Genomic DNA, 115,343 nt, shown 5'->3' with positions numbered 1-115,343 from the left:
CATACTCGGCAAAAAGCGCGATGGCGCTCTGAAAAATTTTCTCTTTCAGGCTGGATTCTTCGCCGTGCTCGGGGTGTTCGCTGCCAGGGTTAGCCACATCCTTTCCTTATTTTCACCAAACGGACCAGAAGGATTATCTCCATGGCAGCGAAATAACACAAATATCAAACGCGTGGGCGTTTGCGGTACAGCCACAACCCGGGGATCGACAGCCCGATAGAGAGCGCGCCGACGATGGACGAGGCCTTAAGAAAGTTGCTCAGGAGAAGGATCATCTGAGGCTCGGTGTAGCCAAAGTGGCTGATTTTCACCGCGGAAATCATCGCCGTATAGGCAGATATGCCGGGGAACATTGGGATCACGGCGGCGACGGTGAACACCTTGGGATGCGCCAGATACCAGCGCGACCACTGAATGCCGATACTGCCAACCAGCATGGAGGCCATAAATGTCGACCATTCGATGTTAAATCCTGCGGTCATCATCACCATTCGCGAGCCATGACCAATCGCGCCCAGCAGCGCACACCACCGCAGAGCGCGTTGCGGAACGTTAAACACCATCGCAAAGCCGACGGCAGGAATGGCGGCCAGAAGCATGTCCTGTGCCAGCGCCAGCAGAAAATCTATCACGCCCATCCGCGTAACCCCCAGAGTGTCATGGCCATCACAACGCCGATGCAGGTCGCCAGCGTCAGCAGGCTGGCAATAGCCCAGCGTGCCAGACCGGTATTGATGTGTCCTTTAAACATGTCGGCAACGGCGTTGATCAACGGAAAGCCCGGAACAAGCAGAAGCACGCTGGCGGCCATGGCAATCGTCGGGGTAGTGGCAAACTGCGGCAGGCGCAGCAGCAGGCCGGAAACCGTGGTGGCGACAAACGCGGTAATGCAGAAGTTAATTTGCGGATGCAGCTGCCGGTGCGTCAGCAGCTGGCGAACATACATGGCGATACTGCTGGCGAAAAAGGTGACGATCGCGCCGTCCCAGCCGCCTTTGTTGAGCTTACAAAAGCAGGCGCAAGACAGCCCTACCATCACCACGACAAGCCAGCGCGGATAACGCAATGGCTTAATTTGGCTGAACCGTTTTTCAATCTCCCGAAGATCGAGAAGCTTATGTTCAGCAAGGATGACGATGTGCTGCACTTCGGTCACGACGTGCATGTTAATGCCGCGGTCATGGTTTTTACGGGTGGAGGTCAGGCACTGGCCGTCTTTGATCGTGGTCAGCACGATGGCGTTAGATGAAATAGCGCTTTCAACGCTATCCATACCCAGCGCCAGTCCCAGCCGGGTGGAAAGCTCCTCAACCAGCGCGCTTTCCGCGCCGTGCTGGAGCAGAAAAAGACCGCACTGAATACATAGCCGCGTGATAGCACGCTGCGTTGACCGATCTGCCTGCATGTATTGTCCTGAAGAAGGTGGAAAGTTGCCGGTTGGCCCATAGCGATTACTTTTAGCACAAAGTGCAGTGTCTCTTGCTGTGGGCCAGATCAAGGTTTATGCAAACAGTTGCAGCGCCTAAGTGCGGAAGGGGTTGGGATTAATTCATCATTCTGGTGAATTATAATTATTGAAAGATAAGTTATATATATTTAGTTATTCTAATTTTATATTGTAGTTATTTTAATGACACTGCAATTAAATTTAATTTCGCTTTGTGAGATATTACTGCTGTTTAGGTATTTCTTAAACTAAGAAAACATCTCATCTTCTGCTTGTATTAACCTGCTTTACACTCAGGGACGAAAATACTCATACGTTGATGCATTTTAACGTTACTCATCACATGAAGAATGGACACGGAGGGTCTATGTTGTCTTTGCACGGTAAGCATAGCGTTATCATTAGCCGGATACCGGTCATGCAAAACGGGTTGGGGGGCGTAATGACTCGCCATTTCCCCGATTTTGAATTGACCTATTGCAGCTCATTGCAGGAGTTAACACTGCTCCAGCTACGCCGCGCTGACGTCATCATTGCCGATATTACAGGCGAATACTGGAATCCTCGGGGCGCGCTCGAAGAGTATTTCAATTTATTGAATCAATACCGGAACATTCACTGGATCTTTTTAGTTTCGCGGCCGCTTAACCCTATTGCCGTTGAGCTACTTGTGCGCCCGGAAAGTACGTTGCTTTCTGATATGGAACCCATTGAAGGCCTGGTTAACGCTATTCGGGCAGGTAGCGAACGCGCAGAGCGGGTAAGCCAGACGTTGTTAGCCCCTGAACCTCAAAGTACGGAGGACGAAGACGAAAACGTTATTGCCCTTACGCACTCCGAACGCAAAGTTTTGCGACTGTTAGGTAAAGGATGGGGGATTAACCAAATCGCCTCATTGCTTAAGAAAAGCAATAAAACCGTCAGTGCGCAGAAAAACAGTGCGATGCGACGGCTGTCATTACGCAGTAATGCCGATATGTACGCCTGGATAAACAGTACACAGGGAATGCGAGAGCTGAGTTTGATGTCAGCCTATGGAGAGTTCGAGGAATGGAAAAAACCGATTCAACAAGACATATCGCCATCGTCGAAAATTGCACGATGAGTGCTGTTGGGCTACAGCATCTTTTTGCGATGCCCGGACTGAATCATTATCAGCTGCATCTGTTTAGTGAATTTGACAGCTTTCAGAAAGCACTTCAGCACATCAATTTTTTCTCGCTGATCTATTCATATTCCGATGCGCGAGAAGAGCGTCGTAGCTGCCTGGCGCACCTGCGGGATTTTGCGTTTACGCATGGCCATATCCAGCGCATTATCCTGGTCGCTGATGAGATGGAAGCAAGATTGATTAGCCATCTTTCCCCGTCACGCCTTCACGGTGTGGTCAGTAAATCGCTGAAGCTTGAGCTCCTGCAGAAGGAACTCATGGTGTTGCTGAGCGAAACCCTGCGCATCAATGACAATATGATGAATCACTGGTACCAGAGTCAAAGCAGAATGTTAAGCCCAACGGAACGGGCAATATTGCGTTATATGTCTTGTGGCTATTCCATTCCTCAAATCGCGGCACAGCTTGAACGCAATATTAAGACCATCCGGGCGCATAAGTTTAATGCGATGGTCAAGCTGGGGGTGAACTCTGACGTAGGGCTGCTCGATGCGGCGGATATTATTACCCATCTTTCAGCAAGAGAACCGCGAAGTTCGATACTCAGCAAGCCGACTTTTTTATAACCTGTCTGTTGCGCGCCAGACAGGTTCTGGCGCATCAATCAGATGCAAACATCAACCCATTTTGCGGAAGTCAGCTCTGCCATTCTGTCAGGTGAAATACGCACGGCACTGTGAATTGCGCCTGCTGCGGGCAGAACTTCGGCGTACTGCTTTAATGAGATATCGCAGTAAACCGCGAGCGGGTTTTCAAGGCCGAACGGGCACACGCCGCCAACGGGGTGACCTGTGATGGTCACCACTTCATCACTGCTGAGCATGCGCGCTTTTGCACCAAACGTATCTTTCAGCTTTTTGTTATCCAGGCGCGCATCGCCTTTCGCCACCACCAGTATCACCTCATTTTTCACCTTTAATGACAAGGTCTTGGCGATTTGCCCCGGTTCAACACGATGGGCGGCAGCAGCCAACGCAACGGTAGCGGTACTCTGACTAAGTTCAATGACGTCTATATCCGGCGCGTTGTCGGCAAAAAACTGCTGTACAGACTGCAAACTCATTGTTTCCTCCTGACAAATATCCTGCGTAATCTGTCATAAGAATTTATGCTCTGTAAATATCTCTTCAGTAACAAATATCCCGAACGGCTGATTTCTGGATCCTCTTCACAATCACGGAAACCGGTTACAGTAACCGGTTGCAGAGCGTGATGCGTCGATTAATACTGAGTACGTAACGTCCCCTGTATCCAATAATAAGAGCAAATTATGAAACCATTCCGTCTGAGCAGTACCACTGGTACACAAGCCAGCAAGGTTGTGAAGGTGATTTATGGAACAACGTGCGGCGCAAATGCGCCCGTAACAAACGTCTGACAGGAGATCTGCCATGTCTGCCAACCATGCTGCGTTTAACCTGATATTCCGTTTTGTTGAAAATTACGTGAGCCCGATTGCCGGGCGGATCTCTTCCCAGCGTCATGTCATGGCTATCCGTGATGGGTTTATCTCTGCGATGCCATTTATGATTGTGGGTTCGTTTCTGTTAGTGTTCGCATACCCACCGTTTTCGCCGGATACCACCTGGGGTTTCGCCCGAGCCTGGCTGGATATGGCGAAGCAGTTTGAAGGCCAGATCCTGACGCCGTTTGATATGACGATGGGCATTATGTCCATCTATATCTGTGCGGCCATCGCCTATAACCTTGGCAAACATTATGTCAAATCACACCAGTTAGACCCGTTTATGTGCGCCATGCTGTCGCTGATGGCGTTTCTGCTGGTCGCGGCACCGAAAACCAAAGGCACGCTGCCTGTCGATAGCCTGGGTGGGACGGGCATTTTTACCGCGATTCTGGTGGCGATCTACTGCGTTGAGATGATGCGTTTTCTCAAGGCGCATAACATCGGTATTCGCCTGCCAGACCAGGTCCCTCCGATGATCAAAAACTCGTTTGATCTGCTGATTCCGGTACTGGTAGTGGTGTTAACGCTCTATCCTCTCAGCCTGTTCATTCAGTCTCAGTTCGGCATGCTGATCCCGCAGGCCATTATGTCGGTCTTTAAACCTCTGGTTTCCGCAGCGGATTCCCTGCCTGCGATCCTGCTGGCCGTGTTGATTGGCCATCTGCTGTGGTTCGCCGGTATCCACGGCGCCGCCATCGTCTCCGGGATGCTGCAGATGTTCTGGCTGACCAACCTGGGTGCGAACCAGACCGCGCTGGCCGCCAGCCAGCCTCTGCCGCATATTTTTATGGAGGCGTTCTGGACGTTCTTTATCGTAATTGGCGGGTCGGGCGCCACGATGGGGCTGGTGATTTGCTATCTGCGTAGCCGTTCAGCGCATTTACGCTCTATCGGGCGTTTGAGCGTGGTACCCAGCTTCTTCAACATCAATGAACCCGTTATCTTCGGTACGCCAATCGTGATGAACCCGGTGTTCTTTATTCCGTTCCTGCTGGCACCGATGGTAAATGCCGTGCTGGCCTGGGCGGCGATGACGTTTGACCTGATTGGCCGCGTCATCTCAGTGGTTCCCTGGACGGCACCGGCGCCAATAGGCGCAGCGTGGGCTCTGGGCTGGGATTTCCGCGCGGCTATTCTGGTTGTGGTCCTGGCCTGCGTATCGGCAATCATCTACTTCCCGTTCTTCAAAGTGTACGAGAAACAGCTGCTGGAGCAGGAAGCGGAAGAAGCACAGCGTAACGCGGAAGAGGACAATCAGCAGGTGGCTTAGGTTAAAGCAAAACGGCAACTCAGGTTGCCGTTTTTAGTGTTTGTTCCCTCTCCCTGTGGGAGAGGGGCAGGGTGAGGGCATCAGGCCGTGGCCGATTATTTCAGCGTGCAATCCCCGCACTGCTTAACGTCTGGCAGGCGATAGCGCTGGCAGCATGTGCGGCGAACCAGAAGCCCATCACGGAGCACGACGGTACGGAATAACGGGTTGTCACGGCCATCGGAAAGCTGTTTTGCAAAGAAACAGGACTGACGCAGGGCATCAACGTTCTCATCACCAAGCAGAGGCTTCATTTCCGTTAAATACCAGTGGATTAAATAGCCCGTATTGCTCCAGATAAGCTTCGCGTTAATTTCTCCCGTCGCTTCAAGCGCGTCCACGACCGGGATCAGGGCCTGGGTGATAAGCTGCTCCATGCGTTCCTGAGCCGTCAGGCGTTCCGCGTTCTGGTCTTCGTGCAGATCAATCCAGAAACAGGCTGCGCGCCCGGTTTCGTGAAACTCGACGTGGAAATTATCCGGCGAAAGTTCCAGCATGCTCTTCTGGGTTAACAGCGCCAGCATGAGGGGAGGCACCATCAGGCCGATATACCACTGCGCCCAAAGAGAGAGCAGTGGTTTATTTTCCCGCGTAAGAGTGGGCTGATTGCGATAGATATGGTCGGAATAGGTGGCCAGCAGCGACTGCAGTTTTGTCGGTTGACGCCACTCTGAGAGCGTCATGGCGTGGTTCGGGTGCGCTTCATCAAGGCGGATAAAATCCAGCAGGTGGGCGCGCGTCTCCGCAATCTTATCCCGTATGGCATCAGCAAGCGAAGCATTCCCGCTGGTGAGGGGCGCTCGCCAGAGGAGGGGCTCGACGATGTATGCGGTATGCGTAGCCATAGTATAGATAGAAATCTAAATGATAATGATTGCCAATCCTAACTATTGCTCATATCAATGGCAAGACTTTTGTCTTTAAGACACCGCCGTGATGTTTATGCCGTCTGCAGCTCTTCACTTAACAGAATGTTATTGCGCCCCATATGCTTTGCTTCGTAGAGGGCTTTGTCCGCTTTTTCCAGCGCGCCTTCCACGTCTTCATCCTCGAAAATGGCAATACCAATGCTGATGGTGACGTTTGTCGCGACACTCTCGTTAAACAGATGCGGGATTTTCAAATCGTAGACTTTCTGACGGATCCGCTCGGCCGTCTGGCGAGCATGTTCGAGTGAAATATTGGTCAGCAGCACCATGAACTCTTCTCCGCCAAAACGCGCCACAATATCGCGAGAACGCACGGCGTCGCGGATTGCCGCAGAGACGCGCTTCAGCGCCTGATCCCCCATCATATGGCCATAGTGATCGTTATAGGCTTTGAAGTGATCGATATCCATCAGCAGGACAAAGTGCTCGCCATTTTCTACCGTCGGCAGGTTCTCCAGACGGCTTTGCAGACCGCGACGATTATAGAGCCCGGTAAGCGGGTCCATCATGCTGAGATCGGTAAGGGTTTCTCGCTCTTCCAACAGGCGCGAGAGCAATTCCTGAGCGAAACGGTCGTTACGCGTTTGCAAAATGTTATGAATAGCAATTGCCACCACAGGAAGTGCGAAAGAATAGGTCATTCTCAGCCATATATCGTGATCGCTTAGCCACAGGCAGACAATAAAGGTGGGCAATGAGTGCAGCGTAAATGCTTTGATATTACTCGCGAATGCCAGCGTTCCGATAAAAAGTACCGTTAATAGAGCGATTAACAAATACGTCGCGTGGTCGTGGGTAATTAAGGCGAATTTAGACTCAATTTGCCAGGCCCACAAAATACCGAAGATCCCTGAAACAACGGGAATATTTATCTTCCGCGCGCGCTTTCTCCAGTGCCAGACGAACAGGCCGGTGCTGATGGAGAAAATAGCAATAAGTGGGGCAGATAACAGGCGTACAGAATTGAGCGGATTTGTTACCGAGAACACTGCCGAGGTTGCGTTCAGAAATAAAAATAAACGTAACGACAATTGATATTTTCTGTGAACCAAAGACCGCCAGGATTGTGATGTCATAGTCGTGCGTTTTTATTAAAATTTAATTAAAACAAATAAGTAGGTGCTGTTTCGCAATAAAACATGCAAAAAACTCAAAGAGTAATTATCAGAAAATCTTTAGATGTTGTTAACAGGTGTGCAATTTATCACCTTAGGCAATTCCTGTCATTACGGGAAAGGTAAAGGTCGATGGATTTTGATTCATTCAGCTGACAAATGATAATGTGTGTCATATGATATTGGTTATCATTATCGTTGTGAGAGGGCAGATCATGTTGAACAGGGCGCTTGGCAGTGGTTGGGGGGTATTGCTACCGGGAGCGATTCTCGGCGGGTTGATGTTTGCCGATCTCTCCCTTGATACCTGGAAAGCGATCATTGTGTCAGGACTGTTAGTCACGTCAGGCATGATCTGGCATAAGCAGCTTCGCCACTTTGTTTTACTGCCATCATGCGTAGCACTGGTCAGTGGAATTCTGGTGATACTGATGAGTTTGAAATAACAGGGAAAAACAAGGGGAACTTCAGAAGGGATGTAAGATAATTGGTGCGAGGGGGGGGACTCGAACCCCCACATCCTAAGGACACTAACACCTGAAGCTAGCGCGTCTACCAATTCCGCCACCTTCGCACAGTCATCTTACTATTGTTGATATCGCCTCGTTGGTGCGAGGGGGGGGACTCGAACCCCCACATCCGTAAGGACACTAACACCTGAAGCTAGCGCGTCTACCAATTCCGCCACCTTCGCCCAGTGCGAGCAATATCATTGTGATTTATGGTGCGAGGGGGGGGACTCGAACCCCCACATCCGTAAGGACACTAACACCTGAAGCTAGCGCGTCTACCAATTCCGCCACCTTCGCATACCATCGATACTGTAAAAGTATCGTAACCACGGAGGCGCATTCTAGATGTTTTCAGCTTTACGTCAACAGAAAAGTGCGCGCGACGCCTTGATTGCTGCAAAAATGGCCGATGCAGGCGCCATGCGGAGCCGGATGGCGCTTGCGCTTATCCGGCCTGCTGGAGCGGAGATTACTTTTTGGCCTGGCGCGTCATGACGGTACGGTAGACCTTAAAGCGGCCGGTCTGGGCGATCACTTCGTGGAAGCCGAAGGTTTCGTCCAGCACTTTCGGGTACGCCAGGAAGGCGTTCGCGACAATACGCAGCTCGCCGCCGCTGTTCAGATGACGGGTTGCGCCGCGGATCAGCGTTTGTGCCGCTTCAAGGCTGGTCTCCATACCGTCGTGGAACGGCGGGTTGGAGATAATCATGTCGAAGCGACCGGTGACGTCGGAGAAGACGTTGCTGGCAATCACCTCGCCTTCAATGCCGTTTGCGGCAAGCGTTGCGCGGCTGGCTTCAACAGCCGGGGCGCTCACGTCACAGAGGGTTAAGCGCACTTTGGGTGAATGGCTGGCAAGCACGGTAGAGAGCACGCCCGCGCCGCAGCCGACGTCCAGCACTTTGCCTTTGGTGTGCGGCGTCAGGGTGGAGAGCAGCAGCTTGCTGCCCGTATCCAGCGCGTCGCGGCTGAATACGCCCGGCAGGGTTTTGATGGTCAGGCCGTCAAGCTGGTACTCGTCCCAGTATGCCTGTGGATCGAACGTTGTCTGTTTTTCCAGACGGCCATGATACAGACCACAGCGGCGTGCGCTGTCGACTTTATTCAGCGGTGCGTAGCCTTCCAGCATCTGTTCAGCGCTACGCACGCCGCTGCGGTTCTCACCCACCACGAAAATATCGCAGCCTACCGGCAGCAGGGAGAGCAGGTTCATCAGCTGGAACTGGGCTTCAGGCTTGTTCTTCGGCCAGTAGTAAATCAGCGTATCGCAGTCGGCAATATCGCTCTGCTCCGCCACCAGGCTAAAGCGCGCGCGCTCGCCCATCTGGCGGCTCAGCACCTGCCAGTGGTGGTAGTATTGGGTGTGGGCACGGCTTTCAGCACAGTCGAAACGCGCAGGCAGGTCATCCTGCATATCTCCGGCAAACAGAATACGGCTTTCTTCGAAATCATCACTGTGACGCAGCAAGACTTCACTTGCCGGGGTAAATGCAGACATGAATTGTTCCTCAATAAACTCAGGCGGGGATTATAGTAGGTAGATGGCGCACTTTCGACACATTTGCTATATTTGCGCGCCTGAGAGACAGGAGTTTTCCCTATGACATCCCGACGAGACTGGCAGTTGCAGCAGCTGGGCATTACCCAGTGGGCTTTGCGTCGCCCGACGGCGTTGCAGGGCGAAATCGCCATTTCCATCCCTGCGCACGTACGCCTGGTGATGGTGGCGGAAGAACTGCCTGCCCTGAATGAACCCCTGATCGATGATGTCCTTCGCAGCCTGAAGATGACGGCCGACCAGGTTTTACAGCTGACGCCAGAGCGTGTCGCGATGCTTCCTCCTGATAGCCGCTGTAACAGCTGGCGTATCGGAGAGACAAACGAGATCCCCCTCCAGGGGAGCCAGATCTGCTCGCCAGCGCTGGACGAACTGAAAGCCAACCCAAAAGCGCGCAGCGCGCTATGGCAACAAATCTGCGAATATGAACACGATTTCTTCCCTCACGACGCCTGACCTGACCACAGCGTTTGCGATTGAAACACGCGCCCACGCGTTTCCGTGGAGCGAAAAAACCTTCGCCAGCAATCAGGGCGAACGGTATCTGAACTTCCGTCTGGACGTTGACGGCACCATGGCCGCCTTCGCGATCACGCAGGTTGTTCTTGATGAAGCGACGCTGTTTAATATTGCGGTTGATCCCGCGTTCCAGCGCCGTGGGCTGGGAAGAGAACTGCTCGAGCACCTCATTCGCGAGCTCGAAACCCGTGACGTTTTCACCCTGTGGCTGGAGGTGCGCGCATCGAATGTCGCCGCCATCGCGCTCTATGAAAGCTTAGGCTTTAACGAGGCGACGGTCCGCCGTAACTACTACCCCACCGCAGAGGGACGTGAAGACGCCATCATAATGGCTCTGCCGATTGGATAACGAATATAAGGTTGTAACGATGAAATGGGACTGGATTTTCTTTGATGCCGACGAAACGCTGTTTACGTTTGACTCGTTCGGCGGCCTGCAGCGGATGTTTCTCGACTATAGCGTGACCTTCACCGCTGAAGATTTTCAGGACTATCAGGCGGTAAACAAGCCGCTGTGGGTGGATTACCAGAACGGTGCCATCACCGCGTTACAGCTTCAGCACCAGCGTTTTGACGTCTGGGCGGAACGCTTAAAGGTCAGTCCGGGAACGCTGAATGATGCCTTCCTGAACGCGATGGCCGATATCTGTGCGCCACTGCCGGGTGCGGTTTCCCTGCTGAATGCGTTGAAAGGCAAGGTCAAACTGGGGATCATCACCAACGGTTTTACTGCCCTGCAGCAGATCCGCCTCGAGCGTACCGGCCTGCGCGATCATTTCGACGCGCTGGTGATCTCCGAAGAGGTGGGCGTACCTAAACCGGATCCGCGTATTTTCGACTACGCGCTGGCCCAGGCCGGTCATCCTGACCGCGATCGCGTCCTGATGGTGGGTGATACGGCAGAGTCAGATATCCTGGGCGGCATGAAGTCAGGTTTGTCGACCGTCTGGCTCAACGCGCATGGCCGCGTGAAGCCTGAAGGCATCGAGCCGACCTGGACCGTGACGTCGTTGAACGAACTGGAGCAACTCCTGTGTAAACAATGATTGCCTGCCCCCCATTGATGGGTAAAATAGCCGCAATTTTGTATTCCATGATGCGTGGCGTGCTGCCGCGCTTATAAAAGAAGATTTAATTATGACGTTGTCTCCTTATCTGCAAGAGGTGGCCAAGCGCCGCACTTTTGCCATTATCTCGCACCCGGATGCCGGTAAAACGACCATCACTGAGAAGGTGTTGCTGTTCGGACAGGCGATCCAGACTGCCGGTACCGTTAAAGGCCGTGGCTCCAGCCAGCATGCAAAATCTGACTGGATGGAGATGGAAAAGCAGCGTGGTATTTCGATTACCACCTCCGTGATGCAGTTCCCGTATCACGACTGCCTCGTGAACCTGCTGGACACCCCGGGCCACGAAGACTTCTCCGAAGATACCTACCGTACCCTGACGGCGGTGGACTGCTGTCTGATGGTGATCGACGCCGCGAAAGGTGTAGAAGACCGGACCCGTAAGCTGATGGAAGTCACCCGTCTGCGCGATACGCCGATCCTCACCTTTATGAACAAACTCGACCGTGACATCCGTGACCCGATGGAGGTGATGGACGAAGTGGAAAGCGAGCTGAAAATCGCCTGTGCGCCAATCACCTGGCCAATTGGCTGCGGTAAGCTGTTCAAAGGGGTGTATCACCTCTATAAAGACGAAACCTACCTGTATCAGACCGGTAAAGGCCACACCATTCAGGAAGTTCGCGTGGTGAAAGGTCTGGATAACCCTGAGCTGGACGCGGCAGTCGGCGAAGAGCTGGCCGCGCAGCTGCGCGACGAGCTGGAGCTGGTGAAGGGGGCGTCTCACGAGTTCGATAAAGAGCTGTTCCTGAGCGGTGAAATCACCCCGGTCTTCTTCGGTACCGCGCTGGGTAACTTCGGCGTTGACCACATGCTGGACGGTCTGGTGGAGTGGGCGCCGCGTCCGATGCCGCGTAAAACCGACACCCGTGAAGTGGAAGCGAAGGAAGAGAAATTCACCGGCTTCGTGTTCAAAATTCAGGCCAACATGGACCCGAAACACCGCGACCGCGTGGCCTTTATGCGCGTGGTGTCCGGTAAGTATGAAAAGGGCATGAAGCTGCGCCAGGTGCGTACCGGGAAAGACGTGGTGATCTCCGATGCGCTGACCTTTATGGCGGGCGACCGTTCGCACGTTGAAGAGGCGTATCCGGGCGACATCATCGGTCTGCACAACCACGGCACGATTCAGATCGGCGATACCTTCACCCAGGGTGAAATGATGAAGTTCACCGGTATTCCGAACTTCGCACCGGAGCTGTTCCGTCGCATTCGTCTGCGCGATCCGCTGAAGCAGAAACAGCTGCTGAAAGGCCTGGTTCAGCTCTCCGAAGAGGGCGCCGTGCAGGTGTTCCGCCCAATCGCGAACAACGACCTGATCGTGGGTGCGGTCGGCGTGCTGCAGTTCGACGTGGTTGTTGCGCGTCTGAAGAGCGAGTACAACGTGGAAGCGATTTACGAGTCTGTGAACGTCGCGACCGCGCGCTGGGTTGAGTGTTCTGACGTGAAGAAATTCGAAGAATTTAAGCGTAAGAACGAAATTCAGCTGGCGCTGGATGGCGGCGATAACCTGACCTATATCGCGCCAACCATGGTGAACCTGAACCTGACGCAGGAACGTTACCCTGACGTTCAGTTCCGTAAAACCCGCGAGCACTAATCCCCTCTCAGAGCACGGCTGCCGCCGTGCTCTTCTTTAATTCCTGTCTTATTAATCCCTTGCGGAATGTTCTTAATTCAACGCAATTTCACGCTATTCGCGCGTTTTTTACCCAATTCTGAAAGCGGCTCTGTGAGAGTGATCTATATTTAACTCAGTGTTTAACACCGGGCGTGGATAAATTAACTGTTCAATGCATGACTTTAGGTTATCCATTTTGCCCGTGTGTTTATTCGCAATATATAAAACTACTAAGGAAGTATGTAGCCCGAATAACGGGTAAACACAGGAATAGATCGATGAATATGACAAGACTGAAGATTTCGAAAACTCTGCTGGCTGTAACCCTGGGTAGCGTTCTGATGAGCGGTTCCGCTCTGGCGGAAAGCAGCACAATGGATAAAGCCCAGTCCACGGCCGATACCGCAGGGCAAAAAATCGATAGCTCTATGAATAAAGTCGGCAACTTCATGGACGACAGCTCAATCACAGCAAAAGTGAAAGCCGCACTGGTGGATGATGAAGCCATCAAAAGTACCGATATTTCCGTTAAGACCGACAAGAAAGTGGTCACGCTGAGCGGCTTCGTGGAAAGCCAGGCTCAGGCCGAACAGGCGGTGAAAGTCGCGAAAGGCGTTGAAGGCGTTGCGTCCGTCAGCGATAAGCTGCACGTACGTGACGGTAAAAACGCGTCGGTGAAAGGTTATGCCGGTGATGCAGCCACCACCAGCGAAATCAAAGCTAAACTTTTAGCAGATGACATCGTGCCGTCCCGCAAGGTGAAAGTGGAAACCACCGATGGTGTGGTTCAGCTCTCCGGTACGGTAGATTCGCAGGCGCAAAGTGAACGCGCCGAGTCCATCGCGAAAGCGATTGACGGTGTGAAAAGCGTTAAAAACGATCTGAAAACGAAGTAAATCTGGACCATTCGCCCGTCTGGTTAAAACCTGCGGGCGAAATAAGAACGACTCTGGAAAAACGCCGGTGAGTGACCTGAGCGCTCACGTTTAGCGGCCGACATTAACTATGGTAAAGGAGAAGCTTATGTTTCGTTGGGGCATTATATTTCTGGTTATCGCGTTAATTGCCGCCGCATTGGGCTTTGGTGGACTGGCAGGTACAGCGGCATGGGCAGCTAAAATTGTCTTCGTTGTGGGTATTATTCTGTTCCTGGTCAGCCTGTTTACGGGTCGTAGACGTCCGTAGCAAACGCAATATTCCTTCAACAAAAAAAAGCCAGTCACTGTGACTGGCTTTTTCTTATTTGCGTAACAGGTCGGGTGCGTTACTGTGGTGTTATAAAATAATCAAAACAGGAAAGCAGAGGTGGGGCAACGAATTCCCGTTACGCTCGGCAATATTGCGCCGCTGACGTTAAAGCCGTTTCGCGCAGGACAACTCGCACTGGTTTGCGAGGGGGGAGGGCAGCGCGGCATTTTCACCGCCGGCGTGCTGGATGAATTTATGCGCGCGCAGTTCAACCCGTTTGACCTTTACTTCGGCACCTCTGCCGGGGCGCAGAACCTCTCTGCCTATGTGTGTAACCAGCCCGGCTACGCGCGAAAGGTCATCATGCGCTACACCACGGCGAAAGAATTTTTTAATCCGGTGCGCTTTGTGCGCGGCGGCAACCTGATCGATCTTGACTGGCTGCTGGAATCGACCTCCAGCCAGATGCCGCTGGCCATGGATACCGCTGCCCGTCTGTTTGATAGCGGCAAAGAGTTCTGGATGTGCGCCAGCCGGGGCGATGACTATTCGCCGGGCTATTTTTCTCCTCAGAAGGAGAACTGGCTGGACATCATCCGCGCCTCCAGCGCGATCCCCGGCTTTTATCGTACCGGTGCCCTGCTGGACGGCATTAGCTATCTGGACGGGGGGATCAGTGACGCGGTGCCGGTGCAGGAAGCCGCCCGGCGCGGGGCGAAAACCATTGTGGTGATCCGTACCGTACCGTCGCAAATGTATTACACGCCCCAGTGGTTCAAACGGATGGAGCGCTGGTTGGGCGACAGCAGCCTGCAGCCGCTGGTGAACATCGCGAAGCAGCATGAAACCACCTACGGCGCGATGCAGCGCTTCATTGAAAAACCGCCGGGCAAGCTGCGTATTTTTGAAATCTATCCGCCTAAGCCGCTGCTGAGCATGGCCCTGGGCAGCCGCGTCCCTGCGCTGCGCATGGATTACAAAACGGGGCGGCTGTGCGGGCGCTATTTCCTGGCGACGGTGGGGAAAATGCTGGCGGAGCAACCGCCGCTTCATCGCCATAAACGCATTATTTTGCCGCCTGCGATTGTCGCCAACGACGCCCTGACGATGCCGCTGGTGGATATTCCGCAGGCGAATGACGCTTTACTGGATAACGAGGATCTGGCGTGACGCTCCGCTTTGTCGATACCCACTGCCACTTTGATTTTCCGCCATTTACGGGGGATGAAGCGCAAAGCATAGCGAAAGCAGCTGAGGCAGGGGTTCAGGCCATCATTGTGCCGGCAGTGGAAGCGGCCTATTTTTCCCGGGTGTTGGATCTTTCCATGCGGCACCCAGCGCTCTATGCCGCGCTCGGCCTGCATCCGATTGTGATTGAACGGCATCTTGATGAGCACATTGAGAGGCTTGATGAGATAGTGCAGACCGCAGGAGACAAACTTGTCGCCATCGGTGAGATTGGCCTCGACCTTTATCGCGAGGATCCGCAGTTTGAGCGCCAGCAGACGATCCTCGACGCGCAGCTCAGGCTGGCGAAGCGCCACGATCTGCCGGTGATCCTCCACTCAAGACGCACGCACGATAAGCTGGCGATGCACCTGAAACGCATCGATCTGCCGCGAAAGGGGGTCGTGCACGGTTTCTCCGGCAGCCTGCAGCAGGCGCAGCGTTTTATTGAACTGGGCTATAAAATCGGCGTCGGTGGCACCATCACCTATCCGCGCGCCAGTAAAACCCGGGACGTGATGGCACAGCTGCCGCTGTCGGCGCTTCTGCTGGAAACCGACGCGCCGGATATGCCGCTGAATGGTTTTCAGGGCCAGCCGAATCGCCCGGAACAGGCGGCGCGCGTGTTCACCACCCTGTGTGAACTGCGAAAAGAGCCTGAAGAGGTGATTGCCGATGCGCTGCTGGAAAATACCCGTTCGGTATTTGGCATCACGCTATAGGTAAAGTGCCGGACGAATCACCGTTATCTTCTGTTTTTCCAGCGCCCGCGCCAGCGGTTCAACGTCCTCGGGCGTGGCGCTGCGCCATGAGGCCGCCTCACCGTAAACGCCCTGCGCATGAAACGCGTTGATGCGTACCGGAACATTTCCAAGCCCGTGGATAAAGGTCGTTAGCGGTTTGAGATGTTCCAGATAATCACACTGCTCCGGAATCACCAGCAGGCGGAGTTCCGTCAAACGGTGACGATCTGCCAGCCAGCGGATGCTCTGCTTAATCTGTGGGTTTTCGCGCCCGGTCAGGAAGCGGTGATGCTCGTTTCCCCACGCCTTCAGATCCATCATTGCGCCATCCAGTACCGGCAGCAGCTTTTGCCAGCCGGTTTCGCCTAACAGACCGTTGCTGTCTACCAGGCAGGTGAGGTGGCGCAGGGCGGGATCGGCTTTGATCGTGGTGAACAGAGCAATCAAAAACGGCAATTGCGTTGTGGCTTCGCCGCCGCTGACGGTGATCCCTTCGATAAACGGTGCGGATTTGCGGACCTGAGTGAGGATCTCTTCCACGCTGAAGCGGTGCGCCATAGGCGTTGCCTGCAGCTGGCACAGGTGCAGGCAGGTGTCGCACTGCTGGCAGTCACTCTCCTGCCACCAGACGCGTCCGGCCTGAATCGTCAGCGCGTCGTGCGGGCAGTGGGGCACGCAGTCCCCGCAGTCGTTGCAGCGGCCGATCGTCCACGGGTTGTGGCAGGTTTTACAGCGCAGGTTGCAGCCCTGCAGGAACAGCGCCAGGCGGCTGCCCGGCCCGTCCACGCAGGAAAAAGGAATGACCTGACTAACTAAAGCGCATCTGCTGTTCATGGCTAACCACGCGCGGCTGACGTTCCAGAATACGGGTATTGCGTGCGGCCTCTTCCCCCAGCCACGTGGTATTGGTGCGCGATCCGGCTTCCCGGTATTTCTCCAGATCCGACAAGCGAACCATGTAGCCGGTCACGCGGACCAGATCGTTACCCGCTACGTTGGCGGTAAATTCACGCATACCGGCCCTGAACGCGCCCAGGCAAAGCTGAACCACCGCCTGCGGGTTGCGTTTGACCGTCTCCTCCAGGGTGAGAATATCGCTGATTCCGGAGTGATAGTGTTTGTGATGCGGCGCAACGGCCAGCAGATGGCTGATGGGATCCGGCTCGTCGCCGTAAGGCAGGCGCGCGCCCGGCGTGGTGCCCGAATCGGAACTGATCCCCGACTGCGCGTGAAGCATCGCGCGATGCTTCCAGCCGTGCTTCACCGGCGTGCTTTCAACGAACGCCGCGAGCTGCTCGCTGATGCGATAGCCCAGCGCGTTGGCCTGTTCATCCTTTCCGTAGCGTCCCGCTATTCCTGCTTTCTCACAGAGCGCGTTGACCGCTTCCGCCAGGCCGTACATGCCAAACATGGGTACAAACCGTTCCGCATCAATCAGCCCCTCTTTTACCAGGAAGCTATTCTCAAAGAAGCCAGATTGCTCGTAAAGGAAACCGCAGCGTGCATCGATGATGGCAATTTGCTGCTGGCAGTAGTGCGGGAGCGTGCGGGTGAAGAAGTCGTCAATGGATGCGCTGCGTTCAGCAATGGCTTTGAGGTTAAGGCGCACCAGAGTGCTGCCACCGCCTGCAAGCGGCAGGGAGTTGTAACAGCTCACCACGCCGTAACGGCCTTTTGTGAAAATTTTATCATTCATCGGGCCATTAGAAATATGCGGTTTGCTGCATTCACAAATGTTTTTCGCCACCTCAAGCAGCAAATCATGTGGGGTGATATCGGGATCGTAGATAAAGGTCAGGTTCGGCGCGACCTGCTTCAGCTCTGCATCGGCACGCAGAATGGCGCGCGTGACTGGCGTATCTTCAGGCCCAATGTTTGCGTGCATAAACGCATCCGGCAGCGTACGGTCGAGATAACGCCAGAAACGTTTTATTCGGCTATCGATCTCTTCTTGTGTTAGAATTCTAACATATGGGGTTAATATCGCATCAAGCTGACCGAGATAGACCGGCATCGATGTGACGGACGGAACATGATGGTAGAGGATGGTTAACAGCGAGAGGGCATCGTCAAGATCTTTCGCGCCTTCCAGCTCCAGCCACGCTGAACCGTTAGCCAGAAATTTTGCGTAATCCGGCAGAACGTAACGGGGTTTGTAAGGCGCATGGCCTTCGAACATGTCGCAGATAACCCCCTCGTCCAGTGCGGCTCGTGCGGCCTCAGGAAGTGCCGGGTAAGGCAGGTTGTTTTCCGCTTCCAGCGCCAGAAAATGACGTTTTTGTTCCGGGGTTAACACCGGGCTTGTCACAATGTGCTGGCAACGTTGTTGCAGGGCGTCGGGGCTGGAGTGGGGCATAGTCGCTTCCTTGAGTGTTCTGCGGATGATGAACGGATTGTAGGAAGCCAGCCTGTCGGGGCTTTTGATCCGACAGGGGGTATCGCTGCTTTAGTCAGCAATTTACGCGCTAAAGTTTGAAGAAGATCTCATTACAGTAATGCAAATTTGTATGCAGTTTTCATTAACTGTGATGAATGTCGAAGTGTGGATGCGGGTGAATGTTAGAATACTCACAGACCCGCAAGGTAAAATTTATACGGCACTGCCGTTGGAGAATGTTATGACCGATTTAACTGCAAGCAGCCTGCGCGCGTTGAAACTGATGGACCTGACCACCCTGAACGATGACGACACCAATGAAAAAGTCATCGCCCTGTGCCATCAGGCGAAAACGCCGGTGGGTAACACCGCAGCCATCTGTATCTACCCGCGCTTTATCCCGATTGCCCGTAAGACGCTGAAAGAGCAGGGTACGCCGGATGTGCGCATTGCAACCGTAACTAACTTCCCGCATGGCAACGACGATATCGAGATCGCGCTGGCAGAAACCCGCGCGGCGATTGCTTACGGCGCAGACGAAGTTGACGTGGTGTTCCCGTACCGCGCGCTGATCGCCGGTAACGAGCAGGTCGGTTTTGACCTGGTGAAAGCCTGTAAAGACGCGTGCGCGGCGGCAAATGTGCTGCTGAAAGTGATCATCGAAACCGGCGAGCTGAAAGAAGAGGCGCTGATTCGTAAGGCATCTGAAATCTCCATCAAAGCCGGTGCGGATTTCATTAAAACCTCTACCGGTAAAGTGCCGGTGAATGCGACCCCGGAAAGCGCGCGCATCATGATGGAAGTGATCCGCGACATGGGCGTATCCAAAACCGTTGGTTTCAAACCTGCGGGCGGCGTGCGTACTGCTGAAGACGCGCAGCAGTTCCTGGCGATTGCCGACGAACTGTTTGGCGCCGACTGGGCCGATTCCCGTCACTACCGCTTCGGTGCGTCCAGCCTGCTGGCCAGCCTGCTGAAAGCGCTGGGTCACGGCGACGGTAAGAGCGCAAGCAGCTACTGATTGCCAGACAATGCCGGATGATGCTTCGCTCATCCGGCCGACAGGATCGTAGGGCGGGTAAGCGTAGCGCCACCCGCCACAACTCCCCCGATTCCGCATGGAGGTTACCGTGTTTCTCGCACAAGAAATTATTCGTAAAAAACGTGATGGTCATGCATTAAGCGATGAAGAGATCCGTTTCTTCATCAACGGCATTCGTGATAACACCGTCTCAGAAGGGCAGATTGCGGCTCTGGCGATGACCATTTTCTTCCACGATATGTCGATGCCTGAGCGCGTGTCGCTGACCATGGCGATGCGAGATTCAGGAACCGTTCTGGACTGGAAAAGCCTCAACCTTAACGGCCCGATCGTGGATAAACACTCCACCGGCGGCGTGGGCGACGTGACGTCTCTGATGCTCGGCCCAATGGTGGCAGCCTGCGGCGGTTACATCCCGATGATCTCCGGGCGCGGCCTGGGCCACACCGGTGGTACGCTCGACAAACTGGAAGCCATTCCGGGCTTCGATATCTTCCCGGACGACAACCGCTTCCGCGACATTATTAAAGACGTTGGTGTGGCGATTATCGGCCAGACCAGCTCTCTTGCTCCGGCAGACAAGCGTTTCTACGCGACCCGCGACATCACCGCGACCGTTGACTCCATCCCGCTGATCACCGCCTCTATCCTGGCGAAGAAACTGGCAGAAGGGCTGGACGCGCTGGTGATGGACGTGAAGGTGGGCAGCGGCGCCTTTATGCCGACCTATGAACTTTCAGCTGCGCTCGCCGAAGCGATCGTTGGCGTATCCAACGGCGCGGGCGTGCGCACCACCGCGCTGCTCACCGACATGAACCAGGTGCTGGCGTCCAGCGCCGGTAACGCCGTCGAAGTGCGTGAAGCGGTGCAGTTCCTGACCGGTGAATACCGCAACCCACGTCTGTTCGACGTCACCATGGCGCTGTGCGTGGAGATGCTGATCTCCGGCAAGCTGGCCAAAGACGATGCGGAAGCGCGCGCGAAGCTGCAGGCGGTGCTGGACAACGGCAAAGCGGCAGAGATCTTTGGCCGCATGGTTGCAGCCCAGAAAGGCCCGACCGATTTCGTCGAAAACTACGCGAAATACCTGCCAACCGCGACGCTTAGCAAAGCGGTGTATGCCGATAGCGAAGGGTATGTCTCTGCAATGGACACCCGTGCGCTGGGTATGGCAGTAGTCTCGATGGGCGGCGGCCGTCGTCAGGCGTCAGACACCATTGATTACAGCGTCGGCTTTACCGATATGGCCCGTCTGGGCGACAGCGTTGACGGTCAACGTCCGCTTGCGGTGATCCACGCGAAAGACGAAGCCAGCTGGCAGGAAGCGGCTAAAGCGGTGAAAGCGGCAATTACGCTTGACGATAAAGCGCCGGAAACCACACCGACTGTCTATCGCCGTATCACCGAATAGCGGTATACTGATCTGATCGATAATTTTTGAAGCACTACGTACGGAGAACAATTATGAAACGTGCATTTATTATGGTGCTGGACTCATTCGGCATCGGCGCAACCGAAGATGCAGAACGTTTTGGTGACGTGGGTTCCGATACCATGGGCCATATCGCGGAAGCCTGTGCAAAAGGCGAGGCGGACAACGGTCGTAAAGGCCCTCTGACTCTACCTAACCTGACCCGCCTTGGTCTGGTGAAAGCGCATGAAGGTTCTACCGGTAAAATCGCAGCCGGTATGGACGGCAACGCGGAAGTCGTGGGCGCCTACGCCTGGGCTCACGAGCTCTCCTCCGGTAAAGACACCCCGTCTGGCCACTGGGAAATCGCCGGTGTGCCGGTGCTGTTCGACTGGGGTTACTTCTCCGATCACGAGAACAGCTTCCCGCAGGAGCTGCTCGATAAGCTGGTGAAGCGTGCCAACCTGCCGGGCTACCTCGGTAACTGCCACTCTTCCGGTACCGTGATACTGGATCAGCTCGGCGAAGAGCACATGAAAACCGGCAAGCCGATTTTCTACACCTCTGCTGACTCCGTGTTCCAGATTGCGTGCCATGAAGAGACGTTTGGCCTCGATAAACTCTACGAGCTGTGCGAAATCGCCCGTGAAGAGCTGACCGAAGGCGGCTACAACATCGGCCGCGTGATCGCGCGTCCGTTCATCGGCGACAAAGCGGGTAACTTCCAGCGTACCGGTAACCGTCACGACCTGGCCGTTGAGCCACCGGCACCGACCGTACTGCAGAAGCTGGTTGAAGAGAAAGACGGCCACGTGGTTTCCGTGGGTAAAATCGCGGATATCTACGCCAACTGCGGCATCACCAAAAAAGTGAAAGCCACCGGTCTGGATGCGCTGTTCGATGCCACCATCAAAGAGATGAAAGAAGCGGGCGACAAGACCATTGTCTTCACCAACTTCGTGGACTTCGACTCCTCCTGGGGCCACCGTCGCGACGTTGCGGGCTATGCAGCGGGTCTTGAGCTGTTCGACCGCCGTCTGCCGGAGCTGATGGAGCTGGTAGGTGAAGATGACATTCTGATCCTGACCGCGGACCACGGCTGTGACCCAACCTGGACCGGTACCGACCACACCCGTGAGCACATTCCGGTGCTGGTGTACGGCCCGAAAGTGAAGCCGGGCTCGCTCGGTCACCGTGAAACCTTCGCGGACATCGGCCAGACCCTGGCGAAATACTTTGGTACGTCTGACATGGAATATGGCAAGGCCATGTTCTAAACGGATTGGGTGCGGCCTGATGCCCTCACCCCGACCCTCTCCCACAGGGAGAGGGAGAACAGAATGTAGGCCGGGTCAGGCGTAGCCGCCACCCGGCAAAAACAACAATGTAAAAGGAACTGAAGATGGCAACTCCTCACATTAACGCAGAAATGGGTGATTTCGCTGACGTCGTATTGATGCCGGGCGACCCGCTGCGCGCGAAGCACATTGCAGAAACTTTCCTGGAAGACGTGCGTGAAGTGAACAACGTTCGCGGCATGCTGGGCTTCACCGGTACCTATAAAGGCCGCAAAATCTCCGTTATGGGCCACGGCATGGGTATCCCATCCTGCTCTATCTACACCAAAGAGCTGATCACCGACTTCGGCGTGAAGAAAATCATCCGCGTAGGCTCCTGCGGCGCGGTGCGCATGGACGTTAAGCTGCGCGACATCGTTATCGGTATGGGCGCCTGCACCGATTCCAAAGTTAACCGCATGCGTTTCAAAGACCATGACTTCGCGGCGATTGCTGACTTCGGCATGGTGCGTGACGCGGTTGACGCGGCAAAAGCGCTGGGCGTTGAAGCGCGCGTGGGTAACATCTTCTCTGCTGACCTGTTCTATGCCCCGGACGGCGGCGAGATGTTCGACGTGATGGAGAAATACGGCATCCTGGGCGTGGAAATGGAAGCGGCAGGTATCTACGGCGTCGCGGCTGAGTTTGGTGCGAAAGCGCTGACCATCTGCACCGTGTCTGACCACATCCGTACCCACGAGCAGACCACCGCTGCCGAGCGTCAGACTACCTTCAACGACATGATCAAAATCGCGCTGGAATCCGTTCTGCTGGGCGATAAAGAGTAATTCTGTCTCTTCCCGCCCTCTCCCTGCGGGAGAGGGCCGGGGTGAGGGCACCAGACCGCACCTAGCGCACGGCCTGTGCAATCCACGCCGACAGCTCCCGCAGCTCTTTTTCCTGCTCCGGGAAATCTCCGATCAACGCGTCGCATTCCTGCTGCAGCATATCCGCCCTGTACAAACAGCCCTGCAAACGTGCCGCCAGCGCCTCTAACGGTGCCGGGTTCAGGCTATCGGTAAACACCTGCGTGCGGGTGATATGGCCTTTCTCCACGTCAAAATGCAGCTCCACGCCGCCCCAGGTAAAACGCTCATCAAGCAGATGGGAAAAGGCAGGAGCCTGACCGAAGTTCCATTCCCAGCTGCTCTGGCGGGCGAAGGTTTCGGCGAAGTTGGGCAGGTCCGGGGTTTTGTCAGGGGAGATGACTTCTGCTTCCACGCGCTCGCCGTAATGTTCAAAGAACGCGTCACGGATGGCATCGCAAATCTGCTCGTACGTAATTCCCGGCAGCAGTTCCACCAGATTTGCCACGCGGCCGCGCACGGAGGTAATTCCTTTGGCCTGGAGCTTTTTCTTATCCGGATTCAGGTAGTTCGCCAGACGGCTGAGGTCAGCGTTCAGCAACAGGGTGCCATGGTGGAACCCGCGATCCATCGTTTCGCGGTAGGCGGAGCCGGAGACCTTCCGGTCGCCCTCGGGGGTTTTCACCACCAGATCGTTACGCCCGGACGCTTCCGCCGTTACGCCGAGTGAATTGAGCGCGTTGAGGACGATGGACGTTGAGATGGTTTTGTCGTATTCCGGTTTGCCCGCCATAAAGGTAAAGCAGGTATTGCCCAGATCGTGAAACACCGCGCCGCCGCCGCTGCTGCGGCGCGCGAGACGGACGTTGTCCTCTTCCATACGCCGCGTATTGCACTCTTTCCACGGGTTTTGCGCGCGGCCGATGACCACCGTATCGGCGTTCCGCCAGAGAAACAGTACGCGCTGGGTGGCGGGCATCTGGCGGAAGATGCACTCTTCTACCGCGAGATTAAACCAGGGATCGTAAGAGTCAGAGATAAGCAGGCGTAACGTCGTCATGGCAAAGTTCCTTTTCCGAATCGTTCGCCTACTTTATCACTAATCTTTCTTCTCGCTCTCTTCGTCTTCGGGGACGGAGTTGCTGGCGGTCAGCAGGAACGGGGATTGCTGCCAGCGCGAGCGCTTGCCGCGAAGCAGGGTGCGCGCCAGCACAACGCCGATGGCGAGTGAAAGCAGCAGCATCAGGCGCAGAATATTGGTGGTATTATCGACCTGTTTGGCTTCAGTAGGCAGGGTGTGGGTATCGAGGGTCAGGCGCAGATAGCCCAGCGGGCCATTCTTCCCCTGAATAGGTTCGACAATCTGCTGGTTAAAGTAGCCCCCGGCTTTTTTCCCGTCCAGCGCCAGCCTGTCGCGCACGTCGACGTGCTCGCCCGCGCGGGCAATCAGGTTGCCTTGCTCATCATAGACGCCGGCATCAAGAATGCGGCTGTTCTCCGTGAGCAGGCGTAAAACCTGGCCTATCCGCTTCTCGTCCGGCGTTTCGGTACGCATGGACGGCGCGACGTTGAGCGTCACCTGGCGCGCCAGCGTGCGGGCCAGCTCTTCAAACTGCGGGTTGCGTTGCCGTTGATGGTTCTGGCTAAACCACGATGCCCCTTGCATCAGCACCACTAATAGTGCGAGACAGGAAAGGACAATCACGGCGCGATGGAGCCGGAATTTCAGTTTTGCGCGAGCCATATTCCACCTGCTGAAAATTTACGGCTTAATGTTGCCAGAAGTGATGGTTACAGGGTAGCCTCATGCGTTATTTTCCCTCTGCAACCTTCCGGCGCGAACGAAATTACAGGAGCTTTAATGCCGAACATTACCTGGTGTGACCTGCCAACGGATGTCTCTTTATGGCCAGGATTGCCGCTCTCTTTAAGTGGCGATGAGGTGATGCCTCTGGATTACCACGCCGGTCGTAGCGGCTGGCTCCTCTACGGACGCGGTCTGGATAAGCAACGCCTGACCCAGTATCAAAGCAAGCTGGGTGCGGCAATGGTCATCGTCGCCGCCTGGTGCGTGGAAGACTACCAGGTTATTCGCCTGGCGGGTTCCCTGACGCAGCGCGCAACGCGTCTGGCGCATGACGCCGGGCTTGACGTCGCGCCGCTGGGCAAAATTCCACACCTGAAAACCCCGGGCCTGCTGGTCATGGACATGGACTCAACCGCCATTCAGATCGAGTGTATTGACGAGATTGCGAAGCTGGCGGGCAGCGGCGAGCTGGTGGCGGAAGTCACCGAACGTGCGATGCGCGGCGAGCTGGACTTCACCGCCAGCCTGCGCCAGCGCGTGGTGACCCTGAAAGGGGCCGATGCCAACATTCTGCGTCAGGTGCGCGACGTGCTGCCGCTGATGCCAGGGCTGACGCAGCTGGTGCTGAAGCTGCAGTCCCTCGGCTGGAAGGTGGCGATTGCTTCCGGTGGCTTCACCTTCTTCGCGGATTACCTGCGGGAAAAACTCCATCTGACCACCGTGGTGGCCAATGAGCTGGAGATCATGGACGGCAAGCTGACTGGCCAGGTGATCGGCGATATCGTTGATGCCCAGTACAAAGCCAATACGCTGACGCGTCTGGCGGAAAAATATGAAATTCCGGTCGTGCAGACCGTCGCCATCGGCGATGGCGCGAACGACCTGCCGATGATCAAAGCCGCCGGTCTGGGCATTGCCTACCATGCCAAGCCAAAAGTGAATGAAAAGACGGAAGTCACTATCCGTCACGCTGACCTGATGGGGGTGTTCTGCATTCTCTCCGGCAGCATTAATCAGAAATAACGGCCTGCTTTGTAGGCCGGGTAAGCGTAAGCGCCACCCGGCACGCAGGCCGCACAGAAATAACGAGGTAAACCGTGGCGAAAGCTCCAAAACGCGCATTTGTCTGTAATGAATGTGGTGCGGATTATCCGCGCTGGCAGGGGCAATGCAGCGCCTGTCATGCCTGGAACACCATCACCGAAGTGCGTGGTGTGGCGGCTTCGCCGAGCGTGGCGCGCAATGAGCGCCTGAGCGGCTATGCCGGTAACGCGGGCGTGGCGAAGGTGCAAAAACTTTCGGACATCAGCCTCGAAGAGCTGCCGCGCTTCTCCACCGGGTTCAAAGAGTTTGACCGCGTGCTCGGCGGCGGCGTGGTGCCGGGTAGCGCGATCCTGATCGGCGGTAACCCGGGCGCGGGTAAATCGACCCTGCTGCTGCAAACGCTCTGCAAGCTTGCCGAACAGATGAAAACCCTGTACGTCACGGGCGAAGAGTCTCTGCAGCAGGTGGCGATGCGCGCGCACCGTCTGGGCCTGCCGACCGGCAACCTGAACATGCTCTCCGAAACCAGCATCGAGCAGATCTGTATGATTGCCGAAGAAGAGCAGCCGAAGCTGATGGTGATCGACTCCATCCAGGTGATGCACATGGCGGACATTCAGTCCTCGCCGGGCAGCGTCGCGCAGGTGCGTGAAACCGCGGCTTACCTGACGCGCTTTGCCAAAACGCGCGGCGTGGCGATTGTGATGGTCGGCCACGTGACCAAAGACGGCTCGCTGGCCGGACCGAAGGTGCTTGAACACTGTATCGACTGCTCCGTGATGCTCGACGGCGACGCGGATTCCCGTTTCCGTACCCTGCGCAGCCACAAGAACCGCTTTGGGGCGGTGAATGAACTGGGCGTGTTTGCCATGACCGAACAAGGGCTGCGCGAAGTCAGCAACCCGTCGGCCATCTTCCTGAGCCGTGGCGATGAGATCACCTCCGGTAGCTCGGTGATGGTGCTGTGGGAAGGGACGCGCCCGCTGCTTGTCGAAATTCAGGCGCTGGTGGACGTGTCGATGATGGGCAACCCGCGGCGCGTGGCGGTCGGTCTGGAACAGAACCGTCTGGCGATCCTGCTGGCGGTGCTGCACCGTCACGGCGGGCTGCAGATGGCGGATCAGGACGTCTTCGTTAACGTGGTCGGCGGCGTCAAAGTCACGGAGACCAGCGCAGACCTGGCGCTGCTGCTGGCGATGGTCTCCAGCCTGCGCGACAGGCCGCTGCCGCAGGACCTGGTCGTCTTCGGCGAAGTGGGCCTCGCCGGAGAAATCCGTCCGGTACCCAGCGGCCAGGAGCGTATCTCCGAGGCGGCAAAACACGGTTTCCGCCGGGCGATAGTTCCCGCCGCCAACGTGCCGAAAAAGATCCCGGAAGGGATGCAGGTTTTCGGCGTGAAAAAACTCGCTGATGCGTTAAATGTCTTTGACGACTTATAATTACGTAAATTTGATTTTGCAGGAGGCACCGTAATTTATGTCATCATTTGACTACATCAAGACCGCAATCCGCCAGAAGGGCTGCACGCTGCAGCAGGTGGCGGACGCCAGCGGTATGACCAAAGGCTACCTGAGCCAGCTGCTGAACGCCAAAATCAAAAGCCCCAGCGCGCAGAAGCTCGAAGCGCTGCACCGCTTTCTGGGGCTGGAGTTCCCGCGTATGCAAAAGAACATCGGCGTGGTGTTCGGCAAGTTTTACCCTCTGCATACCGGACATATCTATCTGATCCAGCGCGCCTGTAGCCAGGTTGACGAGCTGCACATCATCATGGGCTACGACGAAACCCGTGACCGTCAGCTGTTTGAAGACAGCGCCATGTCGCAGCAGCCGACCGTGCCGGACCGCCTGCGCTGGCTGCTCCAGACATTTAAGTACCAGAAAAATATTCGTATTCATGCCTTTAACGAAGAGGGCATGGAGCCGTATCCGCACGGCTGGGACGTGTGGAGCAACGGCATCAAAGCGTTTATGGAAGAGAAGGGCATTGCGCCTAACTGGATCTACACCTCTGAAGAGTCCGACGCGCCGCAGTTCCGCGAGCATCTGGGCATCGAGACGGTGCTGATCGACCCGAAACGCACCTTTATGAACATCAGCGGGGCGCAGATCCGCGAAAACCCGTTCCGCTACTGGGATTACATTCCGACCGAAGTGAAGCCGTTCTTTGTGCGTACCGTCGCGATCCTGGGCGGCGAGTCGAGCGGTAAATCAACGCTGGTCAACAAGCTGGCGAATATCTTCAACACCACCAGCGCGTGGGAGTACGGCCGCGATTATGTCTTCTCGCACCTTGGCGGCGACGAGATGGCGCTGCAGTATTCCGACTACGACAAAATCGCGCTCGGTCATGCCCAGTACATTGATTTTGCGGTCAAATACGCCAACAAAGTGGCGTTTATCGATACCGATTTCGTCACCACACAGGCGTTCTGTAAAAAATACGAAGGGCGCGAGCACCCGTTCGTGCAGGCGCTGATTGACGAATACCGCTTTGACCTGGTGATCCTGCTGGAAAACAACACCCCGTGGGTGGCCGACGGCATGCGCAGCCTCGGCAGCTCCGTGGACAGGCGAGAGTTTCAGACCATGCTGGTGGAGATGCTCAACGAAAACAACGTTGAGTTTGTCCATGTTGAAGAGTCTGATTACGACTCCCGTTTCCTGCGCTGCGTCGAGCTGGTGAAGGAGATGATGGGGGAGCAGGGGTAAAAACTTACCCCTCACCCTAACCCTCTCCCACAGGGAGAGGTGACTTTAACCTCCCTCTCCCTGTGGGAGAGGGCCGGGGTGAGGGCATCAAGCCACTCAGAACTCAACCACCACTTTCCCCCGCATATGTCCCTCCAGCACTTTACGGTGCGCCTCGGTAATGCTTTCCACGCTCAGCCCGTGCAGCGTTTCGCTGAGCGAACTTTCAACCACGCCGTTATCCACCAGTTTTGCCACCTCATTGAGGATCTCCCCCTGACGCGCCATATCCGCGGTCTGGTACATGCTGCGGGTGTACATAAACTCCCAGTGCAGGGCGGCGGATTTGGACTTCAGCTTGTCCTGGTTCAGCGGACGTTCATTTTCAACGATGGAACAGATATGCCCCTGCGGCGCAATCAGTTCGCTGACCGCATCCCAGTGCCCGTCGGTGTCGTTGAGGATGAAAATGTAATCCACAAAGGTGAGCCCCTGTTTCGCCAGCTCGCCTTTCAGATCGCGGTAGTTGACGACAATATCAGCCCCGCGATCGCGGCACCACCGGGCGGAATCTTCTCGTGAAGCCGTTGCGACGATCTTCACCTTGCTGTTGTGCTTCGCAAAGGGGATCGCCAGCGATCCCACGCCGCCCGCGCCGCCGATGATCAGCAGCGTTTTGTCCGCCCCGGCATCCTGAATGTTCAGGCGTTCAAACAGACCTTCCCACGCGGTGAGAGCGGTCAACGGCAGTGCAGCGGCAGCCGCCCAGCCGAGGCTGGCAGGCTTGTGGCCGACTATGCGTGCATCAATCAGCTGGTGCGTGGTGTTGCTGCCCGGGCGGGTGATGTCGCCCGCGTACCAGACCTCGTCACCCGGCTTAAATCCGGTCACGCCAGCCCCCACCGCTTTGACGATCCCGCTGGCATCCCAGCCGAGGATGCGCGGCTCGTTCAGCCCGTTTTTAGCGATGCCCGCGTGGACTTTGGTATCGACCGGGTTAACGGAGACGGCCTTCACCTCTACCAGCAGATCGTGCTCGCCGGGCCGCGGCATTGGCGGGGTGATTTCAATGAAGATGGACGGATTTTCTGGGTTAACGGCAATGGCTTTAACAGACATGGTGTGCTCCTCAATGGAATGCGTTTTGTTGAGGCTAGTCTATAAAGTGGCCAGCTGCGTGATAAGATGGACAATCAAGAACTCAGCGTTCGTACAGGGTGAACAATCATGTTTAAACAGCTGCAGGATATGGCGCTGTTCGCGCTGGTGGCGGAGATGGGCAGCTTTACCGCGGCGGCGCAGAAGGCCGAACTGCCGAAATCCAGCGTTAGTCAGCGAATTAGCCAGCTGGAGCAGCAGGTGGGTATCCGCCTTCTGAACCGCACCACGCGCAGGATCAGCCTCACGTTTGCGGGCGAGCACTATCTGGTGCACTGTCGTGAGATGCTGGCGGCCAGCGAGCGGGCAGAGTACGCCATTCAGCGGCTGCGCGAAAACCCGAGCGGGCGGCTGCGGATCACCTGTCCGGCGGGAATAGGGGCGACGCTGCTGGCGCACATGAATGCCGAGTTTCAGCTTCGCTATCCTGACGTTTCGCTGGATGTGTCGATCTCTGATGACGTGGTGGATCTGGTCGAGGCCGGTTTTGACGTGGCGCTGCGCACCGGCAAGCCGCAGGACTCCTCCCTGATTGGCCGGATGATCGGGCACTGCCCGCGCTACATGCTGGCCTCACCGGACTATCTGGCGCGTCGGGATCCGCTGACGCATCCCCGTCAGCTGGTGGAGCACCGCTGTATCACGCACCGGGCGTGGTCGGAGTGGCTTCTGCGAAGCGAGAGCGAGGATTACCGCTACCTGCCGGATAACGCGCACATGACCGATAATCTGGTCTACGCCCGCGAGTGTGCGATTGCCGGGGCGGGGATCACGATGCTTCCCGCCTTCCTGGTAGAAGATAAAATTGAAAAAGGGGCGCTGGTTCAGGTGCTGCCGGAGTGGAATGTTGAAGGTAACGATCTGTGGCTGGCCTACCCAAGCCGCAAGCTGAATTCGCCTGCGCTGATGAGCTATATCGACTTTGCGATGCAGTTTGACGAGGTGAAGCGGTATTACGTGGGTGGGTGAGTTTGTGCGGCATGATGCCCTCACCCTGGCCCTCTCCCACGGGGAGAGGGTACAAACATAAAAACGGCAACCGAAGTTGCCGTTTTGCTTTTATTTCGCAATACGCTTGTACTTAATACGCTTCGGCTCCAGCGCGTCGGCGCCCAGCGTGCGTTTCTTGTACTCTTCGTATTCGGTGAAGTTACCTTCGAAGAACTCCACTTTACCTTCGTCCTGATAGTCCAGGATGTGGGTCGCGATACGGTCCAGGAACCAGCGGTCGTGCGAGATAACCATCGCACAGCCCGGGAACTCCAGCAGGGCGTTTTCCAGCGCGCGCAGGGTTTCGATATCCAGGTCGTTTGTTGGTTCATCGAGCAGCAGAACGTTACCGCCCACCTGCAGCAGCTTCGCCAGGTGCAGACGACCGCGCTCGCCGCCGGACAGTTCGCCCACGCGTTTGCCCTGGTCGGTGCCTTTGAAGTTAAAGCGGCCAACATAGGCGCGGCTTGGCATCTCGGTGTTGCCGATACGCATGATATCCAGACCGCCGGACACTTCTTCCCACACGGTTTTGCTGTTATCCATTGCGTCACGGAACTGGTCAACGGAGGCCAGCTTCACGGTTTCACCCAGGGTGATAGAGCCGCTGTCAGGCTGTTCCTGACCGGACATCATGCGGAACAGGGTCGATTTACCCGCGCCGTTCGGACCGATGATGCCAACGATAGCGCCTTTCGGTACGGAGAAGGTCAGGTCGTCGATCAGCAGACGGTCGCCGTAGGACTTACGCAGGTTGGTCACTTCAACCACTTTATCCCCCAGACGTGCTCCAGGTGGAATAAACAGTTCGTTGGTTTCGTTACGTTTCTGGTATTCGGTGTTGTTCAGCTCTTCGAAGCGTGCCAGACGGGCTTTGCCCTTAGACTGACGGCCTTTCGCGCCCTGACGAACCCACTCCAGCTCTTTCTCGATAGACTTACGACGCGCCGCTTCCTGAGAAGCTTCCTGCGCCAGACGCTGATCTTTCTGCTCCAGCCAGGAAGAGTAGTTGCCTTCCCACGGAATGCCTTCACCGCGGTCCAGCTCCAGGATCCAGCCGGCGACGTTGTCGAGGAAGTAACGGTCGTGGGTAATCGCCACAACGGTGCCTTCGAAGTCGTGCAGGAAGCGTTCCAGCCACGCCACGGATTCTGCGTCCAGGTGGTTAGTCGGTTCGTCGAGCAGCAGCATGTCTGGTTTTTCCAGCAGCAGGCGGCACAGCGCCACGCGACGGCGTTCACCCCCGGAGAGGTTCGCGATTTTCGCATCCCAGTCCGGCAGACGCAGGGCATCAGCCGCGCGCTCCAGCTGCACGTTCAGGTTGTGACCGTCGTGCGCCTGGATGATTTCTTCATACTTGCCCTGCTGCGCGGCCAGCTTGTCGAAGTCCGCATCCGGCTCAGCGTATTTGGCATACACTTCATCCAGACCTTTCAGCGCGTTGACCACTTCGGATACCGCTTCTTCAACGGATTCGCGAACGGTATGTTCCGGGTTCAGCTGAGGTTCCTGCGGCAGGTAACCAATCTTGATGCCAGGCTGCGGACGGGCTTCACCTTCGATGTCTGTATCAATGCCGGCCATGATGCGCAGCAGGGTGGACTTACCGGCACCGTTGAGACCCAGAACACCGATTTTTGCGCCCGGGAAGAAGCTCAGCGAGATATTTTTAAGAATATGACGTTTCGGCGGGACAACTTTGCCGACACGATGCATGGTATAAACGAATTGAGCCACGTTGGACTTCGCCTCTTTTATCGTAATGAGAAGGAATTTCAGCCTCGAAGTGTAGCCTTTTTCACGTCCTAATCCCAGCCAGGAACGTCGGGAGTGTTAAAACGCGCAAGAAAGGTAAAAAAGTGTCCATGACGTGGCGCGTTGAAGAATGCCTGGTTAGCATACGTTAATTAGACTTTGACGTGGCAAGACGCTGCAATTGACGAAAAAACAATGAGGAAGAGCTTGTGGAAAAAGCCAAACGGGTGGTCTGGCGTCTGCTGGCTGCCAGCGTATGCGTAATGGCGGTAAGCCAGGCGGTGCATGCCGATTCACTGGATGAACAACGTAACCGCTACGCCCAGATTAAACAGGCGTGGGACAACAAGCAGATGGATACCGTGCAGGCGCTGATGCCGACGCTAAAGGATTATCCGCTGTATCCGTATCTGGAGTATCGCCAGATAACCGACGATCTGATGAACCAGCCTACCGTCACCGTGAATAACTTCATTCAGGCGAACCCGACCCTGCCGCCTGCCAGAAATCTCCAGTCTCGTTTTGTGAATGAGCTGGCGCGTCGTGAAGACTGGCGCGGCCTGCTGGCGTTTAGCCCGGAAAAGCCGAACGCCACCGAAGCGCAGTGTAACTATTACTACGCAAAATGGGCGACCGGCCAGCAGGAAGAGGCCTGGACCGGAGCTAAAGAGCTCTGGCTGACCGGAAAAAACCAGCCGAACGCCTGTGATTCCCTGTTTAGCGCGTGGCGTGCTTCCGGCAAGCAGGATCCCCTGTCCTACCTTGAGCGCATCCGTCTGGCGATGAAAGCCGGTAACACGCGTCTGGTGACCACGCTGGCGGGGCAGATGCCGTCCGATTACCAGACGATCTCCACGGCGGTTATCTCACTGGCTAACGATCCAAACAGCGTCCTGACCTTTGCCCGCAGTACGGGCGCGACCGATTTTACCCGCCAGATGGCGGCGGTGGCCTTTGCCAGCGTGGCGCGTGACGATGTCGAAAACGCGCGGCTGATGATCCCGCAGCTGGTGCAGGCGCAGCAGCTCAATGAGGAGCAAACCCAGGAGCTGCGCGACATCGTGGCGTGGCGACTGATGGGCACCGATGTGACCGATGAACAGGCGCGCTGGCGTGACGATGCCATTATGCGTTCGAATTCTACGTCGCTGGTGGAACGCCGCGTGCGCATGGCGCTGGGCACGGGCGATCGCCGTGGGCTGAATACCTGGCTCGCGCGGTTGCCTATGGAGGCCAAAGAGAAAGACGAATGGCGCTACTGGCAGGCCGATCTGCTGATGGAGCGCGGTCGTGATGATGAGGCCAAAGAGATCCTCCATTCGCTGATGCAGCAGCGCGGATTTTACCCAATGGCTGCCGCGCAGCGTCTGGGCGAGGAATACACTTTCCGTATAGATAAAGCGCCTGCCAACGCGAACCCGGCGCTGACGCAGGGGCCTGAAATGGCGCGCGTTCGCGAGCTGATGTACTGGAATATGGATAACACCGCGCGCAGCGAGTGGGCGAATCTGGTGACCAGCCGCACCACCGATGAGAAAGCCCAGCTTGCCCGCTATGCGTTTGATAATCACTGGTGGGATCTCAGCGTGCAGGCGACGATCGCCGGCAAGCTTTGGGATCATCTGGAAGAGCGTTTCCCGCTGGCGTACAAAGATCTGTTCGATCGCTACACCAGCGGCAAAGATATCCCGCAAAGCTACGCGATGGCGATTGCCCGTCAGGAGAGCGCGTGGAACCCGAAAGTCCGTTCCCCGGTGGGCGCCAGCGGCCTGATGCAGATTATGCCGGGCACGGCGACGCACACGGTGAAGATGTTTAATATTCCTGGCTACAGCAGTCCGTCGCAGCTTCTGGATCCGGATACCAACATCAACATCGGTACCAGCTATCTCCAGTACGTGTATCAGCAGTTTGGCAATAACCGCATCTTCTCTTCGGCGGCGTATAACGCGGGTCCTGGGCGCGTACGCACCTGGCTCGGCAACAGCGCCGGACGCATCGACGCCGTGGCTTTTGTGGAGAGCATTCCGTTCTCGGAAACGCGCGGCTACGTGAAGAACGTGCTGGCCTATGACGCTTACTATCGCTACTTCATGGGGCAGAAAGATACCCTGATGAGCGATGCCGAGTGGCAGAGACGTTACTGATCGGCGTGGGTTGTGTTATGCTGTACTCGCTAAAGAGTACAAGAGGCAGCATAACATGACCCAGCATTCCCCGTATTCCTCGGCAATGGCCGAACAACGTCATCTGGAGTGGCTTCGTTTTGTGGAGCTGCTGCGTCAGTCTTACGAACAGGATCTGCATTTACCCCTTATGCAGCTGATGCTCACGCCGGACGAGCGTGAGGCGCTGGGCACCCGCGTGCGGATCATTGAAGAGTTGCTGCGCGGCGAGATGAGCCAGCGCGAGCTGAAAAATGAGCTCGGCGCGGGTATTGCAACGATCACCCGAGGCTCGAACAGCCTGAAGTCGGCCCCGGTTGAGCTGCGCCAGTGGCTGGAAGCGGTATTGCTGAAAGACGCCGGATGACGGCTTTGCCTTATCCGGCCAAAAAAACTTACCGATAAATCGCGTTATGGAACGGGCTTAAGGCCAGAATCACGGCCTGATGATAAACGCCTGAACGCGTCAGCGCACCTGCGGTAAAGACGCCAATCGCCCCTTCTTTACGGCCAATCTCATCGATTCCGGTGTACTGCGACATCACCGGCCCGAGCGCTTCACCCGCACGGACTTTTTCCAGAATGATCTCCGGCAGCGGCAGGGTGGCCGAACGCGCTTCACCGCGCTGCTCGCGGCTTTCGATGACAACCCAGCTAAAGGTTGCGCCTTCGTCGATACCTGCTTCAATCGCTACCCAAAAGTCAGCATTCGGTGCCGCGGCCTTAGCGTTTGCCACGCGATTTCGTGCGCCAGCGCGCGTTTCCTCGCTGCCAAACGGCTGTTCAGGTACGCCACTCTCGACGCCGATGGCCTCAATATGGCAGGATCCTGCGCCGAAGATCTCGTCAAATGCCCTTAGAATTGCCTGAATTTTGGCAGGATTAGTGGTAGCAGAGACAACATGGTGCATAATTAAGCTCGATTCAAAAAAAACTCATCGCAGTATAACGGAAAAAAAGCATGTTACAGGTATACCTTGTTCGCCACGGTGAAACGCAGTGGAACGCCGAGCGACGTATTCAAGGCCAGTCAGACAGTCCTCTCACCGAGAAGGGTGTGCAGCAAGCGTGGCAGGTGGCGGAACGCGCCAGAACGCTGGGTATTACCCACGTGATCACCAGCGATTTAGGTCGCACACAGCAGACGGCGCGCATCATCGCAGATGCCTGCGGCTGTGACGTCATGCTGGAGCCGCGCCTGCGCGAGCTGGATATGGGCGTGCTGGAGAAACGCCATATCGATACGCTGACGGAAGCGGAGGAGGGCTGGCGCCGCACGCTGGTGAACGGTACCGAAGATGGCCGTATTCCTGAAGGCGAATCCATGCAGGAGCTTAGCGTACGCATGCATGCCGCGCTGGCGGAATGCCTGAAGCTGCCGGCGGGAAGCCGTCCGCTGCTGGTGAGTCACGGGATTGCGTTGGGTTGCCTGGTGAGCACCATTCTGGGGTTACCGGCTTACGCTGAGCGCCGTTTGCGCCTGCGCAACTGCTCCATTTCCCGGATTGATTATCAGGAAAGCGCGTGGCTGGCGTCGGGCTGGGTAGTGGAGATGGCAGGGGACATTTCGCATCTTGATGCCCCTGCGCTTGACGAACTGCAGCGTTAACGACGTATCGGAATCAAGAATTCCATACGCAGATTGATTGGGCCTTCTTCCGGTTTGGCATCCTGCGCCGGGTAGTAGCGCTCAATGTCCTGACCTTTACGGCGATTCAGATTCAGCATCGGCATGCAGGTTCCGTAAACGGTCAGGATAAACTCCTGAACCCCCGTTCCCAGCCCTTCATAGGCGAACATCACGTATTCGCCGCCTTCCAGCACGACTGGCTTCGAACCCTGAATATACCCGTTGGCCATCTCTGGCGTCAGCGCGGTGGTGTAGAACACCTCCTGCTCGTCGTCTTTTTCCTGGCTTGGGTGCGTTTCGTTGAGGCCATACAGGATTGGCGGGATCGTCGGTGCGTGGCTCAGGAAGTCGCGCCAGAACTGGACGCGCATCTGATGACGGAACTCTGAAATCTGCTCCAGTGAACAGGAGTAGCTTTGTGTCGTGCCGATCAGATGGGTTTCAGGCAACGTGACAATTTCGTATTTCGGCATTGCGAATTCGCCCAGACGCAGCGGCGGACGCATGCCAAACGAGCTCCAGTCAGGCGAGCGACGATAAAGCGCTGGCGTCAACGAGAACTGTTTTTTAAAGGCGCGGGTGAAGGTCTGCTGTGAATCGAAACGATATTGCAGGGCAATATCCAGAATAGGCCGCGCGGTCAGGCGCAATGCCACAGCAGATTTTGATAAACGACGTGCGCGAATATAGGCCCCGATAGCATGACCGGTGACATCCTTGAACATCCTTTGCAGATGCCACTTGGAATAGCCTGCTTTAGCCGCCACATTATCCAGTGACAAAGGCTGGTCGAGATGACCTTCCAGCCAGGTGAGCAGGTCGCGAATAATTCCAGCCTGATCCATATACTATCCTCATCCTTAAAACAGCAGGTGCCTGATAACAGGTTAGCGGATAATAGCATTTTTTGATGTTTTAGCATTCAGTGTTTTTTTTGCGCATTCATGCTTTTTAGAGCACATTACAGGCAGATATATTCTAATCCTGTGATCTTGCTACATTTTTGTCTAAAGTGTTGAATAATCGCTCAGTGTAATTTTAAAGAATGGTAACAATATGAAATACAAGACTTTGATCTTCACCGCGTTGATGCTGATGGTCGGGCGCGTGGCGCAGGCAGAACAGATTGGCTCCGTCGATACCGTGTTCAAAATGTTCGGCCCGGACCACAAAATCGTGGTGGAGGCGTTTGACGATCCGGACGTGAAAAACGTCACCTGCTACGTCAGCCGCGCGAAAACGGGTGGTATCAAAGGCGGGCTGGGACTGGCGGAAGATACCTCCGATGCGGCGATTTCCTGTCAGCAGGTGGGGCCGGTTGAGTTAAGCGATAAAATTAAAAACGGCAAAGCGCAGGGCGACGTGGTGTTCCAGAAACGGACCTCACTGGTGTTCAAAAAGCTGCAGGTGGTGCGTTTCTATGATGCCAAACGCAACACCCTGGCTTACCTTGCCTACTCTGACAAAGTGGTGGAAGGCTCGCCGAAAAACGCGATCAGCGCGGTGCCGATTATGCCGTGGCATTAATTCAGGGATGAACTATGCAACAACCTGTGGTCTGGCTGGTTGAAGACGAAACCAGTATCGCCGATACGCTGATCTACATGCTTCAGCAGGAAGGATTCGCGGTAAAGGCGTTTGAACGCGGTTTACCCGTGCTGGAGGAGGCGCGGCGGCAGGTTCCGGCGCTCGCTATTCTGGACGTCGGGCTGCCGGACATCAGTGGATTTGAGCTTTGCCGCCAGCTTCTGGCGCAGCATCCCTCACTGCCCGTGCTGTTTCTGACGGCGCGCAGTGATGAGGTAGACAAGCTGCTTGGCCTGGAAATGGGGGCTGATGACTACGTTGCGAAACCTTTCTCCCCTCGTGAAGTCTGCGCCCGGGTGCGGACGATTTTACGGCGCATGCAAAAATCCGCTGCGCCAGCAGCAACGTTGCGTATCGGGCAGTTTGAACTGAACGAGCCTGCCGCGCGAATCAGCTGGTGCGGGGAAGCATTGCCCCTGACCCGCTACGAATTCTTGCTGCTCAAAACCTTGTTGCAGGCCCCCGGGCGGGTCTTTTCTCGTCAGCAGCTCATGGACAAGGTGTGGGGTGAAGACGGCGACAGCTTCGATCGTACCGTGGACACCCACATCAAAACCCTGCGCGCCAAGCTGCGGGCTGTGAACGAGGAACTCTCACCCATCAGCACCCATCGCGGTATGGGCTACAGTCTGGGCCTTTACTGATGCGCATTGGGATGCGGCTATTGCTGGGGTACTTCCTGATCGTGGCCATCGCCGCGTGGTTTGTGCTGTCGATCTTTGTTCAGGAAGTAAAGCCCGGCGTGCGCAGGGCAACCGAGGGCACGTTAATCGATACCGCGACCCTGCTGGCTGAAATTGGGCGTAATGATTTGCTTTCGGGCCATGCGCAGCAGGGCAAACTGGCGCAGGCCTTTTCTCAGCTACATCAGCGCCCTTTCCGCGCCAATATCGGCGGGATCCATAAAGTGCGTAACGAGTACCACGTCTACATGACCGATGCGCAGGGCCGCGTCGTGTTTGATTCCGCCGGTCTGGCCGTGGGTCAAGATTACTCGCGCTGGAACGATGTCTGGCTGACGCTTCGCGGCGAATACGGCGCGCGCAGTACCCAGAGCCATCCTGACGATCCGGAGAGCACGGTGATGTATGTGGCCGCGCCGGTTGTGGAGCAGGGCAAGATTATCGGCGTGCTGTCGGTCGGGAAACCTAACAGCGCGATGGCACCGGTTATCCATCGCAGCGAGCGGCGGATCCTGTGGGCAGGCGGGGCGCTGCTCGGCATTGCCCTGCTGATTGGCCTCGTTGTGGTGTGGTGGATCAATCGATCTATCGCGACGTTATCGCGCTATGCCGACTCGGTGACCACGGACACGCCTCTCCCGCTGCCTAATCCTGGCAGCAGCGAACTGCACAAGCTGGCCCTAGCGCTGGAAAATATGCGCATTCGCCTTGAGGGGAAAAACTACATTGAACACTATGTCCATGCGCTGACCCACGAGCTGAAAAGCCCCATCGCCGCCATACGCGGCGCGGCGGAAATTCTCGCCGAGCAGCCGCCGCCGCAGGTGGCCGCGCGGTTTATCGATAATATTCTGGCGCAAAACGCGCGCATGCAGTCGTTGGTTGAAAAACTGCTCACCCAGGCGCGGCTTGAAAATCGCGTCGAGATTACGCCTCAGACCGTCCGTGTCGACCTGCTGTTTACGCGTCTTGCCGACGCGCGCTCGGCGCTGCTGGCGGCAAAAGAGATTAGGCTGACCCTCCAGCCCGCTTCGCTTCATGTTGAAGGCGATCCCGACCTGCTCGAACAGGCGCTCGGTAATTTGCTGGATAACGCTATCGATTTTACGCCGCAGGGCGGCGCCATTGAACTGGCGGCCCGGGAAGAGCAGGGGCAGATACAGCTGATCGTCACCGACAGCGGAAGCGGGATCCCGGATTACGCGCTGGATCGTATTTTTGAACGCTTTTATTCTCTGCCGCGGGATAACGGGTTGAAGAGCAGCGGGCTCGGGCTGGCGTTTGTTCAGGAGGTGGCGCGTCTGCATCAGGGAGAGATTATATTGCGTAATCGTGATGAAGGTGGCGTGATGGCCACGCTGATACTTCACCGTCCCTTCACATAACTTCAAACTGACCCCACACAGCCTGGTTACGCTCTCCTCATCATAAAGGAGACGTAATGATGAAATCCCCACTGTTCTGGAAAATTAGCACCCTGCTGGGGTGCATCCTGCTGCTGTTAGTCCCGCTTTTTATGGTCAGTAACCTGATATCAGAGCGGGAGAGCTACCGCAATGATGTCGAAAATACGCTTCGCCAGAGTACCAGCGGACCGCAAAAACTGGTCGGCCCGATGATTGCGATTCCGATGACGGAGATCTTCTACAAGATAGAGGACGAGAAGAAGGTCGAATACAAGAAAAGCTATATGCATTTCATTCTGCCGGAATCTCTGGTTGTTGAAGGTAACCAGCGCGTTGAGTCGAGAAATATTGGTATCTATGACGGGCAGATCTGGAACACGGACCTGAAGATAAAAGCGCAGTTTAATACCGAAGAGCTGAAGCAGTTGAAAGGGGAAACGATCGCGACAGGGCAGCCGTTTATCGTGACGGGCGTTGGCGACGCGCGGGGTATTGGCACGGTCAGTATCTCTAAAATCAATGGTGAGACCCTAAGCGTGGAACCCGGTTCAGGCGTCTACGGTGCGCTTGCTGGGATCCACATCCCGCTGACCGACAAAGCGCTGGAAGCCAAAACGTTTGCGCTTGATATGTCCCTCAGCCTGGCGGGAACCGGCAGTTTTGCGGTGGTGCCGGTAGGGCGTAATAGCGAAATGACGCTCAACAGCAACTGGCCGCATCCGGGTTTTATGGGCGATTATCTCCCTGTTAAGCATCAGATAGGCGAGTCTGGTTTCCAGGCGAACTGGCAGAGCAGCTGGTTTGCAAATAACCTTGAGAGCTGGTTCTACGGCAAGGAGTCGCCGGAGTGGGAGGCGCTCCCGGCCTTTAGCGTCACGGTAGCGACGCCAGCCGACCAGTATCAATTGACCGACCGGGCAATTAAATACGCTATTTTGCTGATTGCGCTGACGTTTATGGCCTTCTTCGTCTTCGAAACCTTAACCGGATTACGCCTTCATCCGATGCAGTATCTGCTGGTGGGGCTGTCGCTGGTCCTGTTCTATCTGGTGTTGCTGGCGCTGTCTGAACACGTCGGGTTTACGCCAGCCTGGGTTGTTGCAAGCCTGGTTGGCGCAGCGATGAACGGAATGTACCTGCAGGCCGTGCTGAAAAGCTGGAAACGCAGCGGGCTGTTTGTGCTGGCACTACTCGGACTGGATGTCGTGATGTGGTTCCTGCTGCGCTCGGAGGACAGCGCATTGCTACTGGGCTCTGCTGTTCTTGCCCTGGCGCTGTTCGCGGTGATGTACCTGACCCGGCATTTCGACTGGTACTCGCTCTCTCAGCCGAAGCGACCAGAGCCACCCGCAGCACCTGATAACGATACGATGCGGATCTGGAAATAAAAAAACGGCGCAAATGCGCCGTTTTTTAATGCGTTAACTGCGGGATTACTCCTGCAGATCGCCGCAGAAACGATAGCCTTCGCCGTGGATCGTGGCGATGATTTCCGGCGTATCTGGCGTAGATTCGAAATGCTTACGAATACGACGAATGGTCACGTCTACGGTACGGTCGTGCGGTTTCAGCTCACGGCCGGTCATTTTCTTCAGCAGCTCTGCACGGGACTGAATTTTGCCCGGGTTTTCGCAGAAGTGCAGCATCGCGCGGAATTCACTGCGCGGCAGTTTATACTGCTCACCGTTCGGGCTAATCAGCGAACGGCTATTGATATCAAGTTCCCAGCCGTTGAATTTGTAGCTGTCTACGCTACGACGCTCTTCGCTGACCGTACCCAGGTTCATGGTGCGGGACAGCAGATTGCGTGCACGAATGGTTAACTCGCGAGGATTGAACGGCTTGGTGATGTAGTCATCCGCACCGATTTCCAGGCCAAGAATTTTATCAACTTCGTTATCACGGCCCGTCAGGAACATTAACGCGACGTTCGCCTGCTCGCGCAGTTCGCGCGCCAGAAGAAGACCGTTTTTGCCCGGCAGGTTAATATCCATGATCACCAGGTTGATATCATTTTCAGAAAGGATCTGATGCATCTCTGCGCCATCGGTCGCTTCAAAGACATCGTAGCCTTCTGCTTCGAAAATGCTCTTTAACGTGTTGCGTGTTACCAACTCGTCTTCAACGATAAGAATGTGCGGGGTCTGCATGTTTGCTACCTAAATTGCCAACTAAATCGAAACAGGAAGTACAAAAGTCCCTGACCTGCCTGATGCATGTCGCAAATTAACATGATCGGCTTAACGTGACTAAAGTACGTAATTGCGTTCTTGATGCACTTTCCATCAACGTCAACAACATCATTAGCTTGGTCTTGGGTACTTTCCCTTTGGACCCGACAGTGTCAAAAACGGCTGTCATCCTAACCATTTTAACAGCAACATAACAGGCTAAGTGACACCAGACACCCAATAAAACTACGCTTCGTTGACATATATCAAGTTCAATTGTAGCACGTTAACAGTTTGATGAAATCATCGTAGCCGAATGCTAGCCTTTGTCACAATTTTTCAATAAACCAACTAGTTGCGGACATTGATTTATAAACGAAGCGAATCCAATCAGAATAGGGTATTCATGTCGCTATTATCATTATAAAACATAGGGATAATAGTGTTCTGTTAACATTCTAACTGATTGTTCAGACAAGGAATAGTTTAGCGTTTTTAATTTGTTATGAAACGCTATTTCGGTGATTTGTGTTGCATTTTTGTAAATTCGCGCCGCGTAATATGTTGAAGTGCATCACATTTTTGCCCGCTAACTGATTAAAAAGAGAGCATAAATGCATCTGTCGATTGTACTGGTTGCCCCAGCCAGAGCCGAAAATATAGGCGCTGCCGCGCGCGCCATGAAGACCATGGGTTTTACCGATTTACGTATCGTGGACAGCACTGCCCACCTGGAGCCTGCGGCACGTTGGGTCGCGCACGGATCGGGCGATATCCTCGATAATATAACCACTTACGCGACGCTTGCTGATGCGCTGCACGACATTTCGTTTACCGTTGCGACCACCGCGCGCAGCCGGGCAAAGTTCCATTACTATGCCACGCCAGCGGAGCTGGTGCCGATGCTGAGCGAGAAAAGCCAGTGGCTGGATAAAGCCGCGCTGGTGTTTGGTCGTGAAGATTCCGGATTGACCAACGAAGAGCTGGAGCTGGCGGACGTTCTTACCGGTGCGCCGATGGTCGCCGATTATCCCTCCCTGAATTTAGGCCAGGCGGTCATGGTCTATTGCTATCAATTAGCCTCCCTAATACAAATCCCTCAACCACCGGCAGAAGGGGCAAATGAAAATCAGCTGGCTGCGCTGCGCGCTCGCGTTGAGCAACTGTTGTCTCAGTTGGGTGTGGCGGACGATCAAAAAATGGCTGACTGGTTGCAGCAGCGTTTGGGGCGTCTTGAGCAGCGGGACACAGCAATGCTGCACCGTTTGCTGCACGATATTGAAAAAAAATTGGCGGAGTAAAATCCTGTCATAAGTTTTTACTATGGTGAATAAGTCTGTACTGATGGGTTGCACTTGGGCGAATCGGATGAAAATAAATCTGCAAACAGCGGGACGTGAGAGTCTCCCGAATTGTGATCAAATTAAAAATTCGTTGACTTAAGGTGCCCGATCCTTTAACCCTAAAAGAATACAGGACAGACAGATAATAATGACAGAGTACACAACATCCATGAAACGCATCAGCATCACCACCATTACTACAACCATCATCATTACCACAGGTAACGATGCGGGCTGACGCGTACAGGAAAAACAAAAAAAAGCCCGCACCTGAACAGTGCGGGCTTTTTTTTCGGCTAAAGGAAACGAGGTAGAACCATGCGAGTGTTGAAGTTCGGCGGTACATCAGTGGCAAATGCAGAACGTTTTCTGCGTGTTGCCGATATCCTGGAAAGCAACGCCAGGCAGGGGCAGGTTGCTACCGTGCTCTCTGCCCCGGCAAAAATCACGAACCATCTGGTGGCGATGATTGAAAAAACCATCGGTGGCCAGGATGCACTCCCGAACATCAGCGACGCAGAGCGTATCTTCGCTGACTTGCTGCAAGGGCTGGCAGAGGTGCTGCCTGGCTTCCCGCACGCTCAGCTGAAGTCCTTCGTTGAGCAGGAATTCGCGCAAATCAAACATGTCCTTCACGGCATCAGCCTTCTCGGCCAGTGCCCGGACGGCGTCAACGCGGCGCTGATCTGCCGGGGCGAAAAACTCTCTATCGCCATCATGGCCGGCGTGCTGGAAGCGCGCGGCCATAGCGTGACCGTAATCGATCCGGTTGAAAAACTGCTGGCGGTGGGCCACTACCTCGAATCCACCGTTGATATTGCCGAATCAACCCGCCGTATCGCCGCCAGCAAAATTCCTTCTGACCACATGATCCTGATGGCAGGCTTCACCGCTGGTAACGAGAAGGGCGAGCTGGTGGTGCTGGGCCGTAACGGCTCCGACTACTCCGCCGCCGTGCTGGCCGCCTGTTTACGCGCAGACTGTTGTGAAATATGGACTGACGTCGACGGCGTTTATACCTGCGACCCGCGCCAGGTTCCGGACGCCAGGCTGCTGAAGTCGATGTCGTACCAGGAAGCGATGGAGCTTTCCTACTTCGGCGCCAAAGTGCTTCACCCTCGTACCATCTCCCCGATTGCCCAGTTCCAGATCCCTTGCCTGATTAAAAACACCGGTAACCCGCAGGCGCCGGGTACGCTGATTGGCGCGAGTACCGATGAAGACGGTCTGCCGGTCAAAGGCATCTCCAACCTCAACAACATGGCGATGTTCAGCGTCTCCGGCCCGGGGATGAAGGGGATGGTCGGCATGGCGGCGCGCGTCTTTGCGGCTATGTCCCGCAACGGTATCTCGGTGGTGCTGATTACCCAGTCTTCTTCCGAATACAGCATCAGCTTCTGCGTGCCGCAGGCTGACTGCCTGCGCGCCCGTCGCGCGCTGGAGGAGGAGTTCTATCTGGAACTCAAAGAAGAGCTGCTGGAACCGCTAGCCATTCAGGAACGCCTGGCGATTATCTCCGTGGTCGGCGACGGCATGCGTACGTTGCGCGGTATCTCCGCGAAGTTCTTTGCCGCGCTGGCGCGCGCCAATATCAATATCGTGGCGATTGCCCAGGGCTCGTCAGAGCGTTCAATTTCTGTTGTTGTGGACAACGATGACGCCACCACCGGCGTACGCGTGGTTCACCAGATGCTGTTCAACACCGATCAGGTTATCGAGCTGTTCCTGATTGGCGTCGGCGGCGTGGGCGGCGCGCTGCTGGAGCAGGTGAAGCGTCAGCAGGAGTGGCTGAAGAAGAAACATATCGATCTGCGCGTCTGCGGGATTGCCAACTCCAGAGCGCTACTCACCAACGTTCACGGTCTGAACCTGGAAAACTGGCAGGCCGAGATGAACGAGGCGAAAGAGCCGTTCAACCTGGGCCGTCTGATCCGTCTGGTGAAAGAGTACCACCTGCTTAACCCGGTGATCGTCGACTGTACCTCGAACCAGGCGGTGGCCGATCAGTACGCCGACTTCCTGCGCGAAGGTTTCCACGTGGTGACGCCGAACAAAAAGGCCAACACCTCGTCGATGGATTACTATCACCAGCTGCGTCTGGCGGCGAGCAAGTCGCGCCGCAAGTTCCTGTACGACACCAACGTGGGCGCGGGGCTGCCGGTTATCGAGAACCTGCAAAACCTGCTGAACGCGGGCGACGAGCTGCAGCGTTTCTCCGGCATTCTCTCCGGCTCGCTGTCGTTTATCTTCGGCAAGCTGGATGAGGGGATGAGTCTCTCGGAAGCGACCCGCGCCGCGCGCGAGCTGGGCTATACCGAGCCGGATCCGCGTGACGATCTCTCTGGTATGGACGTGGCGCGTAAGCTGCTGATTCTGGCACGTGAAACGGGCCGTGAGCTTGAGCTTTCCGATATCGTGATAGAACCCGTGCTGCCAGCAGAATTTGACAGCAGCGGTGATGTCGCTGCATTCATGGCAAATTTGCCGCAGCTTGACGATGCTTTTGCCGCGCGCGTTGCGAAAGCCCGTGATGAAGGTAAGGTATTGCGCTATGTTGGCAACATTGAAGAAGATGGCGTGTGCCGGGTGAAGATTGCCGAAGTGGATGGCAACGACCCGCTGTACAAAGTTAAAAACGGCGAAAACGCCCTCGCGTTTTACAGCCACTATTATCAGCCATTGCCGCTGGTGCTTCGCGGCTATGGCGCAGGGAACGATGTTACGGCGGCGGGTGTGTTTGCCGATCTGCTGCGTACCCTGTCATGGAAGTTAGGAGTTTAACATGGTCAAAGTTTATGCCCCGGCTTCCAGCGCGAATATGAGCGTCGGATTTGACGTGCTGGGCGCGGCGGTGACGCCGGTGGATGGTTCACTGCTGGGCGATACGGTCACGGTGGAAGCGGCAGACAGCTTCAGCCTGAACAACGTCGGCCGCTTCGCCAGCAAACTGCCGCCTGAGCCGCGCGAAAATATCGTCTATCAGTGCTGGGAACGCTTCTGTCAGGAGATCGGCAAAAACGTGCCGGTTGCCATGACGCTGGAAAAAAGTATGCCGATTGGCTCGGGGCTGGGTTCCAGCGCTTGTTCGGTGGTCGCCGCGCTGGTGGCGATGAACGAGCACTGCGGCAAGCCGCTGAACAACAACCGCCTGCTGGGGTTGATGGGCGAGCTGGAAGGGCGCATCTCCGGCAGCATTCACTATGACAACGTGGCGCCGTGCTTCCTCGGCGGCATGCAGCTGATGATCGAAGAAAATGGCATCATCAGCCAGCAGGTGCCAGGGTTTGATGAGTGGCTGTGGGTGCTGGCCTATCCGGGCATTAAGGTCTCTACCGCGGAAGCGCGTGCGATCCTGCCCGCGCAGTATCGTCGCCAGGACTGTATCGCCCATGGGCGTCATCTGGCGGGCTTTATCCACGCCTGCTACACCCGTCAGCCGCAGCTGGCGGCGAAGCTGATGAAGGACGTCATTGCCGAGCCGTACCGCACGAAGCTGCTGCCCGGCTTTAACGAGGCGCGACAGGCATCGATGGATATCGGCGCGCAGGCGTGCGGCATCTCCGGCTCCGGCCCGACGCTGTTCGCCCTGTGCGACAAGCCTGACACCGCGCAGCGCGTGGCGGACTGGCTCTCTAAACACTACCTGCAAAATCAGGAAGGCTTTGTTCATATTTGCCGTCTGGACACGGCTGGCGCACGAGTACTGGGATAATTAATGAAACTCTATAACCTTAAAGATCATAACGAGCAGGTCAGCTTCGCGCAGGCGGTAACTCAGGGGCTGGGCAAAAATCAGGGGCTGTTCTTCCCGCATGACCTGCCGGAATTCCAGCTGACCGAGATCGACGAGCTGCTGAAGCAGGACTTCGTCACCCGCAGCACCAAAATTCTGTCTGCGTTTATCGGCGACGAAATTCCGCAGGAGCTTCTGGAAGAGCGCGTGCGTGCGGCGTTCGCTTTCCCGGCGCCGGTTAAGCAGGTTGAGCCTGACGTTGGCTGCCTGGAGCTGTTCCACGGTCCGACCCTGGCGTTTAAAGACTTCGGCGGCCGCTTTATGGCGCAGATGCTGACCCACATCAGCGGCGACAAACCGGTGACCATCCTGACCGCGACCTCCGGCGATACCGGTGCGGCGGTGGCGCATGCCTTCTACGGCCTGAAAAATGTCCGCGTAGTGATCCTCTATCCGAAAGGCAAAATCAGCCCGCTGCAGGAAAAACTGTTCTGTACGCTCGGCGGCAACATTGAAACCGTGGCGATCGACGGCGATTTCGATGCCTGCCAGGCGCTGGTCAAGCAGGCCTTCGACGACGAAGAGCTGAAGGTGGCCCTGGGTCTGAACTCTGCCAACTCCATCAACATCAGCCGTCTGCTGGCGCAGATCTGCTACTACTTCGAAGCGGTGGCGCAGCTGCCGCAGGAAGCGCGCAACCAGCTGGTGATCTCCGTGCCGAGCGGTAACTTCGGTGACCTGACGGCAGGTCTGCTGGCGAAATCCCTGGGTCTGCCGGTGAAACGCTTTATCGCGGCGACCAACGCCAACGACACCGTGCCGCGCTTCCTGAAAGACGGGAAGTGGGCGCCGAACGCCACGCAGGCGACGCTCTCCAACGCGATGGATGTGTCACAGCCGAACAACTGGCCGCGCGTGGAAGAGCTGTTCCGCCGTAAGATCTGGCGTCTGGGTGACCTGGGTTACGCCGCGGTGACGGATGAAACCACCAAAGAAACCATGCGCGAGCTGAAGGCGGTGGGGTATACCTCTGAACCGCACGCGGCGATTGCCTACCGCGCGCTGCGCGACCAGCTTAACCCGGGTGAATATGGCCTGTTCCTGGGCACCGCGCATCCGGCGAAGTTCAAAGAGAGCGTGGAAGCGATCCTGGGCGAAACGCTGCCGCTGCCGAAAGAGCTGGCCGAGCGCGCCGACCTGCCGCTGCTGTCACATGAGCTGCCCGCGGATTTTGCCGCGCTGCGTAAGCTGATGATGACGCGCGCGTGATTGTGTTGCCCGGTGGCGGCTACGCCTTACCGGGCCTACAACGACCACGACGACCTAATCGTAGGCCGGGTAAGGTGAAGCCACCACCCGGCTTTTTTATGGAGAAATTAAGGAGAGAAAAAGCAGGAAAAAAGCAGAAAAAAAGCAGAAATTCCCAATAAATGCGGTCACTTAGCGTTTAGGATTGCAGAGAATAACATCCCCCGTTCCCCTCGCGTACTCTCCTTACATCGGCCCACGTTGGGCAAGAAGAATAAGGAGTCACCTGTGTCTACACTGAAACCTGCACTCATCGCGCTTTCACTGGTGCTGGCCGCCCCCATGGCGGTTCAGGCATCTGAAATTACCCTCGTACCGGCGGTCAAACTGCAGATTGGCGACCAGGATAACAACGGGCATTACTGGGACGGCGGCCGCTGGCGCGACCACGACTGGTGGAAGGCGCATTATGACTGGCGTGATAACCACTGGCGTCCACATGATGAGCATCGTAAACACGACGATCGTCACGATGACCATCACCACGATGACCGCCGCGACGATCGCGGCCCGGACTGGAAACACCATTAATGCAAAACCCCGCCAGCTGGCGGGGTTTGTTTTTACTGCTCGTGGCGCTTAAACACCAGCTCGCCTTTCCCCGACGACGCCTCGTCAAAGAAATAGCCTTCGCTGTTAAATTTGGTTAACTGCTCCGGCTTCGTCAGGCGGTTCTGGATGATGTAGCGGCTCATCAGGCCGCGCGCTTTCTTAGCGTAGAAGCTGATCACTTTGAACTTACCGTTCTTCTCGTCGAGGAACACCGGTTTGATAATCTCCGCATCCAGCTTTTTCGGCTTCACCGACTTGTAGTATTCGTCGGATGCCAGGTTAATCACCACGTTATCGTCCTGAGCGTGCAGCGCCGCGTTCAGCTTGTCGGTAATGATATCGCCCCAGAAATGATACAGGTCTTTGCCTTTGGCATTTTCCAGGCGAATCCCCATCTCCAGACGATACGGCTGCATCAGATCCAGCGGGCGCAGTACGCCGTACAGACCCGACAGCATGCGCAGATGCTGCTGGGCAAAATCGAAATCGGCTTCGCTAAAATCTTCCGCCTGCAGGCCGGTGTAGACATCACCTTTAAACGCCAGAATCGCCTGGCGAGCGTTAGCCGGGGTGAAATCCGGGTGCCACTCGTGAAAGCGGGTCGCGTTAAGATCGGCCAGCTTGTCGCTGATGCTCATCAGCGAGGCGATTTGCGGCGCAGAGAGCTTACGCGCTTCGCGGATCAGCTGTTGCGAGTAGTCCAGCAGTTCAGGCTGGGTATAGCGCTCGGTGGCGAGCGGGCTCTGGTAGTCGAGCGTTTTTGCAGGTGAAATCAGAATCAGCATATCCAGTCCTTGCAGGAAATTTAGAGCGACTTTAGCAAAAAATCGCCCTGAATTGATCGATAGCTGTTATTGCCGCGGCAAATCATCCCACGTGCCGGGGGCAAGCTGCGCCTTAATATCGGGATAGCGGGCGGGATCAAATACCGGCGGAACGCCGAGTTTGCGCTGACGCAGATAGTCTCTGGCAATCAAGGTCACAACGGGCGAGAGCAGCAGGATAGCGGTGAGGTTCGTGATCGCCATTAGCGCCATAATGATATCGGCCAGCTGCCAGACCAGCGGCATACTGAGGAAGGAGCCAGCGATGATCATCAGAATGACCGCGAGCCGCAGGGTTCCGATTGCGGCGCGCGAGTCGAGCTTCAGAAAAATAAGGTTATTTTCGGCGTAGAGGTAATTCACCACAATCGAACTGAAGGCAAACAGCACCAGGACGAGCGAGACAAATCCTGCTCCCCAGCCGCCGGTCAGGTTCACCAGCGCCTGCTGGAGAAGCTGTATCCCGGCGGTTCCAGAGGAGTGCGGGACGGGGCCTGCCAGCAGCAAAATCATGGCGCTGGCGGAGCAGATGATAATGGTATCGGTAAAGACGCCAATCATCTGCACAATGCCCTGTGCGGCCGGGTGCGGCGGCCAGGAAGAGGCGGCAGCGGCCGCGTTGGGGGTTGACCCCATTCCGGCTTCATTGGAGAACATGCCCCGCTGAAAACCCGCCATCAGCGCCTGGCTGAAGGTATAGCCCAGCGCCCCGGAGGCCACCTCGCGCCAGCCAAAAGCGCTTTTGACGATGGTCGCAATCACGCCAGGCACCTGGTCGATATGCAGTGCGGCGACGAACAGGCTCGCGACAACCCAAAGCAGCGCCATAACGGGAACCAGCCACTGCATCAGGCGGGCAACGCCCCTGAGACCGGCAGAAATGGTGAGCAGAACGACGAGGGCTAAAGCAATACCGGCGACCCACTCCGGGCAGGAGAAGGCATAGCGCAGGGCATTGGCGACAGAATTTGCCTGGACGGTATTAAAAATAAGACCGTATGCGAGCAGTAAAAAAAGCGAGAATAGAACGCCCATCCAGCGCATCCCCAAACCACGCGCCATGTACCAGGCAGGACCGCCGCGAAACTGGCCGTTTTTATCTTTCTCTTTATACAGCTGGGCGAGCGAACTTTCGGCAAAGGAGGTGGCCATTCCGAGTAGCGCCGTCACCCACATCCAGAAGACCGCGCCTGGCCCGCCGGCGCTGATGGCCAGCGCAACACCCGCCAGATTCCCGCTGCCGAGGCGTGCCGCCAGGCTGGTACAGAGTGCCTGGAACGACGTTAATCCGCCCGGCTGGGGCGTAACGCTGTTTTTCAGACTTCTGCCAAACTTGCGAATATAACGAAACTGGATAAACCCACTGCGTAGCGTAAACCAAATACCTGCTCCCAGAAGCAGGTAAATCATTATCGAACCCCACAGGACTTCGTTAATAAAGAAAAAGAAATCAGGCATTAACGTCCCTCTTGTTGATGCCAAAGTGAATATGTAAGCGCTACCACTGATTGGGCATGCTGTTGCTTAGCAGCCTGTTAATCTTCCGAGTTTACCATACTCTACCTAAGCGCACTGTCTGCGGTTGCGCTACCCCTCCGTCGTGTTATCATCAGGGCAGACCGGTTACATCCCCCTAACAAGTAAACCTGTCATTTTTCCGCTGCAGACATGCTGTCGGTAGCGTGAATTATCCAGGGCACGTTAAAAGAGAAACACTATCATGACGGATAAATTGACCTCCCTTCGTCAGTTCACCACTGTCGTAGCTGACACCGGAGATATCGCGGCAATGAAGCTGTACCAGCCGCAGGATGCCACAACTAACCCTTCTCTGATCCTTAACGCCGCACAGATCCCTGAGTATCGCAAACTGATTGACGACGCAGTGACCTGGGCGAAAGCACAGAGCAACGACCGCGCGCAGCAGGTTGTGGATGCCACCGACAAACTGGCAGTGAACATCGGTCTGGAAATCCTGAAGCTGGTTCCTGGCCGTATCTCTACCGAAGTGGATGCACGTCTCTCCTACGACACCGAAGCGTCTATCGCCAAAGCGAAACGCCTGATCAAAATGTACAACGACGCTGGCATCAGCAACGACCGTATCCTGATCAAACTGGCTTCCACCTGGCAGGGTATCCGCGCGGCAGAGCAGCTGGAAAAAGACGGTATCAACTGTAACCTGACCCTGCTGTTCTCCTTCGCGCAGGCGCGTGCATGTGCAGAAGCAGGCGTATACCTGATTTCTCCGTTCGTGGGCCGTATTCTGGACTGGTACAAAGCCAACACCGATAAGAAAGAGTACGCGCCGGCTGAAGATCCAGGCGTGGTTTCTGTTACTGAAATCTACGAATACTACAAACAGCACGGCTATGAGACTGTGGTTATGGGCGCAAGCTTCCGTAACGTCGGTGAAATCATCGAGCTGGCTGGCTGTGACCGCCTGACCATCGCCCCTGCGCTGCTGAAAGAGCTGGCAGAAAGCGAAGGTACCATCGAGCGTAAGCTGTCTTACACCGGTGAAGTGAAAGCGCGCCCAGAGCGCATCACTGAATCCGAGTTCCTGTGGCAGCACAACCAGGATCCAATGGCTGTAGACAAGCTGGCGGACGGTATCCGTAAGTTTGCTGTTGACCAGGGCAAACTGGAAAAAATGATCGGCGACCTGCTGTAATCATTCTGCGTGACCGGGCTCCCGGTCACGCGACTTCTTTCGTACCCTGTCTGAATCTCCTCTCTGCGTGTATCATTCCCTTTAATCAGTACTTTTTGAATGGAATGGATATGAATACCTTACGCATCGGCTTAGTGTCGATTTCTGACCGCGCCTCCAGCGGCGTTTACCAGGATAAAGGCATCCCCGCTCTGGAAGAGTGGCTTGGCAGCGCGCTGACCACCCCCTTTGACATTCAGACCCGCCTGATCCCTGACGAACAGCCGATCATCGAGCAGACGCTCTGCGAGCTGGTGGATGAGATGAGCTGCCACCTTGTTCTGACGACGGGCGGAACCGGCCCCGCGCGCCGCGACGTGACGCCGGACGCAACGCTGGCGATTGCCGATCGTGAAATGCCGGGCTTTGGCGAGCAGATGCGCCAGATAAGTCTACACTTTGTCCCGACGGCCATTCTTTCCCGTCAGGTGGGCGTAATCCGCAAACAGGCATTGATTCTGAACCTGCCGGGGCAGCCGAAGTCGATCAAAGAGACGCTGGAAGGGCTGAAAGCGGAAGATGGCAGCGTCCTCGTTCACGGCATCTTTGCAAGTGTACCGTATTGTATACAGCTCCTTGACGGTCCGTATGTGGAAACCGATGAGAAAGTGGTAGCAGCTTTTCGCCCGAAAAACGCACGTCGCGAAACAATCTCCTGAAATTAACCAATATGTGACATTAGCTGAAGCGGCGATGGCGTGGTAAAGCTTTTACGGTATAGTAATTTTTTCTTTACGATTGCTGTAAAAATAAATCCACAACACACGCATAATGGTTCGCTATGTCACATAACACCCGACCTCTGAATCGACAGGACTACAAAACCCTCACGCTCGCGGCCTTAGGCGGCGCGCTGGAGTTTTACGACTTTATCATCTTCGTCTTCTTCGCCGCCGTGGTGGGAGAGCTCTTCTTCCCGGCGGATATCCCGGATTGGCTGCGTCAGGTGCAAACCTTCGGCATTTTTGCCGCCGGATATCTGGCGCGTCCGCTGGGCGGCATTATCATGGCCCACTTTGGCGATCTGGTCGGGCGTAAGAAGATGTTTACCCTTAGCATCCTGCTGATGGCCGTGCCGACGCTGGCTATTGGTCTGCTGCCCACCTATGCCTCGATGGGCATTCTCGCTCCGTTGCTGCTGTTGCTGATGCGCGTTCTTCAGGGCGCGGCGATTGGCGGTGAAGTGCCGGGCGCGTGGGTGTTTGTCGCGGAGCATGTTCCGGCGCGCCGCATTGGAATCGCCTGTGGAACCTTAACCGCGGGGTTAACGGTAGGGATTTTGCTCGGTTCCGTCGTCGCGACAATTGTAAACACCAGCATGACGCAGCAGGCCGTGCACGACTGGGGCTGGCGTATTCCGTTCCTGCTGGGCGGGGCGTTTGGTCTGGTCGCGATGTACCTGCGCCGCTGGCTGCAGGAGACGCCGATTTTCCTCGAGATGCAGCAGCGCAAAGCGCTGGCGCAAGAGCTGCCGGTGAAGGCGGTCGTGGTACGTCATAAAAAAGCGGTGATGGTGTCGATGTTGCTCACCTGGCTGCTTTCTGCGGGCATTGTGGTGGTGATATTGATGTCCCCGGTGTGGCTGCAAAAGCAGTACGGTTTCGCCCCTGCCGTGACGTTACAGGCGAACAGTATCGCGACAATCATGCTCTGCTTTGGCTGTCTGGCCGCCGGGCTGGCGGCAGATCGTTTCGGCGCCAGCGTTACCTTTATCGTCGGCAGCCTGTTACTGGCCGCATCAAGCTGGGCGTTTTACCATCTGGCAGGCAGCCATCCTGAACAGCTGTTCCTACTGTATGGCGTGGTGGGGCTGTGCGTGGGCGTAGTGGGTGCTGTGCCTTACGTCATGGTGCGAGCTTTCCCGCCGGAGGTACGCTTCACCGGGATCTCATTTTCCTACAACGTGTCGTATGCCATTTTCGGCGGGCTGACGCCGATTGCGGTGACGGTGCTGATGGGCGTTTCGCCGATGGCACCAGCCTGGTATGTACTCGCGCTCTCGCTGATGGGGCTGGGATTAGGGATTTGGCTGGGGCAGATGAAGGGATGTCGTGCCCGCGAAGCGGACACGACAGAGGGATCAGTGTTTTTCACCAATCGGTAGAATGGTGCGGTCAAACTGCTCGTTCAGCACTTCACCCATTGCGAGGTAGATAGCGCTTGCGCCGCAAACCAGACCAATCCAGCCTGCAACATGAACGATGCCTTCGTTATCCACCAGGTGACCAATCGCCAGCAGGGCGAACAGTACGGTCAGGCTCAGGAAAACGAACTGCAGCATGCGGTTACCTTTCAGGGTACCGAAGAACATGAACAGGGTGAAGACGCCCCACAGGCCCAGGTAGACGCCCAGGAAGTGGGCGTTTGCCGCGTCTGCCATGCCCATTTTAGGCAGCAGCAGAATGGCAACCAGGGTCAGCCAGAAAGAACCGTAAGAGGTGAAGGCGGTTAAGCCGAAGGTATTGCCTTTCTTATATTCCAGCAGGCCCGCGAAGATTTGCGCGATACCGCCGTAAAAAATGCCCATCGCCAGGATGATGCCATCCATCGGGAAAATCCCGATATTGTGCAGGTTCAGCAGGATAGTGGTCATGCCAAAACCCATCAGGCCCAGCGGAGCCGGATTAGCCAACTTAGTGTTGCCCATAAGTCCTCAAAAAAATCATCATTAATATGGTGAAATGGTTAAACCCGCGTCAGTTCTCCCTGACTGGGCGCGGCATCATAATGGGCGCAATCGGTGGCGTCTATGATCTCATCAGGGTGAAATTAAAATTTTTTTTATGCTTGCCCCTTGATGGATGCCGTCGCGACCCCATCTTGTAGTCAACCGCAGTGTGTGGACCTGAAAAAAATCAAATCTGGGCAGTTGAAAAAGCACGTTCTGCCCTTATTACAGGTACACAACCACATGTTGACTGAATTTTTAGTGGAGACGTTTAGATGGGTAAAATTATTGGTATCGACCTGGGTACTACCAACTCTTGTGTAGCGATTATGGATGGCACTACTGCACGCGTGCTGGAGAACGCCGAGGGCGATCGCACCACGCCTTCTATCATTGCTTATACCCAGGATGGTGAAACTCTGGTTGGTCAGCCGGCTAAACGTCAGGCAGTGACAAACCCGCAAAACACCCTGTTTGCGATTAAACGCCTGATCGGCCGCCGCTTCCAGGACGAAGAAGTTCAGCGTGACGTTTCCATCATGCCTTACAAAATCATCGCGGCAGATAACGGCGATGCATGGCTTGATGTGAAAGGCACCAAAACTGCACCACCGCAGATTTCTGCTGAAGTGCTGAAAAAAATGAAGAAAACCGCTGAAGATTACCTGGGTGAGCCGGTAACTGAAGCTGTTATTACCGTTCCTGCGTACTTCAACGATGCTCAGCGTCAGGCAACCAAAGATGCTGGCCGTATCGCAGGTCTGGAAGTAAAACGTATCATCAACGAACCAACCGCTGCTGCCCTGGCTTACGGTCTGGATAAAGAAGTTGGCAACCGTACTATCGCGGTTTACGACCTGGGTGGTGGTACCTTCGATATCTCTATTATCGAAATCGACGAAGTTGACGGCGAAAAAACCTTCGAAGTTCTGGCAACCAACGGTGATACCCACCTGGGTGGTGAAGACTTCGATACCCGTCTGATCAACTACCTCGTTGACGAGTTCAAGAAAGATCAGGGCATTGACCTGCGTAACGACCCGCTGGCCATGCAGCGCCTGAAAGAAGCCGCTGAGAAAGCGAAGATCGAACTTTCTTCCGCTCAGCAGACCGACGTGAACCTGCCGTACATCACTGCAGACGCGACCGGTCCTAAACACATGAACATCAAAGTGACCCGTGCGAAACTGGAAAGCCTGGTAGAAGACCTGGTGAACCGTTCAATCGAGCCGCTGAAAGTTGCTCTGCAGGACGCTGGCCTGTCCGTATCCGATATCCAGGACGTTATCCTGGTCGGTGGTCAGACCCGTATGCCAATGGTTCAGAAGAAAGTGGCTGAGTTCTTTGGTAAAGAGCCACGTAAAGACGTTAACCCGGACGAAGCGGTCGCAATCGGTGCTGCGGTTCAGGGTGGCGTACTGACCGGTGAAGTTAAAGACGTACTGCTGCTGGACGTTACCCCGCTGTCTCTGGGTATCGAAACCATGGGCGGTGTGATGACTGCGCTCATCAACAAAAACACCACCATCCCAACGAAACACAGCCAGGTGTTCTCTACCGCTGAAGACAACCAGTCTGCGGTAACCATTCATGTGATTCAGGGTGAGCGTAAGCGTGCGGCGGATAACAAATCTCTGGGTCAGTTCAACCTGGACGGTATTAACCCGGCACCGCGCGGCATGCCGCAGATCGAAGTGACCTTCGACATCGATGCTGACGGTATCCTGCACGTGTCTGCGAAAGACAAAAACAGCGGTAAAGAGCAGAAGATCACCATCAAGGCATCTTCTGGCCTGAACGAAGCGGAAATCGAAAAAATGGTTCGCGATGCCGAAGCTAACGCGGAATCCGACCGTAAGTTCGAAGAGCTGGTTCAGACCCGTAACCAGGGTGACCATCTGCTGCACAGCACCCGTAAGCAGGTTGAAGAAGCAGGCGATAAACTGCCAGCGGAAGACAAGACTGCTATCGAAGCTGCACTGAGCGCGCTGGAATCCTCACTGAAAGGTGAAGACAAAGCGGACATCGAAGCGAAGATGCAGGAACTGGCGCAGGCTTCTCAGAAGCTGATGGAAATCGCTCAGCAGCAGCACGCTCAACAGCAGGCGGGCGCTGACGCTTCGGCGAACAACGCGAAAGACGACGACGTTGTCGACGCTGAGTTCGAAGAAGTTAAAGATAAAAAATAATCGCCCTGATGCAGGGTAATTAATCGGCACGGGCGTAGGAGAACTCTCCACGCCCGTGCTCGCATGTTAAGGGGCTTAAAAAAACCAATGGCAAAGCAAGACTATTACGAGATTTTAGGCGTTCCGAAAACTGCGGAAGAGCGTGAAATCAAAAAGGCGTATAAGCGCCTGGCCATGAAATTCCACCCGGACCGTAACCAGGGTGACAAAGAGGCTGAAGCCAAATTTAAAGAGATCAAAGAAGCCTACGAAGTCCTGACCGATGCACAAAAACGTGCGGCCTATGACCAGTACGGTCATGCAGCCTTTGAACAGGGCGGCATGGGCGGCGGTGGATTCGGTGGCGGCGGCTTTGGCGGCGGCGCTGACTTCAGCGATATCTTTGGCGATGTATTTGGCGACATCTTCGGCGGCGGCCGTGGTCGTCAGCGCGCGGCGCGCGGCGCGGACCTGCGCTACAACATGGAGCTGACGCTGGAAGAGGCCGTTCGCGGCGTAACCAAAGAGATCCGTATCCCGACGCTGGAAGAGTGTGACGTTTGCCACGGCAGCGGCGCGAAAGCGGGCACACAGCCTCAGACCTGTCCAACCTGTCACGGCTCTGGTCAGGTACAGATGCGTCAGGGCTTCTTCGCGGTACAGCAGGCCTGTCCTCACTGTCATGGTCGCGGCACGCTGATTAAAGATCCATGCACCAAATGCCACGGGCACGGTCGCGTTGAGAAAACCAAAACTCTGTCCGTTAAGATCCCGGCTGGCGTCGATACGGGCGACCGCATCCGTCTGGCAGGTGAGGGCGAAGCAGGCGAGCACGGCGCACCGGCAGGCGATCTGTACGTTCAGGTGCAGGTGAAACAGCACGCCATCTTCGAGCGTGAAGGTAATAACCTGTACTGCGAAGTGCCGATCAACTTCGCGATGGCGGCACTCGGTGGCGAAATCGAAGTGCCAACGCTGGATGGTCGCGTGAACCTGAAAGTGCCTGGGGAAACCCAGACCGGCAAGCTGTTCCGCATGCGCGGAAAAGGCGTTAAATCCGTTCGCGGTGGCGCCCAGGGCGACCTGCTTTGCCGCGTCGTCGTGGAAACGCCGGTTGGCCTGAACGACAAGCAGAAACAGCTGCTGAAAGAGCTGCAGGAAAGCTTTGGCGGTCCGACGGGTGAGAAAAACAGCCCGCGTTCCAAAAGCTTCTTCGATGGCGTCAAAAAATTCTTCGATGATTTGACTCGCTAATTCGTTAGCTGGTTTTCATCTTCTCAAAGCCCGGAAGCGATTCCGGGCTTTTTTATTTGCGCGTATAGCTCGGTTAAACTGAGTCTATACTCAACATTAATCTGTTTTTGCCGAGCTATTTGGCTTGGTATTATGGTTTTATCGAGGTATTGTTGTAAAAGAGAGAACGTAAATGAAATTACTACACCGTTTCTTTAGCAGTGAGGCGTCCGGTGGCGTGATCCTGATTATTGCCGCAGCGGCCGCGATGGTGCTGGCTAACCTTGGCATCACGCAGGATCTCTACCATGCATTTCTGGAAACGCCCGTTGAGCTGAAGGTCGGGGCGCTGGAAATTAACAAGAACATGCTGCTGTGGATCAACGATGCGCTAATGGCGGTGTTCTTCCTGCTGGTGGGTCTTGAGGTTAAGCGTGAGCTGGTTCTGGGCTCGCTTGCCAGCCGCCAGCGCGCGGCGTTTCCTGTGATCGCAGCCATCGGTGGAATGGTCGTTCCGGCGTTGCTCTTCCTGGCGTTCACCTGGCAGGATCCTGTTGCGCGTGACGGCTGGGCGATCCCGGCCGCGACGGATATCGCCTTTGCGCTCGGTGTCTTAGCCTTGCTCGGTAGCCGCGTGCCGGTGGCCCTGAAAATCTTCCTGATGGCGCTGGCGATCATCGATGACCTGGGCGCCATTGTGATTATCGCGCTGTTCTACACCAGCGATCTGTCGATCCTGTCCCTGAGCGTCGCCGCCGGGGCGATTGCGGTGCTGGCGCTGCTGAACATCTTCAATGTTCGCCGCATCGGTATCTATATCCTGGTGGGGATGGTGCTGTGGACGGCGGTGCTGAAATCCGGCGTGCACGCCACGCTGGCAGGCGTGATTGTGGGCTTCTTCGTGCCGCTTAAACCGCAGGACGGCAAGTCGCCTGCCAAACAGCTGGAGCATGTGCTGCACCCGTGGGTTGCCTTTATGATCCTGCCGCTGTTTGCGTTTGCCAACGCGGGCGTTTCCCTCGGCGGCGTGACGCTGGACGGGCTGACGTCCGTGCTGCCGCTGGGCATTATTGCCGGGCTGTTTATCGGTAAGCCGCTGGGCATTAGCCTCTTCTGCTGGCTGGCGACGAAGCTGAAGCTGGCGTCATTGCCGCATGGCACCACGTTTTCGCAAATTATGGCCGTCGGCGTGCTGTGTGGAATCGGGTTTACGATGTCGATCTTTATTTCGACACTGGCGTTTGGTACGCATGCGCCTGAGCTTATCGTCTGGGCTAAACTCGGCATTCTCATCGGGTCATTACTGGCCGCGGTAATCGGTTATACCTTGTTGAAGGTGAAGTTGTCCGGACAGGCCGTCCAGGCATAACGGAACACCGGGAGGAGGCGATCCTCCTCCCGATACACACTCAGGGAGAGAAGACGCGATGTCTCATTTAAATTACAACCATCTGTACTACTTCTGGCACGTCTACAAACAGGGTTCGGTGGTGGGAGCAGCAGAGGCGCTCTACCTGACGCCGCAAACCATCACCGGGCAAATCAAGGCCCTGGAGGAGCGTCTGCAGGGCAAGCTGTTCAAGCGTAAAGGGCGTGGGATTGAACCCAGCGAATTGGGTGAACTGGTTTTCCGCTATGCGGACAAAATGTTCACCCTGAGCCAGGAGATGCTGGATATCGTCAACTACCGCAAAGAGTCGAACCTGCTCTTTGACGTGGGCGTGGCGGATGCGCTGTCCAAGCGGCTGGTGAGCGGCGTGCTGGATGCGGCGGTAGTTGAAGACGAGCAAATCCACCTGCGCTGCTTTGAATCCACCCACGAGATGCTGCTGGAACAGCTGAGCCAGCACAAGCTGGACATGATTATCTCGGACTGCCCGATTGACTCCACCCAGCAGGAAGGGCTGTTCTCGGTGAAGATTGGCGAATGTGGCGTGAGCTTCTGGTGTATCAACCCGCCGCCGGAGAAAACTTTCCCGGCCTGCCTGGAAGAGCGTCGCCTGCTGGTGCCTGGGCGACGCTCAATGCTCGGACGCAAGCTGCTGAACTGGTTTAATTCGCAGGGGCTGAAGGTAGAAATCCTCGGTGAGTTCGACGATGCGGCGCTGATGAAAGCCTTTGGCGAAGCGCATAATGCGATCTTCGTTGCGCCGACGCTGTACGCGCACGATCTCTATTCAGACGACAAGATTACGGAGATAGGCAGAGTGGATAACGTGATGGAGGAGTATCACGCCATATTTGCCGAAAGAATGATTCAGCACCCGGCGGTGCAGCGAATCTGCAACCGTGACTACTCGGCGCTGTTTACGCCACCGGCAATCTGAAGGCATAAAAAAACCCGCGTTAAGCGGGTTCTTTAAACAAGCAACAACAAGTAGCGATTAAGCCAGTTTGTTGATCTGCGCGGTCAGGTTTGCTTTATGACGCGCTGCTTTGTTTTTGTGGATCAGACCTTTAGCAGCCTGACGATCCACGATTGGTTGCATTTCGTTAAATGCGTTCTGCGCTGCAGCTTTGTCGCCTGCTTCGATTGCTGCGTATACTTTCTTGATGAAAGTACGCATCATAGAGCGACGGCTTGCGTTGTGCTTACGAGCCTTTTCAGACTGAACGGCACGTTTCTTAGCTGATTTGATATTAGCCAAGTCCAACTCCCAAATATGTTCTATGTGGACAATTCAAAGGCCGAGGAATATGCCCTCTTTGCCTTCTTTTGTCAATGGATTTGTGCAAATAAGCGCCGTTAATTAGCGACGCTACGTTACGTAGTGATGGCGCAGGATTCTACCAGCTTGTCTTCCCTGAATACAGCCTTTCGGCATAAAAATCGCAGTTCACGAGCAGATTTTTTCGCTGCGAAAGGTCAGCCTGATGAAATCATTACGGCTTTCTGTTTTGCGCGAACAATCGCCGGTTAACCTTAACCGCTGTACAAGGTATACTTTGGCGATTTTCACTGTTTTGAGCCAGACATGAAGCTGATACGCGGCATACATAATCTCAGCAGCGCGCCACACGGGTGCGTGCTGACTATTGGTAATTTCGACGGCGTGCATCGTGGTCATCAGGCGCTGTTGCAGGGATTGCGAAAAGAAGGGGAGGCCCGTGGCCTGCCCGTTGTAGTGATGATTTTCGAGCCGCAGCCGCTGGAATTGTTCGCGGGCGATAAATCTCCCGCCCGACTCACTCGCCTGCGCGAGAAATTGCGCTATCTGGCGGAGTCCGGCGTGGACTATGTATTGTGTTTACGTTTCGATCGTCGCTTTGCCGCGCTGACAGCACAAAATTTCGTCAGCGACCTCCTGGTTAAGCGTCTTGACGTACAGTTTCTTGCCGTGGGCGATGATTTCCGCTTTGGCGCTGGTCGTCAGGGCGATTTCTTGCTATTACAGAAGGCTGGTCTGGAGTACGGATTTGACGTTACCAGCGCGATGACCTTCTGCGAAGGCGGCGTGCGCGTCAGCAGCACGGCGGTGCGTCAGGCGCTGGCTAATGATGACCTGGACACGGCAGAAACCCTGCTGGGGCATCCGTTCACCATCTCTGGCCGCGTGGTCCATGGCGATGCGCTGGGCCGCACGATAGGCTTCCCGACGGCGAATATACCGCTGCGTCGTCAGGTTTCCCCGGTTAAAGGGGTGTATGCGGTGGAAGTGGCAGGACTGGGCGATAAGCCGTTCTACGGCGTCGCCAACATTGGCACGCGTCCGACCGTCGCCGGTGTGCGTCAACAGTTAGAAGTGCACCTGCTGGACGTTGTAATGGACCTCTATGGTCGCCATATAGATGTGATACTGCGTAAAAAAATACGCAACGAGCAGCGATTTGGTTCGCTGGATGAACTAAAAGCGCAAATTGCGCGAGATGAATTGACGGCCCGCGAGTTTTTTGGGCTTTGAACCCGGCTTAACTGCCTACGTGATAAATACGGAACCGAGAATCTGATGAGTGACTATAAATCAACCCTGAATTTGCCGGAAACAGGGTTCCCGATGCGCGGCGATCTCGCCAAGCGCGAACCGGGAATGCTGGCGCGTTGGACCGATGATGACCTGTACGGCATCATTCGTGCAGCCAAAAAAGGCAAAAAAACCTTCATTCTGCATGATGGCCCTCCATATGCGAATGGCAGCATTCATATTGGTCACTCGGTTAACAAGATTCTGAAAGACATTATCGTGAAGTCCAAAGGCCTCACGGGATATGACTCGCCTTACGTTCCTGGCTGGGACTGCCACGGTCTGCCAATCGAGCTGAAAGTGGAGCAAGAGTTCGGCAAGCCGGGTGAGAAGTTCACCGCCGCCGAGTTCCGTGCGAAGTGCCGCGAATACGCAGCCACGCAGGTTGACGGTCAGCGCGCTGATTTCATCCGTCTGGGCGTGCTGGGCGACTGGTCGCACCCATACCTGACCATGGATTTCAAAACTGAAGCCAACATCATCCGTGCGCTGGGTAAAATCATCGGTAACGGCCACCTGCACAAAGGCGCTAAGCCGGTGCACTGGTGCGTGGACTGCCGCTCTGCGCTGGCAGAAGCGGAAGTTGAATATTACGACAAAACCTCTCCGTCTATCGACGTGGCGTTCAACGCTGTCGATCAGGATGCGGTGAAAGCCAAATTTGGCGTCTCCTCGGTAAACGGCCCGATCTCTCTGGTGATCTGGACCACCACCCCGTGGACCCTGCCGGCGAACCGTGCGATCTCCCTGTCCGGTGAGTTCGAATACGCGCTGGTTCAGATTGACGGTCAGGCGGTTATCCTGGCGAAAGATCTGGTTGAGAGCGTGCTGAAGCGCGCGCATATCAACGATTACGCCGTACTGGGCACCGTGAAAGGCGACGCGCTGGAGCTGATGCGCTTCAAACACCCGTTCCTGGACTTCGACGTTCCGGCGATCCTGGGCGACCACGTGACGCTGGAAGCGGGTACCGGTGCGGTACATACCGCCGGTGGCCATGGTCCTGACGACTACAACATCAGCCTGAAGTACGGTCTGGAAATCGCTAACCCGGTTGGCCCGGACGGCTCTTACCTGCCTGGCACCTACCCGGCGCTGGACGGTATCAACGTCTTCAAAGCGAACGACATCATCGTCGACATGCTGCGCACCAGCGGCGCGCTGCTGCACGTTGAAAAAATGCAGCACAGCTATCCGTGCTGCTGGCGTCACAAGACCCCGATCATCTTCCGTGCGACCCCGCAGTGGTTCGTCAGCATGGATCAGAAAGGCCTGCGCGAGCAGTCTCTGAAAGAGATCAAAGGCGTGCAGTGGATCCCTGACTGGGGCCAGGCGCGTATCGAATCCATGGTGGCTAACCGTCCTGACTGGTGTATCTCCCGTCAGCGTACCTGGGGCGTGCCGATGTCTCTGTTCGTACATAAAGAGACGCAGGAGCTGCACCCGAACACCCTGGAACTGATGGAAGAAGTGGCGAAGCGCGTCGAAGTTGACGGCATTCAGGCGTGGTGGGATCTCGACTCCCGCGACATCCTGGGCACTGACGCAGACAACTACGAGAAAGTGCCGGATACCCTGGACGTGTGGTTCGACTCCGGGTCTACCCACTCCTCCGTGGTTGACGTGCGTCCGGAATTTGCCGGTCACGCTGCCGATATGTATCTGGAAGGGTCTGACCAACACCGCGGCTGGTTCATGTCATCTCTGATGATCTCCACCGCCATGAAGGGTAAAGCGCCTTACCGTCAGGTACTGACTCACGGCTTCACCGTGGATGGTCAGGGCCGTAAGATGTCCAAATCTATCGGTAACACCGTTTCTCCGCAGGATGTGATGAACAAGCTGGGCGCAGACATTCTGCGTCTGTGGGTGGCCTCTACCGATTACACCGGCGAAATGGCGGTGTCTGACGAGATCCTGAAGCGTGCTGCCGACAGCTATCGCCGTATCCGTAACACCGCGCGCTTCCTGCTGGCGAACCTGAACGGGTTCGATCCGGCAAAAGACATGGTGAAACCGGAAGAGATGGTGGTGCTGGACCGCTGGGCGGTAGGCTGCGCGAAAGCGGCGCAGGAAGATATCCTGAAAGCCTATGAGTCTTACGACTTCCACGAAGTGGTGCAGCGCCTGATGCGCTTCTGCTCCATCGAGATGGGCTCGTTCTACCTCGACATCATCAAAGACCGCCAGTACACCGCGAAAGCGGACAGCGTGGCGCGTCGTAGCTGCCAGACCGCGCTGTTCCACATCGCAGAAGCGCTGGTGCGCTGGATGGCGCCGATCATGTCCTTCACCGCGGATGAAATCTGGGGCTACCTGCCGGGCGACCGTGAGAAGTATGTGTTCACGGGCGAGTGGTACGAAGGTCTGTTCGATCTCTCCAGCACCGAAGCGATGAACGATGCCTTCTGGGACGAGCTGCTGAAAGTGCGTGGCGAAGTGAACAAGGTTATCGAGCAGGCGCGCGCGGACAAGAAAGTCGGCGGCTCTCTGGAAGCGGCAGTTACGCTGTATGCCGAACCGGAGCTGGCGGCGAAGCTGACGGCGCTGGGCGATGAATTACGATTTGTCCTGTTGACCTCCGGTGCGAAAGTTGCGGATTATGCCGAAGCTTCTGCTGATGCTCAGCAGAGCGAACTGCTCAAAGGACTGAAAGTCGCGCTGAGCAAAGCCGACGGTGAGAAATGCCCGCGTTGCTGGCATTACACCACTGATGTTGGCCAGGTGGCGGAACACGCAGACATCTGCGGACGCTGTGTAAGCAACGTCGCCGGTGACGGCGAAAAACGTAAGTTTGCCTGATGAGTAAAACTCTCTGTTCAACAGGACTGCGCTGGCTGTGGCTGGTTGTGGTGGTGCTGATTATCGATCTGGGCAGCAAGTTCCTGATCCTCCAGAATTTTGCTCTGGGGGAGACGGTTCCGCTGTTCCCGTCGCTTAACCTGCACTACGCGCGTAACTACGGCGCAGCGTTTAGTTTCCTTGCCGACAGCGGTGGCTGGCAGCGCTGGTTCTTTGCGGGTATCGCTCTCGGTATCTGCGTGATCCTCGCGGTGCTGATGTACCGCTCGAAGGCCACGCAAAAGCTGAATAACATTGCCTACGCGCTGATCATTGGCGGCGCGCTGGGCAACCTGTTTGACCGTCTGTGGCACGGCTTTGTGGTCGATATGATCGACTTCTACGTCGGCGACTGGCACTTCGCGACCTTTAACCTGGCCGATACGGCAATTTGTATCGGTGCGGCGTTAATCGTGCTGGAAGGCTTCTTGCCTAAACCGGCCGCGAAAGAGCAGGCGTAACACACTCGCCCGGTGGCGTAATGCTACCGGGCAAAACAAGCGAGCAATTTGCATGTCTAAATCCGTACAGAGCAACAGCGCGGTTCTCGTTCACTTCACGCTGAAGCTGGATGACGGCTCCACGGCCGAATCCACCCGCAATAACGGCAAACCGGCCCTGTTTCGTCTTGGCGATACCTCCCTGTCTGAAGGTCTTGAGCAGCAGCTTCTGGGCCTGAAAGAGGGTGAGAAAAAAGCCTTTTCGCTGGAGCCGGATGCCGCGTTTGGCGTGCCGAGTCCGGACCTGATCCAGTATTTCTCGCGCCGCGAGTTTATGGACGCGGGTGAACCGGAGATCGGAGCGATTATGCTCTTTACCGCTATGGACGGCAGCGAAATGCCTGGCGTGATCCGCGAGATCAACGGCGACTCTATTACCGTTGACTTCAACCATCCGCTTGCCGGGCGTACCGTTCATTTTGATGTTGAAGTGCTGGAAATCGATCCTGCACTGGAGGCCTGAAATGCAGATCCTGTTGGCTAACCCGCGCGGCTTCTGCGCCGGTGTAGACCGCGCTATCAGCATTGTTGAAAACGCGCTGGAGATTTACGGCGCGCCGATTTATGTGCGTCACGAAGTGGTGCACAACCGCTACGTGGTCGACAGCCTGCGCGAGCGCGGCGCCATCTTCATTGAACAAATCAGCGAAGTGCCGGACGGTGCGATCCTGATCTTCTCCGCGCACGGCGTCTCTCAGGCGGTACGTAACGAAGCAAAAAGCCGCGATCTGACCGTATTCGATGCCACCTGCCCGCTGGTGACAAAAGTGCATATGGAAGTGGCTCGCGCCAGCCGTCGTGGTGAAGAGTCGATTCTGATTGGCCATGCCGGTCATCCGGAAGTCGAAGGCACCATGGGCCAGTACAGTAACCCGGAAGGAGGGATGTATCTGGTTGAGTCGCCTGAAGATGTCTTTACGCTGAACGTGAAAAATGAAGCCCGTCTGTCGTTTATGACCCAGACAACGCTCTCCGTAGACGATACCTCAGACGTGATTGACGCACTGCGTCAGCGCTTCCCGAAGATCGTTGGCCCGCGTAAGGATGATATCTGCTACGCGACCACTAACCGTCAGGAAGCGGTGCGCGCACTGGCTGAACAGGCGGACGTGGTGCTGGTAGTCGGCTCCAAAAACTCGTCTAACTCCAACCGTCTGGCCGAACTGGCGCAACGCATGGGGAAAGCGGCTTTCCTGATTGATGATGCGTCGGATATTCAGGAGGCGTGGGTTAAGCACGCGGGCTGTGTCGGCGTGACGGCCGGGGCGTCTGCGCCAGATATTCTGGTACAGAACGTCATTTCTCGTCTGCAGGAACTGGGCGGTGGCGAAGCGGTGCCGCTGGAAGGACGTGAAGAGAACATTGTTTTTGAAGTCCCGAAAGAACTGCGCATCGACGCCCGCGAAGTCGAATAGTCCTTTTTCTGATGAAAGGCCAGCACCTCCTGTGCTGGCCTTTTTTTTACCCGTTACTTTATCGTGACGACAAAATCATGTCTTTTACTGATATTTAAGTCGGTTTCACGTTAAATTCTAATTATCGGTGTTTTCAGTTGGCAGTGCTTCTCAAGGCTGGTTAATCTGAAAACGGTTTACATCATTTTAACGTAAGAGAATAACTATGCATGATGCACAGATCCGTGTCGCCATTGCGGGCGCGGGTGGACGTATGGGCCGTCAGCTTATTCAGGCGGCACTTCAGATGGATGGCGTCGCGCTTGGCGCGGCACTGGAGCGTGAAGGTTCGTCGCTTCTGGGAACCGATGCCGGTGAGCTGGCGGGCGCAGGCCACACGGGCGTTACCGTGCAAAGCAGCCTGGAGGCGGTAAAAGAGGACTTCGATGTATTCATCGATTTTACCCGCCCGGAAGGGACGCTCACGCATCTGGCGTTTTGTCGTCAGCACGGCAAGGGGATGGTGATCGGTACCACCGGTTTTGACGATGCGGGCAAGCAGGCTATCCAGGATGCATCAAATGAGATTGCGATTGTCTTCGCGGCAAACTTCAGCGTGGGCGTTAACGTCATGCTGAAGCTGCTGGAGAAGGCCGCGAAGGTGATGGGCAACTATACCGATATCGAGATCGTAGAAGCTCACCACCGTTACAAAGTTGATGCGCCATCGGGTACGGCGCTGGCGATGGGCGAAGCGATTGCTCATGCACTTGATAAAGATTTAAAAGACTGCGCGGTCTATACCCGTGAAGGTTACACCGGCGAACGCGTTCCTGGCACCATTGGCTTCGCAACCGTGCGAGCGGGTGACATCGTCGGCGAACACACGGCGATGTTCGCCGATATTGGCGAACGCGTCGAAATTACGCATAAAGCCTCCAGCCGAATGACGTTCGCCAACGGCGCCGTACGTTCCGCCTTGTGGCTTAAAAACAAGAAAGATGGCCTTTTTGATATGCGAGATGTGCTCGATCTCAACAATTTGTAAGCATTATTACCCATCGTGATGTGGTTATTGCAGTCGTAATTGTTTGATTGCATAGGGCAATATTTTATTGCCCTTTTATTTTATCTGTTTCATGGATTATTTTTGCTTAACCCTCTGAATATCTATCTCTTGTGGTGTTTTAACGTTACTGAAATGTAAATTTTGACCATCTGGTCCACTTTATAGTGCTGCGCTAGCTCATTTTTCATTAAACCTGGCACGCAAGCGTTTTCCGCAGTGATTTACCTGATCTTTTTGTCGCTTAAGCCGCAATCCACTCGCCAGGCTTGCAAAAGAGTAAACAAAATATCCGTTTTAAGTTGACTTTTACCCACCAAATCCCCAGAATGCCGCCGTTTGCCAAAAATCCGCTGGCAACACATTTGCATTGATCCATGACATGCTATGAATTAATATGCAAATAAAGTGAGTGAATATTCTCTGGAGGGTGTTTTGATTAAGTCAGCGCTATTGGTTCTGGAAGACGGAACCCAGTTTATCGGTCGGGCCATAGGGGCAACGGGTTCGGCGGTTGGGGAAGTCGTTTTCAATACTTCAATGACCGGTTATCAAGAAATCCTCACTGATCCTTCCTATTCTCGCCAAATCGTTACTCTTACTTATCCTCATATCGGCAATGTCGGCACCAATGCGGCTGACGAAGAATCTTCTCAGGTACATGCGCAAGGCCTGGTCATCCGCGACCTGCCGCTGATTGCCAGCAACTTCCGCAATACCGAAGACCTCTCTTCTTACCTGAAGCGCCATAACATCGTGGCGATTGCCGATATCGATACCCGTAAGTTAACGCGTCTGCTGCGCGAGAAGGGTGCACAGAACGGCTGCATCATCGCGGGTGATAGCCTCGATGCGACGCTGGCGCTGGAAAAAGCGAAAGCCTTCCCGGGCCTGAACGGCATGGACCTGGCGAAAGAAGTGACGACCGCTGAAGCCTACAGCTGGACTCAGGGTAGCTGGACGCTGGAAGGCGACCTGCCTGAAGCGAAAAAAGAGAGCGAGCTGCCGTTCCACGTGGTGGCCTACGATTTCGGCGCCAAGCGCAACATCCTGCGCATGCTGGTTGACCGCGGCTGCCGCCTGACGGTGGTTCCGGCACAAACGTCTGCCGAAGACGTGCTGAAGATGAATCCGGACGGTATTTTCCTGTCCAACGGCCCTGGCGACCCGGCGCCGTGCGATTACGCCATCGCCGCCATCAAGTCCTTCCTGGAAACCGACATCCCGGTATTCGGCATCTGCCTCGGCCATCAGCTGCTGGCGCTGGCGAGCGGTGCGAACACCGTTAAGATGAAGTTCGGCCACCACGGTGGTAACCACCCGGTGAAAGACATCGATAACAACACGGTGATGATCACCGCGCAGAACCACGGCTTTGCCGTCGATGAAGCCTCGATGCCGGCTAACCTGCGCGTGACCCATAAGTCGCTGTTTGATGGCACCCTGCAGGGGATTCATCGCACCGATAAGCCAGCATTCAGCTTCCAGGGTCACCCGGAAGCCAGCCCGGGCCCACACGACGCCGCGCCGCTGTTCGATCACTTCATCGAACTTATCGAGCAATACCGTAAGACCGCTAAATAATCAGGAGCCGAGAAGACAATGCCAAAACGTACAGACATAAAAAGCATCCTGATCCTTGGCGCTGGCCCGATCGTCATCGGCCAGGCCTGCGAATTCGACTACTCCGGCGCGCAGGCGTGTAAAGCCCTGCGTGAAGAGGGTTACCGCGTAATCCTGGTAAACTCTAACCCGGCAACCATCATGACCGACCCGGAAATGGCTGATGCAACCTACATCGAGCCGATTCACTGGGAAGTGGTGCGTAAAATCATCGAGAAAGAGCGTCCGGACGCGGTGCTGCCAACCATGGGCGGCCAGACGGCGCTGAACTGTGCGCTGGAGCTGGAGCGTCAGGGCGTGCTGGAAGAGTTCGGCGTGACCATGATTGGTGCGACCGCCGACGCGATTGATAAAGCAGAAGACCGTCGCCGCTTCGACGTGGCGATGAAGAAAATCGGCCTCGACACCGCGCGTTCCGGTATCGCACACAACATGGAAGAAGCGCTGGCCGTCGCGGCTGACGTGGGCTATCCGTGCATCATCCGTCCATCGTTCACCATGGGCGGCACCGGCGGCGGCATCGCCTACAACCGCGAAGAGTTCGAAGAGATTTGCGAACGCGGTCTGGATCTCTCTCCAACCAAAGAGCTGCTGATTGATGAATCGCTGATTGGCTGGAAAGAGTACGAGATGGAAGTGGTGCGTGATAAAAACGACAACTGCATCATCGTCTGCTCCATCGAAAACTTCGATGCGATGGGTATCCACACCGGCGACTCCATCACCGTTGCGCCAGCCCAGACCCTGACCGACAAAGAGTATCAAATCATGCGTAACGCCTCGATGGCGGTACTGCGTGAAATCGGCGTGGAAACCGGCGGTTCTAATGTGCAGTTCTCGGTGAACCCGAAAACTGGCCGTCTGATTGTTATCGAAATGAACCCGCGCGTGTCCCGTTCCTCCGCGCTGGCTTCTAAAGCGACCGGCTTCCCGATTGCGAAAGTGGCGGCGAAGCTGGCGGTGGGGTACACCCTCGACGAGCTGATGAACGACATCACCGGTGGCCGCACCCCAGCGTCCTTCGAGCCGTCCATCGACTACGTTGTGACCAAAATTCCACGCTTCAACTTCGAGAAATTCGCAGGCGCGAACGACCGTCTGACCACCCAGATGAAATCTGTCGGTGAAGTGATGGCGATTGGCCGCACGCAGCAGGAATCCCTGCAGAAAGCGCTGCGCGGCCTCGAAGTGGGCGCGACCGGTTTTGACCCGAAAGTGAGCCTGGACGACCCGGAAGCGCTGACCAAAATCCGCCGCGAGCTGAAAGACGCGGGCGCAGAGCGTATCTGGTATATCGCCGATGCCTTCCGTGCGGGCCTGTCCGTCGACGGCGTGTTCAACCTGACCAACATCGATCGCTGGTTCCTGGTGCAGATTGAAGAGCTGGTGCGTCTGGAAGAGCAGGTAGCGGAGCTGGGCATCAACGGCCTGGACGCTGACTTCCTGCGCGTGCTGAAGCGCAAAGGCTTCGCCGATGCGCGTCTGGCTAAGCTGGCGGGCGTGCGTGAAGCGGAAATCCGCAAGCTGCGCGACCAGTACGACCTGCACCCGGTCTACAAGCGCGTGGACACCTGTGCGGCTGAATTCTCGACCGACACCGCCTACATGTACTCCACCTATGAAGACGAGTGCGAAGCGAACCCGTCCGTCGACCGCGACAAGATTATGGTGCTGGGCGGCGGTCCAAACCGTATCGGCCAGGGCATCGAGTTCGACTACTGCTGCGTACACGCCTCGCTGGCGCTGCGCGAAGACGGTTACGAGACCATCATGGTCAACTGTAACCCGGAAACCGTCTCTACCGACTACGACACCTCTGATCGCCTCTACTTCGAGCCGGTTACCCTGGAAGACGTGCTGGAAATCGTGCGCATCGAGAAGCCAAAAGGCGTTATCGTGCAGTACGGCGGCCAGACCCCGCTGAAGCTGGCGCGCGCGCTGGAAGCAGCAGGCGTGCCGGTTATCGGCACCAGCCCGGACGCGATTGACCGTGCGGAAGACCGCGAGCGTTTCCAGCAGGCGGTTGACCGTCTGAAGCTGAAACAGCCGGCGAACGCCACCGTCACCGCCATTGAAATGGCCGTTGAGAAGGCGAAAGAGATTGGCTACCCGCTGGTGGTGCGTCCTTCCTACGTGCTGGGCGGCCGCGCGATGGAAATCGTGTATGACGAAGCCGACCTGCGTCGCTACTTCCAGACCGCGGTGAGCGTCTCCAACGATGCGCCTGTGCTGCTCGACCGCTTCCTCGACGACGCGGTAGAAGTGGACGTTGACGCCATCTGCGACGGCGAAATGGTGCTGATTGGCGGCATCATGGAGCACATCGAGCAGGCGGGCGTGCACTCCGGCGACTCCGCCTGTTCTCTGCCAGCCTACACGCTGAGCCAGGAGATTCAGGACGTGATGCGCCAGCAGGTGCAGAAGCTGGCCTTCGAGCTGCAGGTTCGCGGTCTGATGAACGTCCAGTTTGCGGTGAAAGACAACGAAGTCTACCTGATTGAAGTCAACCCGCGTGCGGCACGTACCGTACCGTTCGTCTCCAAAGCCACCGGCGTACCGCTGGCGAAAGTGGCGGCGCGCGTGATGGCGGGCCAGACGCTGGCGCAGCAGGGCGTGACCAAAGAGATCATTCCACCGTACTACTCGGTGAAAGAAGTGGTGCTGCCGTTCAACAAATTCCCGGGCGTTGACCCGCTGTTAGGGCCAGAAATGCGCTCTACCGGGGAAGTGATGGGCGTGGGCCGCACCTTCGCAGAAGCGTTCGCGAAGGCGCAGCTGGGCAGTAGCTCCACCATGAGAAAATCAGGCCGTGCGCTGCTCTCCGTTCGCGAAGGCGACAAAGAGCGCGTGGTTGACCTGGCCGCCAAGCTGCTGAAACAGGGCTTCGAGCTGGACGCGACCCACGGTACCGCGATTGTGCTGGGCGAAGCCGGCATCAACCCGCGTCTGGTGAACAAGGTGCATGAAGGTCGTCCGCACATTCAGGACCGTATCAAGAATGGCGAATACACCTACATCATCAACACCACCGCAGGCCGCCAGGCGATTGAAGACTCCAAGCTGATTCGTCGCAGCGCGCTGCAGTACAAAGTGCACTACGACACCACCCTGAACGGCGGTTTCGCAACGGCCATGGCGCTGAACGCGGATGCCACCGAGAAGGTGATTTCAGTGCAGGAAATGCACGCGCAGATTAGCAAATAAGTAAAAATGCCCGGTGCCGTTCGGCTGCCGGGCATTCTCCCATCTTCAGAACCTTCTGGTTTTTCATCCGCTTTCAGTCAGTTAGCCTAAAATGGTTAGGTCGATAACGAAATTCAACTGAGAGCAGGGGAAAACACCATGCAAAATAAATTACTGATCGCTTCCGTTCTGGCTGCCACGACAATGTTTACCGTTGTGGGCTGTTCGTCTAATCAGGCCGTAAAAACCACCGATGGCAAAACCATTGTCACCGACGGCAAACCTCAGGTGGATGACGATACCGGTCTGGTGTCGTACAAAAACGCCGAAACCGGTCAAACCGAGCAGATCAACCGTGACCAGGTGAAATCCATGGGCGAGCTGGATAACTAATTCAGAATTCTGACGTAAGCCCGTCAATAATATTCACTATTAGCCTGTTGAATTACTGACTACACTCTTTTGTTAAAAGAAAGCAGTAACAACAGGCTAATCAATGATTCTGATAATTTATGCCCATCCTTATCCGCAGCACTCGCATGCGAATAAGCGGATGCTTGAGCAGGTAAGGACGCTTGATAACGTAGAGATACGTTCCCTCTATCAACTCTATCCCGATTTTAATATCGATATCGCCGCCGAACAGGAGGCACTTTCCCGTGCCGATCTGATTATCTGGCAGCATCCGATGCAGTGGTACAGCACGCCTCCGCTCCTGAAGCTGTGGATTGATAAAGTCTTCTCCCACGGCTGGGCGTACGGCCACAACGGCAATGCGCTAAAAGGAAAAAGCCTGATGTGGGCGGTCACCACCGGCGGTGGGGAAAGCCATTTTGATATCGGTTCCTTCCCGGGTTTTGACGTCCTGGCGCAGCCGCTGCAGGCGACCGCGCTCTATTGCGGTCTGAACTGGCTCCCGCCGTTTGCGATGCACTGCACGTTTGTTTGCGACGATGAAACGCTGCAGGCGCAGGCTCGCCATTATAAACAACGCTTACTTGAGTGGCAGGAGACGCACCATGGATAGCCATACGCTGATACAGGCGCTGATTTACCTCGGCGCGGCGGCGCTGATTGTGCCCGTGGCGGTCCGCCTGGGGCTGGGCTCGGTGCTTGGCTACCTGATTGCGGGCTGCGTCATTGGGCCGTGGGGCTTTAGACTGGTCACGGATGCCGAGGCGATTCTCCATTTCGCTGAAATTGGCGTGGTGCTGATGCTGTTTGTGATTGGCCTGGAGCTCGACCCGCAGCGGCTGTGGAAGCTTCGCGCCTCGGTATTTGGCGGTGGTGCGCTGCAGATGGTGGCCTGCGGCCTGCTGCTGGGTGGGTTCTGCATCCTGTTAGGAATGGACTGGAAAGTGGCAGAGCTCATCGGCATGACGCTGGCGCTCTCCTCGACAGCGATTGCCATGCAGGCGATGAACGAGCGAAATCTGACGGTCTCCCAGATGGGACGCAGCGCGTTCTCGGTGCTGCTGTTCCAGGACATTGCCGCTATCCCGCTGGTGGCGATGATCCCGCTGCTGGCGGCCAGCGGTTCCTCTACCACGCTGGGCGCTTTCGCGCTGTCGGCACTGAAGGTGGCGGGCGCGCTGGCGCTGGTGGTGCTGCTTGGCCGCTACGTGACCCGCCCGCTGCTGCGGTTTGTTGCCCGCTCTGGCCTGCGCGAAGTGTTCAGCGCCGTGGCGCTGTTCCTGGTGTTTGGCTTCGGTCTGCTGCTGGAGGAGGCCGGGCTGTCGATGGCGATGGGGGCGTTCCTCGCAGGCGTTCTGCTGGCGAGCTCTGAATACCGTCACGCGCTGGAAAGCGATATAGAGCCGTTCAAAGGGCTGCTGCTGGGGCTGTTTTTCATCGGCGTCGGGATGTCCGTCGACTTCGGCACGCTGGTGACGCATCCGCTGCGGATCGTCATCCTGCTCGTCGGCTTCCTGGTCATTAAAATGGTGATGCTGTGGCTGATTGCTCGCCCACTGAACGTGCCGGGCAGGCAGCGCCGCTGGTTCGCCGTGCTGCTGGGGCAGGGGAGTGAATTTGCGTTCGTGGTGTTTGGCGCCGCGCAGATGGCAAACGTGCTCGATCCCGAGTGGGCGAAGGCGCTGACGCTGGCGGTCGCCCTGTCGATGGCGGCGACGCCTGTGCTGCTGGTGGTACTGACGCGCCTGGAAAAATCGGGCAGCGAGCAGGAGCGCGAGGCCGACGAGATCGACGAGGAGCAGCCGCGCGTCATCATCGCCGGATTTGGCCGCTACGGGCAGATCGTCGGCCGCTTACTGCTGTCGAGCGGGGTGAAAATGGTCATCCTCGATCACGATCCCGACCATGTCGATACCCTGCGTAAATTCGATATGAAGGTGTTTTACGGGGATGCGACCCGCGTCGATCTGCTGGAATCTGCCGGGGCGGCAAAAGCCGAGGTGTTGATTAACGCCATTGACGATCCGGAAACCAGCATGCAGATGGTGGAGCTGGTAAAAGAGCATTTCCCGGCGCTGACTATTATCTCCCGCGCGCGCGATGTGGATCACTACATCCGGCTGCGGCAGGCGGGCGTAGACGCGCCGGAGCGTGAAACCTTCGAAGGTGCGCTGAAGTCTGGCCGCATGGCGCTGGAAAACCTGGGACTCGGCGCGTATGAAGCACGCGAACGGGCAGACCTGTTCCGCCGCTTTAATACCGAGATGGTCGAAGAGATGGCGGCGATGGCCGGCAGTACGGCCACCGAGCGTGCGGCGGTGTTCAAACGCACCAGCGCGATGCTGACGGAAATCATTAACGAGGACCGTAACCACCTGTCGCTGATCCAGCGCCATGGCTGGCAGGGCACGGAAGAGGGCAAGCATACCGGCGATCCGGCTGACGAGCCCGAGAGTAAACCTTCCGCGTGAAGTGGAGTTGCCAGCAATATTAAAAAATTTCTTTATCTTTACCCTGCCGCCAGTCGACGAAAGATTAAGCTTTCCGTATAGTGGCGGCAATTTTTTGCATCCGGGAAATTTTCAATGATCAGTCTGATTGCAGCGCTGGCGGTGGACCGCGTTATCGGTATGGAAAATGCCATGCCGTGGAACCTGCCTGCCGATCTCGCATGGTTTAAACGTACTACGTTAAACAAGCCGGTAGTGATGGGCCGCCTGACCTGGGAGTCGATTGGTCGTCCATTGCCGGGCCGTAAGAATATCGTTATCAGCAGCCAGCCGGGCACTGACGATCGCGTCGAATGGGTAAAATCAGTAGACGAGGCGATTGCTGCATGCGGCAATGCCGAAGAGATCATGGTGATTGGCGGTGGGCGCGTGTACGAACAGTTCCTGCCAAAAGCGCAGAAGCTGTATCTGACCCACATTGATGCAGAAGTGGAAGGGGATACCCATTTCCCGGACTACGATCCGGACGAGTGGGAATCGGTATTCAGCGAATTCCACGACGCGGATGCACAGAACTCCCACAGCTACTGCTTCGAGATTCTGGAACGTCGTTAAGTGATTTTCCCTCTCCCGGCCGGGAGAGGGAATAGCGTATCAGGAGGCAACGGCCTCACTTTCTCCTAAGTCCAGCTGTCGGTTGGACGGCTGCACAAAGTAAGCTTTATCTTCCCAGCGTAAGCAGGTTAACTCTCCGCCCCAGCAGCATCCGGTATCCAGACCGTAAATCCCTTCCGGTGTTCCTTTTCCTTCCAGTGCAGCCCAGTGGCCAAATACCACGCTGTACTCGCTTGTCACCGGTCCCGGAATGGCAAACCACGGTTTCAGCGGAGCGGGCGCGCTTTCCGGCGTCTCTTTGGAATACATATCCAGCTGTCCGTTCGGGAAGCAGAAGCGCATGCGGGTGAACGCGTTGGTGATAAAGCGCAGACGGGCCAGACCGCTGAGATCCTCGCTCCAGTGGTTCGGCATATCGCCGTACATAGCATCGAGGAAGAAAGGATACGAGTCGCTCGCCAGCACCGCCTCGACGTCACGCGCGCAGGTTTTCGCCGTCTCAAGATCCCATTGCGGGGTGATCCCGGCATGCGCCATGACCAGCTTTTTCTCTTCGTCGATCTGCAGCAGGGGCTGACGGCGCAGCCAGTTAATCAGATCGTCCGCGTCCGGCGCATCCAGCAGTGGGGTGAGGCGATCTTTAGGTTTGTTGCGGCTGATCCCGGCGAAAACCGCCAGCAGATGCAGATCGTGATTGCCCAGCACCATGCGCACGCTATCGCCCAGCGATTTGACGAAACGTAATACTTCAAGGGAGCCGGGGCCACGCGCGACTAAATCGCCCGTCAGCCAGAGCGTGTCCTGTCCTGGCGTAAAGTCGACCTGTTTTAATAATGCGATCAGTTCATCGTAGCAACCGTGAACGTCGCCAATCAGATATGTAGACATTAGATTAATGAATGAGTGTGGTTACGGCGAGACGGAACACAGGAATGGCAACGCGGAAATCATTGCCATCGACGTCGACCATTTCATAATGGCCCTGCATGGTACCCATCGGCGTTTCAATCACCGCGCCGCTGGTGTACTGGTACTCTTCGCCAGGGGCGATGTGGGGCTGTTCACCGACCACACCTTCGCCCTGAACTTCGATTTCGCGGCCATTGCCGTTAGTGATAAGCCAGTAGCGCCCGCGCAGCTGCACGGGCATCCGCCCCAGATTGCGAATGGTCACGGTGTAAGCGAAAACAAAACGTTCTTCGTCCGGTGAGGACTGTGATTCAACATAGACGCTTTGTACATGGACACATACGCGGGGCGAATCAATCATGGCTTAACTCTCCTTCGGCGGCGCATTATCGCTGATGTAATTAGCCAGCTTGCAGTACTGCTCTACGGAAATGTTCTCCGCACGCATTGCCGGGTCGATCCCCAGCTCGGCTAACACCTCAACGGTAAACGAATTGCTCAGGCTGTTACGGATCGTTTTACGGCGCTGGTTAAAGGCTTCTGTGGTAATGCGGCTCAGTACGCGCAGATCTTTAACCGGATACGGTTTCGTCTTGTGCGGCACAAGGCGCACAACCGCTGAATCCACTTTCGGTGGTGGTGTGAACGCTGACGGCGGTACTTCGAGTACCGGGATCACGTTGCAGTAATACTGTGCCATCACGCTTAAACGACCATACGCTTTACTGTTCGGGCCTGCAACCAGACGGTTAACAACCTCTTTTTGCAACATGAAGTGCATGTCGGCAATGGCATCAGTATAGCTAAAGAGGTGGAACATGAGCGGCGTGGAGATGTTGTACGGCAGGTTGCCGAAGACGCGCAGCGGCTGGCCCATTTTTTCCGACAGCTCGCCAAAGTTCATGGTCATGGCGTCCTGCTGATAGATGGTCAGCTTCGGCCCGAGGAACGGGTGCGTTTGCAGGCGTGCCGCCAGATCGCGGTCCAGTTCGATGACGGTCAGCTCGTCGAGGCGTTCGCCTACCGGCTCGGTCAGCGCGGCAAGGCCCGGGCCGATTTCGACCATCGCCTGGCCTTTTTGCGGATTAATAGCCGAGACAATGCTTTCGATCACGAACTGATCGTTAAGGAAGTTTTGCCCGAAACGTTTACGGGCTAAGTGGCCCTGATGGACTCGATTAGTCATTGAGTATTAACAATCATTTTGATGGCGAGATTAAGCGCCGTAATAAAACTGCCGACATCCGCTTTCCCCTGGCCTGCCAGATCCAGCGCAGTACCGTGGTCAACGGACGTTCGAATAAAGGGTAAACCGAGGGTGATATTCACCCCGCGGCCAAAGCCCTGGTATTTTAGCACGGGCAGGCCCTGATCGTGGTACATCGCGAGCACGGCGTCGGCATTATCCAGGTATTTCGGCTGGAAAAGGGTATCTGCAGGCAGCGGCCCGCTGAGGTTCATCCCCTTCGCCCGCATTTCGTTGAGTACCGGAATGATGGTGTCGATCTCTTCGGTGCCCATGTGCCCGCCTTCACCGGCGTGCGGATTCAGGCCGCAGACCAGTACGTGCGGCTGCGGGATCCCAAACTTTGTCTGCAGATCGTGGTGCAAAATCCCGATGATCTCGCGCAGGAGTTCAGGGGTGATCGCATCAGGAATGGCTTTGATCGGCAGATGGGTAGTCACCAGCGCAACGCGCATTTCCTCCGTCGCCAGCATCATCACCACTTTCGGGCTGTGCGAGCGCTCTTCGAAGAACTCTGTATGCCCGGTAAAGGGTATACCCGCTTCGTTGATGACGCCTTTGTGGACGGGGCCGGTGATCAGGGCGGCAAATTCGCCCTTCAGGCAACCGTCGCAGGCGCGCGCCAGGGTTTCAACGACATAGTGGCCGTTTTCCGTGCTGAGCTGGCCCGGAATAACCGGCGTACGAAGGGGAACAGAAAGAAGGGTGAGCGTACCGGCTTGCTGCGGTGCTGGCTGTTGGCCTTCAACGTAAGGGATGAGCGTTAAAGGCAGACCGAGCAGCGTTGCCCGGTCTTGTAACAGTGTTGCATCGGCGCAGACAACCAGCTCTACCGGCCAGCTGCGCTGGGCGAGCTGGACAACGAGGTCAGGCCCAATCCCGGCGGGTTCGCCGGGCGTGATAACAACACGATGCTGTTTCATTAGTTGCTCAGAACTTTCACGTAAGCGCTGGCGCGTTGTTCCTGCATCCAGGTTGCGGCTTCTTCAGAGAACTTACGGTTAAACAGCATACGGTAGGCTCTGTCTTTCTGTGCCGCATCCGTTTTATCAACGTTACGGGTGTCCATCAGCTCGATCAGATGCCAGCCGAATGAAGAGTGGACCGGCGCGCTGATCTGGCCTTTGTTCAGCTTCATCAACGCGTCGCGGAAGGCAGGATCGTAAATATCCGCAGCCGCCCAGCCCAGATCGCCGCCCTGGTTAGCAGAGCCTGGATCCTGAGAGAACTCTTTTGCTGCCTTCGCAAATGAGGTTTTACCGCTCTTAATGTCAGCTGCGATCTGTTCCAGCTTCACACGCGCCTGATCGTCAGTCATGATCGGTGACGGTTTCAGAAGTATGTGGCGAGCGTGAACTTCGGTGACGGAGATATTTTGGCTCTGGCCGCGCAGATCGTTCACCTTCAGAATGTGGAAGCCCACGCCTGAACGGATAGGACCAACGATATCCCCTTTCTTCGCCGTGCTCAGCGCCTGGGCAAAGATGGATGGCAGCTCCTGAATACGTCCCCAGCCCATCTGGCCGCCTTTCAGCGCCTGTTGGTCAGCGGAGTAGGTGATTGCCAGCTTGCCAAAGTCGCCGCCGTTACGCGCCTGTTCAACAATCGAACGCGCCTGGCTTTCTGCTTCCGCAGCCTGATCGGACGTTGGGTTCTCTGGCAGTGGGATCAGAATGTGGCTCAGGTTCAGCTCTGTGCTCGCATCGTTCTGGTTACCCACCTGTTTTGCCAGCGCGTCCACTTCCTGAGGCAGGATGGTGACGCGGCGACGCACTTCGTTGTTACGCACTTCCGAAATCAGCATCTCTTTACGGATCTGGTTACGGTAGGTGGCGTAGCTGATGCCGTCATAGGCCAGACGGCTGCGCATCTGGTCTAAAGACATATTGTTCTGCTTCGCGATGTTAGCGATCGCCTGATCGAGCTGCTCGTCAGTGATCTTCACACCCATTTTCTGCCCCATCTGTAGAACGATCTGATCCATGATCAGACGCTCCAGGATCTGGTGGCGCAGCGTGGCGTCATCAGGAAGCTGTTGACCGGCTTCGCCCGAATTGAGCTTCACCGATTTCATCAGACCGTCAACGTCACTTTCAAGCACGACGCCGTTGTTAACCACAGCAGCGACTTTATCAACAACCTGGGGGGCGGCGAAGCTGGTATTCGCAACCATAGCGACACCGAGCAGCAGCGTTTTCCAGTTCTTCATACTTTTTCCATTTCAATTAACCGCAAAGCGGATTACGTTGCAAATCAAGCACATTACAAGGCGCTACTGTACGGCAGAATATTCGAGCGCAGCATTTTCTGCGTACCCAGACCGTAGTTGGAACTCAGGCCGCGTAACTCGAAGTTAAAGCCAATCACGTTATCGTATTTGCTCTGATTGTTTTCACTGTTCCAGCCGTTAAGCTTACGTTCGTAGCCGACACGCAGCGCGTAACAGCAGGAGTTATATTGCAGACCCACCATCTGGTCAGCAGGTTTATTGGCGTTAGTGTCAAAGTAGTAAGCGCCTACGATTGACCAGCGGTCGGCGATTGGCCAGCTCGCTGCGCCACCCACCTGTGAAATACCGTCTTTATAGGGTTCTGAGCCAGCATAAGATGGCAATGTTGCCTGAATATATTCCGGGCTGGCGTAACGATACGTCAACTGCACCATACGGTCTTCATCGCGACGGTACTCAATAGCAGCACTGCTTGTGGCAATATTATCGAGGCGAGTGTCATATTGCACACCACCGCGCAGACCCCAACGATCGGTCATACGCCAGTAAGTATCTCCCGCCCAGACCAGCGATCCCGTTTTGTTATCTTTCTCCCAGTTAATGTTGTCATCACCGGTACGTGACTCGGTGAAATAGTAGATTTGACCAACAGAAACGTTAAAACGTTCAACGGCAGCATCATCATAAACACGTGTTGTGACGCCGGTCGTTAACTGGTTAGCAGACGCGATGCGGTCAAGACCGCCATAAGTACGGTCGCGGAACAGGCCGCTGTAGTCAGACTGCAGTAAAGAGGAGTCGTAGTTCTGAATTTTACTCTGGTCGCGGTATGGCACGTACAAATACTGCATACGCGGTTCAAGCGTCTGGGTATAACCATCCGCCAGCATAGCCATATCACGTTCGAAGATCAGCTTGCCGTCCATTTTGAACTGTGGAAGCGTACGGTTTACGCTTTCCTCAAGATGAGCGTTGTTGCTGGTGTTGTAATCATCAATATTTTTTTGCTGATAGTGTGTCGCCATCAGCTTGGCTTCCGTGTTCAGGCTTGCCCAGTCATTCGACCATGGCAAGTTGATGACGGGCTCCAGGTGAACTCGGGTGGCTTCCGGCATATTGGAATTGGTGTTTACAAAATGCACCGCCTGACCATAAATACGGGTGTCGAACGGACCCACGTCATTCTGGTACCAGTTAACGTCCAGCTGCGGCTCGGCACCATAGGTACTCGCGGTCTGGCTGGAGAACACCTGGAACTGCTTGTTGGTTACCGTCGCATCGAAGTTCTGCACCGCATAGCCAACGCTGAAGATCTGCGTGGCATAACCGTCGGTACTCGAACCGTATTTTGACGAGAAATCGTTGAAGTAGTTCGGGTCACTGACCTTGGTGTAGTTAACGTTAAAACGCCAGACCTGATCCATTACCCCGGAATGCTGCCAGAAATACATCCAACGGTGTTTATCGCCTTCGGTCGGATGCTCGTCCTGGAAGACTTTATCCGACGGCAGATAATCCAGCTCCATCAGACCCGCACCGGCGTGGGTCAGATAGCGGAACTCGTTCTCCCACATGATGTTGCCGCGCTTGTGAATATAGTGCGGCGTGATCGTCGCATCCATGTTTGGCGCGATGTTCCAGTAATACGGCAGGTAGAACTCAAAGTAGTTCGTGGTGCTGTATTTGGCATTCGGGATCAGGAAACCGGAGCGACGTTTGTCACCGACGGGAAGCTGCAGATAAGGGCTGTAGAATATGGGTACAGGGCCCAGCTTAAAGCGGGCGTTCCAGATCTCTGCGACCTGTTCTTCGCGGTCATGGATAACTTCGCTACCGACCACGCTCCAGGTATTCGAACCCGGCAGACATGACGTGAACGTACCGTTTTCCAGGATCGTATAGCGGTTTTCGCCGCGCTGTTTCATCAGGTCAGCGTCGCCGCGCCCCTGGCGACCCACCATCTGGTAATCACCTTTCCAGACGTTAGTATCTTTAGTATTCAGGTTTGACCAGGCTTTCGGACCTTTCAGGATGACCTGATTGTCGTCATAGTGCACATTACCCAGCGCATCCACCGTTCGTACCGGCTCGGCCGCACCTTCCGGCTGTTTCTGGTGCAATTGCACTTCATCTGCCTGCAGGCGGCTATTGCCCTGGTTAATATCGACATTGCCCGTAAAGGTGGCATTGTCAGGGTAAGTCCCTTTCGAACTGTCGGCAGTAATGGTTACCGGCAAGCTATTTGTATCGCCACTCACCAGTGGGCGATTATAACTTGGGACGCCAAGCATACACTGCGAGGCGAGATCGGCCGCCAGCCCCTGTTGACTGTACAGGGCGGAGCCAATCATTGTGGCCAGGAGGGTGGGGATACGTTTTTTCATACGTTGTATTTTATTGTTCCGTCATCAGTGGCTACGGCTTACAAACGCTCAGAGACTATCTTACTCATCTGCGCAGTACCAGCGTTAATCCTGCCCGTTTGCGTGCCAGAGTGTTAGGCTCGCTATCGAATGACGAGTATGATAAAGCAAATTATAGGCGATGTCCTTCAATTGACCGTGACTTGAACACAGTGATGATGACGTTGCGTCGGCAAGGAATATGACTATCCGGGGAGTATATGCAGTATTGGGGTAAAATAATCGGCGTTGCGTTCGCCATCATCATGGGTGCCGGGTTCTGGGGGATTGTGCTTGGGCTTATTATCGGCCATATGTTTGATAAGGCGCGCAGCCGCAAAATGGCCTGGTTTGCCAATCAGCGCGAGCGTCAGTCACTCTTTTTCTCCACCACCTTTGAGGTCATGGGGCACTTAACCAAATCCAAAGGGCGTGTCACAGAAGCCGATATTCAGATTGCCAGCGTCTTTATGGATCGCATGAACCTGCACGGCGACTCCCGTCTGGAAGCGCAAAATGCGTTTCGCATCGGTAAGTCGGATAATTATCCGCTTCGCGAAAAAATGCGTCAGTTCCGCAGCATCTGCTTTGGACGTTTTGATTTAATTCGGATGTTTCTGGAAATTCAAATCCAGGCGGCTTTCGCAGACGGTTCACTTCATCCTAATGAACGTGACGTGCTGTACGTCATTGCGGAAGAGCTGGGCATCTCCCGCATGCAGTTTGACCAGTTCCTGCGCATGATGCAGGGCGGGGCGCAGTTTGGCGGCGGCTATCACCAGCAGTCGTCCGGCGGTGCCTGGCAGCAGGCGCAGCGTGGTCCGACGCTGGAAGACGCCTGCAACGTGCTTGGCGTTAAGCCCTCTGACGATCAGACCACGATTAAACGTGCCTATCGTAAGCTCATGAGCGAACACCATCCGGACAAACTGGTCGCGAAAGGCTTACCGCCAGAAATGATGGAGATGGCGAAGCAAAAAGCGCAGGAAATTCAGAAGGCGTACGAGCTCATTAAAGAGAAGAAAGGTTTCAAATAAGAAAAAGCCCGACGATGTCGGGCTTTTTTTTTAGAAGTCCACCGGGGCTTTAAACGTCATCGCGTTACCGAAGGCCGGATGGGTGATGGTGAGCGTCTGCGCGTGCAGCTGCAGACGTGGCGCTAAGGCCAGCGCTTCAGGCGGCGCGTAGAAGCGGTCGCCCAGAATCGGATGACCCAGGGCGAGCATATGCACGCGCAGCTGGTGCGAACGTCCGGTAATCGGCTTAAGCAGGACGCGCGCGGTATTATCCGGCGCGTACTCCAGCACTTCGTACTCGGTCTGCGCGGCCTTGCCGGTTTCGTAACACACCTTCTGCTTAGGCCGGTTTGGCCAGTCGCAGATCAGCGGTAAATCTACCAGCCCTTCCGCCTGCGCGGGGTGGCCCCAGACGCGGGCGACATACTGCTTTTTCGGCTCGCGCTCGCGGAACTGGCGCTTTAACTCGCGTTCCGCCGCTTTGTTCAGCGCCACCACAATCACGCCGCTGGTGGCCATATCCAGGCGATGGACAGACTCCGCCTGCGGATAATCGCGCTGAATGCGCGTCATCACGCTGTCTTTGTGCTCGTCCAGACGCCCCGGCACGGACAACAGGCCGCTGGGCTTGTTGACCACCATAATGTGTTCATCCTGATACAGAATGACCAGCCAGGGATCCTGAGGCGGATTGTAAGGCTCCATCACCATCTTGCGCTCCGTTTACTGATGCGTCACAACGATAAGACGCAGGGCATCCAGACGCCAGCCAGCCTGATTCAGGCTTTCCAGCACCTGCTGACGGTTGCTTTCAATCGCCGCCAGCTCGTCGTCGCGGATGTTCGGGTTGACCGCTTTTAACGCTTCCAGACGGGACAGCTCCGCAGACAGTTTCTCGTCGGCTTCACTGCGCGCGGCGTCAATCAGCGCTCTGGCCGCTTTTTCAATCTGGGTTTCGCCCAGTTGCAGAATAGCGTGCACATCCTGCTGTACCGCGTTCACCAGCTTGCTGCCCGTATGGCGGTTTACCGCACTCAGCTGTCGGTTGAAACTCTCGAATTCAACCTGTCCCGCCAGGTTCGTGCCGTTTTTGTCCAGCAGCAGGCGGACGGGCGTTGGCGGCAGGAAGCGGGTGAGCTGCAGCTGTTTCGGCGCCTGCGCTTCCACAACGTAGATCAGCTCCACCAGCAGGGTGCCCACCGGCAGCGCCTTGTTTTTCAACAGGGAGATGGTGCTGCTGCCGGTATCGCCGGAGAGGATCAGGTCCAGCCCGTTGCGGATCAGCGGGTGTTCCCAGGTGATAAACTGGGCATCTTCGCGGGACAGCGCCACATCACGCTCAAAGGTGATGGTACAGCCATCTTCCGGCAGGCCCGGGAAATCCGGAACCAGCATGTGATCGGACGGAGTCAGGACAATCAGGTTCTCGCCGCGGTCGTCCTGGTTGATGCCGACGATGTCGAACAGGTTCATGGAGAAGCCGATCAGGCTGGTGTCATCATCCTGTTCTTCAATACTCTCAGCCAGCGCCTGCGCTTTTTCACCGCCGTTGGAGTGGATCTCCAGCAGGCGGTCGCGGCCCTGCTCCAGCTGCGCTTTCAGCGCATCGTGCTTCTCACGGCAGGACTTGATCAGCTCATCAAACCCTTCCGCGTTTTCCGGCGCGGCCAGGTAGCCGATCAGATCGCCATGCACTTGATCATAAATGGTGCGGCCCGTCGGGCAGGTATGTTCAAATGCGTCCAGACCTTCGTGGAACCAGCGTACCAGCACGGACTGCGCGGTTTTTTCCAGATACGGCACGTGGATCTGAATATCATGCGCCTGGCCGATACGATCCAGACGGCCGATACGCTGCTCCAGCAGATCCGGGTTAAACGGCAGATCGAACATCACCAGGTTGCTGGCGAACTGGAAGTTACGGCCTTCAGAGCCGATTTCCGAGCACAGCAGAACCTGTGCGCCACTGTCCTCTTCTCCGAACCACGCCGCGGCGCGGTCGCGCTCGACGATGGACATGCCTTCGTGGAACACGGCGGCGCGAATGCCTTCACGCTCGCGCAGAACCTGCTCCAGCTGCAGCGCGGTGGCCGCTTTGGCGCAGATCACCAGCACTTTCTGGGAGCGGTGCGCGGTCAGGTAGCCCATCAGCCACTCCACGCGCGGATCGAAGTTCCACCAGGTGCCGGTATCACCTTCAAACTCCTGGTAGATTTGTTCCGGATAAAGCATGTCGCGGGCGCGCTCTTCCTGGGTTTTGCGCGCACCCATAATGCCGGAGACTTTAATCGCCGTCTGATACTGTGTCGGCAGCGGCAGCTTAATCGTATGCAGCTCGCGTTTCGGGAAGCCTTTGACGCCGTTACGGGTGTTACGGAACAGCACGCGGCTGGTACCGTGGCGATCCATCAGCATGTCGATCAGCTCTTTACGCGCGGATTCCGCGTTGTCGCTGTCGCTGTTCGCAGCCTGCAAAAGCGGCTCGATATCCTGCTCGCCAATCAGATCGCTCAGGGTGTTGAGCTCGTCATCAGAAAGACGCTTGCCCGCCAGCAGCATGGCGACGGCATCGGCGACCGGACGGTAGTTATTCTGTTCTTCCACGAACTGCTCAAAGTCGTGGAAACGGTTTGGATCGAGCAGGCGCAGACGGGCGAAGTGGCTTTCCAGACCCAGCTGCTCCGGCGTTGCGGTCAGCAGCAGGACGCCAGGCACGCGTTCGGCAAGCTGCTCGATAGCCATGTATTCGCGGCTCGGCGCGTCTTCGCTCCAGACCAGGTGGTGCGCTTCGTCAACAACCATAATGTCCCACTCGGCATCGCACAGGTGCTCAAGACGCTGCTTGCTGCGGCGCACGAAGTCCAGGGAACAAATGACCAGCTGTTCGGTTTCAAACGGGTTGTCGGCGTCGTGCTGCGCTTCGGCATAGCGTTCATCGTCGAACAGGGAGAAACGCAGGTTAAAGCGGCGCAGCATCTCAACCAGCCATTGGTGCTGCAGAGTTTCTGGCACCACGATCAGCACGCGTTCGGCAGCGCCGGAAAGCAGCTGTTGATGCAGGATCATGCCCGCTTCGATGGTTTTACCCAGGCCCACTTCATCTGCCAGCAGCACGCGCGGCGCGTGGCGACGGCCCACGTCGTGGGCAATGTTCAGCTGGTGGGGGATCAGGCTGGTGCGCTGGCCGCGCAGGCCGCTCCACGGCATGCGGTACTGTTCACTCTGGAACTTACGCGCGCGATAGCGCAGGGAGAAGCGATCCATACGGTCGATTTGCCCGGCAAACAGGCGGTCCTGCGGCTTGCTGAACACCAGTTTGCTGTCGAGCAGCACTTCACGCAGGATGACATTGGCTTCATCCGTATCAAGACGAGTACCAATGTAGGCGAGCAGTCCATTCTCTTCTTTTACGTCTTCAATCTTGAGCTGCCAGCCGTCATGGCTGGTCACGGTGTCGCCCGGATTGAACATCACGCGGGTAACAGGGGAGTCATTGCGAGCGTACAGACGGTTTTCACCGGTGGCAGGGAAGAGGAGGGTAACCATACGCGTATCGATTGCTACGACGGTTCCTAGTCCAAGTTCGCTTTCTGTATCGCTGATCCAGCGTTGACCAAGTGTAAAAGGCATAGTTGTTCGGCTCTAATCTTTAATTGCAGGCAATAGTTCGGCTACCGTCAAAAAAGACGGTCAACGAAAAATGGGTCCAGGAATGGAAAGGGCGCTATGGTACTGGATGGCAGCCATTTCGTCACGCGTCAAAATAGGCCAAGTTGCCCTGTAACCAGTGTAGCAAAATCATCGTCGATGAAGGGCAAAATTCCGTCGGCAACCGGCTGAAGCTGGCGCGTCAGATAGTGTTCGTAATCGAGAGGAGAGTGCTGATAATCCACGGGTTCCGGGCCGCTAATGGTCCAGACGTATTTGATGGTTCCCCGGTTTTGATACTGCGGCGCGCGGCCACGGCGTACGTTTTCTTCATCCGCCAGGCGCGCGGCGCGTACGTGCGGAGGAACGTTGCGCTGGTACTCCGCCAGCGGGCGGCGCAGGCGCTTGCGGTATACCAGCTGCGCGTCAAGTTCGCCCGCCATCAGGCTGGCTATCGTCTCGCGCACGTAGTCCTGATACGGCTCATTGCGAAACACCCGCAGATAGAGCGTCTGCTGAAACTGCTGCGCCAGCGGCGTCCAGTCGGTACGTACCGTCTCCAGCCCTTTAAAAACCATCCGCTGCGCGTCGCCTTCCTGAATCAGCCCGGCGTAGCGCTTCTTGCTGCCCTGATCGGTGCCGCGAATGGTGGGCATTAAAAAGCGGGCGAAATGGGTTTCAAATTCCAGCTCCAGCGCGCTGGTTAACCGCTCTTTCTGCAAATGTTCCTGCCACCAGTCGTTCACGAAGGCGACCAGCGCTTTGCCGATTTGCGCGGCGTCGTCTTCTGAATGCGCGCCCTTAAGCCACACAAAGGTGGAGTCCGTGTCGCCGTAGATGACGTCATAGCCCTGGGACTCAATCAGCGCTTTGGTCTGGCGCATGATCTCGTGCCCGCGCATGGTGATTGAGGAGGCCAGACGCGGGTCAAAGAAGCGGCAGGCGCTGGTGCCCAGCACGCCGTAAAAGGCATTCATAATGATTTTCAGCGCCTGTGATAGCGGCTTGTTGCCGTGGCGCTTGGCCTCATCGCGGCCGTGCCAGATGTTTCCCACGATTTCAGGCAGGCAGTGTTTTTCCCGCGAGAAGCGTGCGCCGAGGAAACCTTCGGTGCTGTGCTCATCGTCCGGCTGGGCCATGCCCTCAATCAGCCCGACGGGATCGATCAGGAAGGTGCGGATAATCGACGGGTACAGGCTTTTGTAGTCCAGCACCAGCACCGAGTCATACAGTCCTGGCCGGGAGTCCATCACGTACCCGCCGGGGCTCGCCTGCGGCGGCACGTCACCGAGGTTGGGGGCGACGTATCCCGCCCGGTGCATCCGCGGAAAATAGAGGTGGCTAAAGGCCGCCACGGAGCCGCCGTGCCTGTCTGCCGCCAGGCCGTTTACCGTCGCGCGCTCCAGCAGGAACGGCATAATCTCGGTTTTGTGGAAAATCTGCGTGACCAGCTCGCAGTCTTTCAGGTTATAGGTGGCAAGCGCCGGTTTATCTTCATTAAAGCGCCGGTCGATCTCGTCCATTCTGTCCCAGGGGTTGTCGATGGATTTGCCTTCGCCAAGCAGCTCCTGTGCGACCGCTTCGAGGGAGAATGAAGAGAAATTCCAGAAGGCGGACTTAAGCGCCTCAATGCCGTCGATAATCAGGCGACCGTTGGCCTGCGCGAAAAAAACACCGTTCTTAAAACCGTGTTCGCGCCATTCCAGCTCGCTGTTTCCGCGCCCCAGCATCAGCGGGATGCGGTAGCGCTCGGCGTGCTTTTGCAGCACGCGCAGGTCGAACTGCACCACGTTCCAGCCGATCAGAACATCGGGATCGTTGTCGGCAAACCACTGGTTAAGCTTCTCCAGCAGCTGCGGGCGGCTGTTGACGTACTCAAGCCGGAAATCCAGCGCGGACGCATCGCCATTCGGCGGCCCGAGCATATAAACAACCCGATCGCCGCAACCTTCCAGACCGATGCAGTACAGTTCGCCGTGACGGGTGGTTTCGATATCCAGTGAGACCCACTTCAGCGGCGGGCGGTAGTGCGGATTCGGCTTCAGGCGCGCGTTAACGAGGCTGCCGCAATGCGCGGTGCCGTCGACCCAGACGGGGGCGGTGATGAACCGCTCCATCAGAAAACGTTCCGGTGGGCGGATATCCGCCTCGTAGAGCGTCACGCCCGCCTCGCGGAGCAGCTTTTCATAGCGCATCAGCTGGCGATGGGCGCGACAGTAGAGGCCGTAAACCGGCTGACGGTGGAAATCCTTCAGCTCAAGCGGGGTGATGCGCCAGCCGTTTTCGCCGCGCAGCAGCTGCTTTACCTTTTCGACGTGGGCTTCAGGAATAAAGGCCACGGATTCCTGCGGGGGCAGCGTAACGTGCAGCGGACCGCTGTCGGTTGCCAGCCAGAACGCGACCTCGGTGCCCTGAGGGGTATCCCGCCAGTGTCGGGTCAGTAAAAAGCCTTCTTGCGCCTGCGCCACGCCGTTATCCCAGAAAACAAAACCAGGCCTGATTATAGCCTGGTTAAGATTTTAATGCTGGGTTTATATACAGTTTACTGCCCGTAATAGGCCTTCGCGCCGTGCTTGCGCAGGTAATGCTTATCCAGCAGGGTTTGCTGCATATCCGGCAGCTGCGGCGCCAGCTGGCGACAGAAGATCCCCATATAGGCGACCTCTTCGAGCACGATGGCGTTATGCACCGCGTCTTCCGCGTTTTTACCCCAGGCAAACGGGCCGTGGGAGTGCACCAGCACGCCGGGCATCTGCGCGGCGTCGATCCCCTGTTTTTCGAAGGTTTCGACAATCACGTTGCCTGTTTCCCACTCATATTCGCCGTTAATCTCGGCGTCGGTCATCAGACGCGTGCAGGGAATGGTGCCGTAAAAGTAGTCCGCGTGCGTGGTGCCGGTCGCCGGGATGGACTGGCCCGCCTGCGCCCAGATGGTGGCGTGGCGCGAATGGGTATGCACGATGCCGCCGATGGTCGGGAATGACCGATACAGCAGGCGGTGAGTCGGCGTATCGGAGGACGGTTTTTTCTTACCTTCGACCACTTCGCCGGTCTCAAGGCTGACAACGACCATATCGTCTGCGGTCATCACCGTGTAATCCACGCCGGAAGGCTTAATCACGAACACGCCTTTTTCGCGGTCAACGGCGCTGACGTTGCCCCATGTCAGGGTGACCAGATTATGTTTCGGCAGCGCCAGGTTGGCTTCGAGCACCTGACGTTTGAGATCGTCTAACATCGTTATCTCCCTGCCCGGTGAGCGTAGCGTCACCGGGCATTCCGTACTTAGCGTTTTGAACCGTAATAGACTTCGTTCCAGCGCAGCGCGTCTTTGAAGGCGGGCAGGCGGGTATCGTTATCAATCACGGTCAGCTCGATATCGTGCAGCTCGGCGAACTGACGCATGTCGTTCAGATCCAGCGCGTGGCTAAACACCGTGTGGTGCGCGCCGCCGGCCAGGATCCAGGCCTCTGAGGCGGTTGGCAGGTCAGGCTGTGCTTTCCACAGGGCGTTGGCGACCGGCAGTTTCGGCAGAGAGTGCGGCGTTTCAACCGCATCGACGCAGTTCACCAGCAGGCGGAAGCGATCGCCCAGGTCGATCAGGCTGGCGTTGATGGCCGGGCCCGTACGGGTGTTGAAGATCAGACGCGCCGGATCGGCTTTGCCGCCGATGCCGAGGTACTGCACGTCGAGGATCGGTTTCTCTTCCACGGCGATCGTCGGGCACACTTCCAGCATGTGCGAGCCGAGCACCAGGTCGTTGCCGTTTTCGAAGTGATAGGTGTAGTCCTCCATAAAGGAGGTGCCGCCCTGCAGACCGGTCGACATCACCTTCATGATGCGAAGCAGAGCGGCAGTTTTCCAGTCGCCTTCGCCCGCAAAGCCGTAGCCCTGCTGCATCAGACGTTGTACCGCCAGGCCCGGCAGCTGTTTCAGGCCGTGGAGGTCTTCAAAGGTAGTGGTAAAGGCGTGGAAGCCTCCCTGTTCCAGGAAGCGCTTCATGCCCAGCTCGATGCGCGCCGCGTCCAGCACGTTCTGACGCTTGTCGCCGTTGATTTGTGCCGCAGGCGTCAGGCGGTAGCTGCTTTCGTACTCGTCCACCAGCGCGCTCACGTCGCCGTCGCTGACTTCATTCACCACCTGCACCAGGTCGCCCACGGCCCAGGTATTCACGGAGAAGCCGAACTTGATCTGCGCGGCCACTTTATCGCCGTCGGTGACCGCCACTTCACGCATGTTGTCGCCAAAACGCACCACTTTCAGATGGCGGGTGTCCTGCTTAGAGACCGCCTGACGCATCCAGGAGCCGATACGCTGTTGCGCTTTGCCATCCTGCCAGTGGCCGGTGACCACCGCGTGCTGCTGGCGCATACGCGCGCCGATGAAGCCGAACTCGCGGCCGCCGTGCGCGGTCTGGTTCAGGTTCATAAAGTCCATGTCGATGCTGTCCCACGGCAGGGAGGCGTTGAACTGGGTATGGAACTGCAGCAGCGGTTTGTTGAGGATAGACAGGCCGTTGATCCACATTTTGGCGGGTGAGAAGGTGTGCAGCCACACCACCAGACCGGCGCATTTATCGTCGTAGTTGGCGTCGCGGCAGATGTGGGTAATTTCATCCGGCGTCGTGCCCAGCGGTTTCAGCACCAGTTTGCACGGCAGTTTAGCTTCCGCGTTCAGCGCGTTAACGACGTGCTCCGCGTGTTTCGTCACCTGCTGCAGCGCTTCCGGTCCGTACAGATGCTGGCTGCCAATCACAAACCATACTTCATAGTTATTAAAAATGGTCATCATCGTGTCCTTAATGGGTCAGGGTTGCCGTAGTGTCCGCGGTGCTTTTGGCCGGGGCGGCGACAGGGAGATAGTGAAGTTCGGCGCTTTTTGCCCATTGCTGGTAGCGCTGATAAAGCTGTTCAAAGCGTTGCGCCTGCTGGGCACGCGGCTGAAGCGTGTTTTCGACGGCGCTCGCCATATGCTGCTGCGCGGTCGGGATGTCGGCATGCACGCCTGCGGCCACGGCAGCGAAAATCGCCGCGCCCAGCGCGCAGCACTGATCGGAGGCCACAATCTGCAGCGGACGGTTCAGCACGTCGCAGCAGGCCTGCATGATTACCGGGTTTTTACGGGCGATACCGCCCAGCGCCATCACGTTGTTGACGTCGATACCCTGCCCGGTGAAGCACTCCATAATGGCGCGGGCACCGAAGGCCGTTGCGGCAATCAGACCGCCGAACAGCGCAGGGGCGTCGGTCGCCAGGTTGAGATCGGTGATCACCCCTTTCAGACGCTGGTTGGCAAACGGCGTGCGGCGGCCGTTAAACCAGTCCAGCACCACCGGGAGGTGATCGAGAGACGGATTTTTTGCCCAGGCTTCGGTGAGCTGCGGCAGAAGCTGCTTTTTGCTGTCGGCTATCTGGGTTTTCAGTTCAGGATGCGCCGCCGCCAGCTGGTCCAGCGGCCAGCCGAGCACGCGACCAAACCAGGCGTAGATATCGCCAAACGCGGACTGACCGGCTTCAAGACCGATGAAGTCCGGCACCACGCTGCCGTCAACCTGGCCGCAGATGCCTTTCACCGCCCGGTCGCCGACGGTGGCTTTATCTGCCGTCAGGATGTCGCAGGTGGAGGTCCCGATGACTTTGACCAGCGTGTTTGGCTGTGCGCCCGCGCCCACGGCGCCCATATGGCAGTCAAAGGCGCCGCCGGAGATGGCCACGTTCTGCGGCAGGCCGAGGCGCGTCGCCCACTCATCGCAGAGGGTGCCGACGGGAATATCGGCGGTAAAGGTGTCGGTAAACAGCGGGTACGTCAGGCTCTTGTTGAGGATCGGGTCGAGCTCATCGAAGAACGCGGCCGGAGGCAGGCCGCCCCAGCTTTCGTGCCACAGGGATTTATGCCCGGCGCTGCAGCGGCCGCGGCGGATATCCTGCGGGCGGGTGGTGCCGGAGAGCAGGGCAGGCACCCAGTCGCACAGCTCAACCCATGACGCCGCAGCCTGCGCAACGGCTGCGTCGGCACGGGTGACGTGAAGGATCTTGGCCCAGAACCATTCGCTGGAATAAATCCCGCCGATGTAGCGCGAGTAGTCTGTCTTGCCCGGCTGATGGCACAGGCGCGTAATGGCTTCAGCCTCTTCTACGGCGGTGTGGTCTTTCCACAGCACGAACATGGCGTTCGGGTTGTCGGCAAACTCCGGGCGCAGCGCCAGCACGCGGCCTTCGGCATCCACCGGGGCAGGCGTGGAGCCGGTGCTGTCGACGCCAATTCCGACAATCTCAGCCCGCTGGGCGTCAGTCAGTTCGGCAAGGACGGTTTTGATCGCCGCTTCCATCGACTCGATATAGTCGCGCGGGTGGTGACGGAACTGGTTGTTCGGCGCATCACAGTAGCGCCCCTCTTGCCAGCGCGGGTACCACTCAACGCTGGTTGCTATCTCCTGGCCGGACGTACAGTCCACTGCCAGCGCGCGAACCGAATCGCTACCAAAATCGAGGCCAATCGCAATTGCCATGGTGTTGCTCCATCGAAAAAACAGGTATGGAAGAACATTAGAGACTGGGGAAAAAAGTCGTCAGGCAGGATCCGCTAATCTTATGGACTAAATTGCTGTTACAACGGAAAGTGTGACGCCGTGCAAATATTCAATGTGGACATTTCTGCCGCACTTATAGACACTTTTGTTACTGGTTATCTGCCTGCTCTGGCGGAGAAATCAGGGGGAAAGGCTGAAACATGGCGGACGTAAAAGCGGCGTGATGCTTTTCGGATCTTTTCGCGGGCCATTTTAAAGCTGCTTTTAGTGATATGGACAATTGGTTTCCTTCAGGACCCTTGGGAGAACTGAATCTATGGCCGAAACGCAAAACGATCCCCTGCTGCCGGGATACTCGTTTAACGCGCACCTTGTGGCGGGACTGACCCCTATCGAGGCTGAGGGATACCTCGACTTTTACGTCGATCGACCGCTCGGCATGAAAGGGTATATCCTCAACCTGACCGTGCGAGGGGAAGGGATCATCAAGAACGGTGACCAGCAGTTTGTCTGCCGCACCGGCGATATCCTGCTGTTCCCGCCGGGGGAGATCCACCACTATGGCCGTCATCCGGATGCCAAAGAGTGGTATCACCAGTGGGTCTATTTCCGTCCGCGCGCCTACTGGCAGGAGTGGCTTTCGTGGCCCGCCATTTTTGCGCATACCGGTTTTTATCGCCCGGATGAGGTTCATCTGGCGCAGTTTCGCGAGCTTTTTGCGCAGATTATCGAGGCGGGACAGGCCGGTGGGCGTTACGCCGAACTGCTGGCGATTAACCTGCTTGAACAGCTGCTGCTGCGACGGATGGAGGCGATTAACGAGTCGCTTAATCCCCCGCTGGACAACCGCGTGCGCGACGCCTGCCAGTACATCAGCGACCACTTGGCCGATAGCCAGTTTGATATCGCCAGCGTTGCTCAGCACGTCTGCCTGTCGCCGTCGCGGCTGTCGCATCTGTTCCGCCAGCAGCTGGGCGTCAGCGTGCTGAGCTGGCGCGAGGATCAGCGCATCAGCCAGGCAAAGCTGCTGCTCAGCACCACCCGGATGCCGATTGCCACCGTCGGACGCAACGTGGGCTTTGAGGATCAGCTCTATTTTTCTCGCGTGTTTAAAAAGTGCACCGGTGCCAGCCCGAGCGAATTCCGCGCGGGATGTGAATAAACGGTAAAAAAAGATAAACAAACAGGTGAATGCAGAAAGCAACCTGTAAACTATTCAGACAATTGTTGCCTTGACGCGGTGCGGGGCGCTAAGCAGAATCGCTGATTCGTTTTCTGACCGGAATAGTTATGCAGGCATTGCTGGAACACTTTATTACCCAGTCCGTTATGTACTCGCTCATCGCCGTGGCGCTGGTGGCGTTTCTGGAATCGCTGGCGCTGGTTGGGCTGATCCTGCCCGGCACCGTGATGATGGCAGGGCTTGGGGCGCTGATTGGCAGCGGCGAGGTTAATTTCTGGCAGGCGTGGCTGGCCGGGATTATCGGCTGCCTGCTCGGCGACTGGATCTCCTTCTGGCTGGGCTGGCGCTTTAAGAAGCCGCTGCACCGCTGGTCGTTCATGAAAAAGAACAAAGCCCTGCTGGATAAAACCGAGCATGCGCTGCATCAGCACAGCATGTTTACCATCCTCGTCGGCCGCTTTGTCGGGCCAACGCGTCCGCTGGTGCCGATGTTGGCGGGGATGTTGGATCTACCCGTCGCGAAATTCGTGGTGCCGAACATTATCGGCTGCGTCTTCTGGCCGCCGTTCTACTTCCTGCCGGGGATCCTGGCCGGCGCGGCCATCGATATCCCTGACGGTATGCAAAGCGGTGAGTTTAAGTGGCTGCTGCTGGGTACGGCTGTGCTGCTGTGGCTGGCGGCATGGCTCTGCTGGCGGCTGTGGCGCAGTGGGAAAGCCAGCGTCGATCGCCTGACGCGCTATCTTCCGCGCTCTCGCCTTTTGTGGCTGGCCCCGCTGACGCTTGGCGTGGCTGTGGTAGCCCTGGTTGCGCTGATTCGTCACCCGCTGATGCCGGTGTACGGCGAGATTTTATTAAAAGTGGTGAGCCGTTAACGACGATTTCCCTCTCCCTGTGGGAGAGGGTCAGGGTGAGGGCATCAGACCGCACGAATGCCCAACAGTGAAGACGCCCCCGCCTTACCGCTCAGCAGTTCTTCTGTTTTTCCATCCCACAAAATACGCCCTTCGGCAATCACTACCGATCGCGGGGCGATGCGGGCGGCATCCTCCATACTGTGTGAAACCATCAGCATCGTCAGCTGCTGGCGCTGGCAGACGTCCTGCACCAGCGCCAGCATCTCCTGGCGCAGCGCGGGATCGAGCGCCGAGAACGGCTCATCCAGCAGCAGTATCGGCTGCTCGCGCACCAGGCATCGCGCCAGCGCCACGCGCTGACGCTGGCCGCCGGAAAGCTCGCCCGGCAGCCTGTCGATGAACTCGTTGATCCCCATCTGGGCGGCAATGATCTCCAGCTTCTGGCGCTGGGCATCGTTCAGCCTGAGTCCCGGATGCATCCCCAGCGCGATGTTTTGCCGCACCGTCAGGTGGGTAAACAGGTTGTTTTCCTGAAATAGCATTGAGACCGGACGTTTCGCGGGCGGCGTGTGGGTATGATCGTGATTGTTAATGACGATCGCACCGCTTGCCGGCTGCAGAAAACCCGCAATCAGATTAAGCAGCGTGCTTTTTCCCGCGCCGCTTGGGCCAAGCACGGCGATCATCTCCCCCTGGCGCACGGAGAGCGTGAAGCGCATCGGCAGATGCTGGTAAAGCCAGGTTACATCAGTCAGTTTTAACATCACGCCCCGGAAGTTTTTCGATAACGGTAAATAAGGCAAAGCACAGCAGCAGCAGTAACAGCGCGGTGACCGCGCCGTCCTGACTGCGGTAAGAGCCGATTTGCTGATAGAGCCAGTATGGCAGCGTGCGGAAATCGTCATTGCCGAAAAGCGCCACCACGCCAAAATCCCCAATCGACAGCACGCAGGCAAACGCCAGCGCCTGCGCCAGCGGACGTTTCAGCGCGCGGAGTTCCACCACCTTCAGCCGCTGCCAGCCCTGCATGCCCAGCGACTGGCACAGCAAACCGTAGCGGCTGTTGACGTCGCGCATCGGGTTTTCCAGCACTTTGAGCGCGTAAGGGATGGCCATCAGGGCGTTGGTGAAAATCACAATGCCGTCGGCCCTTTCCGGCAGGCCGATGGTGCTGTTGAACAGTAAAAAGAAGCCCGTCGCCAGTACGATGCCCGGCATCGCCAGAATCAGCATCCCTGTCAGCTCCAGCGTCTGCCCGGCCTTTTGGGCCTGCCGGGCATAGAGTTCACGGCTGCTCCACAGCAGCATCATGGTTAGCATGACGCACAGTAACCCTGCCGCCAGCGCGATACGTAGCGAGGTCCATGTCGCCTGCCAGAGGATGGGCTGTTGCAGGACGGAGATGAGATTGAGGTTCAGTCCGTCAACGATAACGGCCATCAGCGGCGGCAGCAGAAGCAGGAGCGCCAGCGCGATCAGGATAAAATCGGTAACGCGGCTGTGCAGGCTGTCCTGCGGGTCGCGCCAGCCGGTTATTTGATTACTGCCAGCAGGAATGGCTTTACTCAGCCGCTGGCTCAACAGCACCAGCACAAGGCAGCACGCCATCTGCACCATCGCCAGCAGCGCGGCGCGACCGGGATCGTAGTCGTAACTCAGCGCCTGGTAAATCGCCAGCTCAATGGTGGTGGCCTGCGGCCCGCCGCCGAGCGACAGCACGGTGGCAAAGCTGGCAAAGCAGAGCATAAAGATTAACGCCGCGACGGGCGGGATCTGGCGGCGCAGCCACGGCCATTCGACAAAGCGGAAGAATGAAACGCCGTGCATGCCGAGCTGGGCGGCAATCTGACGCTGTTCGCCGGGAATGTTTTCCAGCGCCTGCAAGAAGAGGCGCGTTGCCATCGGCATATTGAAAAACACGTGCGCGAGCAGAATGCCCTGCAGTCCGTAAGGAGAGAATGACCATTCCAGACCAAGCTGGCCGAACAGCGAAGCCAGCCAGCCCTGGCGACCGTAAACGCTGAGGATGCCAAATACCGCCACCAGCACGGGCAGGATCAGCGTCATGGCGCACAGGCGCAGCAGTGCCAGCCTGCCGGGAAAACGGCGCCGATACAGGGCGCGCGCAAGAAAAATAGCCGGGAGCACCGACAGCAGGGCTGAGAGAGACGCCTGCCAGAAGGAGAAACGGATAACGTGCCAGAGGTAGCTGTCGTGCCAGAGGGCGAGCAGGTCGCTCTCTGGCGCGTTGAACCACAGTGCAAGAAAAGCCCCCAGGCTGACCGCCACCATCACTGTGGCGGCGAGCAGCCCGGGAAGTAACCAGCCGGGAATCAACGGCTGACGGCGCGTTGCCATTCACTTACCCATGCTGCACGCTGCGCGGCGACCTGCTGCGGCGTAAACTCCAGCGAGGTGTTTGGTTTGGTCAACTGCTCGAAACCTGCGGGCAGCGCAACGTTCGTGACCGGATACATCCAGTTGCCTGCGGGAATCGCATTCTGGAACGCCGGTGAAACCATAAACTTCAGGAACTTCTCGGCCAGCTCCGGCTGCTTGCTGGCGGCGGTACGCGCGGCGACTTCCACCTGCAGATAGTGCCCTTCAGCAAAATCAGCGGCAGCATAGTTATCTTTCTTCTCGGCGATGATGTGGTAGGCCGGAGAGGTGGTGTAGCTCAGCACCAGATCGCTTTCACCTTTCAGGAACAGGCCATAGGCTTCGCTCCAGCCTTTGGTGACGGTGACGGTTTTGGCGGCCAGTTTCTGCCACGCCTCCGGCGCTTTATCCCCGTAAACCTTTTGCATCCACAGCAGCAGGCCCAGGCCTGGCGTACTGGTGCGCGGATCTTCATAAATCACGCGCCATTTCTGGTCACTCTCAACCAGTTCTTTCAGGCTCTTCGGCGGGTTTTTCAGCTTATTTTTGTCGTAAACAAAAGCAAAGTAGCCATAGTCGAACGGCACAAAGGTGTCGTTTTTCCAGCCGCCCGGCACGTTAACGGCATCTGCCGCGACGCCGCTTTTGGCAAACAGTTTGGTTTGCGAGGCGGCCTCCAGCAGGTTGTTATCCAGCCCGAGCACTACGTCGGCCTTGCTGTTTTTCCCTTCCATGCGCAGACGGTTGAGCAGCGATACGCCATCTTCCAGCGCCACGAACTTCAGCTCGCAGTTACAGTCAGCTTCGAAGGCTTTTTTAACCACCGGGCCAGGGCCCCAGTCGGCAGAGAAGGAGTCATAGGTGTAGACCGTCAGGACGGGCTTCGCAAAAGCAGGCAGCGCAAACAGCGCCAGCAGGGGGAGAACTTTTTTTAACACTTTGCACCTCAAAGTTGAGTGGCAAAGGATTTTGAGAGACAGCCTCAAATCCCTTCGCCGGCGTTATCCGGATCAGGTTCGACGGGTATTATCTCAGCGCACATCTGTGATGCAGCACCCCGTTGAGAACGGCGCTATTGTAATGATTTGGTGAATATTACGAAAGCGTTATGGCTCCGGCGGCGCAAACCAGGCGGATTTAAAATCAAACCAGCCCAGGGTGTTCATCCGCAGGCCGCGCATGCTGCGCTGGCCCTGGATCATCAGCCAGTGGTGGATCAAGGGTACGATCGCCTGCTCGGCCAGAAGCTGCTGGCACCACGCTGCAAGATTCATTTCGCCCGCGCGCCACAGGGCGGCATCCTGCTGCCAGTCTCGGTCGATGCAGTGCTGGATCAGCGGGACTTCATACAGATGCGAGAAAAGGGAAAAATCGAGCGGCAGGGTAAAGTTGGCGCTGTTGAGCCAGATATCACTGGCTATCTCCCCCTGATGCCATTCGTCATAGTCCACTTCCCTGACCTCTAACGTGACCCCCTCGGCTGCCAGCAGCCGGGTCATGATTCTGGCGATAAAACGATGCTCCACGTGTTCGCGGTAGTAGGTCAGGGTGATGGACTCCAGCCCTGCGGGTTTGTCGCAGTGCACCGGGCGGGCGTGGTGCCAGCGCGGAAGCAGGCCGTACGCCGGGAACCAGTATGTCTGGTACTGCTCTTCCGCATGGTAAATCAGATTGGAAGGGGACAAAACGTGGCTAACCCACTTGCGGACGGCCTGGTTTGCCCCACGGTGGGTGCGGCGGTCAAACAGGAGATAGTAACACCCTTCCTCGAGGCGACTCTCCACGGCTTTTTCTCCCGTGGTGGGGCCTTCCAGCGTCAGCCCGCAGCTCAGGTCTTCATTGAGATCCGGTAATACCCAGACGTTCACTTCGTCGATCAGCGCCCGATAGCCAAAGTAGTCGTCGAACGCGCGGATTTTCAGCTGATTGCTGTTATTGCGGGACACGGAGTAAGGCCCGGTGCCAATCGGCAGGCTGGCAAAATTGTTCATTGATTCCCACTCGCCGGGCAAAATCATCGACGGCACGTAGCCCAGCAGCCAGGGAAGCCACTTATCCTGCTGCGACAGCTCAATATCCAGCGTCCAGGCCGTGGGCGAGTGGATGCGGGAGATATGCGAGTAGAGCGGTAGCCTGCGGGCACGTTCCAGGGAGGCGATGACGTCGTGCATTTCCAGCTCGCGGCCGTGGTGAAAGTGGATGCCGGGGCGTAAAAAGAAGCGCCAGTGGCGCGGGGAAAGTTGCTGCCAGTGATGAGCGATATCCGCCTCCAGTTCCCCGTTTTCCTCATTTATCCGCGTCAGGCCGCTGAAGATTTGCCGGGCCATATGCGTTTCTGAGCGGCGTAAGGCCGTGCCGGGCAACAGATTTTTCATCGGACGGTAATAGAGCACTCGCAGAATGTGGCGGCCCTGACGAAAGCTGCGCCCGAGATGGGAAACCAGCATCTGGCGCACGGCGGCTTTGTCGCCCACCAGCTGTACCAGCTGATCGATGCGGTCCTGCTCGAGCAGATCTTCCGCGCGCTGCTGCTGCAGCGCCAGCCCGGTATAGAGGAAGGTCAGCCGCGAACGTTTGCCGCGTCCCGCCTCCGCTTCCCAGCTTAACCAGCCCTGCTGCTGCATGGTGTTGAGCAGCGTGCGCATATGGCGGCGGGAGCAGCTAAGCAGGTCAGCCAGCTCGTTGAGCGTAGTCTCCTGCGATTGCCCCTCGCAGCACTGCCAGAGGCGGATAAACTGTTGTTGCAGACGACCGGAAGGCATAAAAGGGGAACTCCTGACAAAAAACCAGCAATTTATTTATCCCTATATTAGGCCAATAATTCTCCCCGATGAAGCGAGGAGGTAAATTATGAAGAGGTCTACCGCACGTCAGTTCTATCAGCAGTACTTTTCAGCGACAAAAGGATCGTCCTGGCTGGCCCGCCGGTGTGCAGAGCAACGGCTGAAAACGTTAGAAGAATTGATGCAGTGGGACGTTACAACACCGACCTCTTCCCGCTAACTCGCCTCGATCATGTGTGACTGAGTATTGGTGCTTATCACCCGCCAGCAAAATGTTTTTGCTGGCTTTTTTCGTTTACTATTCACCCAATTTCGATTCGCTTTCACAAGGACTTGCGCATGCTCTGGTTGATGACGATGGGGCGACGCCTGAACGGCGTGTATGCCGCTTTTATGCTGGTGGCCTTTATGATGGGCGTGGCGGGGGCGCTGCAGGCGCCGACGCTGAGCCTGTTTCTCAGCCGTGAGGTGGGGGCGCAGCCGTTTTGGGTCGGCCTGTTTTACACCGTTAACGCCATTGCCGGGATCCTGGTCAGCCTCGCGCTGGCGAAACGATCGGACAGCCATGGCGATCGCCGCAGGCTGATCCTCTTTTGCTGCGCCATGGCCGTGGGCAACGCGCTGCTCTTTGCCTTCAACCGTCATTATCTGACGCTTATTACCTGCGGCGTGCTGCTGGCGTCGCTGGCGAACACCGCCATGCCGCAGCTGTTCGCGCTGGCCCGTGAATACGCGGATAACTCGGCGCGTGAAGTGGTGATGTTCAGCTCGGTGATGCGCGCCCAGCTTTCGCTGGCGTGGGTCATTGGCCCGCCGCTGGCCTTTATGCTGGCGTTGAACTACGGCTTTACCACCATGTTTTCCATCGCCGCCGGGATTTTTGTCATCAGCCTGGCGCTGATTGCCTTCGCGCTGCCGTCCGTGGCGCGCGTCGAACAGACGACGGATAAACCTGTCACCGAGGTGAGCGGCTGGCAGGACAAAAACGTCCGCATGCTGTTTATTGCCTCCACGCTGATGTGGACCTGCAACACCATGTACATCATCGATATGCCGCTGTGGATCAGCAGCGATCTGGGCCTGCCGGACAAGCTCGCGGGGATCTTAATGGGAACTGCCGCCGGGCTGGAAATTCCGGCAATGATTCTGGCGGGTTACTACGTTAAGCGCTTTGGAAAGCGCAGGATGATGATTGTCGCCGTGGCGGCCGGGGTGCTGTTCTACGCGGGGCTGATCCTTTTCCATTCGCGGGAAGCGTTGCTGGTGCTGCAGCTGTTTAACGCCGTGTTTATTGGGATTGTTGCCGGGATCGGCATGCTCTGGTTTCAGGATCTCATGCCCGGTCGTGCCGGCTCGGCGACCACGCTTTTTACCAACAGCATTTCAACCGGGGTGATTCTGGCGGGCGTGATTCAGGGGGCGCTGGCGCAAAGCTACGGGCATGCGTCTGTCTACTGGATGATTGCGGCGCTATCCATCGTGACGCTTCTGCTGACCTGCCGCGTAAAAGACGTGTGATCGGATGAACGAAACGGAGCCCGGGAACGCCGGGCTCTGTGAACCGTTTTATTCTGAATACTGGTATTTACGCTGCGCGCGTAGCGTCAGGTACATATGAACGAGGCCCATGAAGCCGTGTGCCCAGAAATATGTCTCAATAAAGACCGTCAGGAATTTATGCAAATCCAAGACGGATTCCGTGACGGACGAAACCGGCCCGAGCGTGGCGTTCAGCATGAACCAGGCCGCGCCGCAGAGTGCAACGCCCAGCAGCGCCAGCACGCCCAGACCTTGCACCGTTGCTGCCATACCGCCGGCATGCGCGTCAGGAAGCTGACGCTGCGCGAGGGTGCGAATATCGTCAACAATTCCGCGAAAATCCAGCGCCAGCCAGGCGAAGTAATACTTAAATCCGCGCTGGGTTAACATCCATGCCATCATGGCAATGCCACAAAAAATTAAACCAAACCCGGAGATAACATGGATCCAGGTGACAATTCCGTTCAGCCCGGATTCATGGAGGGCTTCACTTTCGGTGAAATTAGAATTGATAATCTGGGCGAGGACCAGTACGGCCACAAGAATGTGCAGTATGCGAAGAAAAGGTGTTTCTTTATGGGGAAGCGTATCGCGTAATGTTGGTTTCATCGCTTTTTACCTCAATAATGAGAGAGCTGATGCGATGCAGTGTGACGCAGATTAATTAACGAAACCTTAACGGTCGCTTGCGTCACACTGTATTTATGCGTTCCGGTTAGTGGGCAGGATCAATATGCGTCATCACGTTCAGCACATTGAATTTTTGCATCACGTTATTTCTGGCATTCACGGCAATCTGATGTCCTTCTTTTACGCTTAATTCGCCGTTCACTTCCAGATGGACATCGACAAGGGCTAAATCGCCCATCTTGCGGGTTTTTAAATCATGGAGTCCGGTGACGCCCTCGGTTGCGAGAAGACACGTTTTGATGTCGTGCTCCAGCTCGGGCTCAAGCGAACGGTCCATCAGATCGTGCAGGGCATCGGCAGCAAATTTGTAACCCATATGGGCGATGAACACTCCGACAATCAGGGCCGCAATGAGGTCCATCGCGTGAAAACCCACTAAATTCCCGGCAATGCCGATGGCGACAACCACTGACGACGCTGCGTCAGAACGGGCATGCCAGGCATTGGCTATCAGCAGCGAGGACTGAATACGTTTTCCCGTGGCAAACATGTATCTGAACAGGCTTTCCTTCACCACCAGCGCCAGTATCGCCACCCACAGCGCGGCCCCTTTCACCAGCTGATGCGTCTCGGGGTGAAGCAGTTTATTGCCTGCGGACCAGAGCATCCCGACCCCCACAAGCAGCAGAATAGCGCCAATAATGAGCTTTGCGCCGTTTTCGAAACGCAGATGACCGTAATGATGATCGATATCAGAGGCTTTCTGGCTCTTTTTATTCGCAACCAGAACGACAAAGTCGGAGGATAAATCGGAAAGAGAATGAATCCCATCAGCAATTAAACCTTGTGAGCCGGAGAATATCCCTGCAAGTATCTGAAATGCGGTGAGTAAACTATTTATTATCACGCTTACTAATGTGCATTTATGTATTTCCCGAGAACGGATATGAGACTCATTGCCATTTTTCTTTTCCATGATTATTTCCGCTGCCAGCTGATTGAGCGGTTATTCTGCGCAGGAAACATTAAATTGACATTAAATATAACGTCATTATTGGCTGGGTTTGGGAAGTATTTACAGAAGGAGGCGGGTATCGGGATAAAACGCGGCCTGCAGAATGGACTGCAGGCCGGAGGGTTATTTCATAAATGCAGGTTGTTTGTTTTCGTAAGCGGCAATCGCCGCGTCGTGCTGGAGAGTTAAACCAATGCTGTCCAGACCGTTAAGCATGCAGTGACGGCGGAACGCATCAATGCTGAAGCTGTAGGTCTTATCCCCGGCTTTCACCACTTCTGCTTCCAGATCCACTTCAAACGAAATGCCCGGATTCGCCTTAACCAGCGCGAACAACTCATCGACCTGTTCATCGCTCAGCGTGACGGGCAGCAGCTGGTTGTTGAAGCTGTTACCGTAAAAAATATCCGCGAAGCTTGGGGCAATGACCACTTTAAAACCGTAGTCGGTGAGCGCCCACGGCGCGTGCTCACGGGATGAGCCGCAGCCAAAGTTTTCACGTGCCAGCAAAATGGAGGCGCCTTTATATTCCGGGAAGTTCAGAACGAATTCCGGATTAGGCACTTCGCCCTTATCGTCCAGGAAACGCCAGTCGTTAAACAGATGTGCGCCGAAACCGGTACGCGTCACTTTCTGCAGAAACTGTTTTGGAATAATAGCGTCAGTATCGACGTTAGCGGCGTCCAGCGGGACAACCCGGCCCGTATGTTGGGTAAATTTCTCTGCCATGATTGTCTCCTTATTTCAGGCTGCGAATATCGGCGAAATGGCCGGTGACTGCCGCAGCGGCGGCCATTGCCGGGCTGACCAGATGGGTACGCCCACCGCGGCCCTGACGGCCTTCAAAGTTACGGTTGCTGGTGGAGGCGCAGCGCTCGCCCGGATTCAGGCGATCGTTGTTCATGGCCAGACACATGGAGCAGCCGGGCAGGCGCCACTCGAAGCCCGCTTCGATAAAGATCTTATCCAGACCTTCGGCTTCCGCCTGGGCTTTCACCGGGCCGGAGCCAGGTACTACCAGCGCCTGCACGCCTGGCGCCACTTTGCGGCCTTTGGCAATCTCGGCGGCGGCACGCAAATCTTCGATACGGGAGTTGGTGCAGGAACCGATAAAGACTTTATCAATGGCGACATCGGTCAACGGCACGCCGGGCTTCAGCCCCATGTAGGCCAGCGCTTTTTCCGCACTGGCGCGCTCGACCGGATCGGTAAAGGATGCCGGGTCCGGGATATTGTCGTTAACGGAAATCACCTGGCCCGGATTGGTGCCCCAGGTCACCTGAGGCGCAATCTCTTCTGCCTGAAGAGTGACGACGGTGTCAAAGGCTGCGCCATCGTCGGTTTTCAGGGTTTTCCAGTACGCTACCGCGTCGTCAAAATTCTGACCTTTCGGCGCGTGCAGACGACCCTTCACGTAGTTGAAGGTGGTTTCGTCCGGCGCGACCAGACCGGCTTTTGCGCCCATCTCAATCGCCATATTGCACAGGGTCATGCGCCCCTCCATGCTCAGCGCCTGGATGGCTTCCCCGCAGAACTCAACAACGTGACCGGTGCCGCCTGCGCTGCCGGTTTTACCGATGATGGCCAGCACGATGTCTTTTGCGGTAATACCCGGTGCGGCTTTACCCTTCACTTCAATCTTCATGGTTTTGGCGCGGCCCTGTTTCAGGGTCTGCGTTGCCAGCACATGTTCCACCTCGGAAGTGCCAATCCCGAACGCCAGAGCGCCAAACGCGCCGTGGGTCGCGGTATGGGAGTCACCGCAGACGATGGTCATGCCCGGCAGGGTGATCCCTTGCTCAGGCCCCATCACGTGGACGATGCCCTGATACGGATGGTTCAGGTCGTACAGCTCAACGCCAAACTCGTTGCAGTTCTTAATCAGCTCCTGCATCTGGATACGCGCCATCTCACCCGAGGCATTAATGTCTTTGGTCTGGGTGGAAACGTTGTGATCCATCGTCGCGAAGGTTTTACCCGGCTGACGTACCGGACGCTTGTGCGCGCGCAGGCCGTCAAATGCCTGAGGAGAGGTCACTTCGTGCACCAGATGACGGTCAATGTACAGCAGCGGGGTTTCGTTTGGTGCCTCGTAAACAACGTGCGCATCAAACAACTTTTCATATAACGTCTTAGCCATGATTACACCCCTTCAGCGACATAGCGGGCAATGATGTCGCCCATTTCATCGGTACTGACTGCCGCCGTGCCGCGTGCTAAATCGCCGGTACGGACGCCTTCTTCTAACGCCCGGTTAATGGCGTTTTCAATTGCGGTTGCCGCCTCGCCTGCATCCAGGCTGTAGCGCAGCAGCAGGGCCAGGGAGAGGATCTGCGCAATCGGGTTGGCAATATTTTTGCCGGCAATATCCGGCGCGGAGCCGCCCGCAGGCTCGTACAGGCCAAAGCCTTCTTCATTCAGGCTTGCGGAGGGCAGCATGCCCATCGAGCCGGTGATCATCGCGCATTCGTCAGAGAGGATATCGCCGAACAGGTTGGAGCACAGCAGCACGTCAAACTGGGACGGATCCTTAATCAGCTGCATGGTCGCGTTGTCGATGTACATGTGCGACAGCGCGACGTCCGGGTACTGCTTAGCGACTTCACTGACGATCTCGCGCCACAAAATGGAAGACTGCAGCACGTTCGCTTTATCAATGGAGGTCACTTTATGGCGGCGTTTGCGCGCCGACTCGAACGCGATGTGGGCGATACGCTCGATTTCGAAACGGTGATACACCTCGGTGTCGAACGCTTTCTCGTGTTGTCCGCTGCCTTCGCGTCCTTTTGGCTGACCGAAATAGATCCCGCCGGTCAGTTCACGCACGCACAGAATGTCGAAACCGTTGGCGGCGATATCCGCGCGCAGCGGGCAGAACTCTTCCAGACCCTGATACAGCTTCGCCGGACGCAGGTTGCTGAACAGTTTGAAATGTTTACGCAGCGGCAGCAGCGCGCCGCGTTCAGGCTGCTCTGCCGGCGGCAGGTGTTCCCATTTCGGGCCACCGACGGAACCAAACAGCACGGCATCGGCATTTTCGCAGCCTTCCACGGTCGCTTTTGGCAGCGGCGTACCGTGGTTATCAATCGCAATACCGCCCACGTCATAGTGGCTGGTGGTGATTTTCATCGCAAAACGCGCGCGAACGGCTTCCAGTACTTTCAGCGCCTGTGCCATCACTTCCGGACCAATACCGTCGCCCGGCAACACAGCAATATGGTAATTCTTCGACATTACACGGTTTCCTTGTTGTTCTCTTTATTCTGAGCTTTGCGTTGCAACTCTTTTTCGACTTCGGCGGCGCGCCAGATGTTGTTCAGAACATGCACCATCGCTTTCGCGGAGGATTCAACGATATCGGTCGCCAGGCCCACGCCATGGAAGCGGCGGCCATTGTGGGTAACAACAATGTCGACCTGACCCAGTGCATCTTTGCCGTGGCCCTTGGCCGTCAGGTCATATTTCACCAGCTCAACGTCGTACTCGGTGACGCGATTAATCGCCTGGTAGATGGCATCGACAGGGCCGTTACCGTTAGCGGCCTCTGCTTTAATTTCATCGCCGCAGGCCAGTTTGACCGAGGCGGTGGCGATGTCGCTGGAGCCGGACTGCACGTTGAAGTAATCCAGACGGAAGTGCTCCGGCTCTTCCTGCTGCTTGTTAATAAAGGCCAGCGCTTCCAGGTCATAGTCGAACACCTGACCTTTTTTGTCGGCCAGCTTCAGGAACGCGTCGTACAGCTGATCCATGTTGTAATCGCTGTCCTTATAACCCATCTCTTCCATACGGTGTTTAACCGCCGCGCGACCGGAACGGGAGGTCAGGTTCAACTGCACCTGATTCAGGCCGATGGATTCCGGGGTCATGATTTCGTAGTTTTCACGATTCTTCAGGACGCCATCCTGGTGAATACCGGAGGAGTGCGCGAAGGCGCCGGTACCGACAATTGCTTTGTTAGCCGGAATGGGCATGTTGCAAATCTGGCTGACGGTCTGGCTGGTGCGCCAGATTTCGTTGTGATTGATGCGGGTGTGCACGTCCATGATGTCTTTGCGCACTTTGATCGCCATGATCACTTCTTCCAGCGAACAGTTGCCCGCGCGTTCGCCGATACCGTTCATCGCGCCTTCTACCTGACGCGCGCCAGCGTGGACGGCGGCGATGGCATTGCCTACGGCCAGACCCAAATCATCATGGGTGTGGACGGAGATAATTGCTTTATCAATATTCGGCACGCGGTCATACAGGCCGGTGATGATGTTGGAGAACTCAAACGGCATGGTGTAGCCGACGGTGTCCGGGATGTTGATGGTTTTCGCGCCCGCGTTGATGGCGGCTTCCACAACGCGCGCCAGGTCTTCGATTGGCGTACGGCCCGCATCTTCACAGGAGAACTCAACGTCATCGGTATAGTTGCGTGCGCGTTTAACCATGTAGACCGCGCGCTCAATCACCTCATCCAGCGTGCTGCGCAGCTTGGTTGCGATGTGCATAGGCGAGGTAGCAATAAAGGTGTGGATACGGAACGCTTCGGCGACCTTCAGCGACTCGGCGGCGACGTCGATGTCTTTCTCTACGCAGCGCGCCAGGGCACAGACGCGGCTGTTTTTAATGGTGCGCGCAATGGTCTGTACGGATTCGAAATCACCTGGGGAAGAGACAGGGAAACCGACCTCCATCACGTCAACACCCATACGTTCGAGAGCCAGCGCGATCTGCAGTTTCTCTTTTACACTCAGGCTTGCCTGTAATGCCTGTTCACCGTCACGTAAAGTTGTATCGAAAATAATGACTTGCTGGCTCATGGGTTAGGTCCTTGTCAGTCTTAGGGCGCCTTGCTACGAGCATAAAAAAACCCGCGCAGTGGCGCGGGTTTCTAGTCTTACTGGTGACGATTCAACGCTGAATTTCGCCCGCCAGTCTACCGCGCACAGTGGATGCGTTTAGTAGTAGTAGACCGGTGAAACGAATGGTGCGTGTCATGAATCGTGCTCCGTTAAACTCAATATGCTTTTAGTGGTACTGGATACGGTTGTTCATGTCAACCCCTGAGGATGAAAACGGGCCCGACAGACGGAATCAACAGGGTATTCACTTTAGCTAATTGTGCTGGTTTTAGCTTTTTTGACCCGATTAATTGTCTAATTTTGGACTTGAGAAAAGAGTTGCACATACCAATAAATATAAATGTTTAAAAATGAGTGAAATGTTTTATGAGGATGCTTTGTGTTTAAATAGTTTTGATATCATAAACTTATAAATGCAGTGAATCTTTTCCGGAATGCTGGAAAGCGAATAGAGATAACAGGTTGTTAACTAACTGTAGGTCGATAGTAATAACAGTTTAATAATACTTAAATCATCATTAACCTGACGGCAATTGTATATTGGTTTGATTTATGGTTTCATTTAAATCCTAAAGTCAAACATATCAGTTTTGCTCATTAATTTTCGTTAATATACAGTCTTTATTTATTCCGAATTTTAAATAATTCTCTTTCGCTGATCGTATTTGCATGATAAATGATATTTTTCAGGATTATTACCGTACGTTGGCAAAGGGGTGTAGCGTGACAGTGGAGTCAGAAGTGCCAGAAAATAATATTAAACAACCTCAAGCTACTGATGGGATTAAACCACAGTTACGCACGGTGGATCTGAATCTTCTGACGGTGTTTGATGCTGTCATGCAGGAACAGAATATCACCCGCGCTGCCCAAACCTTGGGGATGTCACAACCTGCCGTGAGTAATGCCGTTGCCAGGCTTAAGCTTATGTTTAACGACGAATTATTTGTTCGCTACGGGAGGGGGATCCAGCCTACGGCGCGCGCATTCCAGCTGTTTGGCTCCATTCGTCAGGCGTTGCAACTGGTCCAAAATGAGCTGCCGGGATCGGGCTTTGAACCCTTAAGCAGCGAGCGCGTATTCCATCTTTGTGTCTGTAGCCCTTTAGATAATTATTTAACGTCGATTATCTATAATAAAGTTGAAGAGATCGCACCCAATATCAATCTTGTTTTTAAATCATCCCTGAATCAAAACACAGAACATCAGTTACGCTATCAGGAGATCGAATTCGTTCTGGGGTATGAAGAGTTCCGTCGTCCGGAATTTTCCTGCGTGCCGCTGTTTAAAGATGAAATGGTTTTGGTCGCCAGTAAAAAACACCCTCGCCTGAATTCTCCGCTGCGAGAAAACGATGTTTATAACGAGCAGCACGCCGTTGTTGCGCTCGACAGATATGCTTCCTTTAGCCTGCCGTGGTATGACACTGCGGATAAACAGGCGAGCGTGGCTTATCAGGGCATGGCCATGGTCAGCGTATTAAACGTGGTTTCTCAGACACAGCTGGTGGCAATTGCGCCGCGCTGGCTGGCAGAAGAGTTTTCTGACCCTTTAAATCTGCAAATTTTGCCTCTGCCACTCAAGCTAAATAGCCGTACCTGTTATCTTTCCTGGCATGAAGCGGCGGGTCGGGATAAAGGACATCAGTGGATGGAAGAGTTGCTGGTTGGCATCTGTCGCCGGTAAACGCATCAGGATAAATCGCATCGGGTTATGTGATTTATCCTGAGTTTTTTTAGATAACTACTATTTTGTTCTGTGATGATTTTTTTTGGCTGCTCTACGGCACGCAAAAATAGATGATTTCCTGCATTGTCGCGCTTTTCAGCGATGATTTATCACCTCATTCTCTATTCCCAGAGGAATTAACCATATCTTCTGTGAACGGCTGCTTTTTCTGCTTTACGCACCGTTTATCTCCCCGGGTTTGCTAATTGCCTGCCTCATAACGAGCGGTTAAGGTAAAGAACACTCTGCAAAATATAAGATTGGTTCATCCCAATCGTAAGACGGTGCGGAAATGAATTCGGCAGTCCGTCTATAACAAAATGCCTGGAGGCAAAGCATGGAGATGTTGTCTGGCGCGGAAATGGTCGTTCGGTCGCTGATCGATCAGGGCGTAAAGCAAGTGTTCGGCTACCCTGGCGGTGCGGTTCTCGATATTTATGATGCGCTGCATACGGTTGGGGGCATTGACCATGTTCTGGTACGTCACGAGCAGGCGGCGGTACACATGGCTGACGGCCTGGCACGTGCGACGGGTGAAGTGGGCGTGGTATTAGTCACGTCCGGCCCCGGCGCGACAAACGCCATTACCGGCATTGCGACGGCCTATATGGACTCCATTCCGCTGGTGATCCTCTCCGGGCAGGTGGCAACCTCACTGATTGGCTACGATGCGTTTCAGGAGTGCGACATGGTCGGGATTTCGCGTCCCGTTGTGAAGCACAGCTTCCTGGTCAAGCAAACAGAAGACATTCCCGGCATACTGAAAAAAGCCTTCTGGCTGGCGGCGAGCGGACGCCCGGGACCTGTGGTGGTCGATCTGCCTAAAGATATTCTCAACCCGGCAAACAAGCTGCCTTATGTCTGGCCGGAATCGGTCAGCATGCGCTCTTATAACCCCACAACGCAGGGGCATAAAGGTCAGATCAAGCGAGCATTGCAAACGCTTCTGGCAGCCAAAAAACCGGTGGTCTATGTCGGTGGCGGGGCGATCAACTCTGCCTGTGAAGACCAGCTTCGTGAACTGATTGAAAAGCTTAACCTTCCCGTTGCGTCGTCACTGATGGGGCTGGGGGCGTTTCCTGCCACCCATCGTCAGGCGCTGGGGATGCTGGGTATGCACGGTACCTATGAAGCCAACATGACAATGCATCATTCCGATGTGATCTTTGCCGTCGGCGTGCGCTTTGACGATCGCACCACCAACAACCTGGCGAAGTATTGCCCGAACGCCACCGTGCTGCACATTGATATCGATCCAACGTCAATTTCAAAAACGGTGTCGGCTGATGTGCCGATCGTCGGTGATGCCCGGCAGGTTCTGGAGCAAATGCTGGATCTGCTGACTCAGGAGAGTGCAACCCAGCCGCTGGATGAGATCCGCGACTGGTGGCAGCAGATTGAACAGTGGCGCGCGCGTCAGTGCCTGAAATATGACACGCAAAGTGAAAACATTAAGCCGCAGGCGGTCATTGAAGCGGTGTGGCGACTGACGAAAGGTGAGGCGTACGTGACCTCAGACGTGGGGCAGCATCAGATGTTTGCCGCCCTGTATTACCCGTTTGATAAACCGCGACACTGGATCAACTCCGGTGGTTTAGGAACCATGGGCTTTGGTCTGCCTGCTGCGCTGGGCGTGAAGCTGGCGCTGCCGAATGAAACCGTCGTCTGCGTGACGGGGGACGGCAGTATTCAGATGAACATTCAGGAGCTGTCTACCGCGCTGCAATATGAACTGCCGGTACTGGTGCTGAACCTGAATAACGGGTATCTCGGTATGGTGAAGCAGTGGCAGGATATGATCTACTCTGGCCGCCACTCTCAGTCATACATGAAATCGCTGCCGGATTTTGTTCGTCTTGCTGAAGCTTACGGCCATGTAGGCATGCGGGTGACCGATCCGGCTGAGCTGGAAACGAAGCTCGCGCAAGCGCTTGAGCACGTAAAAAACAACCGCCTCGTCTTTATGGATGTGATTGTTGATGGGACCGAGCACGTTTATCCGATGCATATTCGTGGTGGTGGTATGGATGAAATGTGGTTAAGCAAAACGGAGAGAACCTGATATGCGCCGGATATTATCTGTTTTACTGGAAAACGAGTCTGGCGCACTGTCGCGCGTCATTGGCCTTTTTGCGCAGCGCGGTTATAACATTGAAAGCTTGACCGTTGCCCCAACGGAAGACCCGACGCTGTCGCGCATGACGATCCAAACCGTCGGCGATGCCAAAGTGCTTGAGCAAATTGAAAAACAGCTGCATAAGCTGGTCGACGTACTGCGCGTGAGCGAGCTGGGGCAGGGGGCCTACGTTGAGCGTGAGGTCATGCTGGTGAAAATCCAGGCCAGCGGCTACGGGCGTGATGAAGTCAAACGCAATGCGGATATTTTCCGCGGACAAATTATCGACGTCACGCCTTCTCTTTATACGGTGCAGCTGGCCGGGACAAGCGACAAGCTGGATGCTTTCCTCGCGTCCGTGCGGGACGTCGCAAAAATTGTCGAGGTGGCGAGATCGGGTGTCGTAGGTCTGTCACGCGGCGAGAAAATCATGCGTTAGTTGTCAAAAAGGTTCGCCTCTTTCTGCCCGGTCACCAAAGCCGGGCTTTTTTTTGCGTAATGAGCCGACAACGCAGATAAAAGCGGTTGCCGCGAAGTCTTTTCTGCGTTTAGATGTTAAAAGATTTAACCATAACCTTGACAGGGCCATGGACTCTTTTCTTTTTTTAAGGGGCAATTGTGAAACTGGATGAAATCGCCCGGCTAGCCGGCGTGTCACGAACAACGGCCAGCTATGTGATTAACGGTAAAGCAAAGCAGTACCGTGTCAGCGACAAGACCGTTGAAAAAGTTATGGCGGTGGTTCGTGAGCATAACTACCATCCGAATGCTGTCGCAGCCGGTCTGCGTGCCGGGCGTACCCGCTCTATTGGTCTGGTGATCCCTGACCTGGAAAACACCAGCTATACCCGTATCGCCAACTATCTTGAACGTCAGGCGCGCCAGCGCGGCTATCAATTGCTGATTGCCTGCTCGGAAGACCAGCCCGACAACGAAATGCGTTGCATTGAGCATCTGCTCCAGCGCCAGGTGGATGCCATCATCGTGTCGACCTCTTTGCCGCCAGAGCATCCGTTCTACCAGCGCTGGGCGAACGACCCGTTCCCAATCGTTGCGCTGGACCGCGCGCTCGATCGCGAGCATTTCACCAGCGTCGTGGGTGCGGATCAGGATGATGCAGAAATGCTGGCCGCAGAGCTGAGAACGTTCCCCGCTGAAACAGTGCTGTATCTTGGCGCGTTGCCCGAGCTTTCCGTGAGCTTCCTGCGTGAGCAGGGATTCAGAACCGCCTGGAAAGACGATCCGCGCGAGGTTCACTACCTCTATGCCAACAGCTACGAACGTGAAGCCGCAGCGCAGCTGTTTGAGAAATGGCTGGAAACGCATCCGATGCCTCAGGCGCTGTTCACCACGTCATTTGCGCTGTTGCAGGGCGTCATGGATGTGACCTTACGTCGTGAAGGTAAACTGCCATCCGACCTGGCGATTGCCACGTTCGGGGATAATGAGCTGCTCGACTTCCTGCAGTGCCCGGTGCTGGCGGTAGCACAGCGTCACCGCGATGTGGCTGAACGCGTGCTTGAGATTGTGCTGGCAAGCCTGGATGAGCCGCGCAAACCGAAGCCGGGTCTGACGCGTATCAAACGTAATCTCTACCATCGCGGAATTTTAAGCCGCCAAAAATGAAATGACGGGGCGGAGAAATCTGCCCCATTTTGCTGTGATTATTCGTGCAGATAATTCCCGGAGAGAAATTAGGATAATT

Annotated in this window: 105 protein-coding genes, 3 tRNA genes, 1 pseudogene, 1 riboswitch and 1 other annotated feature (1 of these 111 running past the window's edge); of the genes and pseudogenes, 63 read left to right on the top strand and 46 right to left on the bottom strand. The window is 56.1% G+C overall.

From position 1 onward, the window contains the following. The 3 genes from FOY96_RS18615 to FOY96_RS18605 all read right to left on the bottom strand — a co-directional run. A protein-coding gene (locus FOY96_RS18615) for a TetR/AcrR family transcriptional regulator (RefSeq protein WP_143347560.1) crosses the window boundary here: on the bottom strand, positions 1-97 show its 5' end (the start). The gene continues 545 nt to the left of window position 1, outside the view; 97 of the gene's 642 nt are visible here — the first part of the coding sequence; its start codon is at positions 95-97; its stop codon lies off the left edge, out of view. A 67-nt stretch (positions 98-164) separates the two neighbouring features. After that, positions 165-638, bottom strand: coding sequence for a threonine/serine exporter (locus FOY96_RS18610; protein WP_023310302.1), 474 nt, complete (start codon positions 636-638; stop codon positions 165-167). Then, entirely contained in the window at positions 629-1,405 is a 777-nt protein-coding gene (locus FOY96_RS18605; RefSeq protein WP_023310303.1) for a threonine/serine exporter family protein, read from the bottom strand. The genes FOY96_RS18610 and FOY96_RS18605 overlap by 10 nt, the downstream gene beginning before the upstream one ends. Before the next feature lie 409 nt (positions 1,406-1,814). Between FOY96_RS18605 and FOY96_RS18600 the strand changes: the two genes are divergently transcribed. Continuing rightward, positions 1,815-2,552: a helix-turn-helix transcriptional regulator gene (locus FOY96_RS18600; protein WP_143347559.1), complete on the top strand. Its 738-nt coding sequence runs from the start codon at positions 1,815-1,817 to the stop codon at positions 2,550-2,552. Then, a complete protein-coding gene (gene bglJ / locus FOY96_RS18595; RefSeq protein ID WP_087823449.1) occupies positions 2,549-3,184 on the top strand; it encodes a DNA-binding transcriptional activator BglJ in 636 nt (211 codons plus the stop codon). The genes FOY96_RS18600 and bglJ overlap by 4 nt, the downstream gene beginning before the upstream one ends. Positions 3,185-3,222: 38 nt before the next feature. Here the strand turns inward: bglJ and FOY96_RS18590 are convergent, their stop codons facing one another. Continuing rightward, the gene (locus FOY96_RS18590) at positions 3,223-3,681 is read right to left on the bottom strand and encodes a YbaK/EbsC family protein (RefSeq protein ID WP_008502085.1); all 459 of its coding nucleotides are present in this window, start codon (positions 3,679-3,681) and stop codon (positions 3,223-3,225) included. A gap of 328 nt (positions 3,682-4,009) precedes the next feature. On the opposite strand from FOY96_RS18590, the gene FOY96_RS18585 reads away from it, so the two are divergent. Continuing rightward, entirely contained in the window at positions 4,010-5,356 is a 1,347-nt protein-coding gene (locus FOY96_RS18585) for a PTS sugar transporter subunit IIC (protein ID WP_094935759.1), read from the top strand. A 95-nt stretch (positions 5,357-5,451) separates the two neighbouring features. On the opposite strand, the gene fhuF is transcribed toward FOY96_RS18585, so the two are convergent. Further along, entirely contained in the window at positions 5,452-6,240 is a 789-nt protein-coding gene (gene fhuF, locus FOY96_RS18580; RefSeq protein WP_143347558.1) for a siderophore-iron reductase FhuF, read from the bottom strand. Between the two features lie 95 nt (positions 6,241-6,335). Continuing rightward, complete coding sequence (locus FOY96_RS18575) at positions 6,336-7,400, bottom strand: GGDEF domain-containing protein (RefSeq protein WP_047060227.1); 1,065 nt, start codon at positions 7,398-7,400, stop codon at positions 6,336-6,338. A 215-nt stretch (positions 7,401-7,615) separates the two neighbouring features. Here FOY96_RS18575 and FOY96_RS18570 point away from each other — a divergent pair, with 215 nt between their 5' ends. Then, entirely contained in the window at positions 7,616-7,885 is a 270-nt protein-coding gene (locus FOY96_RS18570) for a DUF1435 domain-containing protein (protein ID WP_032660829.1), read from the top strand. Between the two features lie 42 nt (positions 7,886-7,927). On the opposite strand, the gene FOY96_RS18565 is transcribed toward FOY96_RS18570, so the two are convergent. From FOY96_RS18565 to rsmC, 4 genes are all read right to left on the bottom strand, one after another. Then, positions 7,928-8,013: transfer RNA gene (locus FOY96_RS18565), tRNA-Leu, on the bottom strand. A gap of 33 nt (positions 8,014-8,046) precedes the next feature. Next, a tRNA-Leu gene (locus tag FOY96_RS18560) sits at positions 8,047-8,133 on the bottom strand. Between the two features lie 28 nt (positions 8,134-8,161). Continuing rightward, positions 8,162-8,248 (bottom strand) — tRNA-Leu (locus FOY96_RS18555). 172 nt (positions 8,249-8,420) lie between these two features. Continuing rightward, on the bottom strand, positions 8,421-9,449 hold the full coding sequence (gene rsmC, locus FOY96_RS18550; protein ID WP_029740018.1) for a 16S rRNA (guanine(1207)-N(2))-methyltransferase RsmC: 1,029 nt from the start codon (positions 9,447-9,449) through the stop codon (positions 8,421-8,423). Positions 9,450-9,551: 102 nt separating this feature from the next. Here rsmC and FOY96_RS18545 point away from each other — a divergent pair, with 102 nt between their 5' ends. The 8 genes from FOY96_RS18545 to FOY96_RS18510 all read left to right on the top strand — a co-directional run bounded on the left by FOY96_RS18545 (position 9,552) and on the right by FOY96_RS18510 (position 15,913). Further along, complete coding sequence (locus tag FOY96_RS18545) at positions 9,552-9,965, top strand: DNA polymerase III subunit psi (RefSeq protein WP_033144572.1); 414 nt, start codon at positions 9,552-9,554, stop codon at positions 9,963-9,965. Further along, a complete protein-coding gene (gene rimI / locus FOY96_RS18540) occupies positions 9,934-10,377 on the top strand; it encodes a ribosomal protein S18-alanine N-acetyltransferase (protein WP_033144573.1) in 444 nt (147 codons plus the stop codon). The genes FOY96_RS18545 and rimI overlap by 32 nt, the downstream gene beginning before the upstream one ends. Positions 10,378-10,396: 19 nt before the next feature. Beyond that, on the top strand, positions 10,397-11,074 hold the full coding sequence (gene yjjG / locus FOY96_RS18535) for a pyrimidine 5'-nucleotidase (protein WP_039260913.1): 678 nt from the start codon (positions 10,397-10,399) through the stop codon (positions 11,072-11,074). A gap of 91 nt (positions 11,075-11,165) precedes the next feature. After that, positions 11,166-12,755 (top strand): peptide chain release factor 3, encoded by a 1,590-nt coding sequence (prfC, locus tag FOY96_RS18530; RefSeq protein ID WP_087823447.1) that lies wholly within the window; start codon positions 11,166-11,168, stop codon positions 12,753-12,755. Between the two features lie 299 nt (positions 12,756-13,054). After that, complete coding sequence (gene osmY / locus FOY96_RS18525) at positions 13,055-13,672, top strand: molecular chaperone OsmY (protein ID WP_069303640.1); 618 nt, start codon at positions 13,055-13,057, stop codon at positions 13,670-13,672. A 127-nt stretch (positions 13,673-13,799) separates the two neighbouring features. Next, positions 13,800-13,961 carry a DUF1328 domain-containing protein gene (locus FOY96_RS18520; protein ID WP_003856556.1) on the top strand — a complete coding sequence of 54 codons (162 nt, stop codon included), beginning with the start codon at positions 13,800-13,802 and terminating at the stop codon, positions 13,959-13,961. Positions 13,962-14,081: 120 nt separating this feature from the next. After that, the gene (locus FOY96_RS18515; RefSeq protein WP_048979045.1) at positions 14,082-15,134 is read left to right on the top strand and encodes a patatin-like phospholipase family protein; all 1,053 of its coding nucleotides are present in this window, start codon (positions 14,082-14,084) and stop codon (positions 15,132-15,134) included. Further along, positions 15,131-15,913 carry a TatD family hydrolase gene (locus tag FOY96_RS18510; protein WP_143347557.1) on the top strand — a complete coding sequence of 261 codons (783 nt, stop codon included), beginning with the start codon at positions 15,131-15,133 and terminating at the stop codon, positions 15,911-15,913. Before FOY96_RS18515 ends, FOY96_RS18510 begins: the two co-directional genes overlap by 4 nt. On the opposite strand, the gene FOY96_RS18505 is transcribed toward FOY96_RS18510, so the two are convergent. Then, positions 15,908-16,768, bottom strand: coding sequence for a YjjW family glycine radical enzyme activase (locus FOY96_RS18505; protein WP_143347556.1), 861 nt, complete (start codon positions 16,766-16,768; stop codon positions 15,908-15,910). The two genes, FOY96_RS18510 and FOY96_RS18505, sit on opposite strands and share 6 nt — an antisense overlap. After that, positions 16,743-18,290: a YjjI family glycine radical enzyme gene (locus FOY96_RS18500; protein ID WP_143347555.1), complete on the bottom strand. Its 1,548-nt coding sequence runs from the start codon at positions 18,288-18,290 to the stop codon at positions 16,743-16,745. Before FOY96_RS18500 ends, FOY96_RS18505 begins: the two co-directional genes overlap by 26 nt. 262 nt (positions 18,291-18,552) lie before the next feature. Between FOY96_RS18500 and deoC the strand changes: the two genes are divergently transcribed. The 4 genes from deoC to deoD all read left to right on the top strand — a co-directional run bounded on the left by deoC (position 18,553) and on the right by deoD (position 22,889). Continuing rightward, complete coding sequence (deoC, locus tag FOY96_RS18495) at positions 18,553-19,332, top strand: deoxyribose-phosphate aldolase (RefSeq protein WP_023310320.1); 780 nt, start codon at positions 18,553-18,555, stop codon at positions 19,330-19,332. A gap of 109 nt (positions 19,333-19,441) precedes the next feature. Then, complete coding sequence (gene deoA, locus FOY96_RS18490; RefSeq protein ID WP_143347554.1) at positions 19,442-20,764, top strand: thymidine phosphorylase; 1,323 nt, start codon at positions 19,442-19,444, stop codon at positions 20,762-20,764. Positions 20,765-20,817: 53 nt separating this feature from the next. Continuing rightward, positions 20,818-22,041, top strand: a complete 1,224-nt coding sequence (deoB, locus tag FOY96_RS18485; RefSeq protein ID WP_033144579.1) for a phosphopentomutase — start codon at positions 20,818-20,820, stop codon at positions 22,039-22,041. 125 nt (positions 22,042-22,166) lie between these two features. Beyond that, positions 22,167-22,889, top strand: coding sequence for a purine-nucleoside phosphorylase (gene deoD / locus FOY96_RS18480; protein WP_010427122.1), 723 nt, complete (start codon positions 22,167-22,169; stop codon positions 22,887-22,889). A gap of 61 nt (positions 22,890-22,950) precedes the next feature. On the opposite strand, the gene lplA is transcribed toward deoD, so the two are convergent. Both lplA and FOY96_RS18470 read right to left on the bottom strand, forming a co-directional pair. Then, positions 22,951-23,967 carry a lipoate--protein ligase gene (lplA, locus tag FOY96_RS18475; protein WP_143347553.1) on the bottom strand — a complete coding sequence of 339 codons (1,017 nt, stop codon included), beginning with the start codon at positions 23,965-23,967 and terminating at the stop codon, positions 22,951-22,953. Between the two features lie 39 nt (positions 23,968-24,006). Then, positions 24,007-24,651, bottom strand: coding sequence for a YtjB family periplasmic protein (locus FOY96_RS18470; protein WP_033144581.1), 645 nt, complete (start codon positions 24,649-24,651; stop codon positions 24,007-24,009). A 117-nt stretch (positions 24,652-24,768) separates the two neighbouring features. Between FOY96_RS18470 and serB the strand changes: the two genes are divergently transcribed. The 3 genes from serB to nadR all read left to right on the top strand — a co-directional run bounded on the left by serB (position 24,769) and on the right by nadR (position 28,467). Then, positions 24,769-25,737 (top strand): phosphoserine phosphatase, encoded by a 969-nt coding sequence (serB, locus tag FOY96_RS18465; RefSeq protein WP_143347552.1) that lies wholly within the window; start codon positions 24,769-24,771, stop codon positions 25,735-25,737. 74 nt (positions 25,738-25,811) lie between these two features. Continuing rightward, entirely contained in the window at positions 25,812-27,197 is a 1,386-nt protein-coding gene (gene radA, locus FOY96_RS18460) for a DNA repair protein RadA (protein ID WP_014068810.1), read from the top strand. A gap of 37 nt (positions 27,198-27,234) precedes the next feature. Continuing rightward, positions 27,235-28,467, top strand: a complete 1,233-nt coding sequence (gene nadR / locus FOY96_RS18455) for a multifunctional transcriptional regulator/nicotinamide-nucleotide adenylyltransferase/ribosylnicotinamide kinase NadR (RefSeq protein ID WP_015572616.1) — start codon at positions 27,235-27,237, stop codon at positions 28,465-28,467. A gap of 96 nt (positions 28,468-28,563) precedes the next feature. Here nadR and FOY96_RS18450 read toward each other — a convergent pair whose 3' ends face one another. Further along, positions 28,564-29,565 carry a zinc-binding alcohol dehydrogenase family protein gene (locus FOY96_RS18450; protein WP_143347551.1) on the bottom strand — a complete coding sequence of 334 codons (1,002 nt, stop codon included), beginning with the start codon at positions 29,563-29,565 and terminating at the stop codon, positions 28,564-28,566. A 108-nt stretch (positions 29,566-29,673) separates the two neighbouring features. Here FOY96_RS18450 and FOY96_RS18445 point away from each other — a divergent pair, with 108 nt between their 5' ends. Continuing rightward, complete coding sequence (locus FOY96_RS18445; RefSeq protein WP_143347550.1) at positions 29,674-30,573, top strand: LysR family transcriptional regulator; 900 nt, start codon at positions 29,674-29,676, stop codon at positions 30,571-30,573. A 90-nt stretch (positions 30,574-30,663) separates the two neighbouring features. Here the strand turns inward: FOY96_RS18445 and ettA are convergent, their stop codons facing one another. Continuing rightward, the gene (ettA, locus tag FOY96_RS18440) at positions 30,664-32,331 is read right to left on the bottom strand and encodes an energy-dependent translational throttle protein EttA (RefSeq protein ID WP_006810191.1); all 1,668 of its coding nucleotides are present in this window, start codon (positions 32,329-32,331) and stop codon (positions 30,664-30,666) included. A gap of 227 nt (positions 32,332-32,558) precedes the next feature. Here ettA and sltY point away from each other — a divergent pair, with 227 nt between their 5' ends. Both sltY and trpR read left to right on the top strand, forming a co-directional pair. Beyond that, positions 32,559-34,496: a murein transglycosylase gene (gene sltY / locus FOY96_RS18435; protein WP_094934493.1), complete on the top strand. Its 1,938-nt coding sequence runs from the start codon at positions 32,559-32,561 to the stop codon at positions 34,494-34,496. Positions 34,497-34,551: 55 nt separating this feature from the next. Beyond that, on the top strand, positions 34,552-34,881 hold the full coding sequence (gene trpR / locus FOY96_RS18430) for a trp operon repressor (protein ID WP_039260875.1): 330 nt from the start codon (positions 34,552-34,554) through the stop codon (positions 34,879-34,881). A 28-nt stretch (positions 34,882-34,909) separates the two neighbouring features. Here the strand turns inward: trpR and yjjX are convergent, their stop codons facing one another. Continuing rightward, on the bottom strand, positions 34,910-35,425 hold the full coding sequence (gene yjjX / locus FOY96_RS18425) for an inosine/xanthosine triphosphatase (protein WP_023334447.1): 516 nt from the start codon (positions 35,423-35,425) through the stop codon (positions 34,910-34,912). Between the two features lie 50 nt (positions 35,426-35,475). Here yjjX and gpmB point away from each other — a divergent pair, with 50 nt between their 5' ends. After that, positions 35,476-36,123, top strand: coding sequence for a 2,3-diphosphoglycerate-dependent phosphoglycerate mutase GpmB (gpmB, locus tag FOY96_RS18420; protein WP_023310332.1), 648 nt, complete (start codon positions 35,476-35,478; stop codon positions 36,121-36,123). Here the strand turns inward: gpmB and robA are convergent. Continuing rightward, positions 36,120-36,989 (bottom strand): MDR efflux pump AcrAB transcriptional activator RobA, encoded by an 870-nt coding sequence (gene robA / locus FOY96_RS18415; RefSeq protein ID WP_033144587.1) that lies wholly within the window; start codon positions 36,987-36,989, stop codon positions 36,120-36,122. The genes gpmB and robA overlap by 4 nt on opposite strands. 211 nt (positions 36,990-37,200) lie before the next feature. Between robA and creA the strand changes: the two genes are divergently transcribed. Genes creA through creD form a run of 4 tightly spaced genes read left to right on the top strand, consistent with a single transcriptional unit; the run spans position 37,201 to position 41,208 of the window. Continuing rightward, positions 37,201-37,671, top strand: a complete 471-nt coding sequence (gene creA, locus FOY96_RS18410) for a protein CreA (protein WP_023334448.1) — start codon at positions 37,201-37,203, stop codon at positions 37,669-37,671. Between the two features lie 14 nt (positions 37,672-37,685). Further along, positions 37,686-38,375, top strand: coding sequence for a two-component system response regulator CreB (creB, locus tag FOY96_RS18405; protein WP_048979037.1), 690 nt, complete (start codon positions 37,686-37,688; stop codon positions 38,373-38,375). Further along, entirely contained in the window at positions 38,375-39,799 is a 1,425-nt protein-coding gene (gene creC, locus FOY96_RS18400; protein ID WP_143347549.1) for a two-component system sensor histidine kinase CreC, read from the top strand. Before creB ends, creC begins: the two co-directional genes overlap by 1 nt. A gap of 56 nt (positions 39,800-39,855) precedes the next feature. Continuing rightward, on the top strand, positions 39,856-41,208 hold the full coding sequence (gene creD, locus FOY96_RS18395) for a cell envelope integrity protein CreD (protein ID WP_045888138.1): 1,353 nt from the start codon (positions 39,856-39,858) through the stop codon (positions 41,206-41,208). A gap of 45 nt (positions 41,209-41,253) precedes the next feature. On the opposite strand, the gene arcA is transcribed toward creD, so the two are convergent. Continuing rightward, a complete protein-coding gene (gene arcA / locus FOY96_RS18390; RefSeq protein WP_003856501.1) occupies positions 41,254-41,970 on the bottom strand; it encodes a two-component system response regulator ArcA in 717 nt (238 codons plus the stop codon). 95 nt (positions 41,971-42,065) lie between these two features. Between arcA and yjjY the strand changes: the two genes are divergently transcribed. The 7 genes from yjjY to FOY96_RS18355 all read left to right on the top strand — a co-directional run bounded on the left by yjjY (position 42,066) and on the right by FOY96_RS18355 (position 48,906). Further along, positions 42,066-42,206, top strand: a complete 141-nt coding sequence (gene yjjY / locus FOY96_RS18385; protein WP_085928893.1) for a YjjY family protein — start codon at positions 42,066-42,068, stop codon at positions 42,204-42,206. 399 nt (positions 42,207-42,605) lie between these two features. After that, a complete protein-coding gene (locus tag FOY96_RS18380) occupies positions 42,606-43,292 on the top strand; it encodes a tRNA/rRNA methyltransferase (RefSeq protein WP_029740855.1) in 687 nt (228 codons plus the stop codon). Between the two features lie 211 nt (positions 43,293-43,503). Next, entirely contained in the window at positions 43,504-43,572 is a 69-nt protein-coding gene (thrL, locus tag FOY96_RS18375) for a thr operon leader peptide (protein WP_015572623.1), read from the top strand. Then, positions 43,511-43,628: a sequence feature (Thr leader region), on the top strand. (Overlaps the previous gene by 62 nt.) Positions 43,629-43,652: 24 nt before the next feature. Then, the gene (gene thrA / locus FOY96_RS18370; RefSeq protein ID WP_143347548.1) at positions 43,653-46,115 is read left to right on the top strand and encodes a bifunctional aspartate kinase/homoserine dehydrogenase I; all 2,463 of its coding nucleotides are present in this window, start codon (positions 43,653-43,655) and stop codon (positions 46,113-46,115) included. Between the two features lies 1 nt (position 46,116). Then, positions 46,117-47,046 (top strand): homoserine kinase, encoded by a 930-nt coding sequence (gene thrB, locus FOY96_RS18365; protein ID WP_064673210.1) that lies wholly within the window; start codon positions 46,117-46,119, stop codon positions 47,044-47,046. A 3-nt stretch (positions 47,047-47,049) separates the two neighbouring features. Beyond that, positions 47,050-48,336, top strand: coding sequence for a threonine synthase (gene thrC, locus FOY96_RS18360; protein WP_039260864.1), 1,287 nt, complete (start codon positions 47,050-47,052; stop codon positions 48,334-48,336). A 267-nt stretch (positions 48,337-48,603) separates the two neighbouring features. Next, positions 48,604-48,906, top strand: coding sequence for a DUF2502 domain-containing protein (locus tag FOY96_RS18355; protein WP_039260862.1), 303 nt, complete (start codon positions 48,604-48,606; stop codon positions 48,904-48,906). 32 nt (positions 48,907-48,938) lie between these two features. Here the strand turns inward: FOY96_RS18355 and yaaA are convergent, their stop codons facing one another. Then, on the bottom strand, positions 48,939-49,712 hold the full coding sequence (gene yaaA, locus FOY96_RS18350; protein WP_143347547.1) for a peroxide stress protein YaaA: 774 nt from the start codon (positions 49,710-49,712) through the stop codon (positions 48,939-48,941). Between the two features lie 66 nt (positions 49,713-49,778). Next, complete coding sequence (locus FOY96_RS18345; protein WP_143347546.1) at positions 49,779-51,209, bottom strand: alanine/glycine:cation symporter family protein; 1,431 nt, start codon at positions 51,207-51,209, stop codon at positions 49,779-49,781. 262 nt (positions 51,210-51,471) lie between these two features. On the opposite strand from FOY96_RS18345, the gene tal reads away from it, so the two are divergent. The 3 genes from tal to FOY96_RS18330 all read left to right on the top strand — a co-directional run bounded on the left by tal (position 51,472) and on the right by FOY96_RS18330 (position 54,568). Further along, positions 51,472-52,425, top strand: coding sequence for a transaldolase (gene tal, locus FOY96_RS18340; RefSeq protein WP_023310342.1), 954 nt, complete (start codon positions 51,472-51,474; stop codon positions 52,423-52,425). A 110-nt stretch (positions 52,426-52,535) separates the two neighbouring features. Next, positions 52,536-53,123, top strand: a complete 588-nt coding sequence (gene mog, locus FOY96_RS18335) for a molybdopterin adenylyltransferase (protein ID WP_023310343.1) — start codon at positions 52,536-52,538, stop codon at positions 53,121-53,123. A gap of 122 nt (positions 53,124-53,245) precedes the next feature. Further along, positions 53,246-54,568 (top strand): MFS transporter, encoded by a 1,323-nt coding sequence (locus FOY96_RS18330; RefSeq protein ID WP_143347545.1) that lies wholly within the window; start codon positions 53,246-53,248, stop codon positions 54,566-54,568. Here FOY96_RS18330 and satP read toward each other — a convergent pair. Next, a complete protein-coding gene (gene satP, locus FOY96_RS18325) occupies positions 54,545-55,111 on the bottom strand; it encodes an acetate uptake transporter (RefSeq protein ID WP_143347544.1) in 567 nt (188 codons plus the stop codon). The genes FOY96_RS18330 and satP overlap by 24 nt on opposite strands. 296 nt (positions 55,112-55,407) lie before the next feature. Between satP and dnaK the strand changes: the two genes are divergently transcribed. The 4 genes from dnaK (at position 55,408) to nhaR (ending at position 60,860) form a co-directional block, all read left to right on the top strand. Further along, positions 55,408-57,321, top strand: coding sequence for a molecular chaperone DnaK (gene dnaK / locus FOY96_RS18320; protein WP_023310346.1), 1,914 nt, complete (start codon positions 55,408-55,410; stop codon positions 57,319-57,321). A gap of 87 nt (positions 57,322-57,408) precedes the next feature. Next, positions 57,409-58,554, top strand: coding sequence for a molecular chaperone DnaJ (gene dnaJ, locus FOY96_RS18315; protein ID WP_023310347.1), 1,146 nt, complete (start codon positions 57,409-57,411; stop codon positions 58,552-58,554). A gap of 172 nt (positions 58,555-58,726) precedes the next feature. Beyond that, positions 58,727-59,902, top strand: coding sequence for a Na+/H+ antiporter NhaA (gene nhaA / locus FOY96_RS18310; RefSeq protein WP_039260856.1), 1,176 nt, complete (start codon positions 58,727-58,729; stop codon positions 59,900-59,902). A 58-nt stretch (positions 59,903-59,960) separates the two neighbouring features. After that, positions 59,961-60,860: a transcriptional activator NhaR gene (nhaR, locus tag FOY96_RS18305; protein ID WP_033144600.1), complete on the top strand. Its 900-nt coding sequence runs from the start codon at positions 59,961-59,963 to the stop codon at positions 60,858-60,860. Between the two features lie 57 nt (positions 60,861-60,917). Here nhaR and rpsT read toward each other — a convergent pair whose 3' ends face one another. Beyond that, positions 60,918-61,181 (bottom strand): 30S ribosomal protein S20, encoded by a 264-nt coding sequence (gene rpsT, locus FOY96_RS18300; RefSeq protein WP_003856458.1) that lies wholly within the window; start codon positions 61,179-61,181, stop codon positions 60,918-60,920. 101 nt (positions 61,182-61,282) lie between these two features. Between rpsT and FOY96_RS23155 the strand changes: the two are divergent. The 13 genes and pseudogenes from FOY96_RS23155 to folA all read left to right on the top strand — a co-directional run bounded on the left by FOY96_RS23155 (position 61,283) and on the right by folA (position 76,581). After that, positions 61,283-61,501 (top strand): annotated as a pseudogene (locus tag FOY96_RS23155) (DUF2575 domain-containing protein). A 7-nt stretch (positions 61,502-61,508) separates the two neighbouring features. Further along, entirely contained in the window at positions 61,509-62,435 is a 927-nt protein-coding gene (gene ribF / locus FOY96_RS18290) for a bifunctional riboflavin kinase/FAD synthetase (RefSeq protein WP_143347543.1), read from the top strand. Between the two features lie 45 nt (positions 62,436-62,480). Further along, entirely contained in the window at positions 62,481-65,297 is a 2,817-nt protein-coding gene (gene ileS, locus FOY96_RS18285) for an isoleucine--tRNA ligase (protein ID WP_143347542.1), read from the top strand. After that, positions 65,297-65,797: a signal peptidase II gene (gene lspA / locus FOY96_RS18280; RefSeq protein ID WP_033144602.1), complete on the top strand. Its 501-nt coding sequence runs from the start codon at positions 65,297-65,299 to the stop codon at positions 65,795-65,797. The genes ileS and lspA overlap by 1 nt, the downstream gene beginning before the upstream one ends. Positions 65,798-65,849: 52 nt before the next feature. Next, the gene (gene fkpB, locus FOY96_RS18275) at positions 65,850-66,299 is read left to right on the top strand and encodes an FKBP-type peptidyl-prolyl cis-trans isomerase (RefSeq protein WP_003856450.1); all 450 of its coding nucleotides are present in this window, start codon (positions 65,850-65,852) and stop codon (positions 66,297-66,299) included. Position 66,300: 1 nt separating this feature from the next. After that, positions 66,301-67,251: a 4-hydroxy-3-methylbut-2-enyl diphosphate reductase gene (ispH, locus tag FOY96_RS18270; protein ID WP_143347541.1), complete on the top strand. Its 951-nt coding sequence runs from the start codon at positions 66,301-66,303 to the stop codon at positions 67,249-67,251. A 205-nt stretch (positions 67,252-67,456) separates the two neighbouring features. Continuing rightward, complete coding sequence (dapB, locus tag FOY96_RS18265) at positions 67,457-68,278, top strand: 4-hydroxy-tetrahydrodipicolinate reductase (RefSeq protein WP_069303653.1); 822 nt, start codon at positions 67,457-67,459, stop codon at positions 68,276-68,278. A 453-nt stretch (positions 68,279-68,731) separates the two neighbouring features. After that, entirely contained in the window at positions 68,732-69,880 is a 1,149-nt protein-coding gene (gene carA / locus FOY96_RS18260; protein WP_096149824.1) for a glutamine-hydrolyzing carbamoyl-phosphate synthase small subunit, read from the top strand. 18 nt (positions 69,881-69,898) lie between these two features. Further along, complete coding sequence (carB, locus tag FOY96_RS18255; RefSeq protein WP_039260850.1) at positions 69,899-73,123, top strand: carbamoyl-phosphate synthase large subunit; 3,225 nt, start codon at positions 69,899-69,901, stop codon at positions 73,121-73,123. Between the two features lie 138 nt (positions 73,124-73,261). Then, on the top strand, positions 73,262-73,495 hold the full coding sequence (locus tag FOY96_RS18250) for a YgdI/YgdR family lipoprotein (protein ID WP_108089547.1): 234 nt from the start codon (positions 73,262-73,264) through the stop codon (positions 73,493-73,495). Between the two features lie 103 nt (positions 73,496-73,598). After that, the gene (gene kefF / locus FOY96_RS18245; RefSeq protein ID WP_023310358.1) at positions 73,599-74,129 is read left to right on the top strand and encodes a glutathione-regulated potassium-efflux system oxidoreductase KefF; all 531 of its coding nucleotides are present in this window, start codon (positions 73,599-73,601) and stop codon (positions 74,127-74,129) included. Then, a complete protein-coding gene (kefC, locus tag FOY96_RS18240) occupies positions 74,122-75,987 on the top strand; it encodes a glutathione-regulated potassium-efflux system protein KefC (protein WP_133550687.1) in 1,866 nt (621 codons plus the stop codon). Before kefF ends, kefC begins: the two co-directional genes overlap by 8 nt. A 114-nt stretch (positions 75,988-76,101) precedes the next feature. Continuing rightward, complete coding sequence (gene folA, locus FOY96_RS18235) at positions 76,102-76,581, top strand: type 3 dihydrofolate reductase (protein WP_008502023.1); 480 nt, start codon at positions 76,102-76,104, stop codon at positions 76,579-76,581. Positions 76,582-76,620: 39 nt separating this feature from the next. On the opposite strand, the gene apaH is transcribed toward folA, so the two are convergent. Genes apaH through lptD form a run of 6 tightly spaced genes read right to left on the bottom strand, consistent with a single transcriptional unit; the run spans position 76,621 to position 83,350 of the window. After that, a complete protein-coding gene (apaH, locus tag FOY96_RS18230) occupies positions 76,621-77,469 on the bottom strand; it encodes a bis(5'-nucleosyl)-tetraphosphatase (symmetrical) ApaH (protein ID WP_023310360.1) in 849 nt (282 codons plus the stop codon). A 4-nt stretch (positions 77,470-77,473) separates the two neighbouring features. Beyond that, a complete protein-coding gene (gene apaG, locus FOY96_RS18225) occupies positions 77,474-77,851 on the bottom strand; it encodes a Co2+/Mg2+ efflux protein ApaG (RefSeq protein WP_023310361.1) in 378 nt (125 codons plus the stop codon). 3 nt (positions 77,852-77,854) lie between these two features. Then, the gene (rsmA, locus tag FOY96_RS18220) at positions 77,855-78,676 is read right to left on the bottom strand and encodes a 16S rRNA (adenine(1518)-N(6)/adenine(1519)-N(6))-dimethyltransferase RsmA (protein ID WP_023310362.1); all 822 of its coding nucleotides are present in this window, start codon (positions 78,674-78,676) and stop codon (positions 77,855-77,857) included. Beyond that, positions 78,673-79,659, bottom strand: coding sequence for a 4-hydroxythreonine-4-phosphate dehydrogenase PdxA (gene pdxA, locus FOY96_RS18215; RefSeq protein ID WP_029740873.1), 987 nt, complete (start codon positions 79,657-79,659; stop codon positions 78,673-78,675). The genes rsmA and pdxA overlap by 4 nt, the downstream gene beginning before the upstream one ends. Continuing rightward, positions 79,659-80,945, bottom strand: coding sequence for a peptidylprolyl isomerase SurA (gene surA, locus FOY96_RS18210; protein ID WP_033144608.1), 1,287 nt, complete (start codon positions 80,943-80,945; stop codon positions 79,659-79,661). Before surA ends, pdxA begins: the two co-directional genes overlap by 1 nt. 53 nt (positions 80,946-80,998) lie before the next feature. Continuing rightward, the gene (lptD, locus tag FOY96_RS18205; protein ID WP_047060166.1) at positions 80,999-83,350 is read right to left on the bottom strand and encodes an LPS assembly protein LptD; all 2,352 of its coding nucleotides are present in this window, start codon (positions 83,348-83,350) and stop codon (positions 80,999-81,001) included. 239 nt (positions 83,351-83,589) lie between these two features. Between lptD and djlA the strand changes: the two genes are divergently transcribed. Beyond that, entirely contained in the window at positions 83,590-84,405 is an 816-nt protein-coding gene (djlA, locus tag FOY96_RS18200; protein WP_008502016.1) for a co-chaperone DjlA, read from the top strand. Positions 84,406-84,435: 30 nt separating this feature from the next. Here the strand turns inward: djlA and rluA are convergent, their stop codons facing one another. From rluA to araB, 6 genes are all read right to left on the bottom strand, one after another. Then, positions 84,436-85,095, bottom strand: coding sequence for a bifunctional tRNA pseudouridine(32) synthase/23S rRNA pseudouridine(746) synthase RluA (rluA, locus tag FOY96_RS18195; RefSeq protein WP_008502014.1), 660 nt, complete (start codon positions 85,093-85,095; stop codon positions 84,436-84,438). Positions 85,096-85,107: 12 nt separating this feature from the next. After that, positions 85,108-88,014, bottom strand: a complete 2,907-nt coding sequence (gene rapA, locus FOY96_RS18190; RefSeq protein WP_039260843.1) for an RNA polymerase-associated protein RapA — start codon at positions 88,012-88,014, stop codon at positions 85,108-85,110. 128 nt (positions 88,015-88,142) lie between these two features. Then, positions 88,143-90,500 (bottom strand): DNA polymerase II, encoded by a 2,358-nt coding sequence (gene polB, locus FOY96_RS18185; RefSeq protein WP_143347540.1) that lies wholly within the window; start codon positions 90,498-90,500, stop codon positions 88,143-88,145. Positions 90,501-90,574: 74 nt separating this feature from the next. After that, positions 90,575-91,270 carry an L-ribulose-5-phosphate 4-epimerase gene (araD, locus tag FOY96_RS18180; protein ID WP_039260840.1) on the bottom strand — a complete coding sequence of 232 codons (696 nt, stop codon included), beginning with the start codon at positions 91,268-91,270 and terminating at the stop codon, positions 90,575-90,577. Positions 91,271-91,317: 47 nt separating this feature from the next. Beyond that, positions 91,318-92,820: an L-arabinose isomerase gene (gene araA / locus FOY96_RS18175; protein ID WP_033144613.1), complete on the bottom strand. Its 1,503-nt coding sequence runs from the start codon at positions 92,818-92,820 to the stop codon at positions 91,318-91,320. A 10-nt stretch (positions 92,821-92,830) separates the two neighbouring features. Further along, positions 92,831-94,540 carry a ribulokinase gene (gene araB, locus FOY96_RS18170; protein ID WP_143347539.1) on the bottom strand — a complete coding sequence of 570 codons (1,710 nt, stop codon included), beginning with the start codon at positions 94,538-94,540 and terminating at the stop codon, positions 92,831-92,833. A 337-nt stretch (positions 94,541-94,877) separates the two neighbouring features. On the opposite strand from araB, the gene araC reads away from it, so the two are divergent. After that, a complete protein-coding gene (gene araC, locus FOY96_RS18165) occupies positions 94,878-95,723 on the top strand; it encodes an arabinose operon transcriptional regulator AraC (protein WP_143347538.1) in 846 nt (281 codons plus the stop codon). Between the two features lie 128 nt (positions 95,724-95,851). Beyond that, the gene (locus FOY96_RS18160) at positions 95,852-96,619 is read left to right on the top strand and encodes a DedA family protein (RefSeq protein WP_143347537.1); all 768 of its coding nucleotides are present in this window, start codon (positions 95,852-95,854) and stop codon (positions 96,617-96,619) included. A 44-nt stretch (positions 96,620-96,663) separates the two neighbouring features. On the opposite strand, the gene thiQ is transcribed toward FOY96_RS18160, so the two are convergent. The 4 genes from thiQ to sgrR all read right to left on the bottom strand — a co-directional run bounded on the left by thiQ (position 96,664) and on the right by sgrR (position 101,742). Continuing rightward, positions 96,664-97,365: a thiamine ABC transporter ATP-binding protein ThiQ gene (gene thiQ / locus FOY96_RS18155; RefSeq protein ID WP_143347536.1), complete on the bottom strand. Its 702-nt coding sequence runs from the start codon at positions 97,363-97,365 to the stop codon at positions 96,664-96,666. Continuing rightward, on the bottom strand, positions 97,349-98,959 hold the full coding sequence (gene thiP, locus FOY96_RS18150) for a thiamine/thiamine pyrophosphate ABC transporter permease ThiP (RefSeq protein WP_143347535.1): 1,611 nt from the start codon (positions 98,957-98,959) through the stop codon (positions 97,349-97,351). The genes thiQ and thiP overlap by 17 nt, the downstream gene beginning before the upstream one ends. Further along, entirely contained in the window at positions 98,935-99,918 is a 984-nt protein-coding gene (gene thiB, locus FOY96_RS18145; RefSeq protein WP_045355125.1) for a thiamine ABC transporter substrate binding subunit, read from the bottom strand. Before thiB ends, thiP begins: the two co-directional genes overlap by 25 nt. A gap of 31 nt (positions 99,919-99,949) precedes the next feature. Continuing rightward, positions 99,950-100,050, bottom strand: a riboswitch (TPP riboswitch). 36 nt (positions 100,051-100,086) lie between these two features. Beyond that, positions 100,087-101,742 (bottom strand): HTH-type transcriptional regulator SgrR, encoded by a 1,656-nt coding sequence (gene sgrR, locus FOY96_RS18140; protein ID WP_033144620.1) that lies wholly within the window; start codon positions 101,740-101,742, stop codon positions 100,087-100,089. 88 nt (positions 101,743-101,830) lie between these two features. On the opposite strand from sgrR, the gene sgrT reads away from it, so the two are divergent. Beyond that, positions 101,831-101,983, top strand: a complete 153-nt coding sequence (gene sgrT, locus FOY96_RS18135) for a glucose uptake inhibitor SgrT (RefSeq protein WP_023334488.1) — start codon at positions 101,831-101,833, stop codon at positions 101,981-101,983. A gap of 119 nt (positions 101,984-102,102) precedes the next feature. Beyond that, positions 102,103-103,281, top strand: coding sequence for a sugar efflux transporter (locus FOY96_RS18130; RefSeq protein ID WP_143347534.1), 1,179 nt, complete (start codon positions 102,103-102,105; stop codon positions 103,279-103,281). Between the two features lie 48 nt (positions 103,282-103,329). On the opposite strand, the gene FOY96_RS18125 is transcribed toward FOY96_RS18130, so the two are convergent. The 7 genes from FOY96_RS18125 to leuL form a co-directional block, all read right to left on the bottom strand. Next, positions 103,330-103,911: a cytochrome b/b6 domain-containing protein gene (locus tag FOY96_RS18125; protein ID WP_143347533.1), complete on the bottom strand. Its 582-nt coding sequence runs from the start codon at positions 103,909-103,911 to the stop codon at positions 103,330-103,332. A gap of 106 nt (positions 103,912-104,017) precedes the next feature. Continuing rightward, a complete protein-coding gene (locus FOY96_RS18120) occupies positions 104,018-104,908 on the bottom strand; it encodes a cation diffusion facilitator family transporter (protein ID WP_143347532.1) in 891 nt (296 codons plus the stop codon). 162 nt (positions 104,909-105,070) lie between these two features. After that, positions 105,071-105,676 (bottom strand): 3-isopropylmalate dehydratase small subunit, encoded by a 606-nt coding sequence (gene leuD / locus FOY96_RS18115; protein WP_039260825.1) that lies wholly within the window; start codon positions 105,674-105,676, stop codon positions 105,071-105,073. Between the two features lie 10 nt (positions 105,677-105,686). Beyond that, complete coding sequence (leuC, locus tag FOY96_RS18110; RefSeq protein ID WP_033144624.1) at positions 105,687-107,087, bottom strand: 3-isopropylmalate dehydratase large subunit; 1,401 nt, start codon at positions 107,085-107,087, stop codon at positions 105,687-105,689. Positions 107,088-107,089: 2 nt separating this feature from the next. Next, positions 107,090-108,181 carry a 3-isopropylmalate dehydrogenase gene (gene leuB, locus FOY96_RS18105; protein ID WP_047060144.1) on the bottom strand — a complete coding sequence of 364 codons (1,092 nt, stop codon included), beginning with the start codon at positions 108,179-108,181 and terminating at the stop codon, positions 107,090-107,092. Beyond that, entirely contained in the window at positions 108,181-109,752 is a 1,572-nt protein-coding gene (leuA, locus tag FOY96_RS18100) for a 2-isopropylmalate synthase (protein WP_029741222.1), read from the bottom strand. The genes leuB and leuA overlap by 1 nt, the downstream gene beginning before the upstream one ends. Positions 109,753-109,843: 91 nt before the next feature. Next, entirely contained in the window at positions 109,844-109,930 is an 87-nt protein-coding gene (gene leuL, locus FOY96_RS23285) for a leu operon leader peptide (RefSeq protein ID WP_071786497.1), read from the bottom strand. A 587-nt stretch (positions 109,931-110,517) separates the two neighbouring features. Between leuL and leuO the strand changes: the two genes are divergently transcribed. The 4 genes from leuO (at position 110,518) to cra (ending at position 115,264) form a co-directional block, all read left to right on the top strand. Continuing rightward, positions 110,518-111,480 (top strand): transcriptional regulator LeuO, encoded by a 963-nt coding sequence (gene leuO / locus FOY96_RS18090; RefSeq protein WP_045888154.1) that lies wholly within the window; start codon positions 110,518-110,520, stop codon positions 111,478-111,480. A 379-nt stretch (positions 111,481-111,859) separates the two neighbouring features. After that, positions 111,860-113,584 (top strand): acetolactate synthase 3 large subunit, encoded by a 1,725-nt coding sequence (gene ilvI / locus FOY96_RS18085; RefSeq protein ID WP_126796848.1) that lies wholly within the window; start codon positions 111,860-111,862, stop codon positions 113,582-113,584. A 1-nt stretch (position 113,585) separates the two neighbouring features. Continuing rightward, the gene (gene ilvN / locus FOY96_RS18080; protein WP_023334498.1) at positions 113,586-114,077 is read left to right on the top strand and encodes an acetolactate synthase small subunit; all 492 of its coding nucleotides are present in this window, start codon (positions 113,586-113,588) and stop codon (positions 114,075-114,077) included. Between the two features lie 179 nt (positions 114,078-114,256). Beyond that, the gene (gene cra / locus FOY96_RS18075; protein ID WP_008501993.1) at positions 114,257-115,264 is read left to right on the top strand and encodes a catabolite repressor/activator; all 1,008 of its coding nucleotides are present in this window, start codon (positions 114,257-114,259) and stop codon (positions 115,262-115,264) included. Positions 115,265-115,343: the final 79 nt, after the last annotated feature.

The organism is Enterobacter asburiae (assembly GCF_007035645.1).
Lineage (GTDB): Bacteria > Pseudomonadota > Gammaproteobacteria > Enterobacterales > Enterobacteriaceae > Enterobacter > Enterobacter asburiae_B.
The sequence above is the reverse complement of the archived record's forward strand: the minus strand, read 5'-3'. Positions and strand labels throughout refer to the sequence as shown.

Coding starts and splice junctions, on each gene's coding strand:
- apaG (WP_023310361.1), bottom strand. CDS start 77,851: ATGATTGATTCGCCCCGCGTATGTGTCCATGTACAAAGCGTCTATGTT.
- thrB (WP_064673210.1), top strand. CDS start 46,117: ATGGTCAAAGTTTATGCCCCGGCTTCCAGCGCGAATATGAGCGTCGGA.
- lspA (WP_033144602.1), top strand. CDS start 65,297: ATGAGTAAAACTCTCTGTTCAACAGGACTGCGCTGGCTGTGGCTGGTT.
- sgrT (WP_023334488.1), top strand. CDS start 101,831: ATGAAGAGGTCTACCGCACGTCAGTTCTATCAGCAGTACTTTTCAGCG.
- thiQ (WP_143347536.1), bottom strand. CDS start 97,365: ATGTTAAAACTGACTGATGTAACCTGGCTTTACCAGCATCTGCCGATG.
- leuL (WP_071786497.1), bottom strand. CDS start 109,930: ATGACACGCACCATTCGTTTCACCGGTCTACTACTACTAAACGCATCC.
- FOY96_RS18575 (WP_047060227.1), bottom strand. CDS start 7,400: ATGACATCACAATCCTGGCGGTCTTTGGTTCACAGAAAATATCAATTG.
- lptD (WP_047060166.1), bottom strand. CDS start 83,350: ATGAAAAAACGTATCCCCACCCTCCTGGCCACAATGATTGGCTCCGCC.
- apaH (WP_023310360.1), bottom strand. CDS start 77,469: ATGTCTACATATCTGATTGGCGACGTTCACGGTTGCTACGATGAACTG.
- kefF (WP_023310358.1), top strand. CDS start 73,599: ATGATTCTGATAATTTATGCCCATCCTTATCCGCAGCACTCGCATGCG.
- FOY96_RS18160 (WP_143347537.1), top strand. CDS start 95,852: ATGCAGGCATTGCTGGAACACTTTATTACCCAGTCCGTTATGTACTCG.
- robA (WP_033144587.1), bottom strand. CDS start 36,989: ATGGATCAGGCTGGAATTATTCGCGACCTGCTCACCTGGCTGGAAGGT.
- prfC (WP_087823447.1), top strand. CDS start 11,166: ATGACGTTGTCTCCTTATCTGCAAGAGGTGGCCAAGCGCCGCACTTTT.
- araB (WP_143347539.1), bottom strand. CDS start 94,540: ATGGCAATTGCGATTGGCCTCGATTTTGGTAGCGATTCGGTTCGCGCG.
- ileS (WP_143347542.1), top strand. CDS start 62,481: ATGAGTGACTATAAATCAACCCTGAATTTGCCGGAAACAGGGTTCCCG.
- nhaR (WP_033144600.1), top strand. CDS start 59,961: ATGTCTCATTTAAATTACAACCATCTGTACTACTTCTGGCACGTCTAC.
- lplA (WP_143347553.1), bottom strand. CDS start 23,967: ATGACGACGTTACGCCTGCTTATCTCTGACTCTTACGATCCCTGGTTT.
- sgrR (WP_033144620.1), bottom strand. CDS start 101,742: ATGCCTTCCGGTCGTCTGCAACAACAGTTTATCCGCCTCTGGCAGTGC.
- serB (WP_143347552.1), top strand. CDS start 24,769: ATGCCGAACATTACCTGGTGTGACCTGCCAACGGATGTCTCTTTATGG.
- nadR (WP_015572616.1), top strand. CDS start 27,235: ATGTCATCATTTGACTACATCAAGACCGCAATCCGCCAGAAGGGCTGC.
- FOY96_RS18120 (WP_143347532.1), bottom strand. CDS start 104,908: ATGGAAAAGAAAAATGGCAATGAGTCTCATATCCGTTCTCGGGAAATA.
- creB (WP_048979037.1), top strand. CDS start 37,686: ATGCAACAACCTGTGGTCTGGCTGGTTGAAGACGAAACCAGTATCGCC.
- tal (WP_023310342.1), top strand. CDS start 51,472: ATGACGGATAAATTGACCTCCCTTCGTCAGTTCACCACTGTCGTAGCT.
- FOY96_RS18470 (WP_033144581.1), bottom strand. CDS start 24,651: ATGGCTCGCGCAAAACTGAAATTCCGGCTCCATCGCGCCGTGATTGTC.
- leuD (WP_039260825.1), bottom strand. CDS start 105,676: ATGGCAGAGAAATTTACCCAACATACGGGCCGGGTTGTCCCGCTGGAC.
- nhaA (WP_039260856.1), top strand. CDS start 58,727: ATGAAATTACTACACCGTTTCTTTAGCAGTGAGGCGTCCGGTGGCGTG.
- kefC (WP_133550687.1), top strand. CDS start 74,122: ATGGATAGCCATACGCTGATACAGGCGCTGATTTACCTCGGCGCGGCG.
- osmY (WP_069303640.1), top strand. CDS start 13,055: ATGAATATGACAAGACTGAAGATTTCGAAAACTCTGCTGGCTGTAACC.
- FOY96_RS18600 (WP_143347559.1), top strand. CDS start 1,815: ATGTTGTCTTTGCACGGTAAGCATAGCGTTATCATTAGCCGGATACCG.
- rimI (WP_033144573.1), top strand. CDS start 9,934: ATGAACACGATTTCTTCCCTCACGACGCCTGACCTGACCACAGCGTTT.
- FOY96_RS18605 (WP_023310303.1), bottom strand. CDS start 1,405: ATGCAGGCAGATCGGTCAACGCAGCGTGCTATCACGCGGCTATGTATT.
- thrA (WP_143347548.1), top strand. CDS start 43,653: ATGCGAGTGTTGAAGTTCGGCGGTACATCAGTGGCAAATGCAGAACGT.
- creC (WP_143347549.1), top strand. CDS start 38,375: ATGCGCATTGGGATGCGGCTATTGCTGGGGTACTTCCTGATCGTGGCC.
- creA (WP_023334448.1), top strand. CDS start 37,201: ATGAAATACAAGACTTTGATCTTCACCGCGTTGATGCTGATGGTCGGG.
- araD (WP_039260840.1), bottom strand. CDS start 91,270: ATGTTAGACGATCTCAAACGTCAGGTGCTCGAAGCCAACCTGGCGCTG.
- dnaJ (WP_023310347.1), top strand. CDS start 57,409: ATGGCAAAGCAAGACTATTACGAGATTTTAGGCGTTCCGAAAACTGCG.
- FOY96_RS18380 (WP_029740855.1), top strand. CDS start 42,606: ATGCATCTGTCGATTGTACTGGTTGCCCCAGCCAGAGCCGAAAATATA.
- rsmC (WP_029740018.1), bottom strand. CDS start 9,449: ATGTCTGCATTTACCCCGGCAAGTGAAGTCTTGCTGCGTCACAGTGAT.
- fhuF (WP_143347558.1), bottom strand. CDS start 6,240: ATGGCTACGCATACCGCATACATCGTCGAGCCCCTCCTCTGGCGAGCG.
- ispH (WP_143347541.1), top strand. CDS start 66,301: ATGCAGATCCTGTTGGCTAACCCGCGCGGCTTCTGCGCCGGTGTAGAC.
- yjjX (WP_023334447.1), bottom strand. CDS start 35,425: ATGCACCATGTTGTCTCTGCTACCACTAATCCTGCCAAAATTCAGGCA.
- FOY96_RS18570 (WP_032660829.1), top strand. CDS start 7,616: ATGATATTGGTTATCATTATCGTTGTGAGAGGGCAGATCATGTTGAAC.
- FOY96_RS18520 (WP_003856556.1), top strand. CDS start 13,800: ATGTTTCGTTGGGGCATTATATTTCTGGTTATCGCGTTAATTGCCGCC.
- FOY96_RS18610 (WP_023310302.1), bottom strand. CDS start 638: ATGGGCGTGATAGATTTTCTGCTGGCGCTGGCACAGGACATGCTTCTG.
- rsmA (WP_023310362.1), bottom strand. CDS start 78,676: ATGACTAATCGAGTCCATCAGGGCCACTTAGCCCGTAAACGTTTCGGG.
- thiP (WP_143347535.1), bottom strand. CDS start 98,959: ATGGCAACGCGCCGTCAGCCGTTGATTCCCGGCTGGTTACTTCCCGGG.
- yaaA (WP_143347547.1), bottom strand. CDS start 49,712: ATGCTGATTCTGATTTCACCTGCAAAAACGCTCGACTACCAGAGCCCG.
- leuB (WP_047060144.1), bottom strand. CDS start 108,181: ATGTCGAAGAATTACCATATTGCTGTGTTGCCGGGCGACGGTATTGGT.
- FOY96_RS18585 (WP_094935759.1), top strand. CDS start 4,010: ATGTCTGCCAACCATGCTGCGTTTAACCTGATATTCCGTTTTGTTGAA.
- FOY96_RS18125 (WP_143347533.1), bottom strand. CDS start 103,911: ATGAAACCAACATTACGCGATACGCTTCCCCATAAAGAAACACCTTTT.
- arcA (WP_003856501.1), bottom strand. CDS start 41,970: ATGCAGACCCCGCACATTCTTATCGTTGAAGACGAGTTGGTAACACGC.
- gpmB (WP_023310332.1), top strand. CDS start 35,476: ATGTTACAGGTATACCTTGTTCGCCACGGTGAAACGCAGTGGAACGCC.
- FOY96_RS18505 (WP_143347556.1), bottom strand. CDS start 16,768: ATGAACAGCAGATGCGCTTTAGTTAGTCAGGTCATTCCTTTTTCCTGC.
- FOY96_RS18545 (WP_033144572.1), top strand. CDS start 9,552: ATGACATCCCGACGAGACTGGCAGTTGCAGCAGCTGGGCATTACCCAG.
- surA (WP_033144608.1), bottom strand. CDS start 80,945: ATGAAGAACTGGAAAACGCTGCTGCTCGGTGTCGCTATGGTTGCGAAT.
- araA (WP_033144613.1), bottom strand. CDS start 92,820: ATGACCATTTTTAATAACTATGAAGTATGGTTTGTGATTGGCAGCCAG.
- ilvN (WP_023334498.1), top strand. CDS start 113,586: ATGCGCCGGATATTATCTGTTTTACTGGAAAACGAGTCTGGCGCACTG.
- djlA (WP_008502016.1), top strand. CDS start 83,590: ATGCAGTATTGGGGTAAAATAATCGGCGTTGCGTTCGCCATCATCATG.
- pdxA (WP_029740873.1), bottom strand. CDS start 79,659: ATGAAACAGCATCGTGTTGTTATCACGCCCGGCGAACCCGCCGGGATT.
- FOY96_RS18330 (WP_143347545.1), top strand. CDS start 53,246: ATGTCACATAACACCCGACCTCTGAATCGACAGGACTACAAAACCCTC.
- rluA (WP_008502014.1), bottom strand. CDS start 85,095: ATGGTGATGGAGCCTTACAATCCGCCTCAGGATCCCTGGCTGGTCATT.
- thrC (WP_039260864.1), top strand. CDS start 47,050: ATGAAACTCTATAACCTTAAAGATCATAACGAGCAGGTCAGCTTCGCG.
- deoB (WP_033144579.1), top strand. CDS start 20,818: ATGAAACGTGCATTTATTATGGTGCTGGACTCATTCGGCATCGGCGCA.
- deoD (WP_010427122.1), top strand. CDS start 22,167: ATGGCAACTCCTCACATTAACGCAGAAATGGGTGATTTCGCTGACGTC.
- yjjG (WP_039260913.1), top strand. CDS start 10,397: ATGAAATGGGACTGGATTTTCTTTGATGCCGACGAAACGCTGTTTACG.
- dapB (WP_069303653.1), top strand. CDS start 67,457: ATGCATGATGCACAGATCCGTGTCGCCATTGCGGGCGCGGGTGGACGT.
- mog (WP_023310343.1), top strand. CDS start 52,536: ATGAATACCTTACGCATCGGCTTAGTGTCGATTTCTGACCGCGCCTCC.
- ilvI (WP_126796848.1), top strand. CDS start 111,860: ATGGAGATGTTGTCTGGCGCGGAAATGGTCGTTCGGTCGCTGATCGAT.
- folA (WP_008502023.1), top strand. CDS start 76,102: ATGATCAGTCTGATTGCAGCGCTGGCGGTGGACCGCGTTATCGGTATG.
- FOY96_RS18250 (WP_108089547.1), top strand. CDS start 73,262: ATGCAAAATAAATTACTGATCGCTTCCGTTCTGGCTGCCACGACAATG.
- trpR (WP_039260875.1), top strand. CDS start 34,552: ATGACCCAGCATTCCCCGTATTCCTCGGCAATGGCCGAACAACGTCAT.
- leuC (WP_033144624.1), bottom strand. CDS start 107,087: ATGGCTAAGACGTTATATGAAAAGTTGTTTGATGCGCACGTTGTTTAC.
- fkpB (WP_003856450.1), top strand. CDS start 65,850: ATGTCTAAATCCGTACAGAGCAACAGCGCGGTTCTCGTTCACTTCACG.
- FOY96_RS18130 (WP_143347534.1), top strand. CDS start 102,103: ATGCTCTGGTTGATGACGATGGGGCGACGCCTGAACGGCGTGTATGCC.
- dnaK (WP_023310346.1), top strand. CDS start 55,408: ATGGGTAAAATTATTGGTATCGACCTGGGTACTACCAACTCTTGTGTA.
- FOY96_RS18450 (WP_143347551.1), bottom strand. CDS start 29,565: ATGTCTGTTAAAGCCATTGCCGTTAACCCAGAAAATCCGTCCATCTTC.
- carB (WP_039260850.1), top strand. CDS start 69,899: ATGCCAAAACGTACAGACATAAAAAGCATCCTGATCCTTGGCGCTGGC.
- ribF (WP_143347543.1), top strand. CDS start 61,509: ATGAAGCTGATACGCGGCATACATAATCTCAGCAGCGCGCCACACGGG.
- leuA (WP_029741222.1), bottom strand. CDS start 109,752: ATGAGCCAGCAAGTCATTATTTTCGATACAACTTTACGTGACGGTGAA.
- FOY96_RS18590 (WP_008502085.1), bottom strand. CDS start 3,681: ATGAGTTTGCAGTCTGTACAGCAGTTTTTTGCCGACAACGCGCCGGAT.
- creD (WP_045888138.1), top strand. CDS start 39,856: ATGATGAAATCCCCACTGTTCTGGAAAATTAGCACCCTGCTGGGGTGC.
- FOY96_RS18500 (WP_143347555.1), bottom strand. CDS start 18,290: ATGCCCCACTCCAGCCCCGACGCCCTGCAACAACGTTGCCAGCACATT.
- bglJ (WP_087823449.1), top strand. CDS start 2,549: ATGAGTGCTGTTGGGCTACAGCATCTTTTTGCGATGCCCGGACTGAAT.
- rapA (WP_039260843.1), bottom strand. CDS start 88,014: ATGCCTTTTACACTTGGTCAACGCTGGATCAGCGATACAGAAAGCGAA.
- deoC (WP_023310320.1), top strand. CDS start 18,553: ATGACCGATTTAACTGCAAGCAGCCTGCGCGCGTTGAAACTGATGGAC.
- FOY96_RS18345 (WP_143347546.1), bottom strand. CDS start 51,209: ATGCCTGATTTCTTTTTCTTTATTAACGAAGTCCTGTGGGGTTCGATA.
- araC (WP_143347538.1), top strand. CDS start 94,878: ATGGCCGAAACGCAAAACGATCCCCTGCTGCCGGGATACTCGTTTAAC.
- FOY96_RS18445 (WP_143347550.1), top strand. CDS start 29,674: ATGTTTAAACAGCTGCAGGATATGGCGCTGTTCGCGCTGGTGGCGGAG.
- satP (WP_143347544.1), bottom strand. CDS start 55,111: ATGGGCAACACTAAGTTGGCTAATCCGGCTCCGCTGGGCCTGATGGGT.